Here is a 115,343-nt window from a genome sequence, read left to right on the forward strand (position 1 = left end):
GTGTTCGCGGCCAAGGTCGAGCGAGATGGCCTGCACGCCCTGGCGCGCGAACGCCGCGGACATGAGCAGAGAGAACGCGTGCGAGGTGTTCGGCACAAGGATGGTTTTGATGCGGCGATCGGCCTTCTCGTACTTGACGGGGTAGGGGTCGGGCAGCGGGCGGGGCTGCGGCGTGCGGCATTCGCCGTTGGCGCACCCGCGCGCGTTTTCGGCTGTTCCGCGCGCGCGGCGCTCGTCGATAGTTTCGATGAACGAGCGGACGCGAATGCGCAGCGGGCCGGCGACATCGGACTCGTCGAGCTTCAAGATGAGCGGGGATGCGCCCGAGCGCTCGCGCATGAGGCGGCAGATTTCGTCGGAGAGGTAGGCATCGTGGCCGCAGCCGAAGCTGACAAGCTGCACGTATTCAAGCGCCGGGTTGTCGGCAGCGATGACGGCGGAGCCGAGCATGCGCTGGTGGAAGTTGTTCACCACGTCGAGGCGGCTTTTCGACAGGTCGACGTCGCCGACGCCCGGCACAGCGTCGGGCGGCAGCACGGCGTGGCCGAGCTGCGCGAGCATTTTCGGCAGGTTGTGGTTGACAAGCGGGTCGTTGTGGTACGGGCGGCTGGCCAGCACGATGGCGTAGCTGCCTGCTGTGCGCGCGGACTCGATGGCACGGGCGCCGGCTTCGGTGAGCAGCGACTTGAACGCGTGTTGCGCCCTGTCGGCTTGCTCGATGGCCTTATGCGCTTGATATGCGGGAATGTCGAACGTGTTCGCCAGATACTCCGTGAGCTGGCGGTTGCGGTCCCGCGTTGCGAACCAGTGGAACAGCGGCGTGTCAAACGGGATGCCCCAACGCGCTTCGGGATCGTCCGAGCTTTTCACCACCATGGGGTAGCCTTTGACGACGGCGCACATGGAGATGGACGTGCTGGCCGCGTTTTCGCTGGGAACCGTGGTGATGATGGGCATGAAGATGCGATCGACGCCGGCGCGCGCAAGGTCGAGGATGTGCCCGTGGACAAGCTTCGCCGGAAAGCAGATGGTGTCGGACGTGACGTGCGGCAGGCCTTCTTCGAACATGGCGCGCGTGGAGGGGCGGCTGACATGGGCGGTGAAGCCGAGCGTGCGCAGCAGCGTGCTCCAAAACGGCATGGTGTCCCAAAACGCCAGCACGCGGGGGATGCCGATGGTGATGTGGCGGTCGGGCGCGACCTGCTCGATGGGCCAATCCTGGAACAGGAGCTTCTGGCGCGCCTCGAAGAGGTTCTCGCCTTCGCCGGTTTTGCTGCCTGTCTGCTTGAGCGCTGCGCGCACGTCGGGGCTGTTGGGCGCGCCGACGATTTCGCCGCGCGGGCAGCGGTTGTTCGTGACGAACGTGGAGCCGTCGGGGAACGTGATGATCGTGCGGTTGCAGTGGTTGGCGCAAAACGGGCACGTGACGTTTGCCTGCTGGCGGTACGTGAAGCCGTCGAGCGCGTCGAGTCCGATAAACGTGCTGGTGGCGGGCGTGTTTTCGGGTGCGCTGGCGTTTGCGGCGTTCGCGTTCGCCCCCGCCTTCGCCATGTGCTGCTGGGTGAGCAGCGCGACGCCGATGGCGCCCATGAGGCCGGGGTAGGGCGCGCGCGAGACGGGGCGGCCGAGGTGCTGGATGAGCGCGCACAGTACCGCGTCGTTGCGGAACGTGCCGCCTTGCACGACGATGCGGTTGCCGAGGCTTGCCAGATTGGGCACGCGCACGACCTTCGTGAACACGTTGGCGATGATCGAGCGGCACAGGCCGGCCATGATGTCGGCGGGCGTGCGGCCGTTTTTCTGCTCGCTGACGATGCTGGAGTTCATGAACACCGTGCAGCGGCTGCCGAGCACGGCGGGTTGGCGGCTTGAGAACGCCTCTTCGGCGATGCGTGATGTGGGGATGTCAAGCGCCCGTGCGAAGTTTTCCAGGAACGAACCGCAGCCGCTTGAGCACGCTTCGTTCACGACGATGTTGCTGATGACGCCGTTGTCAAGCCAGATGGCCTTCATGTCCTGGCCGCCGATGTCGAGGATGAACGTGGCATCGGGGATGAAGCGGGTTGCGGCGTGTGCGTGCGCGACCGTTTCGACGGTGTGGAAATCGGCGTGCAGGGCGCGCGCGAGCAGCAGCTCACCGTAACCGGTGGTGCCGACGCCGGCGATGTCGAACGTGATGCCGGCGGCGGCGTAGCTGTTTCGCAGGTCGACGAGCGCGCGGCGGGCCACTTCGAGCGGGTCGCCTTCGTTGTTGGCGTAGAAGTTGTCGATGAGCGTGCCGTCGTCGGCGACAAGCGCAAGCTTCGTGGTGGTGCTGCCCGAATCGATGCCGAGCCACGCGCGCAGCACGCCGTTGCGCGTGTGGGAGCGCGCGGCGGCGCTGTGCGGCCCGTGGGATTCGGCGGGAAGCTTATAGCGCTGCTCAAACTGCCGGCGCGCTTCTTCGCTTTCGAAAAACGGCTGGCCAGGGGCGTGGTCGGTGTCGGCGCTGGTGAAGTTCGCAAGGCGCTTTGCGGCGGCTAGCGGGTTGATGTCGGCGGACGTGTCGGTGAAGATGCCGGACAGCGCAAGCGCCGCGCCGCGCGCCACCATGGTTTCGGGGTGGTCGGGCACGATGGCCTGGTCGGCGGTAAGGCCGAGACGTTCGGTGAACACGTTGATGAGCGTAGGGTTGAACGTGAGCGGGCCGCCCTCGAAAATGACGGGCGCTTGAACGTCGATGCCTTGCGCAAGGCCGCCGAGCGTTTGCTTGGCGATGGCGTGGAATGCCGATAAGGCCAGGTCATCGCGGGAAGCGCCCTGGTTGAGCAGCGGCTGGATGTCCGTTTTCGCGTATACGCCGCAGCGCCCGGAGATGTCGTAGACGGTGCGCCCGCGCGCGGCGGCTTCGTTGAAACGCTCGATGGGCAGGTTGAGCACCGAGGCAATTTCGTCGATGAACGCGCCCGTGCCTCCGGCGCAGCTGCCGTTCATGCGCATGTCGGCGACGTCGAGCGCACCGGTGGCTTCGTTGACGCGGAAGAAGATCATCTTCGCGTCTTGACCGCCGAGCTCGATGGCGCAGCGGGTGCGCGGATAGAGCTCCTGGATGGCGCAGGCGTTTGCGACGACTTCCTGCAAAAACGGCACGTCAAGCGCGCGGGCCAGGGGCGCCGCGCCCGACCCGGTAAGCGCAAGGCGCACGCTGGCCTGCGGAAACGTGTTCGCGATAAGCGTAAGCGCGGCGCGAACGCTTTCGGCTTGGCGCGCGCCGTGACGTTGGTAGGACGTGTGCAAAAGCGCATGGGTGCGTGCGTCGAGCGCGCAGATTTTCGTGGTGGTCGAGCCGACGTCGATGCCGACGTTGATGGCCGAGACGCTGTTCATAGCTTCACCTCGGGTAGTGCTTGTGGGCCGCTTCTAGGCGGCATAGTTGTCCTTTCTAGTATATCCAACACAATGTTGGGATTAAATCGACAAGATAATGAATTATGTATGGTCGAAGGCTGTTTTTGCTTTTGCCGTTTGCAGACGCTATGAAGGGGGTGAGCAGGACGGTGAGGGCTGTTGACAAGGGTGCTAGAATAATCAGCTGGTATTTGCTGTAATTTGAAGGGACGTGTTATGTCAGGGCATTCTAAGTGGGCAACCACGAAACATCGCAAGGCTGCGCAGGACGCTAAGCGCTCCGCTTTGTTCTCCAAGCTGTCGCGCAACATCACCGTTGCGGCCAAGGAGGGTGGCGACCCGAACCCCGACAACAACGCGTCGCTGGCCGCCGCTATCGAAAAGGCCAAGGGCTACTCGCTGCCGAAGGACAAGATCAAGACCGCTATCGACAAGGCGTTCGGTTCCGGCAAGGATGCCGCGAACTACGAGACCGTCGTGTACGAAGGCTACGGCCCGTGCGGCGTTGCCATCTACTGCGAGGCGCTGACCGACAACCGTAACCGCACCGCTGCCGACGTGCGCGCGGCGTTCACTCATGCGGGTGGCAACCTGGGCACCTCCGGTTCCGTGTCCTACATGTTCGAGCGCAAGGGCCAGATCATGGTCCCGAAAGAGGTTGAGACGGGCGACAAGAAGCACCCCATGGGCCCGAACGGCGCCGCTGCGGATGAGGAAGAGTTCGAGATGGCCGTCATCGAGGCCGGTGGCGACGACTACGAGGACGCCGACGAGGAGTGGATCGTCTACACGCAGCCGTCCGACCTGATGGCCGTGAAGAAGGCCCTCGAGGAGCAGGGCGTGCAGGTCAAGGGCGCTGAGATGACCATGGAGGCCACCACGCCTGCTACGGTTACCGCCAACGACGCGAAGAAGGTCATGCGCCTGGTCGACCGTCTGGAGGAACTTGAGGACCTGCAGAACGTGTACCACACCATGGACATCACCGAGGAAATCGCCGCGGCTCTGGAAGAAGAGTAAGCAGCGCGAAAATTTTGCGGATCGAAAGCGCCCCTTCGCCAACCGGCGGAGGGGCGCTTTTTGTGCCTGGAGTGGTTTCGAGTCAATTCTCCGCTTTGCAGTAGACGTTCTGTCGCGCCTCTGACGGAATGGTTGCAGGGAGAGGCGCTCTCTTAATCAGCTCATAGTCTGATAAACGAGGGAACTCCCTGTTGAGTTTCGCTTTGTAGTACCATCTTAGGGCATTTTGCAGGTTTCCTCTCGTGTCGTGGCCTTTGAGAGTGCTAAGCGACTCGTGCATTCTGTCATTGGTCGATACTGCGTAATCCAGCGAATAGCCAAGGATCTTTTCGGCCGATCTAGCTCGAGATAATCTTGATCGTATCGCCTTGTCGGTGAGTGTTTTGTTCGAGTTGTAAAGCTTATTTAGCAGGATGGACTCAACCATGGTTGCATCCTTTCTAGGGTTTAGAGCGTCTTTGTTTATGCTGGGGCGTTTCAGGTTGCGTTGAAAGCTGGTTTTGCGAAATGGAACGAGTCTATTTATGCTGGCTGAGGTAGAGCAAGACGTGTTTGCCGAAATTGCCAAATTGCGATTTGCTCCAATAGGGAACAGAGCGTTCCAAAGACAGTAGGGCATTTTGATAGTCCGATGCATTGAACTCATTCTGAATTTTGCTCATGTAAGTTTCTAAATCCGCCATCTTCATGTTGCGGGTGTTAGGTTTGCCTTTGACAAGGTTGTCGAGGATGGTCAGGTAGATGAAGGCGCTTCCCGGATTCATTCCGGTTGAATTCGAAACTTCGGAAGCAAGCGAATTTGCGGAATAGCCGAATTGCCTCATTTTAAGGAATGCTTGCCAAACCGCTTCCACCATTTCTTCCGTGATTCGCTTGCCGGTTGGTTTGGATTCGAAGCGAGGATCTGATTCCGGAGTCGGAGCTGGTCGATCTGTTGAAGCGTGGTTTGCGGGTGGGGGGGTTACGGCGGATAGAGGAAGCTTACCGTCCATGACGGTTCTGCGGATGAATAGGGACAGGGCCATTTGCGTATTCATTCCGAGCGCGTTGTATATTTGTTCGGCTTCAGAAGCCAGTGTTTCATCGATTTCAAACGAGATGGTGATGCTCATAGGAAACCCCTTCCTAGTGATTACGTATCACTAATAGTAAAAGGAAGTTCACTATCGGTCAATAGAGAATAGTGAATATAGTGAATATGTTGTAAACATCACGACATCGTGATATCATTGCGATACAGGTAGACTTGGTAAAGAGACGTTGCATATGCCGGTAATTGCTCGATTTTATGGAATCGTTATCAGGATGTACTTCCTTCAATCCGAGCATAACCCTCCGCATATTCATGCGATATATGGAGACGACACTGCTGCTTTCGAGATCGATACAGGCGAGTTGCTTGACGGGCCGAAACGGGCAAAGACCATGGTCGAAGAATGGGTTGAACTAAACAAGGGCGAGTTGCTAACCATGTGGGAGACCCAGGTATTTAAGAAGCTTTCGCCGTTGGAGTAGGTGATTAGCATGTTCCATAAAGTGAAAGAAGTTTTTCCGCAAGCGGATTTGATGCTCAACGTCATGTTCGCGGATGGAACGACGAAAGAATACGATGTTGCTCCTTTGCTCGAGAGGTTCGAGGCGTTTGCGCCGCTGGCCGACGGGGGGTTGTTCAACGCAGTCAGCGTTGATCCTGGTGGGTACGGCGTATCTTGGAACGATGACATAGATTTGTCATGTGATGAACTTTGGGAGCATGGGTCGGTCGTAAAAACGCCTTTTGATGGGCTGATGGCTTTTTCGACTGCCGCCGATCTTTGGGGCTTGAACGACTCGACGTTGCGAAAAGCGCTGGTGTACGGAAAGATCCGCCCAGGAATAGATGCCCGAAAATACGGTAAACAGTGGATTGTGACGCGTTCGGCGATGATTCGGGAATATGGTGATCCGCAAGAAATAAAGCAGGTGCTGTAACGCAGGAAGCCTATTTGATAGGGTCCGGGTTAAGAAGGCCTTTGCGGCAGTAACGTTCGACCTGGGAATTTCGTGTGACTTGCAGGTGATTTTAGCGACTCTTAGGAAAGCGGCGAGTTTCCTTATGAAAGCGAACGTTTGTGTGGTAATATGTTGACGAACATACGTTTGTTTTTCGTGGAAAAGGTGTTATGGCTGCTAGAACCATATTGGGGATTGATCCTGGCTTGGCTAATACCGGTTGGGGTATTGTGCGCCAAAGCGGGTCGCGCTTGGAATGTGTGGCGTATGGGTGCGTGTCTACGCCTGCCGGGGTGGAGTTGTCGCGGCGATTGGCGAAGATTCACGAGCAGATCGATGCGGTGATCAGCCATTTCGGGCCAACGTGTTTGGGTATCGAAACCGTGTGGTTTGGTCAGAACATCACGGCGGCGTTCGCCACGGGGCAGGCCCGCGGGGCGGCCTTGGTGGCGTGCGCGCAGCACGGGCTTTCCGTTGGCGAGTTCACACCGCGGCAAATCAAGATGGCCGTGGTGGGAACGGGCACGGCGGACAAAGCGCAGGTGCAGTACATGGTGAAAAAGCTGTTGAGCTTGCAGGTTGAGCCGAAGCCCGATCACGCGTCTGACGCGCTGGCTGCGGCTATTTGCTACACCACGCACGAAGGTTTCGGCGGCGCGGGTGGGGCTGACGCGTTGGCGAAGCTGGAAGCGCGCGGCCGCGTGATGGCGGGCGCTGGAACGGGTGGCCCGGCAGGCGCGGCGGCTCGTAAGATTTTGGAAGAAGGTGCGCGATGATTGCGTTTTTGAAGGGCGTGCTAGCAGGGAAAACAGCGAACTGCGCGTTTATCGACGTGCAAGGTGTTGGCTATGCGGTGGGCATGTCGCAAGGCGCGCTTGCGAAGTTGCCTGCTGTGGGACAAGCGGTGCAGGTGCATACGTATTTGCAAGCATCGGACAACGGCATTGCGTTGTATGGGTTTTTAACGCTTGAGGAAAAGGCGCTGTTTGAGCGCTTGATTGGCGTCAGCGGTGTTGGCCCGAAGGTTGCGTTGGCGGCGCTTTCGTCGTTCACGCCCGAAGCGCTGGTGGCTGCGGTGCAAGCGCAGGATGTGGCGGCGGTGCAGAAGATTCCCGGCGTGGGAAAGAAAACGGCATCGCGCATTATCTTGGAGCTGAAGGGATCGTTCGACCAGGGACTTGCCAGCTTGTTCGATGCATCAAGCGCACCTGCTTCGGCGGTCGCAGCCGCGGCGGAGCGGTTGAAGGGTGCTCGCGAAGCGCTGCTGGCGCTCGGATTCGCTTCGGCGGAAGCAGATGTTGCGTTAAAGGGCGCTCCTGAGGATGCCGACGAAAACGCGCTGATAAAATACGCGTTGAAACGACTGGGCAACTAATGGAGCACGTATTGTGGCAGATGGAGTGAAAATAGAGGGCATGGTGTTCGAGGCAGGTGCGGGCGCGCCTGCGCCCGCAGACCCGATGCAGCGAGCAGTAACGCCTGATTTGACCGAGGATGACCTGGCGCTTGACCGCAGCTTGCGGCCGAAACGTCTGGGCGATTACCTTGGGCAGACGAAAATCAAGGAATCGCTGGCCATCCTCATTCAGGCGGCGCAAGAACGCGGCGACGTTGCCGACCACATCTTGTTTTCAGGTCCTCCGGGCTTGGGCAAGACAACGCTGGCAACGGTCGTGGCCAACGAGCTGGGCGCGAACATCAAGACAACCAGCGGGCCGGCCATCGAGCGTACGGGCGACCTTGCGGCCATCCTGACGAATCTCGAAGAAGGCGATGTGCTGTTCATCGACGAGATTCATCGGTTGAACCGCATGGTCGAAGAGGTGTTGTATCCGGCGCTTGAGGATTTCGCGCTTGATATCGTGGTGGGCAAAGGTCCCGCTGCGCGGTCTATTCGTTTGGATCTGCCGCGTTTCACGCTTATCGGCGCAACCACGCGCACGGGTTTGCTGACAGGGCCGCTGCGAGACCGCTTCGGCATTGCCTTCAGGCTGCAGTACTACACGCCGGAAGAGTTGGCGGCTATTGTCCAGCGCTCGGCTTCCATTTTAGACGTGCCCATCTCCTATGATGGTGCATTGGAGATTGCGCGCCGCAGCCGCGGCACACCGCGTTTGGCGAACCGCATGCTCAAGCGCGTGCGCGATTGGGCACAGGTTCGCGGCAACGGGGTAATCGATGAGGATGTTGCGGCTCAGGCGCTGAGTTTCTTCGAGGTTGACCCGCTTGGCTTGGACGCTGTGGACAACCGCATTCTTGAGCTGCTGTGCGTGCAGTTTGGCGGCAGGCCCGTGGGCTTGACTACGCTGGCATCGGCTTTGGCGGAAGATCCGGATACGCTTGAGGATGTGTACGAGCCGTATCTGATGCAGCAAGGGTTGTTGATCCGCACGCCGAAGGGGCGCCAGGCAACCGAGCGCGCGTATGAGCATCTGGGGATACTGCATGCGCCGAACGCGTAGGATTGCGTTTCGGCTGTAGCGCGAACCGGTAAGCGTTGGATGGTAGGTGGGCTTTGAGAATGTATGAAGCCGTCTGCTGCTCCTGCGCATCGGCATTGATGGCGTGGCCACATTGAGCGGGAAAGGGTAGGTTTTGTTCGAGCAAGATTATCTGATGAAGTTGCTGCTGGCGTTTTATCAGGCCATGTTTAAAAGCCTGCGCCGCGTGATGGATGAAGACGAGGATCCCAAAGAGGCGGCAGACACCCTTGACGAGGTAGTGGGCAACGCTATCGGCATGGACGGGAAAAGCCTGCTGTCGCTGGCGCCCGAGTCGATAACGGGCGTTTTGCAGATATCGGGGACCGACCCTCGCGTCACGGAGTTCGTGGCTCGCAGCTTGTTGCTGTCGTCTCAGTATTTGACGCAGGCTGGCCAAACGGCGCTTGCCTCGCTGCGCGCGGAGCAGGCTCGCGCGATTGCGCAGGCGTATGGGTTCGAATTGCCTGACGACCCCACCGATTTGTCTGACTTGAAGGAAATGGCCGAGCAGGCAAACGCGTAGCGGCAGACACACACGATAGGGGTTTCGCGATGGCGAAAATCGTTGCAGTTGATACGGACTTTGCGGACAATAACCTGGAAGCTGCCATGGCGCAAGAGGCCGGCGTCGACTTCGAAGCCACGCGCGGTCGCACGGTGGAGGCGGTAATCCGCAGCTTGCAGGAAACGGGGGCGCAAGGCGCAGTGACGTCGTACGCCTTATTCCCGCGAGAGGTGTTCGAAGCGTGTCCGAACCTGAAGGTGGTCAGTCGCACGGGCGTTGGCTACGACGAGATTGATGTAGAGGCGGCAACGGAGCATGGCGTTGCTGTGTGCAACGTGCCCGGATACGGAACGGAAGTGGTGTCCGACCATGCCATTACGCTTGTTTTATCGGTACTGCGTCGCATTAACGAACTTGATGCCGACATGCGCCGGGGAGTGTGGGATTACGCTCGCACGCGCCCGCTTGGCCAGTGCCGTGGCCGTACGTTCGGCGTCGTGGGCATGGGCGAGATTGGGCGCGCTACGGCTCGCAAAGCGGCCGGTTTGGGTTTTGACGTAGTGTGTTGGTCGCGAAGTCTAAAGCCGGGGCGTCGAACTCCCGAGGGTTACCCGGTGCTTCGGTTGGAAGAGCTGCTGCAACAGGCGGACGTGGTGAGCTTGCATACGGCGCTGACGCCCGAGACGCATCATCTTATCGATGCGCAGCGTCTTGCGCTTATGAAGGACAGTGCTGTGCTGGTGAACACGGCGCGCGGCGCCGTGGTGGACACCGTGGCACTTGCGCAGGCACTGTGCGAGGGCAAGCTGTGGGGCGCTGGCTTGGATGTATTCGAGGAAGAGCAGCCGTTCGACTTCAGCCACCCCATCATGAAGGCACCGCATGCGGTGCTGTCGGCCCATGCAGCATATTGGTCGGAAGAGTCGGGACGCGAGCTGCGCCAACGTGCCATGCAGGCAGCAATCGATGCGGTGCAAGGGCGCGTTCCGGTCGATTGCCTGAACCCTGGGGTGTTCTCGCGCTAGACCCATTTGCAAGGCGGGGGGCTGCTTGTGCGATGGCGGGACCGAGCATGCGGCAGCAGGAATGCGCGATAAGGCGATTACCGCATGAGCAAAGAGGGCGCCGTGCTTGCATATCGAAGTGTCGTGCGACAGTGGTATGCTGTCCGTAGCAAACGAGAGAGGGGGTTGCATGACATTCAGCGAACTGATTGCGGTGTACCTGTTTTTGGGTGGAGCGGCAGCGGGCGCGTATGTTGTGCAGGCCACCCTTGACATTTGCAACGGTGTTGCGCAACGTAAAGGACGAAGCGATTATCGTGCACCAGAGTTTCTGTGCGAATCAACATATCGGCGCGTAAGGCGAATCGTTTATGGTGCATCGCTGGCGATAATAGCTGCTGGCGTCGTATGTCTTATTGCGGATTTAGGCCGTCCTGAAGCGTTCTACTATCTGCTGATCTATCCGACGGGGAGCTTGGTCTCCATCGGCGCGCTTGCGTTGTCGTTGTTGTGTGCGAGCCTTGTTGCCTCGTTTTGCGACGCAACTTTTACCATGGGCCAGTGCGCTCGCAGAGCGTTGCGGGTGATAAAAGTGATGGGGATACCCGTTGCCGTGGTGGTGATGGCGTACACGGGCATGCTGTTGAAAAGCGTTGTGGCGGTTAAGCTTTGGCAGTCAATGTGGCTTCCGGCGCTATTTGTTGCATCTGCGCTGTCGTGCGGCTGCGCCATCGTGCTGTTGGGGATGTGCGCTTGTGAAGATCGTCGCGCCACTAGACGTTGGGAGGCCGGGTTGCTGCGGGCCGATATGGTGGTTATCGTGCTTGAAGTTGTGGCAGCGGTTTTCTTGCTAGGGGATATTGCGGGCGCGTCTGGCTTGTCTGCGGTGTGGAGTATTTTGGCGGGAGCTCAATCCCTACTCTTTTGGGTGGGGTTCGTGGGATGCGCGTTACTATTACCCTTGGCTGTTGAAGGCGCTGTAAACATCACAAGAAGTCGTACGACGGTAGCAGCAACGGCGTCGGTTTCGACGCTGGTGCTGGTTGGCGGTTTGTGCTTGCGGCTTGTCATGGTGGCGGCGGGCGTTCAGCCGGTGGTATGAAGTTGAGATACGAGAAAGATTGCGCGTGAAATTGAGCAAAGAGGCACCAGCATTTGAATTCGACGAGAGCAGCGACTTGCCGCTGTGGGTTCAGCTGCGCAACAGGATGGCGTATCTCATTAACTCGGGCTTCTATAAAGCGGGGGACAAATTGCCCACGGTAAGGAAGTACGCGGCGGATCTTCGCATTGCGTACAACACGGTGAGCAAAGCGTACATGGGACTTGAACGCGATGGGTTCGTAACCACGGTGCGTGGAAGCGGCGTATTCGTGAACGATCCGGAGAAGATACGAAAAGCAAGCGGGCAAGTGGATGCGCTTGTCGAGGACTTCATGAAAAGCTGCTTGAAAGAGGGGATGGCGTACGAGGACGTCCCGAAGTTGGTATCGGCGTGCGTGAGAAGGATGAAGAGGGAGCATGAGAAGCAAAAATAACAACGGCGGGCAGGCGCTCGGCCAAAAAGACACGTATCGTCGCTCCGAAATGGAATTCGGCGTAGCTGCCGAAGCGTATCGGTCCGACCCGACGAAAAAAGCAACACGCAACGGCGCGACATTGATAACCATCGTGCTTGCGATCGTAGCGTTTTGCCTGGTGCTAGGCGCGTCGGCTCTTATTGCGCATAAACTGACGCTTGTAGGCATTGTGCTTTCGGCGATTATCGGCTTGGCGGTACTGTCCTCGGTTCATGTGTGTATGGATTGGGAACGCGTTGTGGTCATGCGTCTTGGACGTTTCAATCGGTTGGCCGGGCCGGGCCTGTTCTTCACCGTTCCCCTGTTTGAATTTTGTACGTTGCGCGTGGACCAGCGCATGAACGCAACGCCGTTTGGTGCAGAAGAGGCGCTGACCAGTGATTTGGTGCCGCTTGATGTTGATGCGGTGCTGTTCTGGGTGGTGTGGGATCCCGAAAAGGCTTGCACCGAGGTTGAGGATTATCACTTTGCCGTGGCGCTGTCGGCTCAAACGGCATTGCGCGATGCGATTGGCCGTGCTTCGCTGTCCAACGTGGTGATGCGTCGCCATCAGCTTGATCAAGAGCTGCGCGAGGCGGTTGAGGAGAAGGTGTCGGACTGGGGCATCTCTATCGTGTCTGTTGAGGTGCGCGACTTGATTATCCCGAAAGAATTGCAAGGGGTTATGTCGCTTGAGGCGCAAGCTGAGTGTCGCAAGAGCGCTCGTATTACGTTGATGGAAGCCGAGAAAGACGTGTCGGCAATTCTTGACGAAGTGGCACAAACGTACAATCACGACGAGGTCGCGCTTGCGCTGCGCAAACTCCATCTGACGTATGAAGGTATGCAGGACAACGACAGTACGCTGGTGGTGCCGAGCGCGTACAGCGAGGGTTTTAACGTGAAGGGTGACGAAGTGTCCGCGAAGTAAGTGTCGCATGGGGAGTGTGCGGCACATAAGGCAGTGTGCGGCTAATCCTGAGGAAAGCAATAAGGTATGGTTCGAGGGTCGTTTGACTGAACTGCGCAGATGACCTGGTGTTTCGTTACGGCTCAGTCAACAAAAGCGCATACCTGCTATTCTCAAAATAAGATAATATATAGAAAAATTGTCGTGCGACACTATTGATTGTCGCACGACAATTTTGCTATAACAGCCCATGGAGGGTTTCAGCTGATTTCCTACAATCGTATAACGCCGATTCAAGAAAGACCGTTTTGCGTGCAAGGCGCAAACCAATGAACGGTTTCGAATCGGAGCGATGCGCGCGGGCGAGGCGCGTATCGAAGGCTGCGCCGATTTTCAGGCGCAAGGAAATAGAGGAGGGAAACATGGGACTTGAATCCCTGTTTGCATTCACGTTGCTGGGGGGCGTTGCTGCGGGCGCATATGTGTTCGAAGCCTGCTTTACCCGCAAGCGTTCCGGCGAGCGTCCGTGGCTGCTTCCGCTGGTGGTGGTTGCGCTGTTCGCCATTGGCATGATTGCCGCTTCCGCCCATGTGCAGAGCATTCCACGCGCTATGGGCTCCCTGACCAGCGGAACGGTGAACTTCGGTTCCGGCATGGTGCGCGAGGTTGCCGTGTCCGGCGTGTTCTTCGTGCTGGCGCTCATCGACATGATCGTCACGTTCGTGAAGAAGGACAGCCCGTTTGCGCTGCGCGTGGTCACCGCCGTGTTCGCGGTGCTGTGCATGATTTTGATGGCAACGGCCTACATCGACGTGTACGGCAACCCCGTGTGGACGGACGCTCCTGCCACCGTATTGAGCTTCTTGGCGGGCGACCTGGCCGCGGGCTTGGGCCTGTGCGTTGCGCTTGGTGCCGCTGACCTGGGTGAAAAGCCGGTTGCGAACACGATGATCGCAATGGACGTTGTCCTTGCCGTTGGCATGGCGCTTGAGATCGCCGCATTCAGCGCGGCCGGCGCAAGCCCGGTCATGCAGATTGTCGGCCTTGTGGTGGCCCCGGTTGCATCCGCGGTGTTGACGCTGTGCGCATCTAAGTTCGCAAACAAGCAGATGCTGGCCATCATCGTGTGCGCCGCTCTGATTATCGGCGTTGCCGTTGCCCGTTACGCGTTCTACGCGACGTGCGCGCTGTAGGGAATCGAAGGGGGATATTACTGTGAGCTCCAACAACATTTCCCGTCGCGGCTTTTTGGGCGCCTCCGCGGCCGTTATGGCCGGTGTGGCTGGTTTGACTGCAACCGGTTGCTCTGCGGAGTCGAGCCTTGAAGCTGTTGACAAGCATGAACTTCCCGTTGATCCGGCAAAGGACGGCGAATGGATTTCGGCGGCATGCTGGCACAACTGCGGCGGCCGTTGCATGAACAAGGTTATGGTCAAGGACGGCGCCGTGGTGCGTCAGAAGACCGACGACACGCACGAGGATTCGATCGAGAACCCGCAGCAGCGCGGTTGCGTGCGTGGCAAGGCTCAGCAGCAGCAATGCTTTGGCTCCGACCGCATCCTGCACCCGCTGAAGCGCAAGGGCTGGCAGCCCGGTGGCGGCGAGAAATCGAACGGCCAGATGCGCGGCAAAGACGAATGGGAAGTCATCAGCTGGGATGAGGCCATTAAACTTGCTTGCGAAGAGATCAAGCGCATCTCCGACGAGTATGGCCCGACCGGTTTCTATTGCAAGGCGAACAACACCACGCTCAACGTGCTGTCCGGCTATGTGCGCGGTTGGGACACCACGTCGCACGGTACGTACACGCTCGATGTGACGAAGATGGGCCTTCCGGTGACCGACTGCGGCACGGGTGAGGCCGACACGTCCAACGACCGTTTCGACCTTGAGAACGCCGACTACATCATCATGTGGTCTTCCAACCCTGCTTGGTCTGCGGCGGGCACGCCGATCAACTACTGGATCAACGCGCGCGACAAGGGCACGAAGTTCGTGTCGATCGACCCGCTGTACAACGCGTCGGCCCAGATGCTCGATGCCGAGTGGGTGCCCGTGCGCACGGGCACGGACATGGCACTCATGTTCGCTGTGGCCTATGAGATGATGCGTCTTGACGAGGAAAAGGGCGGCATTATCGATTGGGACTTCCTGCATAAGTACACGGTTGGTTTCGATGCGGAAAGCATGCCGGAAGACAAGACCATCGACGAGAACCTGAAGGACTACATTCTTGGCAAATACGATGGCGTGCCGAAGACGCCGGAGTGGGCTGAACCCATTTGCGGCGTGAAGCCCGAGCAGGTGACCGAGCTTGCCCAGATTCTGTCGAAGAACAACAAGGTCATGATTCTGCACAATTACGGCATGGCTCGCTGCAATGGTGCCGAAATGCTCCCGCAGCTGCTGATTGCGCTTGGCGCCATGGGCGGCCATATGGGCAAGTCCGGCCACGCCACGGCCAGCGCGTACCACGCGAACGCCGGCAATGGCGGCGCGCGCCTGGTTTCCGCCGGTTCCGCGAAGATGGTCAAGACGTCCGACCCGGTTACCACGGGCGTTCGCCAGCCGCAGATGTACGAAATCATCAAGAATGGCGGCGGTCATACGCAGGACGTTTCGAACGCCTACGGCTCGTTCCATGAGCCGAAGCCTACCGAACTTGGCCCCATCAAGTGCATCTATCATATGACCGACGCGGTGCTGCAGACGTCGCTGAACCAGAAAGAGGGCATCGAGGCTCACCGCGCTGTGGACTTCGTGCTGACGTTGGCCCAGTTCATGACCACGAATGCGCGCTACTCCGACATCATCCTTCCCGTGACGACCGAGTGGGAGCGCTGCGGCGGCTTCGGCGGCTACAATAACCGCGAGTACCTGCCGTTCTACACCCGCGTCACACAGCCGCTTGGCGAAGCGAAGACCGACCAGGAAATCGGCGAGCTGCTGATCGCTGGCGTTGGCAAGGACCCGAAGCTGGCGTACGACAAGACCGAGGACCAGCAACTGTACGAGCAGATTGCCGGCTGCAAGGTTATGGGCGATGACGGCAAGATGAAGACGCTGGTCACGCTGACTGCCGAAGACATCAAGGGTCTGAATGCGGAAGGCGAGTCGCAGGAGGGCATTATCACGCTCAAGGAGCTGAAAGAAAACGGCGGTTACCAGTTCCCGCGCAAGCGCGATGACAAGTATGGCCACATCGGCTTCAAGAAGTTCGTGGACGACCCCGAGGCGAACCCGCTGAAGAGCAAGTCTGGCAAGCTGGAGATCTACTGCCAGGCCCGCTATGACCTGATGGCCTCGTTTGGCTTCCCGGGCATCGAGCAGTACAAGCCGTACCCGACGTATGTCGTGCCGGTCACGGGCTATGAGTCCACGTTCAAGGACGGCAAGATTGGCGGCGAGAAGGGCGAGTACCCGTTCCTGATGTTCAACCCGCACTACCTGCGTCGTTCCCACACGGTGTTCGATAACTGCCCGTGGCTTCGCGAAGCTTGGGCGAACCCGGTGTTCCTGTCCCGCAGCGATGCTGAGAGCTTGGGCATTGAAGATGGCGACACGGTGCTTTTGACCTCGCCTTATGGCAAGGGCCTGCGCAACGCCGCCGTTATGGACGTGCTTATGCCTGGTATGGTTGGCGTGCCTCACGGCGCATGGGTTGATGTTGACGAAGAAACGGGCATCGATATGGCCGGTTCGGACAACTACCTGATCGGCAGCGAATATGCCGGCATGGGCGTTTCTGGTTACAACAACCAGATTTGCAACGTTGAGAAGTACACCGGCGCACCGCTGGGTCGCGACTGCGACAAGCCGGCGCGTTGGAGCGCGAACTAGAGCTGCGGATAAGGAGAGCGAATCATGAGCGTTGGATTCTATTTGGATCAAAGCCGCTGCACTGGTTGCCGCGCCTGCCAGGTGGTGTGCAAGGACAAGAATCGTCTTGAGGTGGGTACGCTGTACCGCGAGGCGCATTCTTACACCGTTGGGGAGTTCCCGAGCGTGAAGGGCTTTAGCTATTCGTTCGGCTGCAACCATTGCGATGATGCCATTTGCCTGAAGAACTGCCCGACCGGCGCTATTTACAAGGCTGCCGACGGCACGGTGATTCAGGACCAAAGCAAGTGCATTGGTTGCCGCATGTGCGTTATGAGCTGCCCGTATGGCCAGCCGAAGTATTTCCCTGAGAAGGGGGTGTCCGGCAAATGCGATGGCTGCTACGGTTTGCGTCAGGAAGGCGCGCAGCCCGCATGCGTAGCGGGTTGCCCGAACCGCGCCCTGGATTTCGGCGACGTGGACGAACTTCGTGCGAAGTACGGTAGCAACCTGGACAACGGCACCATCGTCGTGTTGCCTTCGCCCGAGGAAACGCATCCCAACATCTTGATCAAGACGAAGGAATGCGCCTTTAGCGAAGACGCGCGCGAACTTACCTGGTAAGAAGCATTTTCCGCCGCATGGTGCTCGGGCGTCATGCGGCGGTTTTTTCTTTCGGTGGGATTTTGCCGTATGCTGGGAGGTGTTTGAAGGAGTGCAGATGGGTAACAAGGAACAAGAAGCTTGCACGGCCATGAAGCTGGCGCAGCGCACGTACCTGTGCAGTCTGTTCCACGGGTTGTTCGGAGGGGCGGCTGACAAGAAAATGGCGGCGCTGCTGATTGCCGACGAGACAAAAGGCGCGCTTTCGTGGCTTGAGGAGTCGCTTGCGCATGACAAGGAAATTGCGGCAAAACGCATCGGGCTGTCGGAGCGCACGCTGGGCGAATGCGTCGATGAGGCGCTGGCCTGCGTTGACAAGCTAGCTAGCGATGGCGATGTTGAGGGTATCGCGACAGTTTTGCGGGAAGATTACCCGAAGCTATTCCAGGTGCCGGGCGATGCGTTTGTCAGGCCATGGGAGTCGCCGTACGTGAGCACCGATGGCATGCTGTTTCGCGAAAGCACGCTTGATGTTCGCTCGTTTTACCATGACGCGGGGTTTCACTTGAAGGCCGAGCAGCATTTTCCGGACGACCATATCGCCGCGATGATGGATTACCTGGCGAAAATGGGGCAACGCACTTACGAAGCGTATGCGGATGGCGACGACGCGGCAACGGCGGAATTGCTGCGCACGCAGGCTGATTTCGTGCGAAAACATGTGCTGACGTGGGTTGATGCTTTTGCAGATAAGGTTGTGCAAAACGACACGCGGGCGTATTACGCCGCGTTTGCCGGTGCCTTGGCGGCTTTTGCATGGACTGACGGTGCTTTTGCCGATGAGCTTGCCAGGGAGCTTGCCGCGGCGTAGCGCGTGCGGTTTTGAGGGGGATGTGTGGACATTCGCGAATATGCGCAGGCGTTTGACCAGGTTGAGCGCGATTACGAGGAAGCGGTTGCGGCGTTCGGCGTTCCGTTCGAGGCGGGCGAGTCGTGCCCACGCAGCGAGCGGGTGCGCGTGGCCGGCGCATGCGGGGCTTGCTGCGAGAACGGCGGCGGGTCGCTGCGGCGTGGGTGGATCTCGCCGGCGTGCATGGCGTGCCGCACGGGCGAGCGCACGGCTACGTTCTTCGTTGACTTGCGCTGCACGCGAAAGTGCTACTTTTGCTTCAATCCCAATCAGGACCATTACGAGTACTTTCTATCGCACAAGCGCGATATCGTTGCCGAGCTTGAGCAAGCGCATGCCGCCGGGGCGCGTTTTGATTGCCTGGCGGTGACGGGTGGCGAGCCGCTGCTGCACAAGGACGAGGTGGTTGCGTTCGTTGCGCGGGCGAAGGAGTTGTTCCCGGGCGTGCACGTGCGCTTGTATACGTGCGGCGACCTGCTTGACGACGAGTGTCTGGCCGCGTTGGCGCAGGCGGGGCTTGACGAGCTGCGCTTCAGCATCAAGCCCGATGACGTGGCACGCATCGATGCGCCGGTGTTCGAGCGCATGGCCGCTGCGGTTGCCGCTGTGCTGGACGTGATGGTGGAGATGCCCGTGATCCCGGGTACGTTGCCGGAGATGAAGGCCATGCTTTCGCGCATCGACGGCATTGGCGTTCGCGGCATCAACCTGCTGGAGTTCTGCTTCCCGCTGTGCAATGCCGACGAGTTTCGAAAACGCGGATTTGAGCTGCGAAAACACCCGTTCAACTACCTGTACGATTACTGGTATGGCGGTGGCGTTCCCGTTGCGGGCAGCGAGGCCGAGGCGCTGGCGCTGCTGGAGCACGTCGAGCGCGAGGGGCTGCGTCTGGGCGTGCACTATTGCAGCTCGGACAACAAGAACACGGGGCAGGTGTTCCAGCAGAACAAGGTGTTCACCTGCGATGATGTTGTTCGCGGGGCGTATCCGTGGCTGACGGCGGATGCGGGCGACCGGTTCTTGAAGTGCGCGAAGGCGTTCGGCGCCGATGCGGTGCGCGTGCGCGATTGGGCGCAGCGCGCTGGTGTGCCGTGCGATTTCGATGGCAAAGTGCCGATGGCGGCGATTCCCCTGGCGCAGGTGGACGCTGCTCGTTCGGCGTGCCCGAACGTGCGCTTTGCGGAAAGCGCAAGCTTGTTCGAGCAGCGCGAAGGTGCGCTGTACCTGCGAGAAGTTGGCGTGCGCGAACTTTGAGATGAAAGCGCCCGCTGCAATGTCGGAAGTGCATTGCAGCGGGCGCTTTGCGGTTTTGGGGCTACAGCTGTCGTTGCTGGTACAGGCCGTTGTCGGTGAAGCCGCGGGCGCGGTAGTAGCCGCGTGTGCCGACGGCGCTGATGACGTTGATGGCCGAATAGCCTTCGTTGCGGGCGATGTCGCAGGCGCGTTCGATGAGCTTGCTGCCCAGTCCGCGGTGCTGCGCGTTTTCGCCGCCTTGGTGCAGGCCGGCCACGCGGCCGTACACGTGCACTTCGCGAATCATGGCTTCGCCGGGGTGTATGGGCAGGTCGCAGGCGTGTTCGGCAACGTATTGCGCGCGGGGTAGCGACAGACGCAAAAAGCCGGCGATACGGTTGTCGTCGCGCACCCATTGCAGGAACACCTCGTGCGTGTTCGCCGTTTCGTAAGCAACCTCTGCAAGCGTTAGCTGGTCGCCCGCGGCCGCGCCGAACGCGATTTCGCGTGTGCGGATTTCCTGCACAGGCGCGCCGCGACGTGAAAGCTCCTGGTCAACAAGCTGTCGCAGGTTCACTTTCTTGTTGCCGGTCATGATGTCGTGCGCGGAAATGTCGCGGATCATGCGTGAGATGCGGGTGAACGGCGGCGTTGCCAACATGTCGTCGGCAAGCAGGTTCACCAGCTCGTTTTCGGTGTAGGGGCGCCAAGTGCCGCGGTGCCAGCGGTCCACTAGCCCCGTTCCGTCCACCAGCGCGCACGGGTACAGCTTGACCTCGTCGGGCTTGAACGCGGGGTCGTCCACCATGCGCAGATAGTCGGCGGCGTCGGATTCGGGCGTGGCGCCCAACAGGTTTGTCATGAAGTGCGCGTGCGTTTTGAAGCCGAAGATGCGCGCAAGCTCGAACGCTTCGCGCATGCGGTCGGTGCCGATGCCGCGGTGGTTTGCCGCAAGGATGCGCTCGTCCAGGCTTTGGATGCCCATTTGCAGCTTCGTGCAGCCGAGGCGGCGCAGCGTGGCCAAGCGCTGCGGCGTGACGGCGTCGGGACGTGTTTCCACCACCAGGCCCACGCAACGGTGCTCGGCGGTTTCGTTTGCGCGTTGTAAGGCTTCTAGCTGGGAAAACGTTGCGGTTTGCCATGTGGCAACGGCGGCCCAGCCAGTTCGGGGCGTTTGAGCGGTTGCGTGAGCATCGGGCGTGCTGCTGACAAGATGGGGGGAGCCGGGGCAGCCGGAGACTCCGGTTGCTTGCTTGGCGCCTGAGGTTTTGATTTGCGCAAAGATCGCGTTGTCGCGAGACGACTGCGCGTTCGCTGACGTCCCGCAGGCGTACAGTTCGCGCACCGTTTGGTTATAGGTTGCTTGTCCGGCGGTGACGCGCGCCTGCGCCTTGGCGGCCCAGGCGGCAAGGTCGTCGCGCTCGTTGGCAATGCCGGCGCTGCGGTAGCGTTCGCGACGCGCCTGCGCTTCGTGCTCGACGGCGGCTTCGCTGCTCATGTCGTTCAGCGCGCGGAACAGCTCGTGCATGTACCATATCTGGTACGCATCGGGGTAGTCGCTCCACGTGCCGCCAAGCACGATGAGCTCGACCTTGTCGGTGACGTGCCCCATTTGGTGCAGCGTGCGCAAACGTGCGGTGACCTGCAGATACGGATCGAACCAGTTGCGCTCGGCGCGCTGACAGGCCGGCTCGTCGTGCAGGTAGCTTTTCGGCATGCGCACGTCGTTGGGGCAGTACAGGCACGCGCTTGAGCACGGCCACGGCTTTGTGAGCACGGTAACGGTGGCCACGCCCGATGCGGTGCGGCGCGGCTTGACCTGCAGCGTGCGAACCAGGCGCGCCTCAAGTTCGGGCGAGATGTCCCAGCTGGCCCACGTTTGGGGCTGGTGCGCCTTGATGTCCTGGTAAAGCGGCAGCAGGTTTTTCTTCGCCACATGGCGAACGGGGCCTGCGACCTCGCGGTTTCGTGCGCGGATGATGCGGTCGAGCGCGTTGGGGTCAAGCGGGCCGCTGGTGCGGCGCAGCTTGGAGATGATGTTCAGCAGCGTTTTTTCCATAGGCGGTATTTTACGGCATGTGCGCCCTTGCGAAACGTGTTCGCAGCGTGTAATATGCGACGTACGGTGCCCCGGCATACCGGGCGGCATTGTACGTTAGATTACCCGGCTAGTTTTCGAAGGGCAAGCCGGGTTCTCTTTTTGTACGCATGCAGTTCACTAATTCCGGTTGGCTAAGCCAACAATTCCGATAACAACCGTGAAAATCGCGCAGAGCGCAATGACCGTTTGAGTATCCATCGGCGGCACCTCCTTGTCGCAAAAGAAGGCCGCCCGGCAAGCGAAGCACCGTTTGGCCAGTATGCGGCAAATAATTCTTGAGATAAAGGCTTGTAATTCGAAGGACGTGACCCCGGGGTGGACGAAAAATCCCGAGAGCGCCCGAAATTGTTATGCAAACGTAGTGCAATCCCACGAAAACGCCATGATTGAACTGCGGTTTTGCCGATTATCGATGTTTCTGCGCTGAACTGCGACCGGTTTACCCACATTATGAAGCGCGGGTTAGAATGATGGGCGCTATCAAAGATGCGGCAGCGCCGGCAAGCGCGGCCGCGTGTGGGTTGAGTACGTGAAGGCAAACGCATGGAAGACACGCTGACATATTTAGACAACGCGGCCACAACGCAGCCGCTGCCGGAAGTTGTTGCGCGCATGAACGAGGTGCTGGCGGAAAGTTGGGGCAATCCCTCTTCGCCGCACGCCGTGGGACGCAAGGCGAAGGCGGTGCTTGAGGAAAGCCGCGCTGTCATTGCCGATGCGTTGGGCGTGGATGCTGACGAAGTGTACTTCACGTCGGGCTCAACCGAGTCGAACAACCTGGCTATCCGCGGCGCGTGCTTGGCGCATCGCGAGCATCCGGGGCAGATTATCACGTCGTCGCTTGAGCATTCGTCGGTGACGCGCACCGTGCGTGGCATGCGCCGCGACAGCAAGTGGCCGTGCGCGTATGTTGAGGCGCCAGATGGCATGCTTGACCTGGGGCAACTGCGCGAGCTGCTGCAGGCGGGGCCCACGACGCTTATCACCATGATGCGCGTGCAGAACGAGGTCGGCTGGATTTTCCCCATTCCGGAAGTTGCGGCGCTGCGCGACGAGCTGGCGCCCGAAGCGCTTTTGCACTGCGACGCCACGCAGTCGTTCGGCAAGCTGCCTACGTGCCCGCGCGAGTGGGGCGTGCAGCTGCTGACGGCCGGTGCGCACAAGATCGGCGGTCCGCGCGGCATCGGCATTCTGTACGTGCAGCGCGGCGTGAAGATGTTCACCACGGCGTTCGGCGGCAACCAGGAGCGCGGGCTGCGTTCGGGCACCGAACCGGTGTTTTTGGCGGCGGGCATGGCCGAGGCCGTGCGTCTTGCCGTGCGCGACGGGGAAGCGAATGCGAAGCACGCTGCCGACCTGCGCGAACGGGCGATTGCGGGGCTGTGTCACGAAATCGGCGACGTGGTGATCCACGCGCCTGCAGGCGGCAGCCCCTACATTTTGAGCTTCAGCATCCCCGGCGTGCCGAACACGCAGTCGGTGCGCTACCTGTCCGATCGCAGCGTGTTCGTGTCGCGCGCATCGGCGTGCGAGGAAAACCACACGACGGTGGCGCCGGGCACGTGGCGCGGGAAGCATCCGCTGTCGCTGCAGGCGGCGGGCATCTCGCTTCGCGAGGGCAGGGAAACGCTGCGCGTGAGCTTCTTCCATCAGAACACGTCGGAAGACGTCGACCGCTTTGTTACCGTGCTGGCGCAATGCGCCCGAGAGATGCGCGAGTCGTAAGAACATGGAACCGCGTGGGGATGCCAACTGCGAGCAAGTGTGTGCAGTCGCAGGCGGCGGCGCAGCTTGCGCGGCCGATGCAGCTGAAGACCTTGCGTCGGGCGGTGGTGCGGCAAAGGACGCCGAAGAGGTGCTGGCGCTGCGCTTGTGCGCGTTGACCGGGGAGTTTTATCGCGCGAACGCCGAATCGTTCTCGCAGACGCGACAGTCGCCGTGGCAGGGTTGGGTGCGGTTGCTCGAGGATATGGATGCGGCTGGCTGGCGAATAGGTTGCGAACCTGGGGCTTTGCACGTCGCGGATGGGGCGTTTGAAGGATCGGTTCGCCGAGACGCGCACGCTGCCGACGGCGAGAGTCGCGAGAGGGCATGTGTTGTTGCCGATGCTGGCGCAAGCGGGCGAGAGCCGCTGCGTGTGCTTGACTTGGCTTGCGGCAATTTGCGTTTCGAGCGGTATTTGGCGGACGCCTTGCCTGGCAGGATGTTGTCGGGTTATGCGGTGGACAATTGCGATCCGCTGGTGGAAGCCGGGGAGCGAAACGAATCCGACGCGTTGTCCCGAATAGCCTTCCAGAATCTTGATGCGATTGAGCGGCTTTCCGCCGGTTGCCTTCGGAAGGCGCTTGAGGTGCCGGATGCGTCGTGCGATTTGGCGGTGTCGTTCGGGTTCATGCATCATGTGCCGCTGGAGCGTTGGCGGGCGGGGCTTTTGCGCGCGCTTGTCGCGAAGGTGCGCCCGGGCGGGTTCGTGGCCGTGAGCTTCTGGCGATTCCTGAACAGTGCGAAGCTGGCGCGCAAAGCGCAGGAAACCACGAGCCGTGCGCGTGCTGAGCTGGGAATTCCCGAGTTGCCTGGCAACGATTATCTTTTGGGTTGGCAGGATACGCAGGGGCTGTACCGCTATTGCCATCATTTCGACGAGCCGGAAATCGAGCGGCTGTTGGCGATGGTGGCGGATTCTGCGGACCTTGTAAGCCGATTCGAGGCAGATGGCAAGACGGGCAACTTGAACGAATACGTGGTTTTGCGCGTGAAGTAAGGGGCGGCCGCCGTGCGAATCGTTCGCAGGCAACCGCCCCTTCTCATTTTGGTATTCAGCTTACGCAAGCAGCTTCTTGCCTGCGCCGGAAACGACTGCCGAACGCGCGACCAGATACGTTGAGGCTAGGTAGATCGCATACACCGCAACTACCAGCGAGATACCGACGGCAAGCGTGCCGGCAACCGCCGAAGAGCCCCAAAGCGATAGCAGGTTCTTGTACAGAACGCTGATCGTGCATGCGGCGTGGCAACCCGCAACTAGAAGCGGAGCCACGAAGTAGATGCCGATCTGCGTGCGCAGGCTTCGCAGCACCATGGCCCTGTCGCATCCCAGCTGGGCCAGCAGGCGGTAGCGAGGGATGCTGTCTGCCACCTCGGATAGCTGCTGGACGGAAAGAACCGCTGCTGTAGTCATGAGGAAGACGAAGCCGATGTAAAGAGCCAGGTAGACCAAGAGCAGCTTAATCCCCATGCTGTCGGCGATAATGCTTTCACTCGTGTCGTAATAGGACACCGGCCATGCGCTGGAATCGTATGTCCAGCCTATTTCGGCAAGGTATTCGCTTGGCGGTGCCGCCTTCCCGTATTCGGCCATCAAATCTTTCATGGCCTGCTCTTGCGAATCGCTTGCCAGGTTGACGTTCAGCTCGCTTAAATACGGCAGATCGCCCGCGGCAAACCTATCGGCCGCTAATTCATCGGGGACCACCAAAACGGCGATCAGGCAACTCATACTGCTTACCTGGAGAGATTGGGAAACAACCTGCCCGGAAGCGGTCAGGGCGTGACCATCGACGGTGATCGTGCGTCCCTTTTTGCCAAGAACCTTCGCATAGTCGGCCGATTTATCGACCGTATTGTCGACTAGGTACTCGTTTGCGGCAAGCTCGATCGGCTTTTCTCCCGCAAGCTGGCGCGCGGCGTTGAACTGCGACAACGATACATACTGCACGCCCTCGTCGGCCATGCTGGAGTCCTCGCTGGAACCGATCTGGTCAAGCGTGAAGCCACAGTTTTCAACGAGCTGCTTGTTCGTCAGATCGTTCGCGAGCCAGGTGTCCACCTGAGCCGAGCCGGTCACGCGTTCTTCCCAATCGGGGATGAGCGACTTGAAGTACGCAGCGGTGGAGCCGTCGTTCTCTTGCCATAGCCTGTGAATCTCGTTGCGCTGGGCTTCGGCTTCCTCGATCGCGGCTGCCTTCTCCTCTTCCCCACCGTACTGCTCGGCTGGTACCGCTTCCATATCGGAGGTGTCGAGCGACATCAAGCTTGCGCGGATGGATGCGTCGAACTGGGTGTTCTCCTCTAGCTGATCGGCGAAGACCGTCGCCAGGCTGAAGCCCGTTGAGAACACGACGATGCTGAAGAACAGAAGGATGCTGACCGTCCATAACGACACGAACGCGGTGTTCACCTTCGCAGCGATTTGACGCATGGTGAACATGGCCAGCCTCTTGAAGTACACGCCGCGCAGGCGTTGGATCAGCAGGATGAAGAAGCCGGATGCCGACCAGAACAGACCCAACGTGCCGACGAGCATCAGCGCGGTTGCGGTGCGGAAGTGCTCGCCGAAGTAAACGAGACCGTCGAGGTTGAGCTCGGAGTACGCCTTCGCCAGAATCAGGCACGACAGCACGAACACGATGAGGCAGACAATGGGGTTGCGCACGGGCATGCGCTCGTTGCGGGAGTTGGCTGAAAGCAGCGTGGAAAGCTTGCAGCGCGAAATCTGCACGGCGTTGAACAAGGCGACTATGACGAAGATGAGCGCGAAGCAGCCCAAGGTCAGCTGCGCGGAACGGGCGCTGAACAGCAGATGATAGTCGCTGATGGCCACGCCGATGAGGCCTGCCGTGGCGAAGGCGATCGCCTGGGAAATCAAGAAGCCCAGCCCAAGACCCACCAGCAGCGCGATCACGCCGACGGTCAGCGTTTCCATCAACACCACCGAGGAAACCTGACGCGGGCTCATGCCTAGCAGCAGATACGTGCCGAATTCCTTCTTGCGCGCCCGGACCACGAATCGGTTGGCGTACAGGACCAAAAAGCCCAAAACCACGGCGACGACGACGCTGAAATAGGTCATGATCTGCGCGAGGATGTCGAAAATGCTCGCGCCGGATGCCAGGAACACATTTGCGGCGCCTTCCTGCGCCTCGAAGAGCACGCGCGAGTCCTCGATGGCGTTGAAGGCGTAGAACACCGCCACACCCAAAGTAAGCGTGACGAAATACACGGCGTAATCGCGCATGCTGCGGCGCACGTTGCGCAAGGCAAGTTTCATCAACATGATGGCCACCGCCTAGTTGCGCGGATCGGCGGTGTGCGAGGGCGCGAAGCCCACAGCGGGGGAGTCGCCCTGCTTGCCGGAAAGGAATGCCTGGACTTCAAGGATGCGCCGGTAGAAATCGGTTCGGGCATCATCGCCGCGGCGCAGCTCGTTGAACAGCTTGCCGTCCTTGATGAACAGGATGCGGTCGGCATATGATGCCGCAACCGCGTCGTGCGTGACCATCATGATGGTGGCGTGCAGCTTTGCGTTCAGCACCTCGAGCGTTTCAAGGAGGACGGCGGCGTTGCGCGAATCGAGCGCGCCGGTGGGCTCGTCGGCAAGGACCAGCTTCGGGTCGGCGACGATGGCGCGCGCCGCGGCAACGCGTTGGCGCTGGCCGCCTGACATCTGGCGTGGGTATTTCCGTAGGACGTCCGTCACGCCGAGCATGTTCGCGGTGCTATCGACCTTCGTGCGGACGGCGTCGGCCTTCTCGCCCTTGATGGTAAGGGCCAGGGCGATGTTCTCGAAGCCGGTTAGCGTGTCCAGCAGGTTCGCGTCCTGGAAGATGAAGCCCAGGTCATCGCGGCGGAACTTCGACAGCTGGCGGCTGCGCAGCTGCGTGATGTCAAGCCCGTTCAGGATAATGTTGCCGCTGGTCACGGTGTCGATGGTGGAAATGCAGTTCAAAAGCGTGCTCTTGCCCGAGCCCGACGGGCCCATCACGCCGACGAACTCGCCTTGCGCAATATCGAACGACACGTCGTCGAGCGCGCGCGTGACGGCTTCGCGCGAGCCGTAGACCTTCCGAACGTCGCGCACGGAGAGCAGGACGTTGCGGTCGTCGGGCGCGCCTGCGTTCGAGATACCCGCCGGAGGGGTTGCGGTAACCATGGTCATGGGGATTCCTTTCTTTTCGATTCGGTATACCCCCATGATGCGGCGCTCGCGAAAACGGAGCCATCGAAGGGCCTTACCGCAAACTTACGATTCTGTAAGGTTAGCCGCCGTCGGCGCCTGTGGGCTGCGAAGCCGGCGGGAAGCGCGGGGACGCCATGGCCTGCGCTTCCCGGGCGCCTTGCGTCACGCTGAGGGCGTCCGGGTTCGCCATGGCCCGCACCGAGCGGCTGCTAAACCCCAGCCAAATCCATGCGCGTGCGGTCGAGGGGGAAGGTCAGCGCGACGGTGGTGCCCGTTCCCTCTTCCGAGGAAATGCGCAGGCCAAGGCCCATCCTCTCGCAGGCCACGGCGGCTAGGTGCAGCCCCATGCCCGTTGCCTTGTGATGCGTGCGGCCCTGGCTTCCTGTGAAGCCTCGGTCGAACACGCGCGGCACATCGGCGGCGGGGATGCCGTCGCCGTCGTCGCAAATCGCTAGCTCGACGCAGCCGTCTTTCGTGCCCGCGTTCCTCACCGTGCCCTCGAAGCGGATGGTCTTCGCGCCGTACTTCGCCGAGTTCTCCAGGACCTGGCCGATGATGAAGTCGGTCCATTTCGCGTCGGAGAGCACTTCGAGCGCCTCGTCGATGACGAACTCGAGCGAGACCCCTGCGCCGATGAGCGTGCGGGACCGTTGTCGGCACGCTTTGCGCGCGAGGGCTGCAAGGTTGATCTCCTCGATGGAGAAGTCCTCGCTTAAGGTTGCCGAGCGTGCGTAGTAAAGCGCCTGCTCAACGCGTGATTCGATGCGATCAAGGTCGCCGCGGACCTTGCCGATCTCGGGCCCGTGAAGGCTTGCCAACGCTAGCTGCGCCGACGCGATGGGCGTTTTGGTTTCGTGAACCCACAGCTCGATGTAGTCGCGGTACTCCTTCATGTCGCGCGATCGTGCGGCCAGCTCGTCGGAGGCGGCTTTGCCCTGCACGGCGAGCGCGCGGTAGGCGATGGAGCCTTCCAGGGTGCGCGGCTCGTCCAGGATCGACGAGAGGTAGCGCGCGTTTTCGGGCGAGTCGCAGAACAGGTCAAGCTGCTGGTAGAATTCGCGATCGCGCAAAAACCCCGCGGAAAGCGCAACGCAGGCGAACAGGGCTTCGCAGAGGGAAACGAGCGCGATCGCCGAAGCGTTCGAGGCGGTGACGGCCATGATACCAGCAACGATGGCTATCAGGGCGACCGCTCCGAGCGCGAACCCGGCGTGCGAGCGGAGGTATGCGCCGAAGGAATATGCGCGCTCCGGGCGGTCGACCTGGCCGTCGGCGGCGGGCGGCGCGGGTGCGGGAGAAGCAGGCGCGGGACCGTGCGGCGAGTCGGCTGGCGAGCCGGGCGCGGCTTCCGGCGAGCTCGGCTCCGGGCAGGCGAGTGAGTTGGGCGCTTGCGTGGCCGCGCCGTTTCCTCGAATCGATGTGTTCATCGGACCACGTAGCCCAGGCCGCGGCGGGTGGTGATGAAATCCTCGGGCACGCCAGCGGATTGCAAGCTGCGGCGCAGGCGGTTCACGTTCACCGTGAGCGTGTTGTCGTCGACGAACGCATCGGTTTGCCACAGCTCGTCCATCAGCTCGCTGCGCGAGATGATGGAGCCTGCGTTCTCCATGAGGATGCGCAAGATCAGCAGCTCGTTGCGCGACAGCTCCACGCTTTCGCCGCGATACGAGACCTCGGCCCGCACGGGGTCGAGCGAGACGCCGTCGTGCTCAAGCAGCCCGCGCGCCGGGTCGGCAGATCCGCTGCGCGTAAGCGCGCGGTCGATGCGGGCGAGCAGCGCGGCGGGGCGATAGGGCTTGACCACGTAGTCGTCCGCGCCGACGTTCATGCTCATGACCTCGTCGAACTCGCTATCGGAGGAGGTCAGGACGATGATGGGGACGTTGCTTTCCTGGCGGATGGAGCGGCAAACCTCGTGGCCGTACGCGCCGGGGAGCGAAAGATCGAGCAGGATGCAATCAGGGCATGCGGCCAAAGCCTCGGCCGCGGCGTTCGCGAACGAGCCGCAGCAAAGGCATTCGTGCCCCTTTAGTTTGAGCATGCGCACAAGATTTTCCCGCAAGGAGGCATCGTCCTCGACAATGAACAACCGCGCCATTAGTCCCCTTCCATATCGAGCGGATGAGCAGATAATAGCGCAACGCCGCGGGTTGCCGGCGCTTCGCCATAACCCTGACGCTTTGGGGACGTAGCGTTATCTGTCAGCGACGCGATTACCCTATCGAGTGCCGTTTCCCCGTTCGCTTGCGGCATTGGCAGCAACGTGGCAGAGAATCGCCTGCGCGCGCTACAGGAGCCGGTACGTGCGGCCTTCGTAGTCGAGACGCCTTCCCTGCGCAGCTTCGACAGCTCGTTCGACAGCGCACTGCGGTCGACGCTGAGGTAGCTTGCCAGCTTGGTTTGGCTGTAGGGGATGGCGAAGGCGCGGGTGCCGGCCTTTTTCTGCTGTTGCGAGAGGAAGGCGAGGATCTTGCCCCGTATGGTTTTGGGGGTCATGGCGATGGCGCGGCGGTTCATGTCAAGGTTGCTTAGCGCCAAGGCGCGCATGAGGTTCGAGGAGATGTGCGCGTGGCAGCCGCACTGCTTGGGGCAAGGGTGGATGATCCGTTCTGCTTTGAGCAGCATCACCTCGCAGGTCGAATCGGCCAGCACGTCGATGTCAAGGGGTTCCATGCTGCAGGCGTATCCGTGGGCGAAAAGCGATCCGGGCTCTAGCATATCCAGGATCGTCGTCTCGCCCCAGGCGTCCGAGACCTCGATCCGCACGCGCCCGGACAGGACGACGCCGAGGTATTCGGTGGGCTGGCCGGCGCGCATGATCCGCTCCTCCCGGCTGAAAGCCTTTCTTGTCGCCCCAAGGCAAAGCAGCATCAGGTTCGCTTCGGCCTGGGTTATGCCGGCGAAAAGCATTGAAGAAGATGTGGGGATATCAAACATTGGCTTCACCTGTAGGTTCTACAACAGAAATGTATGAGACACCACAGTATAGTGCAGTCACATCGAAAAGGCACCCTATGATCGAGGAGCGCGAAATGACTGACGGGAACATGTTCTGCTTCCAATGCGAGCAGACGGCGGGATGCACCGCCTGCACCGGAGCCGCCGGCGTATGCGGCAAGACCGCCGATGTGGCTCGATTGCAAGACGAGCTGACCGGGGCATTGGTCGCCCTGGCCCGATCGGAGAACGGCGGAAAGGGGGATTCCGAGTCCGACGGGCTTATGCTGGAGGGTATGTTCGCCTGCGTGAGCAACGTCAGCTTCGACCCCGAGGCCATCGCCGCCCTTGAGCGCCGCGTTCGCGCTAAGGCTGTCGCCCTGGGCGAATTCGACCTGTACGACATGGGCTTGCTGTGGGGCGCGCAGGAGGATATCCGCAGCCTGAAGAGCTTGCTGCTCTTCGGCATGCGCGGCGTGGCGGCGTATGCCTATCATGCGCAGATGCTGGGGAAGTCGGACCCTGCTGTGACGGCGTTCCTGTATGAGGGCATGCGGGCTGTCGGCTCCGACCTGGGCATGGACGAGCTGCTGCCTTTGGTTCTCAAATGCGGCGAGGTCAACTTGGCCGCCATGGCCGCTTTGGAGGACGCGAACATCTCCGCCTACGGCAAACCCGAGCCGGCGACGGTTGAGCTCAAGGTCGAGGCGGGCCCATTCATCGTGGTCACCGGCCATGACCTGCACGACCTCAAGCAGCTTTTGGAGCAGACCGAAGGCCGCGGCGTGAACGTGTACACCCACGGCGAGATGCTGCCTGCAAACGCCTATCCCGCGCTGCGCAAGTATCCGCACCTGAAAGGCAACTACGGCACCGCATGGCACAACCAGCGCAAGGAGTTCAAGGACCTTCCCGCGCCGATCTTGTGGACTACCAATTGCTTGTTGAAGCCGGACGAGTCGTATGCCGACCGCGTGTTCACCACCGGCCCCGTGAGCTTCCCGGGCGCGCATGTCGTCGAGGCGGGCGAAGACGGCGCCAAGGACTTCTCGGCGCTTATCGATAAGGCGCTGGAGCTGGGCGGCTGGGCCGCTGATCGAGCCTTTGCCGGCATCAACGGCGGCACCAGCGTCACCACCGGATTCGGCTACGACACCGTGATGAGCGTCGCCTCCGCCGTCATCGATGCGGTCAAGTCCGGCGACATCAAGCGTTTCATCCTGCTTGCGGGCTGCGACGGCATGCGTAAGGAGCGCAGCTACTACACCGACTTCGCCAAGCTCGCCCCCTCCGACTCCGTCATCTTGACCCTTGCCTGCGGCAAGTATCGCTTCAACGATCTGGACCTGGGCAGCATCGCCGGCATTCCGCGCCTGCTGGACGTCGGCCAGTGCAACGACGCCTACGGCGCGATCAAGATCGCGCTCGCGCTTGCGGATGCCTTCGGCTGCGGCGTGAACGACCTGCCGCTTTCCATGGTGCTCTCGTGGTACGAGCAGAAGGCGGTGTGCATCCTGCTCACGCTGCTGCACCTGGGCATCAAGGGCATCTACTTGGGCCCCACGCTTCCGGCGTTCGTGAGCCCCGGCGTGCTGCAGGTGCTGGTGGACAACTACGGCATTCGCCCCATATCCACTCCCGAGGCCGACCTTGCCCAGATCATGGGCTAGCCGATCGACCATTCCCCTTAGGCGGGATTCGTCCGTTGGCGGGGCCGCAACCTGCGTTGCGGCCCCTTCCTTTCAGAGGGATCGCCCGCGTTTCTTTCCGTGTCGGTCGGTATTGCTGTCGCGGTTGCGCTTGCCTTGAAAGGAGAGCCTTCGTTATTCGCCTGGTCGCGTGAGGCGAGAATCGGCCTCCATCTCCTCATCTGCCGTCTAAGCATGCTGCCTTCTTGCCGTTTCCTCGTTCGCTCGCGGCATTGGCCGGAACGTGGTCGGGCGCATCGGCGAGTTAGCCTATGGTTATGCGCATAAGAGGCTTGCGAAAGCAACGACGGCGTGAAAGGGATTCTCATGGGAATGAATATCGTATGTCTGGACCTGGAAGGCGTGCTGGCACCGGAGATCTGGGTCGCGTTCGGACAGATAGCGCTACGTCCCCAAAGTGGCCAAAAGTGGCCAAAGTGTTTTTCGAGGGCCGTCGCTTGGAGCGTTCGTCGTTTTCGGCTTGCGCTTCGGCGGCGGCCTTTTTGCTTTGCGGTATGTGTTTGTTGGGAGGGCTAACAGGACGGAAACCTGAACCTTCGCCTTATGCCATAGGATACTGCGCAAGTATCAAATCACAAATTTCTCGGCTTGGCTTTCCCATGTTGCCCGGTCAACGATGCGGCGTTAGCCTTTTAACCAATCGAGTACCGATTTGATTTCTATCCCGCTTTCGGTGGTTCCTAGCCTCCAGCGGTCGGCGACAAGCAGCACTTTGGGGAATGCGTCTGATATGGCCTCTAGGGGAGCGATTTCGCGTTGATAGGTTCCCTCGTCTAAGACGGACTGGGAAACCTGTAAATATACCTTTTGATCATTTCGCGAGGCGACAAAATCGACTTCTTTACCAGGCATGCAGCCGACATGAACCTGCCAACCTCTGCGTACGAGCTCGTTGAAGACGACCGCTTCAAGTTGGAAGCCGACGTCGCGCGTTTTGTTGAACCCGATAGATAGATTCCTAAGCCCGTTGTCGACGGCGTAAAACTTGCGCTTCGGGCGCAGTACCGATTTGCCTGCGATTCCGACCTGCTCGCATTCCTCCAAAATCTTTGCGGTTTTAAGCGCGGCCAAGTAGTTGTCGATTGTCTCCTGCGAAGCGCGCCGGCCCGAAGAGGTTAGCGCATCGACGACGCGTTTGGTCGAAAAGAGGTTACCCGAGGTTGAGAACACGTAGCGAATGAGCTTGGACAGCAGGTCCACGTCCTGCACCCCTTCGCGCGCCACGATGTCCTTCAGGATGATCGAATCGAAGATTGCAGAAAGCGCTTTCTGGATAGAGTCGCGATCGTCGAAAGGGCGCTCGAACAGGGCCGGCATGCCGCCGTAGGTCAAGTATCGCTGAAAAATCTCGTCTTCGCTGGTCACGGGCCAGCGATGCGCTTGGGCGAATGCTGAGTACTCCGAATAGCTGAGCGGGAAGACGGGGATTTCGACATAGCGTCCCGAAAGCAAGGTGGCTAGCTCGCCAGACAAAACTTTGGCGTTCGAGCCCGTGATGAACACCTGCGTATCGGGGCGGGTGTTGACGCGGCGCACCACGTTTTCCCAGTGTTCGACCTCTTGAACCTCGTCAAGAAGTACGTATGCAGTTTGCGAAGCGTCGGCGCTGGCCAAGCTGGCGGTCAGCGTTTCGTACAGCCAGGCTTCGTCGGGGTTGAGGGGAACATCGTAGCTATCGAGCTTCAGGTGAACGATGTTGCCGGCCTTGACCCCCTTGCGCTCAAGGCGCTTGGACAGCAGCTCAAGCAGCGACGATTTGCCGCACCTTCGAACCCCAACGAGCACCTTGATTTCCGGTGTGCCGAGAAGGGAATCGATAGTGGAGTCGTAAAACGGCCTTGGAACGAGAGAAGATGACATCCGCGGGCCCCCTTCAAAACTTTCGATGAATCGAATATAAGGGCATTATAGCCGCAAAACTTTCGATGAATCGAAAGAAACAGAGTTAGAAAGCCAAAATGTTCGATTCATCGAAAGAAATTTGGCCAATGTCGCAAGTTCCCTCGAAAAATGTGGGAGTCTCACGCATAGTTCCCAGGAAAAATGTGGGAGTGAGTGGGCTGGGTACGCCAATCTAGCCTTTGTGACAACGCCGTAAGGCCGAATGTTTTGCGGGCGAGTGGTGTCGAGGGGCCTTGTGCACGGAATTTTGCCGTGCCGCGGAGCCGCGGCTTGTTTATTGCTGACGCGGAAGCGGAGCGCAGAACCAGACAACCCGGCCGATCGACTCGATTGATTCGTGGGCGGCAACGCGTTCGAATTCTGCGGGCTCAAAGCTTGGGCTGAACGATTCCGGTACAAGCGTCACCGTTGTGAGAGTGACGCGAACTCGCTTGATGGTGGCGTCGCTGCCGTTAACGCGAAGCGCGTAGAGCTGTCCGTCGATCAGCTCCTGCTGGGATGGGTCGATAAGCGCGAAGCTTCCGTTGGGAATGACCCGGTTCATGGATTCGCCGCTAATGCGCAGGTAGAAGGCGTGCGGATAGCGGGCCAGCAAGCTTGCGGGGATCTCGACGTACTCGGTTACCGGGAGCATTTCGATAGGGGACCCGCCCGCGATACTGCCGAAAAGCGGGGCGCAGGGAACGCGCCTGGGCGCCGGGCGCCCTAACGTCTTGGCGAACCCGGTTTCCACGCCGTAGATGTCTTCAAGCGAATATTGCGGGAAGCGTTCAAGGAGCTGTTCGATATTCGACCTGCGGGGATCTTGCCCGTTTTCCCAGGCAGAAATGGTGGTTTGGCTTGTGCCGATAGCTTCGGCGAACTGCTCTTGCGACAGCCCGAGGTCGGTTCGAATAGCGCTGATGTTCGCGGCAATGGGTCCGTTGTTTTGTCGAGGTTTCCTATTCATAAACAGCATGCTATCAAACCGCTTTCGCTAGCAATTTGACAGGCCGGTAATACCCGTTAAACTTTGTAAAGCTACTAATAGAAAGGACGCGAATGAAAAGCTGGCTTGAACAAGCACGAGAAGAATCGGGCTTGACGGTCAGCCAATGCGCGGTCGCTATTCGCCAGCCGGTTGAGGTTTACATGCAGATTGAAAAGCGCCCGGGAACGATTAGCCTCAACGAGTTGAGGGCGTTGTGCCGTCTCTTCTCCTCGCCTGCTCAGCAGCATGTTCGATATGCGGTTATAGATGCAATAATGTAATGTATTCTGACGAATAGGCTATTACTCTTACCCGGGTCTTTTTTGATTGTGCCACTAAGTTTTACATTTCCGTTCTGGTCGCTACTCCAAAATAATTTGGTTATCTATCGTAAAAAAGGTGTCTATTCCACTGTTCTCTACCTGTATAAATTGATAAGATAATAAGAAGAACAGGTAATCGAAAATAAAGCAAGCGAATGTGGGAGTCTTTGAAATGGCTTGAATGGGCGGTGCTAGATGCTTCGTGTGAGGGTTGATGGCGGTTGGCTAGATTCTCTATTCCGCTCGGTTGCAAAGGTTGCTGGAGTTTTCTGTTCGGCGTGGCGTTCGCTTCTCTCTGCGAATTGCAAGGGGAGGAGATTCGTCGGGAACTAACAGTTTGCGTTGTTACAGCTATAGTGTTAGGAGGATGTCATGGCCTTTTCCCTGTTCAGGAAAAAAGAAAAGCCACAAAAAACAAACCAAGAGCTCAGGTCTGAATTGAACGAATTGCTTGCGCAGCAAAGATGGCAAGAGGCGGAATCCATAGCGGACGATCTTGTATCTCGAGGAGATTACGGGTGCTGGTACTTCAAAGCGCAAGCACATTCCCAAATCAATGCAAAAGAGGCTGTCCCGATGATGGAGAAGGCCATTGAGCATCTTGATTCGTCGAGGAACGACTTCTATCTCATGCACTCTCTGTATAAAAGAGCGCTTGCTGGCATGTGCTGTGAGGCTGGTTACTATGACCGATCAATTCATCTTTTCGATGCTTTCTTGCGCCCCGATTCTTCTGCGCTGTTTCTTTCTTTCGCGGATTTAGACGATTACGATTTCTTTCTCTATGTACTTGCGGTGCGAAATAGAATTGCTGAGCTACGCGAGGATGGTAGAAAGGATGAGGCTGAAAGCTTGAAGCAAACTGTGTTTGGCAATTGGAACAAATATTTGGACAACGATGAAATCAAAAGAGGGGTCTATGACGAGCATGTGAATAAACTTGTTCGCGAAATACTTGACGATGTTCCACCGGAAGAAAGCAATTATTGCTAGTGCCAACGGCGCCATGAAGGCAAATTTGGGCATCGTTTTGCCAGGGCTAGTATGAAACTGAATTACTGAGCGTTGTTAACGACTGAGCGGCAAATGCGGCAGAAGCAAAAAAGAATAATACTTACATTTTAGGAAGAAGGGAGACACGAGATGGTTGAGTGTCCATTTTGTAAAGACGACAGTCGATATGCGACGGATAAGTTTAAGCCTAAATGCAGTATTACGGGAAGGCTTGTGAACGAGAGTACCTTTCGCTATTGCTGCAGTAGCTACAGAGGTCACAAGGAATGCTCTGCTTATAAGAGCAAATACAAATAGTGCTAGCTGAGTGAACAAGGGGTGATGCGAACATTGGCTTGCATCACCCCTTGTTATTTACCCGCAATTGTCACTCATTCGCTACCGTTTCCCGGTCGCTGGTGGCCTTGGCCGATGTGCGGGGCGCGCTGCGGTTGCGCGGCCGTATGCTTGTGCGCATGAGAGATTCGCGAAAGCGTATGGTTGCGTGAAAGGATGCGCGGTATGGGAATGAACGTTGTGTGCCTGGACCTGGAAGGTGTGCTAGCGCCCGAGATTTGGGTTGCGTTTGCGGAAGCGGCCGGCGTGCCCGATTTGATGCGCACCACGCGCGACGAGCCTGATTACGACAAGCTTATGCAGTTCCGCCTTGACGTGCTGCGTCGCAACGGCCTGGGCCTGCCGCAGATCCAGGAAGTTATTGCCGGTATCGACCCGGTGCCCGGCGCGAAGGAGTTCCTGGACGATCTGCGCGCCACCACGCAGGTGATCATCATCAGCGACACGTTCGAGCAGTTCGCCCAGCCCATCATGGAGAAGCTCGGCTGGCCCACCATCTTCTGCAACACGTTGGAAGTTGCCGACGACGGCACCATCACCGGCTATAAGATGCGTTGCGACCAGACGAAGCTGACCACGGTGCGCGCGCTGCATTCGTGCGGGTTCGACACCATCGCTTCGGGCGATAGCTACAACGACTTAGGGATGATCAAGGCGTCGAAGGCGGGCTTCTTGTTCCGCAGCACCACGGCCATCAAGATCGAGCATCCGGAAATTCCGGCGTACGAAACGTTTGAGGACCTGTCGTGCGCCATCAAAGCGGCGCTGTAGCGGGTTGTGCCGCGCTGCGTTGCCGGAAGGCGGCGTGCGACGGGTGCGCGCCCAGGCGGCGGGCCTGTTTGACGAGACGGGCTTGCGGCTGCCGGGCGGGCGGATGCCGTGGCTGCGGCGCTGGCCTGCGAAGGTTGCAAGCTGGCTTGGTTGATGCAGTTTGCGAAGGCCGACTCCGACGACCGGCTTCGCGAGCTTGCACGCGGTCGCCCGCTTTCCGCGTGAAGCCCTTGTGGTTTGTGCGGGCGGTTAACAAAGCTGAAACGCAGAACGGCAAGCGGTGCAATAAGCTACTGCACAGGTATCAAAAACTCCACGATGAACAGGCGAGGCGGCGTTCGCGCTGCCTCGCTTAAGCACTACGGCCTGCGTGAGCAGGCGAAACGGGGGGAAACTATGACGAGATTGTCCATTGCGCCCGCCTCGGCGGACGATGCCCGCATCGGCGGGTTCCTGGACCGGCAGAAACGCCGCGTCGACGCCATGCCGCCGGGCATGTGCCCGCTGGCGCAGCAGCTGACGCTGCTGGAAGAGGGCGCGCTGCAAACGTGCGGCAAGTGCGTGCCGTGCCGCGACGGCCTGCCGCAGCTGGCCGCCATGCTGCGCCATCTGGTGGATTGCCAGGCCGACGCCGCCGAGGTCGAGCGCATGCGCTCGCTGGCCGAGATGGTGCGCGATACGTCCGACTGCGCCATCGGCTACGAGGCTGCCGGCGCGCTGCTGGAAGGTCTTGACACCTTCGCCGCCGAAGTGGAAAGCCATGTCAGCAAGCATGCGTGCCAGCGCAGCGTGGGCCAGTCGGTGCCGTGCGAGACGTTCTGCCCGGCGCACGTGAACGTGCCCGCGTATATCGCGCTGGTGGCGGCGGGCGACAACGCCGGCGCCGTGCAGATGATTCGCAAGGACAACCCGTTCCCCACCGCATGCGGCCTGGTGTGCGAGCACCCCTGCGAGAAGCGCTGCCGTCGCACGCTTATCGATGCGCCGCTGAACATCCGCGGCATCAAGGAGTACGCGTGCGAACATGCGCGCGCCGACCAGGTGCCCGTGCCTGAGCGCCAGCCCTCCACCGGCCGCCGCGTGGCGGTTGTGGGCGGCGGCCCCTCCGGCATGACCTGCGCATACTTCGCCGCGCTCATGGGTCACGATGTCGACGTGTTCGAAAGCCGCAAGCAGCTTGGCGGCATGATGCGCTACGGCATCCCGGCGTACCGCTTTCCGCGCGAGCGCCTAGACGAGGACATCCGCGGCATCTTGGCCGTGGGCGGCATCACCGTGCATACCGAAAGCCCCGTTGACGCCGCGCGCATGGCGCAGCTGTCCGCGGAATACGATGCCGTGTACGTGGCCATCGGCGCGCAGACGGGCAAGGGCCTGCGCATCGACGGCACGGATGCCGAAGGCGTGTTTTCCGCTGTTGACCTGCTGGGACGCATCGGCGACGGTGACTACCCCGATTTCACGGGCAAGAAGGTGGCCGTCATCGGCGGCGGCAACGTGGCCATGGACTGCTGCCGCACGGCCGTGCGCGCCGGCGCCGAAGAGGTGTCGGTGGTGTACCGTCGCCGCATCGCGGACATGACGGCGCTGCCGGCCGAAATCGAGTCGGCCATCGCTGAGGGCGTGGAGATGATCACGCTGCAGGCGCCGGCTGCTATCGAGACCGACGAACAGGGCCGCTGCACCGCGCTGCTGACGAATCCGCAGATGATCGGCCCCGTGAAGCGCGGCCGTCCCGCGCCCATCGCGGCCGACAAGCCGCAGATGCGCATTTCGGCCGACATCGTGCTGATTGCCGTGGGCCAGAACATCGTGTCCGCGCCGTTCGAGGAGTTCGGCATGGCTGCCGAATGGGGCGAGTTCAAGGCTGACGCGCAGCTGCATGCGCAGATGGACGCCGACAAGCTGGCCGAACGCGGCGCCGACGTCGCCACCGGGGCCAACGTGTTCGTGGGCGGCGACTGCCAGACGGGCCCGGCCACGGTCATCAAGGCCATTGCGGCCGGCAAGGTTGCCGCACGCAACATCGACGACATGCTCGGGTTCAACCACACGCTCGACTGCGGCGTTTCCGCGCCCGCTCCCGCGCCGAACGACCGCGCGGCATACGGTCGCGTCGAGGTGCTCGAGCGCCCGGCGCGCGAGCGCAAGCACGATTTCGAAGGCGTTGAAGTGCCCATGAGCACGGAAGAGGCCATGCAGGAGTGCGGGCGCTGCCTGCGCTGCGACCATTTCGGTGCCGGTGCCTGCGAAGGGGGGCGCATTCAGTATGCTTAACATCACCATTGATGGTCGTTCGCTTGAGGCGCGCGAAGGCCAGACCATCCTGGAAGTTGCTCGTGAGGCCGGCATCCATATCCCCACGTTGTGCTATTTGGCGGAGCGCAGCGCCATCGGCAGCTGCCGTGTGTGCGTGGTTGACGTGGAGGGCCAGGCGGCCCCCATGCCCGCGTGCACCACGCCCGTTGTGGACGGCATGCAGGTGCAAACGGACAGCGAGCGCGTGCAGAAGCATCGCCGCATGGCTGTTGACCTGCTGCTTTCCAACCACGGGCTCGACTCCACCAACTTCTGCTTTAGCTGCGGGAAAAACGGCGCGTGCGAGCTGCAGGCCGTGGCGCGCGAGGTGGGCGTGACGGAGACCACGTTCCCCGTCGAGCAGCGTCGCAAGCCGGTGCTGGACTCCAACCCGTTCTTGCGCTTCGACCCCAACCTGTGCATCGCGTGCCAGCGCTGCGTGGGCGCGTGCAACAACGCGGCGGGCAACCACGTGCTGCAAACGGCCAAGCGCGGCGTGCGCACCACCATCCGCGCGCCGTTCGGCCCGAGCTGGGATCGCACCATCTGCGAAAGCTGCGGCAACTGCGCCCAGGCGTGCCCGACGGGCGCCCTGGTGGAGAAGCGCCGCGCGGGCTATCGCGAGTGGGAAGTGGAGAAGGTGCTGACCACGTGTCCGCACTGCGCCACCGGCTGCCAGTATTACCTGGTGGTGAAGGACGGCAAGATCGTGGACACCGAGGCTGCCGACGGTCCGTCGAACCACGGCCTGCTGTGCGTGAAGGGTCGCAGCGGCAGCTTCGACTTCGTGCATTCCCCCGAGCGCCTGACGCACCCGCTCGTGCGCAACTCGGAAACGGGCGAGCTTGAGCAGGCCACGTGGGACGAGGCGCTTGACCTGGTGGCAAGCCGCATGGGCGCGCTGCGCGACCAGTTCGGCGGCCAGGCGCTTGCGGCGTTCGCGTGCGCGCGTTCGGCCAACGAGGACATCTACATGCTGCAGAAGATGGCCCGTACCGCCTTCAAGACGAACAACGTGGACAACTGCGCGCGCGTGTGCCACGGCCCGTCGGTTGCCGGCTTGGCGCAGACGCTCGGTTCTGGCGCCATGACGAACCCCATCACCGACATCGCGGAAAACGCCGAGGTCATCATGCTGGTGGGTAGCAACCCCGAAGAGGCGCACCCTGTCATCGGCATGCAGTTGCGCAAGGCCGTCGAGCGCGGCACGAAGCTCATCGTGGTGGACCCGCGCGACATTGGTCTGGCGCGCAAGGCCGACATCCACCTGAAGCTGAACCCCGGCACGAACGTGGCATTCGCCAACGGCATGGCCCGCGAGCTCATTCACGCCGGCCTGATCGACCAGGCGTTCATCGACGAGCGCTCCGAGGGTTTCGCCGATTTCGCGGCCATGGTGGAGAAATACACGCCTGAGTTCGTGGCCGAAACCTGCGGCATCGACGCGCGCGACCTGGTGGCCGCCGCGCACACGTATGGGCAGGCCGGGGCTGCGGCCATCGTGTACTGCCTGGGCGTCACCGAGCACACGGGCGGCACCGAGGGCGTCATGTCGCTGTCGAACCTGGCCATGATCACCGGCAACTTCGGCAAGCCCGGCTGCGGCGTCAACCCGCTGCGCGGTCAGAACAACGTGCAGGGCGCGTGCGACATGGGTGCGACCCCCGGCGATTTCCCCGGCTACCAGAAGCAGGCGAACCCCGAGGTCGTGGCGCGATTCGAGCAGCATTGGGGCGTGGAGATCCCGAAGTGGAAGGGCACGTACGCCACGGATTGCTTCCCGAAGATGATTTCGGGCGACATCAAGGGGCTGTTCATCTTCGGCGAGGACCCGGTGCGCACCGATCCGGATACGGCGCACGTCATCCGCGCGCTGAAGTCGCTGGACTTCCTGGTGGTGGACGACCTGTTCCTCACGGAAACGGCGAAGTACGCCGACGTGGTGCTGCCCGGCCGCAGCTACGCGGAGAAGGAAGGCACGTTCTCGAACACCGAGCGCCGCGTGCAGCGCATCCGCGCTGCGGTGACCATCCCCGGCGAGACGCGCTTGGACACCGACATCTTCATCGACCTGATGAACCGCATGGGGTATGCGCAGCCGCAGCTGACCAGCGCCCAGATCATGGACGAGATTGCCGAGCTGACGCCGAGCTTCCACGGCATCTCGCACGAGCGTTTGGACTCGGCCGAGGTTGCGGGCGCGGGCCTGCAGTGGCCGTGCAAGGGGCCGGACCATCCCGGCACGCCCATCATGCACGTGGGCCAGTTCACCCGCGGCAAGGGCGCGTTCTCGCTGGCCGAGTACATCCCGGCTGCCGAGCTGCCCGATGCGGACTACCCGCTGATGCTGACGACGGGCCGCGTGCTGGCGCAGTACAACGCGTGCGCCATGACGGACAAGACGCCGGGCCTCAACGAGATTTCCGGCAGCTCGTTCATCGAGATGAACTGCGAAGATGCCGCCGCGCTGGGTGTGGCCGACGGCGACCGCGTGCGCGTGAGCAGCCGCCGCGGCTCCATCGAGTCGACGGCGCACGTGTCGGGCAAGACGAACCCCGGCCAGACGTGGATGCCGTTCCATTTCCAGGACGGCAACGCCAACTGGCTGACGAACGCTGCGCTCGACCGCATCTGCTCGACGCCGGAGTACAAAGTGTGCGCCGTGCGCGTGGAGAAGGCGTAAGCGCGAGGGCGTTGCAGGTAGGCGCGAGCTGACAAGTCGAGGGCCGCATCGGGAGTTCCCGATGCGGCCCTTTTTGCGCGCCGGTTGTCGCTAACGTGTTCGAGTCGGGGAAGACCTCGCAGGTCAACTTCGTAGCGTCGAGCGCAAGCTCGTCACTTATTGGAAAGCGCGAAGCACGCCAGATTGTAATCGCCGCTGTGCGGCGGGAGAAATGGACACGCATCTTTGGACGCTGCTGCAAGAAGCTAGCTTTCGCTTCGTGCTATTCCTCGATTTGTGCGGTTTCTAGCCTTTTCTATCTTTCGATTTATGCAGAATTTGGCCATTGTTATTTCCCGATTTTTGCAATAATAGGGCTATCCTATTTCCTGATTTGTGCGGTTGAGGAGACGAATGCTGCAGCGTAAGGTAACAAAAAGGCTGGTCAAATGGAAAAATGAATCCAGCAAGGCACTGTTGGTGACCGGTGCTCGACAAATTGGGAAAAGCTATGCCATTCGCGAATTCGGGAAATCGAGCTATTCCTGCTATTTCGAGGTGAACTTGCTGCTTGATAAGGCGGCGAAAAGCGCGCTTGCCAGCGCCGAAAGCGCCGTGGACTTCATTAACCGCATTGCGCTGCTGTCGGATGTGCCCTTGGTGGAAGGCGACACGCTCGTTTTCGTCGATGAGATTCAGGAGCATCCGGACATCGTCGCGCTTATGAAGGCGCTTGTCGAGGACGGTCGTTATTCGTTCGTGTTCTCCGGCTCCATGCTGGGCACTGAGTTTAAGGGCATCTCTTCGTTTCCCGTGGGATACGTCGAGCAGATTGTCATGCGGCCGATGGACTTCGAGGAGTTCTGCTGGGCCGTGGGCGTCGAGCAGCGGTTTCTCGACCAGATTCGCGAATGCTTGCGCGAGCGGTGCGCTGTCGACGGGTACCTGCACGACATCATGATGCGCAACTATCGGGCGTACATGGTTGCCGGCGGCATGCCCGAGGTGGTACAGCGGTATGTGGACACGGGCTACTCGCTGGCTGAAACGCGGACGTTGCAGGCATCGTTGGTGCAGCAATACGCGCAGGACATCGGCAAGTATGCGGGCACTCGTGCGTTCGAGGTTCGCGCTATCTTCGACCAGATTCCCTTGCAACTTGAGGGCGACCTGCATCGATTCAAGCTGGCGTCGCTGAAGAAGGCGGCGCGCATGGAGTCGTTCCATCACGATTTTTTGTGGCTGGTAAATGCGGGCGTGGGGCTGCAGGTGCTGCAGACTACCGAGGCGCGCTGCCCGCTGAAACGAATGGAGCAGGCTTCGCGGTTCAAGCTGTATGAGTCGGACACGGGCATGCTGGTGTCGCGGTATCCTCTAGCTACGGCGCGGTCGATTTACCTGGACATGAAGGATCCGAATCTGGGCGGCGTGTACGAAAACGTGGTGGCGCAGGAGCTTGCCGCGCAGGGCGTTGACCTGTGGTATTACCAGTCGGGAACGGCAGGTGAAGTGGACTTTCTTATGGAGGGTAAAAGCGGCAACGTCATTCCGATTGAGGTGAAGTCGGGCAAGAAAGTGCGGGCGCATGCGGCGCTTGACCACCTGATGGGCATTCGCGATTACAAGCTGAAGGAAGCGTTCGTGCTGTCGCGCAACAACCTGTCGCAAGAGGGCGCTATCACGTATGCGCCGCTGTACATGACGTTTTGCCTGAGCGAGCTAAAGGAGCAGGACGCAGGCGACTTCACGTTCGCCCCCGCCCTGCCGTAAGTGGGGGTTGACGTGCAGTTCGTGACGGGGATGGTGGCACTGGTGGCGCGGCGTTGGCTGTGCAAAAGTCGCTCATGTATGTGATTTGCTGGCTTAGGCTGTGGTAGCACCTGAGGTCGAAAGCTTCTGACCAGGCAAAACGTAACCGGAATTGATGTGTCTAGTGTGCTTGTTGCGGTTAAATCACATACATGAGCGATTTTTTTGCGTAAAGGCTTGCCGGGTTGTCGGCGTGTATCCCTAGTTTTCCCTGCTTTTCCAGAAGGTGACGGCTATTTGGGTGCGGTTTTTGAGGGACATTTTCGACAGGATGTTGCTGATGTTGTTGCGGACGGTGCCTTCGCTGAGGTAGGCCTCGGCGGCTATCTCGCGGTTGTCCAGGCCTTCGGCCACTAGGCGGGCAACTTCCCATTCGCGTTCGGTAAGGCAAGCGAAGGCGGCGGGCCGTGGCGGGGTGGCGAGGACTTGGTCGGCGGCGTCGGCGAAGAGGCCTGCTGCGTCAGCGCGCGAGCTTGCGGCGCCGCTGGCGCTTGGGGTGGCTATGCGGCTGTTGCCGGGGCTAGTTGCGATAATGCCGGCGTTTAGGTTTGCGATGCGGTGTTTGCTGGGGCTTGCCGCGCTGGCGTCGTTTGGCGCGTGGCTGCCATCCTGCCCCGCGAAGCATTCGGCGTTCGGCGCGCGTCTGCCGTTCGGACTTGCGAGGCGTTCGACGTTTGAGCGTGCCGCGCGGCCAGCTGATTCGCTTTCGAGCTCTTCGAGCGCTTCGGTAAGGTTGCGGTTTTTGCTGCGCAGGGTGATGGCCTGCGATTTTAACGCGTCGCGCGTGCGGTAAGCGACGCGCTGCCGTGCTTCGGCGCTGCTGGTGCGGGCAGAAAGCGCCGCGGCCGCCGCGGTTATGCAGGCCAGCATGATGGTGGCAACGGGCGGAAGCGCTTGGCGAGCAACGCAGGCCGTAAGGGCGGCCAAAGCAAGAAGGCCCGCGGCGCGCGAGGCATCGGGTCGGAATACGCAGCGCATGAAATCGTAAGCCGCAAGGGGAATGAAGGCGGCGGCCTGGCCGCACGCCAGCGCGGCCAGGCAATACGCGCTGGGCGCAAGGACGTTGAAGGACGGGCGGGCCAGCTCGAACACGGCGCTGCACCCGAGCGCGGCCAGCATGCTGAGGGCAAGCGCCAGGGTTTGCGCGCCCGCCGCGGCGGGGTTTTGCGCCGCTTCGCTTTCGGCAAGCGCGCAGCCGCAAACGGCTAGGCAGCATGCTGCAACGATGGCTTTGTCCAGAAATCTATCCATGCCGGCCATACTAGCAGACGCGGTTGCCGTTGTTGGCGGGCGCAAAGGCGCCTGGGCAGATGTGGCGCGCAATTCAGGCTGATCACCAGGCATTTCGCAGATTCGTGACAAAAGTCACTAGTTTGTTAACGGCGAATACTGCATGATGGCGTCATGTGAAAACGTTCTGTTGGACCTGCATCGGCACCATGCGCTGGAATGGGACAAAGGGACTGTCCCTTTGTCCCATTTCTTGTCAGGTTCCTCGGAGAAAGGTGACCGAAATGGAAACGGCGAACGTGTCGCGGCCGGTGGTGTCGGTGGTGGATTTGGTGAAGCGCTATGGCGATGTGCTGGCGCTGGACCACTTCAACTTGAGCATCGACAAAGGCGAGATATTCGGGCTTCTGGGACCGAACGGCTGCGGTAAAACCACGGCCATGAACTGCATGCTGCAGCTGCTCACCTACGACAAGGGTGACATCCGCCTGTTTGGCGAACCTATGTTGCCGACGCGTTACGACCTGAAGCGCCGCATCGGCGTGGTGCCGCAGCAGGTGGCAGTTTTCGACGAGCTGACCGTGGCTGAAAACGTCGACTGCTTCTGCGCGCTGTACGTTCCCGACAAAAAGCGCCGTCGCGCGCTGGTGGACGAGGCCATCGAGTTCGTGGGCCTGGAAGATTACCGCCGCATGCGTCCGGGCAAGCTGTCGGGCGGCTTGCTGCGCAGGCTGAACATCGCGTGCGGCATCGCGCACAAGCCCGAGCTCATCTTCTTCGACGAACCCACCGTGGCCGTGGACCCGCAAAGCCGCAACTCCATCCTGGACGGTATCGTGCGGCTGCGCGACGAGGGCGCCACCGTGGTCTACACCAGCCATTACATGGAGGAAGTCGAGCAAATCTGCACGCGCATCATGATCATGGACGGCGGGCGCATTCTGGCGCAGGGCACCAACGACGAGCTGAAGCGCGGCATTGCCGTGGGCGAGAAGATTGTGGTGGAGCTGCCCGGCGCACCGGATGCACGCGGCCAGGCGGCTGCCAGCGCGGTTCGCGCGCTGCCACACGTCATCGGCTGCGAATTCGCGAATGGCCAGCTCAGCGCCACATGCGAGGCCAGCGAGCGGAACCTGCTGGACGTGCTGGGCGCACTGAAGGCCGCGCGCGTGGCCGTGGGCCGCGTCTACTCCGAGCCGCCCACGCTTAACGACGTGTTCCTGGAAATCACCGGCCGCGAGCTGCGCGACTAAGGGGGCGTCATGAAAGCGCTGTTCTTCCATACCGTTCGCATGCTGGTGCGTCAACGCGACGTGCTGGTGTGGGTTATCGCGTTTCCGCTGGTGCTGGCGACACTGTTCCACGTGATGTTCGCGAACTTCGACGAATACTACCGTGCCGATTCCGTAAGCTGCGCGGTGGTGGCCGACGAGAACTATCACGCCACGCGCGCCACGTTCTTCCGCGAGATGCTGGCGCAGGTGTCGGCCGAAGGCGACGACCAACTGCTGGACGTGCGTGAGGTGGCGAATGCCGATGCGGCCCGCGACCTGGTGCTTTCCGGCGATGCGGCCGCGGCGATTACGGTGGACGGTGAAGGGCTGCCGTCCATGAACGTCTCGCCGCTTGCCTCCGACACGCTTGACCAGAGTATCGTGCGCGCGGTGCTCGACTGCTATCGGCAGCTGTATGCGGAAATGAAGCAGGTGTTCCTGGCACAGGCGGGTGCGGCCGACCTGCAGGCCCCGCCGACCGATGCGCAGCTGGAGGCGTTTGCGCAAACGCCCGGCGCTGACCAGGCGGTTCAGGCATTCATGGCCGACGCGGTGGGCACGCAGCAGGTCGACGTGCTGCGCGTGGCGTCAAGCGGCACCGTGCGCTACTACTATGCGCTCATGGGCTTCGCGGCGCTCATGTCCGTCACGGTGGCCATCCACTCGGTCTCGGCGGTGCGCGCGAACACGTCGGCAGTGGGCGCGCGCCGGCAGGTGTCGGGGACTTCCGTCACGCGCCAGCTGGCCGTTTCCATGGCTGCCAGCTTCGCGGTGGTGTTCGCATGCCTGCTTTTGGCTTTCGCATACATGCGGCTGGTGCTGGGCGTGGAATTCGGCGGTCGCGACGGGCTGGCGGTGGTGGCCATCGCGGCTTGCGCGCTTATGTCGGTGGGCTTCGGCGCGGTGCTTGGCGCGCTGCCGGGCATGCCCGTTGCGGGCAAGGTGGGCCTGGCTACGGGCATCACCTGCCTGTGCGCCCTGTTCGCGGGCCTGTACGGTGAGCCGGCCATGCAGTTGGCGGACCAGATTTCGCAAACCGCGCCGTGGGCGGCGCTGATCAACCCGGCGGCGCAGGCGGCCAACGCGTTCTACGACCTGACGTACTACGACTCGCTCGCGCCGTTCTTCAGTACGGTGGGCGTGCTGGTTGCCATGGCTGCCGTGTTCTTCGTGGCGGCGGCGCTGCTGATGAGGGGGCACAACTATGAACGTCTTTAAGCTTGCGTTGAAAGTGGCCGCGCGCCATTGGAATTACTTGCTCATATATATGGTTGCGCTGGGGGCCATGTCGCTTTTGGGCTCGGGCGCCATCGAGGTTGCGCCGCAAGGCGAGTTCAAGGCCGACTCCCCGAAGGTGGCGGTGATCGACCGCGACGGGACCGATGTGTCGGCGGCGCTTGCCGCGTTCGCCTTGAAGGATGCCGAAGAGGTGCACGTGGACGATAGCACGTTCGGGCTGCAGGACGCGTCGGCGAAAGACCTGGCCAGCTACGTGTTGATTATCCCCGAGGGGTTTCAGGCCGACTTGCTTGCCGCCGCGCGCACGGGCGGGGACGCTCCCGAACTGCAAACGGTGATCAGCTACCAGGGCGCTCGCGGGTCGCTGGTCGACCAGCGCGTGAGGGGGTTCGCGCAGTCGCTGTACGGCTTCGCGGCAAGCGATGCGACGGCGTTGGCGGCCGACGTTGCGCGCAACGCGGATAAGGCGTGCGCGAACGAGACGCCGGTGGGATTTCTTGCGGTGGATTCGCAGGGCCTTTCGGCGAAGTACGTGAACTACGCGGCGTTTTCGGCATATGCGCTGTTCGCGGCATCGTCGATCTTCATTGCCGTGGGGCTGTCGTCGCTGCGGCGCGGCGCGTTGCGGCGACGCTTGGTGCTGGGCCCCGTGCCAAGCGGGCGCTACGGCTTGCAGGTGGGGTTGGCGTGCGCGCTGTTCTCGGTGGCCATCTGGGCCGTAATCGCTGCGGCAGGGCTGGTGGTGTTCAACCCGCTTGGGCAGGGCGCGCCGCTTGCCGCCGTGTGTGTGGTGCTTGCCGCGCAGCTGGGGTTTGCCCTGGTGGGAGGCGCAGCGGGCTTCCTTATATGGCAGCTTGGCGCCAGCGACACCATGGCCAACGGCGCGGGCAATATCTTCGGCCTGGTGTGCAGCTTCTTCAGCGGCGCCTGGATTCCGCTTTCGGTGATGGGCGAAAGCACGCGTCTGGCCGCGGCGTTCACCCCGTTTTACTGGGCCACCGATGCCATGACGCAAGTGTCGGAAGCCGCCGATATCACGGCGAGCTTGGCGCTGCAAGCGTTCGGCGAAGTGGGCGTGACGTTCGCATGGGCCGCCGTCATAGCGCTCGTGGCCGTAGCCCTCGGCCGCGCACGCCTGCGCGAGAGCGGCGCGTAGGTGCACTTTGCCGGGTGGCAGGCGCGCTGGATGGATGCAAGCTCGCGAACCGCGAAAAAGAAATGCTCGTCTATTTTACGTTTGCAAGAGTATCGAGCAATGCACTTTCGCCGACGGCGAAAGTGCGCAAACCTCAATATTGACGAATAGAACAGCGTGGTATTATCAGCATGAAATAATTAGGCGGCTATTTGAGGGGTGAGCCATGCCTTCCTACAAGAACGATTCCGTTCACGGTTCTGGGTATTTGGACCCTGCTTCGAAAGACTTGCTGGATGTCCATATGTCCATGAGGGAAGAACCCGATTTGGGAGCAGACCCGATTCGTGTTGTTATCGCAGATCAGGACCATATCTTCATTGAGGGCGTAGCGTCCCTCCTGAAGGAATGGGAGGAATTCGAGCTTGTGGGCAAGGCGTTCTCCCTCGAGGAGGCCTACGAGCTGTGCTCGCGCGAAAAGCCCGCTTTCATCATGATGGGGGTCACATTCAGAGGGGAAAGCTGCGCCCCGACGGTGAAAAGGCTCTGCGACGCCGACTCGCAGCTGCGCGTCATGGTCGTCGCATCGATGGGGGAGAGCGGCTTCGTGCTCGATGCGCTGCGGGCGGGCGCGCGCGGCTTCGGCTTCCGCGACGAGATGAGCGCCGACAGGCTCCGTTCGCTTTTATGGGCGCAGGCGTGCGGCGACATAGCGTTCTCCGGCTCGCTTGGAACCGTCCTTCAGGGCGCGCTGCTCAACGGCAGGCCTACCGATGCCTCCGATTCCGTCGAGTCCTCGTACTTCGACTCCCTCGACGACCGCGAGACGAAGGTCCTCGCCCTTCTCGAGGAGGGGCTTTCCAACGAAGAGATCAGCCAGCGCCTGTTCCTGAGCGTGTCCACGGTGAAGAAGGCCATCAACGGCATCATCCAGAAGCTGCATGTGAGCAATCGGGTGCAAGCCGCCGTCGTTTCCGCGCGCTACAATCGCGGGTAACTCTCGGCAGCGCATCACCTCGGCATATCCATTACCACCGCCGCGCCGCGGAGCGCGCAAAAAAGGGGCCCTCGGGCCCCTTTTTTGCGCTTCGGCAAGGGAACCGCCCTCAATGAGCCAGAGGGATGCCGTCAAGGGGTCTTTCGGCTCGCTTTGCGGCGCCGATAGGCTCGGCTTTTGCATTCTTCCGACACTCGGACGATACCCACGATACCCGCTCTTCCTTCCACAATGAAACCACAGGCGCAGACCGCAAAACAAGATACGGATGTGCAGGAGCTTTCTAGAAGGAGACAGAAATGATCAAGGCGCAACTGAATCGCATCGCACTTCGTGCCGCCGACGCGGACAAGGCCGTTGAAGACCTCGGCAAGCTGCTTGGCGTTACGTTCTACGGACCCTATGACGATGAGCATATGGGCCTGCGCGTCGCGCTCCCGAAATCCGGCGGCATCGAAGTGATGGCCCCCATGCATGACCACGACGCCATCGGCGCGTATCAGAAGCTGCAGGAAGTCGGCGAGGGTGTCAGCGGAATCGCCGTGCGCGTAGAGAACTTCGACGAGGCCAAGGAGCACTTCGCCTCCATGGGCCTGAAGCCCGCCGTCGAGTTCAACCACGGCAAGTTCCGCGAGATGATCTTCCCGCCGCAGCCCGCTACCCACGGCCTTGAAATCGCCGTCAACGAGTTCCCGGACGCAAACGGCGGCGCCATCCAGGTTGCTTTGGACATGGGCGCCGACTGGACCGACGTGTGCGACTGGAGCAAATAGCAAGCGAAAGTAGGACGAACATGACATGTGTTGCAGTTTTTAAGTGGGCCATGAACCCCAAGGACGAGCGCCTTGGGGTCGACGGCTCCATCAAGTGGGCGGCCAACCGTCCCGAAGTGGGCGACGATGACCACGCGGCCATCCAGGTCGCCCAGGACGCGAACCCCGGCGAGCCCGCCGTCGGCGTCACGATGGCAAGCGGCGAGATGGCGTTCGGCGCCGCTCGCGGCATCGAGAACACCATCGCCATCGAGGGGCTCGACGCCCTCGCCCAGCCGACCGAGATCGCGGCGGCGCTGGCCTCCGCGATCAAGGGCATCGAGGGCGTGACGGCCGTCGCCATCGGCGACTGCGCGTGGCAGCCCATGGTCCCGAGCCTTCTGGCAGCGAACCTTGGCTGGCCGTGCATCCTTGCCGTCGACGCGGTGAGGCCCGAAGGCGACGGGCTGGTCGTGACGCGCCGCTTCGGCTCGGGCACCCAGGACATCGCCGTGTCCGGCCCCGTGGTCATGGCGGTGGCGGCACGCCGCGAGGAGGAGAACAAGCCCGGCATGCGCGCGATTCTCACGGCCCGCAAGAAGCCCGTTGAAAAAGTGAATGCCCAGGCTGACAACGCCTCCGTGTTCGAGGTCTCCGGCGTGCACGAGCCTGAAGCGCGCGCTTCGAAGATCTTCGACGGGTCAGATCCAGAGGCGGCGGTCGCCCAGTTGGTTTCCGCGCTTCAGTCCGAGGGGGTGCTGTAGATGAGCAAGGTTTGGATTCTCGTAGCCGACGACATGAGCGCGGCAAGCGTTGCGGGCATTGCGGAGAAGTCCGGCTGTTCCGTGGACGCGCTGGTTTTCGGAGATGCGAGCCGCGCAGAGGCGGTGGCCGGGCTCGGCGTCGGGTCCGTCTCCCTGTATGAGACCGAAGAGACCCTGGCCGAGTCGATGGCCTCGGCTATCGCGCAGCGCGCCGTCAAGGAGCTTCCCGCCGCGGTCGTCCTCTCCGACAACGCGACGGCTCGAGCCATCGCGGGCGCTGTGGCCGTGGAGCTCAACGCTGCCGTTGCCACCAACGTGACCTCCGTGAAGGTGGAGGCCGGCAAGACCGTCGTCGAGCAGCTGGCCGCGGAAGGCGAGGCTGTGCGCGTGCTCGAGGTGACCGGATCGGTCGTCTGCGTGATCGCCGACGGCGGGGAAGAGGCCGAGCAGAGCGCTCCCGTCGCCGTGGAAACCGTCTCCGCAGAGCAGGCGCACGATATGAAGGTCGTCGCGACCAATGTGGACGCAGGCGGTTCGAACGGCCTGGCGACGGCCGAGAAGGTCGTCGGCGTTGGCCTGGGCATCGGCGAGAAGGAGAACCTCTCCCTGGTCGACGACCTCGCAGACGCCCTTGGTGCCGAGGTGGCCTGCACCCTTCCGCTTTGCGACAACTATCACTGGTTCGAGCACAACCGCGTCGTCGGCACGTCCACCCAGAAGATATCCCCCCGCTTGTACATGTGCTTCGGTTCCTCGGGCGCTCCTCAGCATATGACGGGCGTGCGCAGCTCGAAGGTGATCGTCGCGGTGAACAACGACCCCGAGGCCCCCGTGTTCCGCGAGTGCGCTTACGGCATCGTGGGCGATGCGAAGAAGATCCTTCCCGTGCTGACCGAGGCTGTCCGAAAGGCCTAGCAGACGCGTGCCCCGCGGGCGTCTGCCCGCGGGGCGATATTCGGCGAAAACCGCCGCTTCGTCGGTTCGGGGCGGCGGAGGCAGTCACTTTCAAAGGAGGAAAGATATGGCTGAGTTCGATGTTGAGTACGACCTGGTCGTCGTCGGCGGCGGCGCATCCGGCAAGTCCGCGGCCTTGATCGCGGCTCGCGCCGGCAAGAGCGTCGTCGTTCTCGAGAAGATGCCCGAGACGGGCGGCCTGTCCATGTACGCCGAGGGGACCGCGGCGTTCGAGTCTTCCATTCAGAAGGAACTCGGTACCCCCCGTCTGAGCAAGTACCATTTCCCCACGAAGCAAGAGGGCGTGGAGAAGTTCATGGGATACAGCCACCAGCGCGCGAGCTACGACGTGGTGCGCGCCTTCGTGGAGAATTCCGCTGAGACCATCGACATCTACCGCGAGCTGGGCGTCGTCTACAAGACCTGCGACATCGCCGCAGAGGACGATCCCAGCGAGGTCTGGACCTTCCACCTGCCCGAGGGCCTCGGCGCCCACTGCCAGGAGGTTCTGCTCGACGCCATCCAGAAGCTCGACGTGGACATCTTCACCTCCACGCCCGCCAAGGAGCTGATCATCGAGGACGGCAAGGTCGTCGGCGTCGTGGCCGAGTCCGACGGAGAGCCGCTGCGCGTCGGCGGCAAGGCCGTCATCCTCGCGACCGGCGGCATGGGCTCGAACCCCGACCGCATCTTCAAGTACAGCTGGTTCGCCCCCGCTGCCTACAACATGAACGTTCTGACCCCGCTGCAGAATATGGGCGACGGCCTTGATCTGGCCCTGTCCGCAGGCGCAGATGACACGACCATCACCACCTGCCCGATTTTGGCGGCTGGCGGCCGTGACATGACCATGGATTCCCAGGTCGGCGGCGCAGGCGTCAACCCCGGCGTGTGGATCAACAAGTCCGGCAAGCGCTTCTGCGCCGAATCCGTCGCCGAGAACATCGGCGACATCGGCACCTACTACGGCAAGCAGCCCGGCGGCATCGTGTGGTCCATCCTCTCCCAGGCCGACATCGACCGCCTGGTCAACGAGGGCTCCGAAATCGCCATCGGCGAGTTCGTCGTGTACCACAAGCCCATGGAGCGCCTACCCATCGAGCTCAATGCGCACCTGGAGTCCGGCCTGGTCAAGAAGGCCGACTGCTTCGAAGAGCTGGCTGAGATGATGGACGTTCCTGCTGGCGCCTTCGTAGACACCATGAACGCCTACAACGAGGCGTGCGAGAAGGGCTACGACGATGCCTTCATGAAGAAGCCCGAGTACCTGCGTGCCGAGACTCAGGCCCCCTTCTACGCCATCCCCTTGGCAACGGGCACCATGGGCTCTGCCGGTGGCATCAGGATCAACGGCAACATGCAGGTCATCGATTCCGACGCGAACCCCATCCCCGGCCTGTACGCTGTGGGCCTGGATGCCACCGGCCTGTACGGCGACTCCTACAACATGGAGGTTCCCGGCGCCGCTAACGGCTTCGCCCACACCTCCGGCCGCATTGCGGCACGCCACGCCCTCTCCACGATGGAGTAACACTCTCCATCTTCCTCTTCGGCGCCGGGGCCTCTCCCTTTCCAATCCTCATGGCCCCGACGCCCTTTCCCCAGTGATACAGCCGCTTATTGCTTGCGGCTCAAACAGCGATAGAGAAAGGAATCTACCATGGCACAGGAAGTCAAATGCCCCAAGATGCCCGGAGCGCCCGTCTTCGGCAAGTGGATCAGCCCCGAGGAGTCGATCGGCCAGCGCCTCAAGGGCAAGAAGATCATTCTCACCGGCACCACTAAGGGCGTCGGCAAGGTCACCCAAGAGCTGCTGTGCGCCCACGGCGCCTTCGTCTGCGGCTCCGGCCGTACCCCCGGCGTGGCCGCTTCCGTGGCCGACGAGCTGAAGGCCAAGGGCTACCAGGCCGCCGGCATGGACGTCGACCTGTCCGACTACGAGGCCGTGAAGAAGTGGGTGCAGGAGTGCGCCGAGCTCATGGGCGGTATCGACGTCGTCATCAACAACGCCTCCCACCCGGGCATGGCCCCCTTCGAGGAGATGACCCCCGAGATCTGGAACTACGGCATCAAGAACGAGCTCGACCTGGTCTACAACGTGTGCAACTGCGCTTGGCCGTACCTGAAGGAAGCCGAGGGCGGCGCTTCCATCATCATCACCTCCTCCACCGTCGGCCTCCAGGGCACCAACTCCCCGCAGGCCTGCCACGCCGCCGCCAAGGGCGCATGCCTGTCCCTGGCCCGCCAGCTGGCAGCTGAAGGCGGCCCCTTCGGCATCCGCTGCAACTCCGTCACCCCCGGCCTGGTGTGGACCGAGGCCATGGCCAACATCCCGAAGGAAATGGCATCCGGCCTGGTCGGTGCGCAGACCACCCAGCAGGCTATCGACCCCATGGACATCGCCTACGCTTACCTCTTCCTGGCCTCCGATGAGGCTCGCCAGATCACCGCAGCGAACCTTCCCGTCGACGGCGGCTGCGCCGGCGCTGTGACCGGCGGCATGCAGGGCGAGATCGAAGGCTAATCGGTCCCTGACCGCACGACTGAGGCTAACAAGGCAGGGGCGCAATTCCATGGAAGGGTGCCCCTTGGCCTCGGTTTTGCTTGGAGAAAACGCGATTTACAGAAGAGATTAGGGGGAGGAAATGAGCAAGTTCAAAGGTCCCCAGGGCTTTGGTGAGTGGATGAACATCTGGATGAACATCGCTATGGGCATCATCATCACTCTCGCTATCAACATCGCCGTCTGCATGCAGGTGGGCATGAACGTCATCACGCCGGAGGCCGTTATCGCAAGCTGGGTTTCAAGCTTCGTCATCGGCTACACGGTGGGCAGCATCGGCGACCCGATGGGCTGGGCCCTCAAGATCGCAGGGGCTATCAAGGCGAACGGCTTCGTCACTTGGATTATCCAGGCTATTGTCCTGGGCACATACTTCGGCATGTTCATCCTCTGTGGGAACATGCTCATCAACAACCTGTCCGACGGTATCGGTGCGTTCCTCGGCGGCTTCGCAACCTGGGCTGGCTTTGTTGAGATTGCGGCAATCATCGCCGTATTCGTGATCGTCAAGCCCTTCATGGCGCTTTCGGCTGTGCTTTCCGGCTTCAATCCCGCAAAGGCCGAAAAGGCACAGCAGCACTAACAACCTATCAGCTCGCTTCAATACCCCTGCTTGCTTCAGGGGAAGGCAAACTCATCTTGAATTGGAGCAATCATGAAAAATAAGTTCTATCCGAAGACCTTCGAGCGCGGCTACATCGGCAACCTAGAGGTCGAGAACCGAGCGATCCGCATGCCGATGGGCACCGAGCTGGGCAACCCGGACGGCTCTCCCAGCTGGGCCTCCCTCAAGGCGTACGCTGAGGCTGCCGACGGCGGTACCGGCATCGTGTTCATGGACAACGCCGGCGTGACCCAGTTCCACCATGTCGGACTTTCCCTGGCCAGCGACAACTACATCGGCCCCATGTCCGTCCTCGCTAAGACCATCAAGCAGCACGGGGCCATCCCCGGCCTGCAGATCGTCCATCCGGGCCGCGACGCGGCGTTCGTGCGCGGTGACGACCTGATCTCCTCCTCCCGCATCCAGTGGGAGCCCTGGTACGAGAACGGCGGCGCTGTTCCCCGCGAGCTCACCATCGAGGAGATCCACGACTTCGTCGGTTACTTCGGCGACTGCGCACTCCGCGCGCAGACTGCGGGCTTCGAAATCATCGACGTCCACGCGGCATGCGGCGTCCTGCTGAGCAACTTCCTCTCGCCGCGCAACAACACCCGCAACGACATGTACGGCGGAAGCCTGCACAACCGCGCTCGCTTCCTGCTCGAGGTCATCCGCGACATCAAGAAGAAGTGCCCCAACCTCCCGCTGGCTATCCGACTCTCCGGCATCGATTTCGAGCCGGGCGGCATCACCGTCGAGGAGACCTGCGAGGTCGCCAAGATGTGCGAGGCAGCCGGTGCGGACGCCATCAACATCACCTGGGGTTCCCATGCAGAGGTCATCAACGCGGCCGGCCTGCTCTCCAAGCACGGCGCCAACCACGTCGAGGCAGCGAAGATGATCAAGGACGCTGTTAGCATCCCCACCATGCTGTGCGGCGGCATCTACTCCCCCGAGATCGGCGAGAAGCTGCTCGAGGACGGCGTCTGCGACTTCATCGGCATCGGCAAGCCAGCGCTCGCCGACCCCATGTGGGCCAAGAAGGCGGCTGAGGGGCGTCCTGAGGACATCAGGCCCTGCATCGGTTGCGGCGTCGGCTGCCATGACCGCGGCATGCTCTCCGGCGGCGTCGTCCAGTGCGCTGTCAACGCGGCCCTGTACAAGTTCGACGAGCCCGTCTACCCGCAGGCTGAGGTCCCCAAGAAGGTTATCATCATCGGCGCAGGTCCCGCTGGCTGCGAGGCTGCCATCACCGCGAAGAAGTGCGGCCATGACGTCACCATATACGAGAAGCGCAAGATCGGCGGCGTTCTGAAGGAGGCTACCGTCTCCGACAGCAAGGAGGACCTCGGCCACCTCATCACCTACTACGAGACCCAGCTCAAGAAGGAGGGCATCGAGGTCATCTACGAGGAGGCCACTGCGGGCACCGTTGCAGCCGGCGGCTTCGACGTCGCCATCGTCGCCTGCGGCGCCACCGTGCGCAACCTCAACATCGACGGCCAGGACGACCCCTCCGTCGTGTACGCGATGGACTTCCTGGACAACGACTGTAAGAGCGACGCCGACAGGGTCGTCGTTGTCGGCGGCGGCATCGTGGGTGCCGAGACCGCGCTGATCCTCGCGGAGGAGCAGGGCAAGGACGTCACCATCACTACCCGCTCCCCGGAGTTCTTCGTCCCCGGCGTCATGGGTATCGCCTACATGGTTCGCCTTGGTATGGCGGGCGTCACGATCAAGCCCTCTACCCAGCTCGTCGCCGTCAAGGACGGCAAGCCCATGTTCGCCGGTCCCCGCGGCCTGGAGACCCTGGACGTCGACCAGACCATCATCTCCTCTGGCTTCGTCCCGGCCTTCAACCAGTTCCGCGCCCAGATCGAGGAGAAGTGCGAGGACGTCAGGGTCATCGGCATTGGCGACTGCAAGGCCTCCCGCATGGTCATGGACGCTGTCCACGAGGGCTACATCGCTGGCTGCAACCTGTAGCCAACACGGCGCTGAAGCCAAGGGCCCACACCCTTGATTTGAGGCGCTTCTGACCAAACGGGCCGGAGGAGCTGGCAAGCAGCTGCGCTGCCTCCGGCCCGTCGACTGAGGGCAGCATGCCAAGCCGGTACGCATGCAGGATACGGACCTCACGGATTGTTGTTCCGGCAAAGCGCGTGTCTTACTGATTGGAGGAACGATGGAGGAACGCGACTTCGACATCATTGTCGTTGGGTCCGGGTGCGCGGGCGCGGTTGCCGCGTACGTGGCCGCTTCTGCGGGCAAGAGCGTGCTCGTGGTCGAGCGCGGGAACAGTGCCGGAACCAAGAACATGACGGGCGGGCGCATCTACGCCCATGCCCTGAAGGAGGTCTTCCCGAACTTTGAGGATGAGGCCCCGATCGAGCGCAAGATCACGCATGAGCGCATAGCCATGATGGACCCCTCGCGCAACATGTCCATCGACTTCACCAGCCCGGAGCTCGCCGTGGAGGGGGCGGACTCCTACAGCGTCCTGCGAGGCCCCTTCGACCAGTGGCTCGCCAGCAAGGCCGAAGAGGCGGGCGCGGAGTACATCTGCGGCATCGCCGTCGAAGAGCTGCTGAAGGACGGCTCCGGCTGCGTGACGGGCATCAGGGCCGGCGAGGATGAGATCACCAGCCAGGTCGTCATCCTGTGCGAGGGGTGCAACACGATCCTCTCCGAGCGCTGCCTAGGCAATCCGCGCCCGAAGCCCTCTCAGATGGCCGTCGGCATCAAGGAGGTCTTCGAGCTTCCCGCTAACGTCATCGAGGATAGGTTCCTCGTTCCCGAGGGGGAGGGCGCCTCGATGCTCTTCGTGGGCGATTGCACCCACGGCAACGTCGGCGGCGGCTTCCTCTACACCAACAAGACCTCGATCTCCCTGGGCCTTGTGGCCACGATCTCGAAGGCGGAAAGCGTCGATAACCAGGTTCCCGTCTACCAGATGCTCGAGGACTTCAAGAACCACCCCGCCGTCGCCCCCATCATCCGCGGCGCCAAGGTGGTCGAGCACTCCGGCCACATGGTGCCCGAGGGCGGCTACGACATGATCCCGCAGTACATCTTCGACGGCTGCCTGCTTGCGGGCGAGACCGCGGGGCTGTGCATGAACATGGGCTACCAGGTGCGCGGCATGGACTTCGCCGTGGCGTCGGGCCGCATGGCCGCCGAGGCGGCAGTGGCCGCCATTGACGCGGGCGACGTGTCCGAGGCTGGACTTGCCTCCTACAAGTCGAAGATGGAAGGCTCCTTCGTCATCAAAGACCTGGAGACCTTTCGCCGCTGGCCCCACACCATGGAGAACTGGGACAGCATGTTCAAGGACTACCCCACGATGGTCTCCGAGATCTTGAATTCCATGTTCTGCGTCGACGGCAAGCCCCAGGAGCATCTCGTCAAGCGCATCATGCCCATCGTCAAGAAGCGCGGGCTGTTCAAGCTTGCCCGCGAGGTGAAAGGAGCTCTGAAGTCGCTGTGAGCAAGATCGCCGAGATCACGGTCAAGGTTGACGGCTTCCTTGCCGCCAACAAGTACGAAGTCGACGAGGGTAATCCCCACATCGAGCTCGTCGACGACCCCGATACCGAGGAATTCCTCAAGCTCGTTCGCGTGTGCCCGGCCGCCCTTTACAAGATCGACGCCGACGGCAACAAGTCTTTCGACTATGCTGGGTGTCTCGAATGCGGCACGTGTCGTGTAGCATGCGAAGGAACAATCGTCAAGAAGTGGGACAACCCCCAGCCCATGATGGGCGTGGAATATCGCTTCGGATAGAAAGCGGGGAGCTGAGATGACGAAGCTATCGATTCGCCCCTCGTCGAGGTACGACGCCGCCATAGGCGAGTTCGTCAAGAGGACGAAACGCAGGGTGGAGACCACCCCTCCTGGCACGTGCCCCGTCGCGGCGGTTCTCGCAGACGTCGAGGCCAGCGCGGCTCAGACGTGCGGCAAGTGCGTGCCCTGCCGCTACGGCCTGTCTGAGATCGCCGGGATGTTGCGGTCCATCCAAGATGGGTCCGCCTTCCCGAGCATCATCGACGCGCTGCGCACCACCGCTGAAATCGTGCGTGACGGCGCCGATTGCGCCATAGGCTACCAGGCGGCCGAGGATGTTCTGTCCGCTATGGATATGTTCACCGATGAATTCCAGGCTCACCTGGAGACGGGAACATGCTCCCAGGAAATCGGCCAGAAGGTCCCCTGCGAGGCCATGTGCCCCGCGCATGTGGACATTCCGGGCTATATCGCCCTGGTCGAAGAAGGGCGTTGCGATGAGGCCATCCGCCTCATCCGCAAGGACAATCCGTTCCCGACTATGTGCGCCATGGTGTGCGAGCGTCCCTGTGAGACGCGTTGCCGTCGCATGCTGCTCGACGCGCCCGTCAACATCCGCGGCATCAAGAAGTTCGCCGTGGACAGCGTGGCCGCCGACACGGTGGCCGTGCCGAGGCGCCATCCCGACACCGGGCGCCGCGTTGCGGTCATAGGCGGCGGTCCCTCCGGTATGACGTGCGCGTACTTTCTGGCCCTCATGGGGCATGGCGTCACGGTCTTCGAAGCCCGCAAGGAGCTTGGCGGCATGACCCGATACGGCATCCCTGCGTACCGCTTCCCCCGAGAGCGTCTTGACGAGGACGTGCGAGCCGTGCTGTCCGTGGGCAATATCGACGTTAAGCTCGAGGCGAAGGTCGATGCCGAGAAGATGAAGGGCATCTCCGAGGAGTTCGACGCCGTGTACGTCGCCATCGGTGCCCAAGTGGGCAAGAAGCTCGCCCTCGAAGGCGTCGATTCCGAAGGGGTCATGTCGGCCGTCGATATGCTCGGCAAGATCGGCGATGGCGAATATCCCGACTTCACGGGGAAGAAAGTCGCCGTTATCGGAGGCGGCAACGTGGCCATGGACTGCTGCCGCACTGCCGTGCGCGCCGGGGCCGCGGAGGTTTCCTGCGTCTATCGTCGCCGCCTGGCGGACATGACCGCGCTTCCCGAAGAGGTGGAAAGCGCCATCGCCGAGGGCGTCGAGATGCTCACCCTTGAAGCCCCGGTATCCATCGAGGCCGACGATGCCGGCAGGACCTGCGCCGTTATCACCCAGCCGCAGATGATCTCCACCGTCAAGCGCGGGCGACCCGCCCCCGTCGACGCGGACAAGCCCCGCAGGCGCATCGAGGCCGACGTCGTGCTGCTGGCCGTCGGCCAGGACGTCGTGACGGCGCCCTTCGAGGAGTTCGGCATGGCCGCCGAGTGGGGCCGCTTCGTGGCCGACGAGAGCTTGCGAGCCGAAGGACTCGACGGCGTGTTCGTCGGAGGCGACTGCCAAACCGGCCCCGCCACCGTCATCCGCGCCATCGCCGCCGGCAAGGTGGCTGCTCGGAACATCGACGATTACCTCGGTTTCGACCACGCCCTCGATTGCGGCGTAAGTGCCCCGGCCCCTCATGCCAACCGCCGCGAAGCGTGCGGCCGCGTGGAGATCGCTGAGCGCCCGGCGCGCGAGCGCAAGAGCGACTTCGAGTGCGTGGAAAACCCCATGAGCCGCCAAGAGGCCGTCCAGGAATGCGGACGCTGCCTGCGCTGCGACCACTACGGCTGCGGCGTTCTCGAAGGAGGTAGAGCCCAGTATGCTTAACGTGACCATCGACGGCGTGCGCGTCGAAGCGCACGAGGGGGAGACCATCCTCTCCGCCGCCCGCAGGGCGGGCGCCGACATCCCGACGTTGTGCTGGATGAAGGACATCAACGAGATCGGCTCGTGCCGCGTGTGCGTGGTCGAAGTCGAGGGGCAGGACGGCCTCGCCGCGGCCTGCAACGCCCCCGTCTTCGACGGCATGTCGGTCAGGACCAAGAGCCCGAGGATCGTCGAAGCCCGCCGATTCAGCGTGAAGACCATCCTCTCGAAGCACCGCGGCGAATGCACGACGTGCAAGCGCTCCGGCACCTGCGCGCTGCAGTCCCTGGCCTCCAGCCTGAACGTCGGCGAGCTCGAGCGTGAGCCCGACTACCGCCGCGAGGCGTGGGACGGAAGTTTCCCCCTGCAGCGCGACGCGAGCAAGTGCATCAGCTGCCTGCGCTGCGTGGCCGAGTGCTCCAAGGTCCAGCACTGCTCGGTGTGGGACTTCTCCGGCTCCGCGGGCCAGCGCTCCGTGGGCGTGAAGGAGAGCCTGTCCATCGATGTCGCGAAGTGCGCCCTGTGCGGCCAGTGCATCACCCACTGCCCGACCGGGGCCCTCACCGAGCGCGATGACATCGACAAGGTCCTGGCCGCCCTGGCCGACCCGGACGTCCTGACCGTCGTGCAGGTCGCGCCAGCCATTCGCACCGCATGGGGCGAAGGAGTCGGCGTGCCGCGCGACGAGGCCACGCCCGGCCGCCTGGCCGCAGCTCTGCGCGCCGTGGGCTTCGACCGCGTCTTCGACACCGACTTCGCCGCCGACCTGACCATCATGGAGGAGGGCAGCGAGTTCATCGAATGGATCAAGGAGGGCAAGCCGCGCCCGATGTTCACCAGCTGCTGCCCGGGCTGGGTCCGCTTCGCCAAGCTGCACTACCCCGAGTTCGCCGGCCAGCTCTCCTCGAGCAAGTCTCCCCACCAGATGATGGGCGCCGTGGTGAAGAACACCGTCGGCAAGCAGGCGGCCGAGCAGGGCAAGCGCGTCTTCTGCCTGTCCATCATGCCCTGCCTGGCGAAGAAGTACGAGTGCGACGTGCCGCAGCTGGCGACCGAAGGCGGCCGCGACGTCGACGCGGTGCTCACCACCCGCGAGTTCGACCGCCTGCTGAACATGCTCTCCATCGATTGCGCAGCCCTTCCCGAAGAGCCCTTCGACGACCCTCTGGGCACTTCGACCGGAGCCGCGACCCTGTTCGGGCGCACGGGCGGCGTCATGGAGGCCGCGCTGCGCACGGCGGCGTACCTGCTCACGGGGGAGAACCCGCCCTTCGAGGCGTGCGATACCTCCGATGCGACGCCTGAGCGTCCCTGGACCGATAAGGAGCTCGATGTGGCGGGTATGCGCCTGCGCATCGCAGTGGCCAGCGGCCTGGAGAACACCTCGAAGCTCCTTGAGGCCCTGAAGGCCGGCGAGGCCGAGTACGACTTCGTCGAGGTCATGGCCTGCCCGGGCGGCTGCGTTGCCGGCGGCGGGCAGCCCATCGCCTTCAACCGGGAGCTCGGCTGCGAGCGCGCCGAGGTGCTCAACCGCCTCGACGGCGCCGACGAGCTGCGCTTCTCCCACGAGAACCCGGACATCCAGGCGCTTTACGCCGAGACGCTCGGAAAGCCGCTGTCCGAGCGTGCGGAGGCATGGCTTCACACCGACCAGCGGGAATGGGACATCTAGGTGCTCTCCCTGGTTGATAAACTGTGCGAAAGGCGCTCGCTCTCGGTTGACGAGTACGAGCGCCTTATCGCAGGCCGCACCCCCGAGCTGGCCGAAGAGCTGGCTCGCAGGGCGGTGGCCGAGCGGAAGCGCGTTTGGGGAACGAAGGTGTTCACCCGCGGGCTCATCGAGGTGTCGAGCCACTGCGTGAACGACTGCTACTACTGCGGCATCCGCAGGTCGAACAAGCAGGCCGCGCGTTACCGGCTATCCCCGGAGCGCATCCTCGCATGCGCGGAGGAGGGCTACGGGCTCGGCTTTCGCACCTTCGTCCTGCAGGGCGGCGAGGACCCCTGGTTTTCCGACGAGCGCCTCTGCGATATCGTCGCGAGCATCCGCTCCGCCCACCCCGACTGCGCCGTGACGCTGTCGATGGGGGAGCGCAGCCGCGCGAGCTACCAGGCCCTGCATGACGCGGGCGCCGAGCGATACCTGCTGCGCCACGAGACCTCAAACCCGCTGCACTACCGGCGTCTGCATCCCCCCGAGATGTCCTTCGAGCGCCGCATGCGCTGCCTTGGGGACCTCAGGGACATCGGCTACGCCGTCGGTATCGGCTTCATGGTGGGATCCCCCTACCAGACCCCGCACGACCTTGCGATGGACCTGAAGCTCGTCGAGGAGTTCGGCCCGCAGATGTGCGGGATAGGGCCCTTCGTCGCGCACCACGCCACGCCCTTCGCATCGCAAGAGAGCGGCAGCCTGGAGCTGACGTGCTACCTGCTCTCCATCATCAGGCTGATCAGCCCCGGCATCCTTCTGCCCGCGACCACCGCCTTGGGAAGCATCCACCCCCAGGGCCGCGAGAAGGGGATCATGTCCGGGGCCAACGTGGTCATGCCGAACCTTTCGCCGGTGGACGTTCGCAAGGATTACGAGCTTTACGACGGGAAGATCTGCACCGGCGAAGAGGCGGCGGAATGCCGTTGTTGCCTGGCCGCGCGGATGTGGTCCATCGGCTACGAGATCGTTGTCGACAGGGGAGATCCGGTCGACGATAGGAGGATACAATGAGCTTTGCATACGACCCGAAATCGTCGTGCGCCGACGAGTTCATAAACCACCAGGAGATTCTCGACACGCTTGAGTACGCGCAGGCGCACAAGGACGACGTCGAGCTGTGCCGGGAGATCCTGAAGAAGTGCGGCCCGCACCTGAGCCCGGCCTCCGAGCACGGTGCGATGATCACCCATCGCGAGGCGAGCGTGCTTCTGGCCTGCGACGACCCGTGGGTCAACTCCGAGATACGCCGTCTGGCCAGGGAGGTCAAGCTGGCCTACTACGGCAACCGCATCGTGCTGTTCGCCCCGCTCTACCTTTCCAACTACTGCGTCAACGGGTGCCTGTACTGCCCCTACCACGCCAAGAACCGCACCATCCCGCGCCGCAAGCTCACGCAGGACGAGATTCGCGCGGAGGTCATCGCGTTGCAGGACATGGGTCACAAGCGCCTGGCCATCGAGGCGGGCGAAGACCCCAAGCACAACCCCATCGACTACATCCTGGAGAGCATCGAGACCATCTACTCGGTCAAGCACGAGAACGGCTCCATCCGCCGCGTGAACGTGAACATCGCCGCCACCACGGTGGACGAGTACCGCATGCTCAAGGACGCGGGCATCGGCACGTATATCCTGTTCCAGGAGACCTATAACAAGGAGAACTACCTCGAGCTGCACCCCACAGGCCCCAAGCACGACTACAACTGGCACACCGAGGCCATGGACCGCGCCATGGAGGCCGGCATCGACGACGTGGGGCTCGGCGTGCTGTTCGGTCTGGACGGCTATGCCTATGAATTCGCCGGGCTCATCATGCACGCCGAGCACCTCGAGGCCGCCTTCGGGGTGGGGCCGCACACCATCAGCGTCCCCCGCGTGAAGCCCGCCGACGACATCGACCCGGACGATTTCGACAACTCGCTATCCGACGAGACGTTCGAGAAGATCATCGCGCTCATTCGCATCACCGTGCCCTACACGGGCATGATCATCTCCACGCGCGAGAGCAAGGAGGTGCGTGAGGCGGCCCTGCGCTACGGCATCAGCCAGATATCCGGGGGCAGCCGCACGAGCGTCGGCGGCTATGCGGAGGCGGAGCGTCCGCACGACACCGAGCAGTTTGACGTCTCCGACCAGCGCACCCTCGAGGAGGTTGTGGGCTGGCTCATGGACAATGGGCATATCCCCAGCTTCTGCACCGCCTGCTACCGCGCGGGCCGCACCGGCGACAGGTTCATGGAGTTCTGCAAGAGCGGTCAGATTTCGAACTACTGCCATCCGAACGCCCTGATGACGCTGGCGGAGTACCTGGCCGACTACGCCTCGGGCCCCACCAAGGAGAAGGGCCTGCGCCTCATCGAGCGCGAACTGGGCAACATTTCCAGCGATGCCATCAGGACCGCATGCAAGGAAAACGTCGGGCAGATCCTGAGCGGCACCGGGCGCGATTTCAGATTCTAAGGAGCGGGCGCATGAGCCTCAACGACACCCCCGGCGCCGAGCGCTTGAGGATAGGCTTCTTCGGCGTGCGCAACGCCGGCAAATCGAACCTGGTCAATGCCTTCACGGGCCAGAGCCTCTCGGTGACGAGCCCCGTCGCGGGCACGACCACCGACGCGGTGGTCAAGGGCATGGAGCTCCTTCCCGTCGGCCCGGTCACGGTCGTGGACACCCCCGGCATCGACGACGAGGGCGACCTCGGGTGCAAGCGAGCGGGCAGGGCCCGCGACGAGCTGCGCCGCTGCGACGTGGCCGTGCTGGTGGTAGACGCCACCCGGGGCGTGTCCGACCAGGACCGCGAGCTGCTGTCGGCGTTCGCCGAGAAGGCCATTCCCTGCGTGGTCGCCTTCAACAAGGTCGACCTCCTTGCGGCAGGGCGGGACGCGTGCGGGGAAGGGGGCGCGGCCTTCGAAGAGGCGGCGCTTAAGCTTCCCGAGGGGGCTATCGTGCGAAAGATCGCCGTGAGCGCCGCGACGGGCATGAACGTCCGAGAGCTCAGGGAGTCGGTCGCCGCCGCGGCCGGCCATGCGAAGCCCGCAAGGCGGGTCGTCGCCGACTTGGTGAACCCCGGGGACGTCGTGGTGCTCGTGATCCCCATCGACTCGTCGGCGCCGAAGGGGCGCATCATCCTTCCCCAGCAGATGGTCCTGCGCGACCTCCTTGATGCGCACGCGGCGGCGCTGGCTTGCCAGCCCGATGAGCTCGCTGGGCTTCTCGGATCGCTTGCGAGGCCGCCGAAGCTTGTCGTGACGGACTCCCAGGCCTTCTCCCAGGTTGCGGCCATCGTGCCCCCGGAGGTGCCGCTGACGTCCTTCTCCATCCTGATGGCGCGCCGCAAAGGACAGCTCTCGCTGCTGATCGAGGGGGCGAATGCCCTTGGAGGCCTTACCGGGGAAAGCCGCGTGCTCGTATGCGAGGGGTGCACCCACCACCGTCAATGCGAGGATATCGGAACGGTCAAGATGCCCGCCTGGATAAAAGCATTCTGCGGGGCGGAGCCGCGGTTCGAATTCGTCTCCGGCAAGGAGTTCCCCGATTCGCTCGAAGGATACGACCTGGTCGTCCACTGCGGGGGGTGCATGCTCAACGGCAGGGAGATGGGATACCGCCTGGACAAGGCGCGGGCGTGCGGCGTGCCCATCGTGAACTACGGGATCGCCATAGCGCACATGAACGGCATCCTCGAGCGCAGCCTCGATTCGCTGCGCGGCAAGTACTCCTAGGGGTGTGGACTTCCAAGCCGATTTCGCCTTCCAAGCAGATTCAGCCCGAAGAGAGACCGAGGTTCACGCATGCACCATCTCAACAGTCGCCGCAGCGGATCGAACGTGCGCTGCGCTTCTTCCAGCGCCCCTCGAGGCCGATTTCAGGCGCTCAGAGAGAAGCCCGGAGGAAGCACGGGGGCGAGACCATGAATCTGAGCTCGAAAAGCCGCCGCCCTGGTCGGCTGCAGGTTCGGCGGTTGCGGGTGCGAAGGCCCGCGCTTGGGCGGCTTGCGCTTGCGGATGGCGCGCCTGGACGGTTGCGGCTACGGGTTCGGCGGTTGCGGGTTTGGTTTTGGCGTGGGCGTCCTTGCCAGCCATTTCGGGGATTCGCGGGTTCGAGGGCCTGGTTGCGCATATCTCGGGGTACAGTAGCGGAATCGGTATTTGTTTGGCAGAGCTGCGGATCATTTGGGGGAAGGGGTGCAGATGAAGAAGATTTTGGTTATCGCGACGGGCGGGACCATCGCGTCGGCTGAAGAGGGCAGCGGGCTTGCGCCGGCGTTGACGGGCGAGCAGTTGGTGGCGTTTGTTCCCGAGGTCGCGCAGGTGTGCCATGTCGAGGTGTCGCAGGTCATGAACGTGGACAGCACGAACATGCGCCCGGAGGGATGGCTGGCCATCGCGGACGAGGTGCGTCGGCGCTATGACGATTGCGACGGGTTCGTCGTCCTTCACGGCACCGATACGCTGGCGTACACGGCGGCGGGGTTGTCGTATTTGGTGCAGGCAAGTCCGAAGCCTGTGGTGCTGACCGGCTCGCAGCTGCCCATGGGCGATCCCGGCACCGACGGCAAGCGCAACCTGTTTGATGCCGTGCGCGTGGCCTGCGACGATGCCGCCGCGGGCGTTATGGTGGTGTTCGGCGGAAAGGCGATCTCGGGCACGGCGGCGCGCAAGGTGCGCACGCGTGATTTCGAGGCGTTCGACAGTTTGAACGTACCCGATTTGGGTGCGGCTGGCGAAAACGGCGTGCAGTGGGCGGCGGCCGCGCGCGAGCTGATGGCGCCGGGCGCGGCGGATGGTTGTGCGACGGCGGGCGAAGCGAGGGCCGGCAGAGAGGGCTTTTCGGCTGACGGCTGCTCCGCGTGCGAAGAGCACGGAGGCGTTTCTGTGCCTTCGGGTGCTGCCGAACGTGGTTTTGCGGTGGCGGGGCCTTTCGCTCCGCGGTTTTTCGACACGCTGAACCCGCGCGTGATGGTGCTCAAGGTGACGCCGGGCATGGACGGGCGCGTGGTCGACGCGCTGCGCCCGTTGTGCGACGCGCTGGTGGTGGAGGCGTTCGGGCTGGGCGGCATCCCGGAGTACGCGGGCGTGACGGACGCGCTGCTGAACTGGGCGGATGCCGGCAAAACGCTGGTGATGACCACGCAGTGCCCCTTCGAGGGCGCCGACTTGAGCGTGTACGAGGTAGGTCGCGCGTTCTGCAACCGTCCCGGCGTGCTCATGGGCGGCGCGGCAACCACCGAAGCGCTGCTGGCGAAAACCATGTGGGCCCTCGCGCAAGCCGAACGCCCCGACGGCACCATCGATCGCGAAAAACTCACGGCCCTGTTCGCCAGCTGCTAGGGGATGGGACACGGTAGATTGCGGATTATTTTGTTGGCGAGGTATGCAGGCACCATGCGCGCCCTTTTTGCTTTGGAAGATGGTCGGTAACGGAAGGAAATCGCGATATCCTTCCATAAGGAGCGGCATAACGGAAGGATATTGCGATTTCCTTCCGTTAGCATTGCCTGACAAGGTGGTCGAGCCTTGCGCTCTGGGCAAGCGAGTTGTGGTTGAAGGCGGTAGTACTCGGCGTGTGATGGTTTTTCTGACGATTGCGAGGCATGTTTGCTTGGCGACGCCGATGGCGATATGGGCGGTGCGATCTGCTCGCCTTATTCGATTGCGGCACGCTATTTGCTTGGCGCCTATTGTCCGAAGCGCTGCTTGTAGTTTTCGCCCCAGGCCCACATGGAGTTGAGGATGGGTTTGAGGCTTTCACCCAGGTCGGTGAGGGAATATTCCACGCGCGGCGGCACTTCGGCGAATACTTCGCGATGCACGAGGCCGTCGGCTTCCATGGAACGCAGCTGCGCGGTCAAAACCTTTTGCGACACGTTGCCGATGGACTTTTGCAGCTGCCCAAAACGCTTTTTACCCGGCGCAAGATCGCGTAGGATGAGCACTTTCCATTTGTTCCCGATTAGTGACAGCGTGGTTTCTACAGGGCAGGCCGGCAGTGCGACTTTCGTTGTTTGCTGAGCCATAGTGGACCTTTCTTCACATTTTGAACTTTCTGTATCCGCAGGTAAATCACAACAGTTACTAACAGGTACCTACAGAACAAAAAGGTGCTTACTTTCAAATCAAGCGCTACGGTGATTATATATCCACAGCGAAAGGAATGTGAAGCCTTTCCGAGCGAAAAGCGTACAGGAGGTATTCATCATGGAAAAAGTCGTCGAGTTTTTGCAGGCCAATCCCGTGCAGTATCTGGCCACCGTCGGTCGTGACGGCAAGGCGAAGTGCCGCCCGTTCATGTTCTCGGGTGAGAAGGACGGCAAGCTGTGGTTCTGCACGAACAACACGAAGGACGTGTACAAGGACATGGAGGAAAACCCCGAGGTCGAGATTTCGGTGTCCAGCCCCGAGTATGCGTGGATTCGCTTGCACGGCACGGCCGTGTTCGTGAACGATATGTCCGTGAAGGAGATGTGCCTGGAAAACCCCATCGTGAAGGGCCAGTACGAAACCGCCGACAACCCCATTTTCGAGGTGTTCTACCTGAAGGACGCGCATGGCGCCATCGCCGACTTCTCCGGCAATCCGCCTTACGAGTTCCAAATAGCGCATGATATAAGGCGGGTTTGCCGCCGCTTGCGAGTTGCGTCTCGACGTCGAACGTTGCGCTCGAAGCCCCGTTTCCGAATCTGATCTTCCTGCGGGTGGCGCGCGGTGGGCAGCAGCCCGAGCCGCCGGCGCTTGGCGCCATGGCGTGGCTGCGGCGCAACGCGCAGGCATGGAAGGCGTTTCTGCTGGTCGGAGGCGTGCTGCTGGTGGTTGCGGCCATTGCCGCGGGCGCGGCGCTTGCCCTTGGCGTGCTCGAACCGTCGCTGTTCCCCGCGCTGCCCGATGCCCAAACGCCCTTCGGGATCCTGCACTTCACCACCGGCGGCATCACGCTGGGCTAGCAAGTTGGTTGCGGCTGCGCGGACGTTGGCCACGTAACGTTGCGTGCTGATGCGCATTGGCATTGCTGCTGAGTCAAAGCCGTAAGCGGCAATTTGCCACGACTACGGGCGGGCGAAACGTACTGCTGTGAAGGTCGCTTGATGCTTGCCGAAGCGCGGATGAAAAGCTTGCTGACGCGGCCGACGTTGCAAATCGCAGCGTCGGCCATGTTTTGCAACGGGGCTCCAAATAAAAATCGCTCATGTATGTGATTTAATCGCCCTGCACGGTGAAGCCCGAAAATCGACCCGGCTGTGAACTGGGAAAACGTAAACTTGTTGGCCTCGCTATCAAAAACATCCAAGTTAAATCACATACATGAGCGATTTTTGCCAACAGGCCCTCACGCACTATTGGCCTTTGCGCTAAGCCCTTGCTACAATGGCGCCGTTTGTGTTGAAGGCGGCGCTGTTTTGCGGCGTGCTATCTGGGAAGAAGGGGGGTTGAGGGTGAAGAAGTTTCTCGCCGAGTTCAAGGAGTTTATCAATCGCGGCAACGTTGTGGACCTGGCCGTTGGCGTTATCATCGGCGGCGCGTTCACGTCTATCGTGACGGCGCTGACCACGAACATCATCAACCCGCTGATTTCCGTCATCGCAGGCGGCGCCGATACCATTTCCGGTTTGGTGGTGCCCGGCACCGACATCGACTTCGGCGCGTTCATCAGCGCGTGCATTAACTTCCTCATTGTGGCATTCGTGGTGTTTGTGCTGGTGAAGGCCGTGAACAAGGCGCAGAACATCGGCGAGAAGCTGACGGGCAAGGAAGAAGAGGCGCCCGCGGCTGTGCCCACGTGCCCGTTCTGCTTGGAAGAGGTTAAGGAAGGCGCCACGCGCTGCCCGCACTGCGCCGGCCAGTTCGATGCGCCCGCGAAGGCGGAGTAGCTTTTGAGGCTTGGCGCCGTTGCGTTTGGCAGCAGATTGAGCCTTGCGGCCCCAAGTAGCAAAGCCGTTCGCGAAATTGCGGGCGGCTTTGCTGTTGTTTGGGACTAGGGGTGGCTGGCGGTAAAAATAGGGAAAACTCTAACGGAATAAACTTGTTGCTCGGCGCCGCAGTTTGTGGCGCCGAGCTGCCAATATGCTTTTGTGAGCAGGGCTGGATGGCGCGCAAATTCATTCAGCCAGCTCGTGCTTTTCCCGATGTGCGAAGCGCGGTGTGCAAGTCGAACGCTCGGGCGTGCGACAACTCCGAGCTTTTCGCAAGAACCCAACGAGCTCGTCGGCATAGTTCGTGCAAGGTTTCGCAGCGCTCTGCGCAAGCTTTGGGTAAAAGCCCTGCAAGGTCGGTTTGATAGGCTACATCCACTGTGATGTGGCGAGTTGAATGGGCAATTGCGAGGGCGTATTATGCAAGACATAAGTAGGGTCCGATGAATGACGTGTTCGTGCACGAGCATGCGCTGGTGCATGGTTTGACGGAGCAGCAGGTTCTTCACGCGTGGCGCAATGCCGTTGCTGTGGCGCGGCGTGCTTGTTCGAATGGAGAAGTCGATTTTGTTGCCATCGGATTCGATCAGCATGGGCGGTCGATTGAGGTTGTGGGCCGCAAAAAGCCGTTCGGAGTGCTCATTTTTCACGCGAATACGCCGCCGACGGCTCGTGCTTATAAAGAGCTCGGTTTGACGGGAGGCGCGCATGGCCACGATCGGAGACAATGAGTTGAAGAACAGGTTTTCTCTGTGCGACGAGGAAATCAAACAGCTGCATATCGATTCGCAGGCATACGAATCTGGCGAATGGCCGGAAGGGGAGACCGTTGTGGTCGGCCGCCCAAGTTTGTTCGGCAGTCGCATGAAATCCATTACGTATCGCGATACCGAAGATGAGGTTCGACGAATGGATGGGCGTGCTGAAAGCCTGTCGATGAGCAGGTCAGACTATCTTCGCTATCTTGTTCGCAAGGACCTGGAAGGGTAGGGGTTGCCATGAGGTTGCTGCATGTGTCCGACTTGCATATTGGCAAGCGGTTGAATGGCGTTTCGCTGCTGGATGATCAGCGGCATATTTTGCGGCAAATTCTGCGAATTGCAGAAGAGCGCCAGGTTAAAGCCTTGCTTATTGCTGGTGATATTTACGACAAGGCGTCGCCAAGTGCGGAAGCCGTCACGGTATTCGATGCGTTTTTGACCGATGCGGTGGCGGCGGGCCTTCGTGTGCTTGCTATTCCCGGCAACCATGATTCGGCGGAGCGCATCGCGTATGCGCAGGGTTTGCTGGAAAGCCAGGGCGTGTGTTTCCCACCGGTGTATGCGGGTGAGGTCGAGCGCGTTGTTCTGGAAGACGAATGGGGCGATGTGGCGTTTTGGCTGCTGCCGTTTTTGAAGCCGGGCGATGTGCGCCGGTATTTTCCCGATGTGGAAATAGGGGATGATTACTCGGCTGCGCTGCGTGCGGTGTTGGGCGCGTGCGAGGTTGACGCGAATGCACGCAATGTCGCGCTGTCGCATCAGCTGGTAACGGCATACGGCGTTTCGCCTGATCGCGCGGATGACGAAATCAAGCTTGGCGGTATCGATAATGTGGATGCGTCGGTGTACGACGCGTTTGATTACGTGGCGCTGGGGCATGTGCATCGCCCGCAGCGCGTGGGCCGTGACACGGTGCGCTATTCGGGCTCGCCGCTGAAGTATTCGTTTAGCGAAGCGCGCTACAACAAAAGTGTTGTGCTTGTTGACCTGGGAGAAAAGGCGCCCGGTGATGCAGTTGGCGCATGTGTTTCCACAGAGCTTATCCCGCTTGAGCCGTTGCATGATGTTCGCGAAGTGCGCGGTGCGTTGGGAACGCTGCTGGCCGTGTCGGCCGATACGGGTTGCGAAGGCGCCGATGATACCGATGGGCGATTGGAGCAGGGGCAGACCGGCCACGTCGGTGCTGATGGGCTGGCGGCTTGTGGTGCGGATGACGTTTGTGAGGCAAGTGCGACAGATTCCGATAGTGCGGCAGTTGCGCCGGACGGTGAAGCGGTCGAGTTGCGCAATCCGCTGCAGGACTACGTGCATATCACGTTAACCGACGAGCATCCGCAGCTTGATGCGCTCGCGAAGCTTCGCGAGGTGTACCCCAACGTGATGTCGCTTGATTACGACAACCTCAACGTGCTGGTGAATCGCACGCAGACTGCTTCGACATCGGACCCGGATAAGCTGGACATGCTGGAGCTGTTCTCGATGTTCTACGAGGTCCAGGTTGGCAATGAGCTTGACGAGGTTCAGAAAACGTTCGCGCGCAAGGTTATTGCTGGCGTTGAGCACGACGTGGCAAAAGGGCCTGATGGGCAGGAAGGGGGCGCGAAATGAGGCCGCTGAAGCTGACGATGTCCGCGTTTGGTCCGTACGCAGATGAAACGGTCATCGATTTCCGCACGCTTGGCACGTCGGGCGTGTACTTGGTGTGCGGCGACACGGGTGCGGGCAAAACCATGATTTTCGATGCCATTTGCTTCGCGTTGTTCGGCGAAGCGAGCGGCGATAGCAAAAACGGGGCGCGCAGCGCGTCGAGCTTGCGTAGCGATTATGCTGACCCAGCAATCAAAACGTTCGTTGAGCTGGAGTTTTTGTATCGCGGGCAAACGTATCGCGTGAAGCGCAATCCCGATTATGAGCGCGCAAAGCTGCGCGGAGAAGGCACCACGAAGGAAACGGCGAATGCCGAGATAGAATTTCCCGGCAGACGCTGCATCAGCGGTGTTCGCAAGGTAACAACCGAAGTCGAAGAGTTGCTTGGCATTGATGCAAGCCAGTTTAAGCAGATTGTTATGCTGGCGCAGGGGGAGTTCCGCAAACTGCTTACCGCCGACACGGCTACGCGCGAGGGCATCTTCCGCAAGCTGTTCGCTACGCAAAAGCATGAGCGGTTGCAGGAACGGTTGGGCGAGGAGAGTCGCAAACTCGAGCGCGAAAACGAGTCGTTGAAGCGCGAGGTTGTTGCGAATGCCCGAGCGGTTGCGTTCCCGCCCGAAGACCCGCGCGAGCAAGAACTGGCGGAACGTGTCCGCGGAGCTGCGTCACTGGGCGATTGGCTTGCCGAGCTGCTTGAGAGCTTGCTGGGCGTTGACCGTCCGGAGTTGCAGCGCTTGCACGGGGAAACCGAGGCGTTGCGCAACAAGTGGCGAGAAGCTAATGGTTTGACGATGCGCGCTCAAACGCGTGAGCAAACGTTGCTGGACCAAAAGAGGTTGCAAAGCGTTCTTGCGGAACATGAGGCAAAGTCGGCACAGCTTCAGGCTGATTTCGAGGCTGCGAAAGCTACCGATAACCAGCGGGCACAGGCTGTTGAGCAGGCGGCGGTGATCGAGGGTACGCTGGGTAAATACGAAGCGCTTTGGGAGGCCGAGCGGAAGCTGCGGGAAGAAGCTGCGGCAGCGGAATCGGCGCAAAAGGCCAGCGCGAGCGCGAAAGAGGCGGCGGAAGCTGCGGAGCGTCAGCGGGCTGATGCCGCATTAGCGGTGGAAAAGCTGTCTGATGCGGAAGTGCGCAAGGCTGAAGCGCAGGGGTGCTTCGACGCCGCGCAGGCGAAGGTGGACGAGGCGGCGCGCGTGTTGGCGGATGCTCGTGAGTATGCGGGCAAGGTCGCCGCGGCGCAGGCTGCTGCGCTGCGCGCGCAAAAACTTGACGAGGATTTGAAGACATGCGTTGTGCAGGAGTCTGCTGCGGAGGATTTGGCCAAGCAGGCGCAAGCCGCGTTCGACTCGTTTGCCGGCGCCGATGCGGCTTGCAGCGAGGCGCATGCGGCAGTCGAGCGCGCCCAAACGGCGCAGCGCGATGCGCAGCAGGTGGTCGACCGTCGCGCTGAGCTGGCGCGTGCGGCGGCGCTTGCGGAAGGGCCTCACCAGCAGGCGTTGTGCAGCCTGAAAGAGGCGGAAGCGCACCACGATGCCGACGCATCGGCGTTGCAGCGGCTGCAAAAGCTGCAGCGTGCAGGGCGCGCAGGCATGCTGGCGGCCGATTTGCAAGAAGGCGAGCCCTGCCCTGTGTGCGGATCTGTGCACCATCCGGCTCCGGCTGTTGCAACGGAATCGATTCCAAGCGACGACGAAGTTGATGCTGCGGCGGAGCAGGAAGCTGCATCCCGGGGCGTTGCGGAACAGGCGTCCCGCGAGGCGGAGCGTTGTCGGACCGTGCTCGAGTCGGCGCAGAGCGCATTACGCTCGTTTGACGCCGAGTGTGGCGGCGAAGCGGCGGCATCTGAAGCACTTAGCCAGGCCGCAAACAAGCTCGAGCGCGCACGGCAGGCTTTTGCGGAGGCTCAGCAGCGCCAGGAAAAGGCGACGTCTGCGCACGTCATTGTGCAGCGTGCGCACGATGCGATGGACAAGGCGCGCAACGACGTTGCAAAGGCGAAAGATGCTCAACATGAAGCGCAGCGAGAGGCGGATGCGCAGATGGCTGCGGCGGACGCGTTGCGTCAGCGTTTGACGGTTGCCGATGCCAACGAGGCGTTGCGCGTGCACAAAGCGGCCCAAGATGATGCGGCGGTAGCTCGCACGCATCTGAATAACGCGAAACAGGCGGTTGAGCAGCTGGCGGCGGCGAAGCGGCGTTGCGGCAAAGCGGAAGCGGCGGCTCAGCAGGCGCTTGCCCAATCACAGCAAGCGGAGGAATCATGGCGGCAGCTTTCCCAGAATTGTGAACTTGTCCGGCAGCGTGTTGAACATTTAAAGGTTGACCTGGAGTTTCCGTCGCTTGATGCTGCTCGTGGTAAGGCGAACGCGCTTCGAGCGCAAGCTGAAGAACTTAAGGCGCGTCGCGATGCGGCGGAGCGGGCGCTTACGGTCAATAAGCAGCACATCGAGACGAATCGCAAGCTGCTGGAAGATAAGGCCAAGCAGCTTGCGGAGCTGCCGCAAATCGATGTTGAAAAAGCGCAGGCGCAGCAAGATGAGCTTCTCAAGCAGGGGCAGGAGTCATCGGCGCGTGAAAGCGCGGTGAGCGCGCGCATCCAAGCGAACGAACGGGTGTTGCGCCAGCTGAGGGATGTGCTGCAGCGTACGGGCGATATCGAGCAGCGCTACGGCCGTATCAAGCTGATGGCCGATGCGGCGAACGGCAACCTGACCGGTCAGGCGAAGATTCGTTTCGAGGCGTACGTGCAGGGCATGTACTTCGATCGCGTCATCGCGGCGGCGAACGAGCGCTTGCGCGTGTTGACGGCCGGGCAGTTCGAGCTGGTGCGCTGGGCCGAATCGTCGGGAAATTCGAAGGCCGGCTTGGGGCTTTACGTTATCGACAGCTTTACTGGCAGGGCGCGCGACGCGTCTTCCCTTTCTGGCGGCGAGTCGTTCCAGGCATCGCTGTGCTTGGCGCTGGGGCTGTCCGACATCGTACAGGCGCACGCTGGCGGCGTGGAATTCGACACCATGTTCGTGGACGAAGGCTTCGGGTCGCTTGACCAAGGAGCGCTTGGCAACGCCATCAGCTTGCTGTCGGATTTGTCGGGTGGCAACAAGCTTGTGGGCATCATCAGTCACGTTGAGGACCTGAAAGCCAACATCCCCAAACGCATCACCGTCACAAAATCGCGCACCGGCTCGAAAGCGGTCGTGGAAGGATAAGCCAGTTTGGGCGGGTCTCAAACCGTCCGACGACCCCTCCTTGCTTGCTTCGCGTACCGACGTGCTTCTGATATATCGTTGCCTGCCGCCTCTTGGCGTCGCCTGCTGCGGCGGGAGCTTTGAAGTTGGTCTTGCGTTCGGGAGTAAGCGAACAATTTGGGAAAGTTGCGATTCAGGACAATTTCGATTTGGGAATCTATTGAAGGGTTTATCCCTATCGCGGGGATGATGGGAGCTTTGTTATTATGAGCGAGTGGATTATTAAACCTAGTAGGTAGGAATTGGTTTGAGCGCTCTTAAGAAATGCTTGTTTGTTATCCTTGGCTCGTTGTGCACGGCGCTGGGCATTGCTGGTGTGTTCTTGCCCGTTCTGCCCACTACGCCATTGTTGCTTGCGGCGGCGTTTTTCTTCTCGCGCAGTTCGGAGCGCTTGAATGCTTGGCTTGTTGAGACGAAGGCTTATAAAGCTTACGTTGAACCCTTCAAGAGCGGCCGAGGCGTTACGGTGAAGAAGAAGCTGACCATACTGGGCATCTCGTACTCGATTATGGCGGTGAGCGCTGTCTTGGTTGCCAAACCCATCGTGTGGGGCATTCTTGGATGCGTCGCGGTATTCCTCCTGTGGCTCGTGGCGTTTTATCTACCGACCGAGCGCAGCGTGTTCGACGAGGAATAATGTTTCGGCAAATGCCGGTGATTGCCTGCGCGGCTGCTACCCGTGGCGGTATTTCGCTAGGGCTTCCTTAAGAATGTCGAGCTGAATGGGCTTGGAAACGTGGTCGTTCATGCCGGCTTCTTTGGCGGTTTGCACGTCCTCGGCGAACGCGTTGGCCGTCATGGCCACGATGGGCACGGTGGCGGCGTCGGGGCGGTCGCTCAAGCGGATGGCGCGCGTGGCCTCGTAGCCGTTCATCTTCGGCATCATCACGTCCATGAGGATGACGTCGAACGTGCCCGGCGCCTTGCTGCAGAACAGGTCAACGGCTTCCTGACCATCGGCGGCGCACGTAACCTGCGCGCCTTCGTTCTCCAGCAGCGTGCGGGCAATCTCGGTGTTCAGCTCGTTGTCTTCAACCAGCATGACGCTCATGCCGGTAAGGGAGATGTCGCTGGCGTTTTCGTCGTCGCTTTGATGCGTCTGCGGGTTGCGGTCGATGGTGAACGGCAGCATCACTGTGAACGTGCTGCCTTCGCCCAGCGTGCTGGTTGCCGTGATGACGCCGCCCATCTCCTCGACAAGCGCCTTTACGATGGGCATGCCCATGCCGGTGCCCTGGTAGTTGCTGCGCGCGTCGTCGTTGGCCTGCGTGAACGGCTCGAAGATGCGCTCGAGGAATTCCGGCGTCATGCCGATGCCCGTGTCGGCGATGGTAAAGCGGTACGTCACCACGTCGCCCTCTACGCCCAGGTTCACGGTTGTGCAGGTGACGCTGCCGCCGGGTTTGTTGTACTTGATGCAGTTGTCGACAAGGTTCAGCAGCACGCGTCGCACGTGCACGGGGCTGCCGTACACGTTGGGGAAGTCGAGGGTGCGTGCGCCTTTAATGGCGAGGTCGACGCCGCGCTCGTTGGCGCGCAGCTGCCCCAGCATGTAGATGTCGCGGATGAGGTCCTCAAGATCGAACGGCTCATTCTCCAGCTCAACGGCGCGGTCTTCGATTTTGCTCATCTCAAGGATGTCGTTGATGAGCGTGAGCAGATGGTCGGCCGCCACTTTCGCCTTCTTGCGGTTTTGCGTGGCAAGCTTCGCGTCGTCGGGATGCAGGTCGCCGATTTCCAGCAGGCCGATGATGCCGTTTAAGGGCGTGCGGATGTCGTGGCTCATGCGCGACAAGAACGCCGTTTTCGCGGCGTTGGCGGCTTGCGCTTCCTGTTGCGCGAGGCGTGCGCGCCGCAGCAGCCACACGAGGACAAGGATAAACACTATCAGCACCATAAGCACGCTGACGACGATGATAATTCGATGCTTGCTGACGAATTCCGCGAAAGCGGATTCGTCTTCGGTGCGGGTATCTTGCGAGTACGTTGCCGCCGTGAGGGCGTCTTTCGAGTTGATGACGCCTTTGCTCACGATGCTGAGCAGGGTGTAATCGCCCTTGCGCATCCAGCAGGTCAGCTCGGCGCCTTCGGCAAGTTCCGTTGTTTTCAGGTCGCTCATATCGACCTTTTCGCGAAGGGGATTCAATGCGGGAACTGACACAATCGTGCAGCCAGCGCGCCCGGTCTTCACGGCTTCGATGCACCCGACTGCATCAGCGTATTCGGTGATGTTTGCCTGGGGGTAGCGCGTGTCCAGCACGGCTTTGTTCACCAGTTGCGCAGGCGCCTGGGCGATGGAACCCAATGCGGCGTCAAGGTCGTTGCTGCTGTACAGGGCAACAAGTGCCGTGCTGGCAAACGATGCCGATTGGATGCATCCGGCCTGCTCGGCAATCCAGTAGTCCTTGTAAACGGGCGCAATAACGTCAACGGCGCCATTTGCAAGCGCGTCTTGCAGCTCCGCGTTCGACTGGAAAGCCGTTGCTTCTATTTTTACCCCAAACTGGTTTTCCAGCGTGTTGATCAGCTCGGTCAGCGCGCCTGCAAGCTCGCTGCCTCTTTCGGTGCTGTAGGGCAGCACGTTGTCAAGATAGCCGAACTTGATGGTGTTGCCGCGCGCGGCAAGCCACGAGCGCTCGGTGTTCGTGAGCGCCGACGTGCCGGCGTTGCCTACGGAGTAGCGGGTTTTCACCTCATCGTTGTAGCGCGGGTTCGCCGCGCTGATGGACGTCATGGCGGCGTTGATCTGGCTCATAAGGTCGGGGCGAGATTTAGGCGTGACCAGGAAGTAGTTGCTTTCGCCAACGCTGAACACGGGCTGCGCATCCTCGGACGACATCGTGTCGTTCATGATGATGGCGTCCACTTCGTCGTTCGAAAGGGCGTCGAACAGCTCGTTGCCGGTGCTGTAGAACTTATAGTTGCAGGTCACGCCTTCGTCGGAGAGCCATTGCATGCCCGCTTCGGTTTGCATGACGCCGCTGTTGCAGCCGATGGTCATGCCATTGAGCGCCGCAGGGTCGCCTTGCGTGAGCGCATCGTTGCTGGGCTTGGCGTAGATGTAGTAGTGTTCGGTGCCTTGCGCGTTCGTGGAATACAGCAGCTTTTCGGCGCGCTCGGGCGTGTAGGAGATGTTGGGCATAAGGTCGATTTCGCCGGCCTCAAGCTTGTCCATAAGCTCGGTGAACGTGCCGGGAACGTATTCGTAATTCCACGCGGGCGCGTAGTACGAAAGCGTTTGCAGGTATTCGTAACCCCAGCCCGATTGGTATTCGCCGGGCATGCCGCTTTGAAAGTCCTGGTTGTTCAGCAGCCAGCCGACGCGCACGGTTTGCGCGCCGTTGGTTTCGCCGTCGGACGTGGCGGTATTTTGGTCGCCGGCGTTCGAGGCGTTGCTTTCCGTGGAAGCGGCTTCGCTGTTGTGGAGCGATTCGCCGACGGGGGTGGAGGCTTCGCTGGGGGCGGCGAATCGCTCGCTTGCGTCCATGTCTGCGGCCTGCGCCGCGCCGGGGGCGGCGGGAACGCATGCGAACGCCAGCAGCGCGCACAAAAGCAGCGCGACTGCGCGGTTTGCGGCCGATGTCAGGTTGCACGAAGCTGGCAAAAGCGCTCTTTCTCCTCGGGGTTTAATCTCGCACGATTCTAACAAACAGCTACGAGCGAACTCCAGCATTGTCCGCCGGCGAACACGGAACGTTCAAGGGGGCGCTTTCATCCCCACAGCTTCTCGCTGAACATGGCATAGAGCGGCACGTTCGCCATCCAGTCTTGTTGTTGGTAGCCGGAAAGGGAAAACCGCAGCGCTTGAACATCGGGATAGCGTTCTTTGAAAGCGCGTAAACTCTTTGCTCGAAGGTTCTCTTCGGCCTTTACTTCGATGGCGTAAGTTTTCCCGGCCTTTTGTGCAAGAAAGTCAATTTCTCCGCGGGAATTGTCGGCGGACCAGTAAAACGGTTCAAGTCCGCAGCTTGCGACAAGCTGCTGGCAGACGTACTGCTCGGTCAGCGCGCCTTTGAATTCCGTGAATGCCGCGTTGCCTTCTGCGATAGCTTGCTGGTTGAGCCCCGAAAGTGCCCCAAGCAAGCCTATATCCAGGCAGAATAGTTTGAATGCGTTGTCGCTTGCATACGAGGAAAGGGGGACGCCTGGTTTCGAGACTCGGTCGACCCTTGTTGCGAGCCCAGCCTGGACAAGCCAGGTTATCGCCGAGCGGTAATCGCGCGCTCTGGCGCCATCGTGGATTTGGCCGAACACGAACTTTTTGTTCTCGCGCGACAGATGAGCAGGTAGTGAATCCCAGACTGCAAGGACGTGCTCGGTTTCGCGTGCGCTTAGGTGCTTTGACGCATCGAGTCGATACGAGCGAAGGATTTCCTCCTGCACGTTACGCGCGCTTTCGAGAGCGCCGTCGTCGATGAACGCCGCAACGGCTTCCGGCATGCCTCCAGCGAAATAATATTGTTTGAGCAGCTCGGTAAGCTTCGGTCCAAATGCGTTGATGCTTGTCGGGTCGCCTTCGTCAACGAGCTCGCGCAGCATGGTGTTTCCCGTTGCGTCGAGAAACTCACGGAAGTCGAGCGGGTGCAAATCAAGCATATTAACTTTGCCGACGGGAAACCCCGTGCCTTCGTGAACGGTAGGGCCGAGCAGCGATCCGGCGGCGGCAATGTGGATGTTGGGCGCTTGTTCCTGGAAGTATTTAAGCGAGGTTAGCGCGCGCGGGCACTCTTGAATCTCGTCGAGGATAAGCAGCGTGGAGCCTTCGACGATTTTCTCCCCCGTGGCCGCTTGCAGGTTGGTGAGGATTCGCCGCATATCGAAGTCGGCGGCAAAAGACGCGGCAAGTGCTACTGATCCATCAAAGTTGGCGTAGGCGACGTTGTCGTAGCGCGTTGTGCCGAATTCTTTGAGTAGCCATGTTTTGCCGACCTGGCGGGCTCCGTTGAGGATAAGGGGCTTGCGGCGCTTGGAGTTCTTCCATGCATCGAGCGCTGTCATGAGGTGTCTCTTCATGATGCGGCCTTTCGATAGTATTGGAATTACGTCCTGATTTTAACCAAAAATGGCGAAAACAAGGACGTAAAATCGCCAAAAATGGCGAAAATCAGGACGTAACTGGAAATCTGGCAAGGGGCTTGCCCCTGCCGGATGGCTGACTCCGCTTGTTAGCCCTTTTCTTCTTGGATGAGGTCGATCATTTCTTGGGCGGAGTGGACGCCGAGTTTTTGGTAGATGTGTTGGCGATGCGTGCTGACGGTGCTCTTCGACAGGCACAGCTCCTCCTGCACGTAGGGCAGGTTGCGGCCTTTCGCGAACATGATCATGACCTCGCCTTCGCGCTCGGTCAGGCCGTAGCGCTCGATGACGGCGCGGCAGCGGTCTTGGAAGCGCTGCTTGCGGTCGGTGGGCATGATGCTTAACGCCAGCGCCAGCGAGCGCTCGGTGAACACGAAGTTGTTCACCAGCACGATGAGCAGCACGCACGTGGCTGCTGCGGTGAACGCTCCCTGCGCGTCAAGCCCCACGCCGTACCACAGCCAGCGTCCTACCAGCATGCCCACAAGCGGGCCGGCGGCCCAGACCGCGCGGATGATGCCGAACGCGAACAGGCACGACGTTTGGTAGCGGCGGCACAGGCCGGCAATCAAAATCCACATGCCCATGCCCAGGCACTGAAACGCCGCAACGTCGATGGATAGCGGCACGAACGCGGGCACTTCGGGAAACAGCATCGGCACGGGCAAAAGCAGCGCGCCTATCAGCAGAAACGTGGTGATTAGACGATAGACCACCTCGGGGCCTTTGATGCCGCGCGACGTGATAAGCACCAGCGCCACGCTGATGGAGCCTACGGCCGTCAACGTGGTGACGGCGCCCTGCGCCACGGCGTAGGGCGTGACGGCGCCCGCGGCGAAGTGCCCCATCTGCACGTACAGCGTGCGCGACAGCTCGTAGGATGCGCCGGCCACCAGCATGGTCAGGCCGAACGCCAAGATAAGGCTGTGCAGTTGGCGCTTGTCGGCGTCGTCGGGGTCGGCCTGCGCCGGCAGCGAGTTCGCCTGCCGCTTGTCCATCTTCAGGTCGGACACGCCGTAGAACAGAAACACGGCGGCAACGGGCCCCATGCTGGCGCACATGAGCGTGGCTTCAAGCTGCCCGAAGAACAGAAACGCGAAGAACAGCACGCTGGAAAGCAGGTAGCCGATGGCGATGGCGGCGGCGGACTGCCTAATGGAAAGCATACCGATGACGGCGCCGAAATTCATCAGAAACAAGCCCGAGAACACGCCCGTTGCCAGGCCGAAGCCCACGGCGAACGCCGTGCCGGCAGCTCCGGGCGCGCCGGCGCCCAGGATAAGCAGCGTGCCTATGGCCATGCCTGCGGGGAAAACCCAGCGCGCGAGCACCGAACCCAACACGCGGTCGAAGCTTTTGTGGAACAGGCCGCACGCCGCCAGCGTGGCCGTGGTGGCAACGATGGACAGCAGGTATGCTTGATCGAGGATGGCCTCACGATTGTCGAACCCGGCGTACAGGTTCATGCTCTGAAACGCCATGAGCGGCCACGCCAGCACACACCCCAACGCAATGCCGATGCCCCAAATGGCCGGCGTCAGCAGCTGCGCCGTAGCGCGCTGCGTTTTGGTTTCCCTTTCCCCCAAAAGTGCTCCCCTCGGCAACTCATATCGATTTGCTTTCATTATAGGTATGCTTCACCCGCTGAGAATGCCCCGATTTTCGCGAATTCGCAAAACCCCAGTTCAGCGCATGTCATGTCTTTCGCACGATATGGTGAAATCGGCTCTCGTACCCGATTCGCGCCCCTCATCTCGCCCGGTATCGTCGGTTTCGTTGAAAAGACGAGAGAAGGAGGAGATGCATGGGCAAGCTTACGATGACGCGTCGCGCGTTCACGAAGTTGGCCGCCGCCACCGCGGCCGCCACTGCCGTTGTTGCGCCCGCGGGCGCCGCGCTGGCCGAGTCGAGCACTGTCACTGCAAGCAAGGCGGGCGACACCAAGCGCGTTCGTTCCTGCTGCCGCGGCTGCGGCAAGATGGAATGCGGCGTGTGGGTTATCGTCGAGAACGGTCGCGCCATCCGCACCGAGGGCGATGAAAGCGCCTTCCAGTCGATGGGCAACCACTGTGGCAAGGGCCAGGCGTCGCTGCAGGCGGCGTATCACCCGGACCGCCTGTACCACCCGATGAAGCGCACGAACGCGCGCGGCGAGGACGATCCCGGTTGGCAGCGCATCACGTGGGACGAGGCCATGAGCACCATCGCCGAGAAGCTGCAGGAGACCATGGACCGCTACGGCGGCGAGGCCATCTTCGGCATGTCCGGCACGTCGCGCATTTGGGGCATGTTCGCGTACGGCGCGCTTGGCCAGCTGGTCGGCAGCCCGAACATGTGCATCCCGTGGCAGGTGTGCAAGGGACCGCGCTTCTTCGCCACCGCCATGAACTCCATGATGCAGGCTTCCTGGATGGAGACCGTCGGCCGCCCGAAGGTGTACACGTCGTGGGGCACCGGCCCGGAGCTGTCGAACTACGACGACTCGTGCCGTACCATTGTGGACGTTGCCGAGAAGGCCGACACGCACATCGTGGTTGACCCCCGCATGACGAACCTGGGCAAGGAAGCCGACATCTGGCTGAACCTGCGCCCCGGCACCGACGGCGCCATGGCCATGGGCTGGTTGAACATCCTCATCAACAACGAGCTGTACGACGACCTGTTCGCCAAGAAGTGGACGAACGGCCCGTTCCTCGTGTGCAACGACATCGAGGCCACCGGCTACGAGACCTACCGCTTCACCAGCGGCAAGTTCCAGATGAAGACGCGCCTGCTGAAGGAAAGCGACCTGAAGGAAGACGGCGACCCGCACAAGTTCATGGTGTGGGACAACCTGAACAACCGCATGACGTACTTCGATGCAGGCACGGGCCTGTGGGAAGGCGAAACGTGGAGCAAGCCCACGGCCGGCCACGAAGGCATGCAGGAGCACCTGGTGCCCGGCGTGTCGCAAGGCTGGGTGCCCGACCCCACGCCGTTCGATCCTGAAATCGACCCCGCGCTGTACGGTGAGTTCGAAGTGGAACTCAAAGACGGCAAGAAGTCGAAGGTCACGCCCGTGTGGCAGCTGTTCACCGACCGCGTTTCCGAGTACACGCCCGAGAAGGTTTCCGAGATCACCGGCGTGCCGGCCGAGACCATCAAGACGGCGTGCCTGACGCATGCCAGGCGCATCGACCCCACCACCGGTTACGGCAACGGCGGCATCCAGTATCAGCTGGCCATCGAGCACAGCTGCAACGCCATCGCCATGGTGCGCGCTATGGACACCTACATCGGCCTGTCGGGCAACTGGGACGTTCCCGCAGGTCACCGCGGCGGCACGCAGGGCGACTTCGTGTTCAAGGCGGGTCTTGGCGCCGTGGCCCCCGGCATCCCGAACATCTCGGCCGAGGAGTTCAACAAGACGCTGGGCATCGAGGACTACCCGCTGCTTGGCTGGTGGCAGGGCTGGGCGGACGACGCCAGCGTGTGGAAGGCCATCGAGACGGGCGATCCGTACCCGGTCAAGGCCGGTTGGTGCTCCACGGGCGACTTCATGTGCATGTCGAACAGCCTGCAGAAGTGGCGCGCGTTCCCGAACCTGGACTTCTTCGTGTGCGAGGATCTGTGGAAGACGCCGACCGCTGGCATGGCCGACATCCTGCTGCCCGCGCAGCACTGGCTTGAGACCGACTGCCCCCGCATGTCGCAGGGTCCCTCGGGTGGCCAGGGCGCAACCGTGCGCGCCATCGAGCCGCCGGCGGACACGAAGCACGACATCGAGATTGCCACGATGATCTACCAATATATGGGCAAGCAGTGGGGCCCCGACGACAACAAGTGGCCCGACCGCATCGAGAACCTTGACATCATGCTGAACACCGGCCGTGCGGGCGCGCCCACCACGTGGGAAGAGTACCGTGACGACTTCGAGCAGAACGGCTGGAAGGACTGCAAGGTTGTTGCGCCCGACACGTGGGGCACGTACCGCCGCTACGAGACGGGCATGATGCCGCTGAAGGCCTACGGCGACAAGAACGCGCTCGAGGAATTCGCCAAGCCCGGCTTCGGCACCCCGACGCGCAAGATGGAGATTTGGTCCACGCTCATCGAGACGTTCATGCCCGAGGACGAGGAAGACTTCCTGCCCACGTACAAGGAGCCGCCGCTGAGCCCGATCGCCGACCCGGAGATGAACGAGAAGTACCCGTTCACCGCCACGTCTGGCCGCCGCATCCCCGTGTACTTCCACAGCGAGCACCGTCAGCTGCCGTGGTGCCGCGAGATGTGGCCGGCGCCGCGCATCGAGATCAACCCGCAGGATGCCGCGCGACTGGGCATCGAGCAGGGCGACTGGGTATGGATCGAGAACGACAACGGCAAGATCCGCCAGGTGGCCGACCTGTACCACGGCGTCGCGCCCGGCGTGGTGAACTTGGAGCACCAGTGGTGGTTCCCCGAGCTTGACCAGGCCGACAAGGGCTACGACCTGTGCGGCTGCAACTGCCTGGTCACCACGGGCAAGGGGTATCAGGACCGCATTTCCGGCACCAGCTACCTGCGCGCCTACCCGGTGAACATCTACAAGGCCACGCCTGAGAATTCCCCGTTCGGCAACCCCGTGCCGTGCGACCACAAGGGCAACGAGATCATTCACGACGCATCCGACCCGCGTCTGAAGGAATGGCTGCCGAACTACGACATCCGCAACGAAGCGTAAAGGGAGGTGCGGAACATGACTCATTATGCGATTGCGACGGATCTGAACCGTTGCGTGGGCTGCCTGGCGTGCAGCGTCGCTTGCAAGGCCATGAACAATGTGCCGGTGGGCGATTATTGGAACAAGACGTTGCGCATCGGCCCGAACCCGAAGAAGGACGGCTGCGGCACGTGGCCGGACATTGAGATGTACTTCATGACCGTGCAGTGCCAGCATTGCAAGGACCCGGAGTGCGTGAAGGTGTGCCCGACCGAGGCGTCGCACATTGCGGCCGACGGCACGGTGCAGATCGACAAGTCGAAGTGCATCGGCTGCCAGTTCTGCGCCATGAGCTGCCCGTATGGTGTGCGTTACCTGAACACCGAGGAGCGCGTGGTAGAGAAGTGCACGCTGTGCGAGCAGAAGATCGCCCAGGGCGAGCTGCCGGCGTGCGTCGCCCAGTGCGGCGGTCGTGCGCGCTTCTTCGGCGACCTTGACAAGGGCATCGATAGCTTCGAGGCGCCGTGGGTGGTTGACGTCACCAAGGGCGACCCGAGCTACGACAAGACGCTGCACAACCGCATCACGCTGAAGGACTGCGTGCCGGCGTACAAGGAATCCGACGTGCATCACCTGCCTGACGTGGGCAATCATCCGTCGTTCGTGTACATCCTGCGCAACCGCGATTGGCAAGGGGAGGAGTAAATCATGGAACTGCAATGGCCTTTGATTCTGTTTACCACCCTTACCGCCTGGGCGTGCGGCGTGTTCGGCGTGCAGGGCGTGCTGGCGCTGAAGGGCGCTGGCAAGAAGTCGCAGCAGCTGCTGGCCGTGGTGTCGTGCGTGCTGCTTGCGGTTGGCGGCATCTGCGTGTTCTTCCACCTGCAGCACTGGGAGCGCATCTTCAACGGCTTCGGCCACATCACGTCCGGCATCACGCAGGAATTGATCGCGATCGTGGTGTTCGTGGTTGCCGCGGTGGCTTACTTCGTGATGGCGCGCAAGAGCGCCGACGGCGGCACGCTGCCGAAGTGGATGGCCGTGCTGGCGATCGCGATCTCGGTCGTGCTGGCCGCCGTGTGCGCGCACAGCTACATGATGCCGGCGCGCCCGGCGTGGAACTCCGTGCTGGAGGTGCTGTCCATCGTGGGCGCGGCCTGCCTGCTCGGCCCCGCGACGGTGGCCGTGGTGCTGGCCGCCAAGGGCGAGGACACGCAAGCGCTGGGTATGCCCGCAATCGTCGGTTCCGTCATCGGCGCCGTGTGCACGGCAGCCTACGCCGCCTACGTCCAGATGAGCGCGGGCTCGTTCACCGAGGTGGGCTACTACTTCGACCCCACGCACCCGACCAAGGCCATGGTGGACGCCGGCGCCGCCATCGGCGACCAGGCGCTGCTCCTGTGGCTCGGCGCGGTCGTGGTCGGCGCCATCGTGCCCCTGGCCTGCTGCCTGCTCGCCAGGAAGAAGGGCGACGCGGCAAGCTGGAGGCTCTTCGGCGCGGTTGCCGTGGTCGCCGCCCTGGCCGGCGCCATCTGCCTGCGCGTAGCTTTCTACGGCGCGGGCCTGAGCGTCTTCATGTTCTACTAGGGCGTCGCCGAAGTGGGACGAAGGGACAGTCCCTTCGTCCCACTCGCGGACGGCCCTCCCGGCCGTGCAAGATTTCGAACTTTCCGGGTCTTCGCGCTCTTTCGGGCCGGGTTTGGTGCAGGAAATCGAACTTTCCGTCGCTGCCCGACGGCGTCTTCGGGCTCTGGAGCCCGCTCGGTGCAGGAAATCGGACTTTCCGAGCCTCAAGGCCCGTCGCGAGGCTCGGAAAGTTCAAAAACCTGCACCTTTTCCCGGGCCGGGCGTCGCGAAGCACGGAAAGTTCGGTTTCTCGCCGCCCCGAACCGCCCGCGCTCCCCGGAAGATGGTGACGCGCCCTCCGGGCGCTGCCAAATCGGGGCGGAGCTCTCGCTCCGCCCTACGAAAAACGGTTACGTTGTCGGCCGGCCCCATCCCAACGGCCCGCCGGCCCTTTGAAAACCGACTCCCTTCCTCAAGCGGCCCCTTCCGCTTGGAGGCTTCCTTTCCCCTTACCCCTTGCAAACAGGAAAGCCCCCAAGCGGAAGGGGCCGTTTTGCGTCTTGGGGTCGAGTGCTCGCTGAGAAGTTGGCCGCTTATTGCGTGCGCTTTGCGGCTTTTCGTTCGTCGAGCATTTTGCGCACGTCGTTCACCGACTCGAACAGCGGTTGGAGCCGTTGCTCGTTTTCGGGGCGATACACCAGGTAGCTGGTCAGCTCGCTCAGCTCGCCGACAAGCGGCACGCCCGCGCGGCATCCCGTTTCCAGCAGCAGGCCGACCTGTTTCTCCGTCCTTTTCCACAGCAGCACGTCGCCGCGCAGGGGCGTGCCGAAGAACTCAACGTTGTTGCAGGCGGAAACCTGCCGGGTTTTCGGCTTGAAACCGTGCGCGCTGCAGGCGGCGCTGATCTGGTTCCACGACGTCTCCGTCACGTCGCTGGTGAACTTCAGCAGCGTCTGGTCGCGCAGGTCTTCCCAGGTGATCTCGCTGGCGGTGGCAAGCGGGTGGTTCAGCCCCACGATCGCGATGAGCGGCGCGGCAGTGAACGGCCGGCAGCGCAGTCCGCGCTCTTGCATGTCGGTGGGGCTGACGTACTCGATAAGCACGTCGCACGCGCCGGATTCCACCAGCTCGATAGGGTCGCCGACGCTTCGGTTGAACACCACCGTTGCGCGGCGCGTTTCGCGGGCGATCATGGCCGTCATGGACATGAGGGCCGACACGTCGGAGTCGTCCATGCAGCCGATCACGTTGATGGGTCGCATGCTTTTGATCAGGTTGATCGAGCGCTTCGTACGGTCGTAGGCCTCAACCATAGCGCTGGCGTTCTCGAACAGAATGCGCCCCGCCTCTGTGAGTTGCAGCCCTTTTCGGTCGCGGTCAAGCAGGTCGATTCCGAATTCCTTCTCAAGTGAAAGCACGTGTTTGCTGAGCGCCGGCTGCGTGATGTTCAGATTGCCGGCCGCTTCCGTGAAATTCAGGCACCGCGCAAGTTCGATGAACTCGCGTCCGTATTCGATGTTCATAGCTGTTCCCCTCGCTGTTGCTCGGCGCACCTGCGCCGACTCCCCGCATGCAGCATGCCCTCAGTATAGTACGTACGCGCGCCCGCAGGCGCCATTTCGCCATCCGGCGGCGCGTTCGTTCCGTTATAGGTGCGCATGGTTCGGGCATAGGCATATTCCCCAACGGAATGCCGGCAGCCAAAGCGGAATGGCGCGGCGGCCGCTCATCCTCATTCGTTATTTCCCTATCTTCGTGGCGCTTCCCATACTGAAGGGGAGGGTTGCCGACTCGTCTCGGCGCAGCGCGAAAGCGCAAGCTCGTGGGGACGGGCGGTGAAAAGACGAGAAAAGGAGGAGGTATGGGATCGCTTAGCATGTCGCGCCGCAGCTTTGTGAAGCTGTCGGCCGTCACCAGCGCCGCTGTGGGGATTGCCGGATCCGCGCCAGCTTTGGCCGCGGCGGACACGATGCCCAACGCAACGGAGAAGTCGAGCGAGGTCAAGCGCATCCGCACCGGCTGCCGCGGCTGCGGCAAGATGGAGTGCGGCGTCATCGCCGTGGTGCAGGACGGCAAGGTCATCCGCATGGAGGGCGACCCGACGGCGTTCCAGTCCATGGGCAACTGCTGCACGAAAAGCCAGGCAGCCATTCAGGCGGCGTATCATCCCGATCGCCTGCACTACCCGCTGAAGCGCACGAACGACAAGGAATCCGACGACCCGGGTTGGGTGCGCATCAGCTGGGACGAGGCCATGAAGACCATCGTCAGCAAGTTCGACGAGCTGCAGGCGAAGTACGGCGGCGAAAGCCTGTTCGGCATGTGCGGCACGTCGCGCGTGTGGTGCATGTTCGGCGCCTCGAACGGCATGTACCTGTGGGATTCGCCCAACATCGTGCAGGCGTGGCAGATTTGCAAGGGCCCGCGCCATTTCGGAACGCTTATGTGCTCGAGCTTCGCCGACAGCTGGATGGAAACCGTGGCGCACCCCGACGTGTACGTGGCGTGGGGCGGCGCGTCGGAGATGTCGAACTACGACGACAGCTGCCGCACCACCGTCGACGTGGCCACGCGCTCGAACACGCACATCTGCGTTGACCCGCGCGAGACGAACATGGGTAAAGAGGCCGACTATCAGCTGCACCTGCGCCCCGGCACCGATGGCGCCATGGCGCTGGCCTGGACAAACGTCGTGATCGAAAACGAGCTGTACGACGATTTGTTCACGAAGAAGTGGACGAACGCGCCGTTTTTGGTGTGCGAGGACATGGAGCCGACCGGCTGGACGGAAAACGCGCCCATCATGATGACCCCGTTCGAGCTGAAAACGCGCCTGCTCAAGGAAAGCGACCTGGTAGAAGGCGGCAGCCCGAAGCGCTTCATGGTGTGGGACAACATCGGCAACAAGCTGACGTATTTCGACGCGGAAACCGGCTTTTGGGAAGGCGAGGACTGGAAGCGCCCCACGGCGGGCAAGGAGGCGCAGCAGGAGAACTTGGCGCCTGGCTTGCATCAAGGCTTCGTCATCGATCCGACGCCGTTCGATCCCGAAATCGACCCGGCGCTGTTCGGCGAATTCGACGTGGAGCTCAAAGACGGCACGAAGCACAAGGTGCACCCGGTGTTCCAGCTGTACGCCGAGCGCTGCGCCGAGTACACGCCCGAGGTGGTGGAAGGCATCACCGGCGTGCCGGCGAAGGACATTCGCGAGGCCGCGCTGAAGTACGCCACGCGCGTGCATCCCGAGAAGGGCTACGGCAACGGCGGCATCCAGTACATGCTGGCCACCGAGCACGCGAACACGGCCATCCAGAACGTGCGCGCGCTTGATTACCTGACGGCCATGACGGGCAACTACGACACGCCCGCCGGCCAGCGCGCGTCCACGCGTGCGCCCATCGAGGGCGGCCAGATGGGTTTCGCGAACAATGGATCAGGCATGCCTATGCTCTCACCTGGGCAAATGGACAAGTTGCTTGGCAGCCAGGATATTCCGCTTTTGCAGTGGTGGGGCATGTGGGCCGACGCCACCGCAACCTGGAACGCGGTGCTGACCGGCGATCCGTACCCGGTGGTGGGCGCGTTCAACTCGTCAGGCAACTTCATGAACCAGTGCAACACCACCATGGTGTGGGAGGCGCTGAAGAAGCTGGACTTCTACGTGGAGTGCAACCTGTGGCATACGCCCGGCGGGGGCACGTGCGACATCGTGCTGCCGGCCGCGCACTTCCTGGAGCTGTCCAGCCCGCGCTCGTCGCAGGGCGCATCGGGCGCGATGGGCGCCACGGTGAAGTGCATCGACCCGCCCGGCGAGGCGAAGTTCGACGGCGAGATCATCCGCATGCTGTACGAATACAAGGGCATGCCGTACAACGTCATCCCGGGCTTTCCCGAGTATCCCAGCGTCGAGCAGATGCTTGACATGGCGGTTGCCGGGTTCGAGCCGAAGGGCTGGAAGGTGTTCGAGCAGCGCTTCCAGGAGTACGGCTGGTGGGATTGCAAGGAAACCGAGCCGGAACTGTGGGGCACGTACCGTCGCTACGAGACGGGCGCGAACCGCGGGCGCAACGCGGGCGGTTTCGTGGGGTCGGAAGGCGATCACCTGCCCGGCTTCTACACGCCCACGAAGAAGATCGAGATCTGGTCCACCGTCATGGAGTCGTACCATCCCGACGGCCAGTGGAACCTGCCGACGTACCGCGAGCCACCGCACAGCCCGGTGAGCGATCCGGAGATGTACAAGGAGTATCCGCTGATCATCACCACCGGCCGCCGCATCCCGGTGTACTTCCACAGCGAGCACCGTCAGCTGCCGTGGTGCCGCGAGCAGTGGCCCGTGCCGCGCGTGGAGATCAACCCCGACGATGCGCGCGAATACGGCATTGAGCAGGGCGATTGGGTGTGGATCGAAACGCCGTACGGCAAGATTCGCGAGGTGGCCGACCTGTATTACGGCGTGCGGAAGGGCACGATCAACTGCGAGCATCAGTGGTGGTACCCCGAGTTCAAACAGTCGGGTTCCGGCCACGAGCTGAGTGCGGTGAACCACCTAATCGACCCCTGGGCGCGCGACCCGCATTGCGGCGCGTCGAACCTGCGCGCGTATCTGGGCAAGATCTACAAGGCAACGCCCGAGAACTCGCCGTTCGGCAATCCGTGCCCGTGCGACCACAACGGTGTCGAGATCATCCATTCACCGGATGACCCGCGCTTGAAGGAATGGCTGCCGACTTATGAGGGGAGGGAGTAGTCATGGCGAACTATGCGATTGTGACCGATTTGAACCGCTGCGTCGGCTGCCTGGCGTGCGCCGTCGCGTGCAAGGCCGTGAACAACGTGCCCATCGGCAACTACTGGAACAAGGTGCTGCGCATCGGGCCGAACGCGCCGATTCAGGGGTCGCAGGAGGCCGAGCGCGATCCGTACCTGTACTTCCTGACGGTGCAGTGCCAGCATTGCGAAAAGCCCGCGTGCGTTGAGGTGTGCCCCACCGAGGCCAGCCACGTGCTGCCCGACGGCACCGTACAGATCGACAAGTCGAAGTGCATCGGCTGCCAGTTCTGCGCGATGGCCTGCCCGTATAACGTCCGCTATCTGAACGAGGACGAGCGCGTGGTGGAGAAGTGCACGCTGTGCGAGCAGAAGGTGGCGCAGGGCGAGCTGCCGCAGTGCGTCAGCCAGTGCGGCGGCATGGCGCGCTTCTTCGGCGACCTCGATAAGGGGATCGAGAGCTTCGAGGGCGCTGAGCTGGGGACGGAGCGCATCGTGCTCGGTGATTTCTGCGAGCCGTTTAAGGATTCGGACGTGCACGCGTTGCCCGACGTGGGAAACAAACCGTCGTTCCGCTACATCCTGCGCAACCACGAGTGGAAGGGCGGTGAGCAGTAATGGGCCGAGTTGTTTTGTTGAGTTGTGCCGCGGGCTGCGGTGTTTCGGCGGGCTGCCGGCGCGCCCGCCCCGGCGCGGGGCTTGGCGGCGCGGCTGCGTTCGGGAAGGAAGGTGAGTAGCATGGAGCTGCAATGGCCTTTGATTCTGTTCACCACGCTGACGGCGTGGGCCTGCGGCATGTTCGGCTGCCAGGGCGTGCTGGCGCTGAAGGGCGCCGGGAAGAAGTCGCAGCAGCTGCTGGCCGTGGTGTCGTGCGTGCTGCTTGCGGTTGGCGGCATCTGCGTGTTCTTCCACCTGCAGCATTGGGAGCGCATCTTCAACGGCTTCGGCCACATCACGTCCGGCATCACGCAGGAGCTCATCGCGATCGTGGTGTTCGTGATCGTTGCCGTGGCGTACTTCGCGGCGGCCTGCAAGTCCGAGGACGGCGGCACGCTGCCGAAGTGGATGGCTTGGCTGGCGATCGCGATCTCGGTCGTGCTGGCCGCGGTGTGCGCGCACAGCTACATGATGCCGGCACGCCCGGCGTGGAACTCCGTGCTCGAGGTGCTGTCCATCGTGGGTGCCGCCTGCCTGCTCGGCCCCGCGACGGTGGCCGTGGTGCTGGCCGCCAAGGGCGAGGGCACGAGCGAGCTGGGCATGCCCGCGATCGTCGGCTCCATCATCGGCGCCGTGTGCACGGCAGCCTACGCCGCCTACGTCCAGATGGCCGGCGGCTCGTTCACCGAGGTCGGCTACTACTTCGACCCCACGCACCCGACCAAGGCCATGGTCGACGCCGGCGCCGCCATCGGCGACCAGGCCGTCCTGCTCTGGCTCGGCGCGGTCGTGGTCGGCGCCATCGTGCCCCTGGCCTGCTGCCTGCTCGCCAAGAAGAAGGGCGACGCGGCCAGCTGGAAGCTCTTCGGCGCGGTTGCCGTGGTCGCCGCCCTGGCCGGCGCCGTCTGCCTCCGAGTGGCCTTCTACGGCGCGGGCCTGTCCGTGTTCATGTTCTACTAGGCGGCTGTCTTGGGCCCGGGATGCCCCCCTTGGGGCGCCCCGGGCCCGGTGGCGGGCCGTCGACAACCGAATATCCTGAGCGGCCCCTTCCGCTTGGAGGCTTCCCTCCCCCCAAACCCCTTGCAAACGGGAAAGCCCCCAAGCGAAAGGGGCCGCTTCGCGCCCTGCGATGCGCAGCAGGCCTTCGGCCTGGGCGAACGCTGGCAAGCTCGCTGAACGCATCGAACAGTCCACTGGACTGTTCGACAAGCAAACGGGAAAGCCTCTGAGCGGAAGGGTCGTCTCGTGTCTTGGAGCCGAACTCGTTCGCCGCGTGATGCGTATCGTGCTTGCCGGGCTCTGCACTTTCGGTGCTCGTTCGACCTGGCCGCTGGATTCAGGAAGTCGGGAAAGTGGCCACTGTTGGACGGTTTTTCGAGTTCCTGAATGCTTTGCGGGAGCGCGACTTGTTGATTGCGGGTTTCCGCTTGAAGCGCAAGCTTGTGACCTGGCGTTTTCCTCGTCCAGCACTCCTTTGCCGCCTACTGATGGCGCGCCGGCCCCGCGCTCGGTTCAGGTTCGGCGAACAATGTCCCCGAATCGTTCAGCTTCTCGGAAAAGTGACCAACAGTGGACGTTTTCCCGAGAAGCTGAACGGGGCTTCACGTTTCGCTGCTGCGAATCTTGGTCGAGTTCGCGCTTTGCGGCGTGCAGTCCGAGCTGGCCGCACGCTCGCGGCTTGCGCGCAAAAACTGAGTTCGCGTTCTGCGGTGCGCGGTTTGGGCTAGTCGCATGCCGCGTGCTTGTCCTTTCCGTTGGGTTTTGGCTGGTGGGGCGCCGTTCGTTTACAATGGGCGCCGAAGTGTGGCTTATCGTGCGCGGGGCCCAACGGGCGCGCCCTGCGCTTTCAACCGAAAGAAGAGGCTTATGAGCGAAAGGAACATGCGCGCCGAGCTGGGGCGCTGGATCGCCAACGTCAACGACGCGGAGCTGTCCGCCGAGCTGGCCGACATGCAGGCCAAGGCCGATGCAGGCATCGAAGAGCCCATGGTGGACGCGTTTTTTCCAGGACCTGTCGTTTGGCACGGCGGGCTTGCGCGGCATCATCGGCGCCGGCACGAACCGCATGAACGTCTACACCGTCGGCCGCGCCACGCAGGGTTTCGCCGACTACTTGAACGCGAACTTCGAGAATCCGTCGGTGGCCATCGCTCGCGACAGCCGCAACAAGGGCGAGCTGTTCGTGCGCACCACGGCCGCCATCTTGGCCGCCAACGGCGTGACCGCGTACGTGTATCCGCGCATCTCGCCGGTGCCCACGCTGTCGTGGGCCGTGCGTGACCTGGGATGTTCCGGCGGCATCTGCATGACGGCCAGCCACAACCCCGCGCCGTACAACGGCTACAAGGCCTACGGCCCCGACGGCTGCCAAATCACCAGCGAGGCGGCGGCGGCCATTTCCTCGGCCATCGAGCGCACGGACGCGTTTTCCGGCGTGAAGTCCATGGACTTCGACGAAGCCGTGGCCGCCGGCAAGATCCGCTGGATCGACGACGCCGTGCTTGAGCGCTACTACGAAGCCGTGCTGGCGCAGTCGGTGAACAACCTGACGCCCGAGCAGATCGCCTCCGCGCCGCTGAAGCTGGTGTACACGCCGCTGAACGGCACGGGCCTAGTGCCGGTGACCACGGTGCTGGCGCGCGCGGGCGTGTCCGACGTCACCGTGGTGCCCGAGCAGGAGCAGCCCGACGGCAACTTCCCCACGTGCCCGTACCCGAACCCGGAAATTCGCGAGGCCATGCAGAAGGGCATCGACCTGTGCGAACAGGTGCACCCCGACCTGCTGCTGGCAACCGACCCCGACGCCGACCGCGTGGGCGTGGCCTGCAAGGACGGGGACGACTACACGCTTCTGACCGGCAACGAGATGGGCGTGCTGCTGCTGGACTACATCTGCCGCATGCGCGCCGAGCGCGGCGAGAACCTGGCCGACAAGGTGGCCGTGACTACCATCGTGTCGTCGGCCATGGTGGACGCGCTGGCTGCGGAATACGGCTTTGAGCTGCGCCGATGCCTGACAGGCTTCAAGTACATCGGCGACATCATCACCGAGCTTGCCGACGCGGGCGCTGCCGACCGCTTCATGTTCGGCTTCGAGGAAAGCTACGGCTACCTGTCGGGCGACCACGTGCGCGACAAGGACGCCGTGAACGCCAGCCTGCTGATCTGCCAGATGGCGCAGGCCTACAAGCTTGAGGGTAAGAACCTGGCGCAGGCCATGCGCGACATGTACGCCAAGCACGGCTGGTGGCTCAACCGCACCGTGTCGCTGGCTTACCCGGGCGCTGACGGCGCGGCGAAGATGGCGTCGCTTATGGCGGGCCTGCGCGAAAACGCCCCCGCCAAGCTGGCTGGACGCAAGGTCGAGGCCGTGGTGGACTACCAGCAGGGCGTGAACGGCCTGCCCGCGGCCAACGTGGTGGAGTTCGACGTCGAAGGCGGCAACAAGGTGATTGTGCGCCCCAGTGGCACCGAGCCGAAGATCAAGCTGTACGTGTTCGCGAAGGACGCCAGCCGCGAAGCTGCCGACGCGTTGCTTGACCAGCTGGAAGCCGCCGGTCGTGAACTGCTGGCATAACGCGCCCCGCAAGCGAAAACCCTCCCACAACAAAGGCGGCGACACCAACCCCTGGTGCCGTCGCCTTTTTCGTTGTTAGCTTGGTGTCGCAGTTTTGTGATGTTGACTTGCGATTAACTAAATGTCCCACTTATCGAAAGCAATCTGTAGCCGCTGGTTAAGTTGCTGTGGGGTAATGCAGTCTTTGCGACGATTCGCCTCTACTTCAGCTTCGCGAAGCTTTTTCGCGTAACGGTCATGTTCTTGCCGAGCGCGATGTGTATTGTCGTCGCTTGCTAGAGGCATCTCTTTTCTGCTTGGTGTTTCGAGGATAGGCATGGTAGCTCCTTGATCAAACGAGTAACCGCATGAATATGAAATAGATTTTGGCAAAGAAAAGCTGATTGAAGAAGACTTGCGTTTTGTGAAAGGTGAAATGCGGATGAATCGTTGAGGTTTGCGCTGAGCGGCGGGGCGTTCGTGTCGGTGTAGGGACGTTTCGTGGCGAATGGGGAAGGCCGCGGCGCTTGTTGCCGATGCGTCTGCTGCGCCCGCGCGAGCTGCCGATATAATTGCAAGGGTTACACGGTTGCAAGGCCGCGCGGCCTTGTTCGCCAACATAGCTTGAAGACACGTAATCGTCGCAGAAGCGCGTTGCGCTGGCTCCAAGAGAATGAATACGCATGCGAGTGCGCCTGCTGAAGGCGCAATGTTTTTGTGTGCTCGTTTACCTGCGGAAACGCGGGTCGGTGGGTGCGCGAAAGCATTGCGGCTGCAGCAGGCGCACGATTGAGCCGGCGAAGGCCAGCGTGGCGAAGCCATGCCCTTTTGCGGCTCCAGCTTCCTTGCATGCACATTCTCTTGGGGCCGCCGCGCGCTGGAAAGTGCAGCATGACCAGCATCAACGATAAATGGTACGTCGGCCAGGTGCTTGCGGGCAAAGAAGCGTCCACGCTTTCGCAATGCCGCAAGCTTATCGACCCGTCCATCTTGCACGAGTCGTTCGTGCCCGAATTCGAAACCATGTGGAAAAGCAGCGCCGGCTGGCGTCCCGAGCGCCGGCTGCTGTTCCCGGGCTACTTGTTCTTCGTGACCGACAACATCGAGGCGCTGGCCGTCGGGCTGGCGAACGTGCCGAACCGCGTGCGCATCTTAGGCGACGAGGAGAACTCGTTCATGGCGCTTTCCGATGCCGAGCGCGACTGGTTCCTGGCGTTCATCGACCAGGACCGCGTGGTGCGCATGAGCGAAGGCATCATCGAAAACGACCAGGTCAGAATCACGAAAGGTCCGCTGATGGGCAAGGAAGCGCGCATTCGGAAAGTCGACCGCCACAAGCGCTGCGCATTCGTGGAAGTGGACATGTTCGGCCGCAAAACCACCGCCCGCGTCGGCCTGGAGATCGTACGCAAGATGTAGCGCCAGCGTGCGCCATTGAACTCCAAAGCGTTGCAGAACGCCCGCAGGTTATTCGCCTGCGGGCGTTCTGCTTTCGGGGGGCGGGGCGGCGCCCCAATTCCTGAAAATATGTGAGCCTTTGTTTACAAATTTCGCGACTGTGCGATAATCAGTTAGTAAGAGTAAACATTTGGTAGCATTTGTTACCGAAGCAGGAGGCAGGCGCGCGCATGGGAATCAGGTTGGAAGACATTCGTCCGCTTAAAGCGTCGCCGGTGTTTCGCGGCATTTCCCAAAAGGACCGTTTCGAACTGCTGAAAGAAATAGACGCCCGCATCGTGGAGCTTGGCGAAGGCCAGCTGCTGCGTCGCGCGGGCGACAAGCTGGACTTCTACCCGGTGGTCATCGAGGGTAGCGTGCTTGCTACCATGCCGCAAGGCGGGCAGGACCGCCCGGTGGCGCAGTTCGGCCCGGGTGAGTCGTTCGCCGAAGCGGTGCCGGCCACGCTGAAGCACACGCCCGTGAACATCTGCGCGCAAGAACCCACGCGCATCCTGTGCATTCCCGCCAAGCAGCTGGAGACGTGCACGAACCCGCATGCGTTTTTGGTGCGCGAGAACCTGTCGGCGGAGATGTCGAAGAAGATCGGCGTGCTGACGAAAACGCTGTCGGTGGTGGGCGAGCCGCGCCTGTCCGATCGCATCCTGGCGTACCTGCGCACGCTTCCCGTCGACGCCGACGGCCGTGTTGAAATCCCCGTGAACCGTCAAGAATGGGCATCCTACCTGCGCGTTGCCGACAAGTCGCTCATCCGCGAGCTGCGCGCCATGCAAAACGACGGCCTGCTAGAAGTAGACGGCCGCCACGTCCGCGTGCTGTAAGCGGCGGGGCTCGGGCTCTCGTTTCTTTAGCTATGGCTGCTTTCCGTATCGGGGCGCGGAAAGCCATGACTCGATTGCGCTCGGTCGATCTTCGGTGCATTCGGCATAGGCAACCCCTCATGATAATAATTGAGCCCCGGCGACTTGTATCAGCGGTCGTACCGGGGCTAACTGCCGTGCATTGTACCATATTTTGATTTGTGGAGGTCTCTGCACGGCATTTAGACGGTGAACGTTTCTTGCAACATGTATTCTATCAAACAAACGTTCGATACACAAGAACAAATGTTTGATATTTAGTTCGAATCATGTCATGAAAAATCTGATTAACCGGGTACAATAATCGACCGAGAATAATCAAAGCCCTTTTGCCGAAACCGTCCGCCGTCCTCCCCCCGGTCGGCTTGATGGCCGTCAGCCCGTGAGGGCTGGAAGGTCGGGGCGGAGGTGAGGAATGGGCAGATCGGCTCGTTTCGGGCGATCGCCCCAAACGCTATTGACTTAATGGGCGGGATGCCGCAAAATGAGCAAAGCGATTAGGTTCCAGATACTCGCGAGGACTGGAATCGGAGGGAGGACCTTCGGGCCCTCCCTTTCATTTTTCTAGGAGGGCCCCCTTGGCCAAGGATTTCCTCACATACGACCAGCAGGTCGACAAGCTCGTCAACGAAAAGGGGCTCGCTGTGCCCGACCGCGGCTATGCGATAGAGACGCTGAAGCGCACGAGCTACTTCGCCCTCGTGAACGGCTATAAGCAGCCCCTCAGGGATCCGATGACCCGCAGGTACAAGCCCGGCACCGAGTTCTCCGACATCGTCGCCCTGTTCGAATTCGACGCCCGCCTCCGTGGGCTGTTCATGGAGGCCATCGTCCGGGTCGAGCGCAAGCTGCGCAGCTCAATCTCGTACGCGTTCTGCTCGAGGGAGGGCAGCGCGCAGGAGCGCTACCTCGACCCGGCCAGCTACAGCGACGCGCGGAAGCACCGCGGCGGCGTGGCGCGCCTCGTGAAGATCATGGAGGGAATCGCCGTGCGAAACGACGAGTATCCCTATATAGTCCACCAGCGAAGCAAATACGGCAACGTCCCGCTCTGGGCCGTCGTGAACGCCATGACGTTCGGCCAGACGTCGAGGATGTACGCCTACCTCAGGCATCCCATGCGGGCGGACGTGGCCAAGCAGTACGAGCACGTCAACGAGAGGGAGCTCGGCCAGCACTTGAAGGTGCTGGTGCTCTACCGAAACTGCTGCGCGCACGGCGAGAGACTCTTCTCGCACAAAGTCTACTCCGACGTCCCCGACACGCCCCTCCATGCCAAGCTGGGCATTCCCAAGAACGGCGAGCAGTACGCGATGGGCAAGCGCGACCTGTTCGGCGCGGTCATCAGCCTGCGTTACCTGCTGCCCCCGGACCAATTCCTGCCCTTCAGGCGCCAGCTCGCGCGGATCGTCGACGGGTTCGCGCGCGATTGCGCGGCGATCGAGGCCGACGAGCTCCTGGACCTCATGGGTTTCCCGAAGAATTGGGCCGACCTGACGCGCTACGGGCTCTGATCGTCGCGAATCGGCCTGTTGCGGGTGCTGCCTTGCATCGATTTGCACAGTGGTAATGACTATATTGGCCGTGGTCGACCGATATCAACGCAGGAAGTAGACGAGAAAAGAAGACGATAGCGCAGGTAAAAGAGCAGCCGGGCGGGCACCTGGCTGCTAAATAACTGGACAAGCATCACCCGCAATGCGTTCTGGCTAGGATGCCCTTCCGGCGGGCGCTGCCGTCGAGCAGGTTCTAGCAATTCGCAGCTTGACTCGGCAATAGTTGTAAGGGGACTAGCACAGCTAGGCAATAAAGGCAGGACAAATTTAGGCCCGGTGACTTGAATCAGCGGTCATCCCGGGCCCATCAAAAGTAACTGTACCTGCTTTTCTTAGATTAAGCAATTGGGCTGATTGCACTCACCAAGTCAGCGCTCGTAGGGGGATCACGTAGATCCCGTCTTCCGCTTTGCGGGCGTATTCGCCGTTTCCCGTGATCACGGCCATGAACTCAGGCTCCCGCGTCTGCGCCCGCGCGTTCGAGCACAGCTTGGCGCGCAGGCGCGACAGGCTTTCTGCGCCCTTGGCCGCCTTGTCCTCGCTGACCTTGAACTCGAACGCCGCCCAGCTGCACGATGGCGTTTTGCCCCTTGACCTGGGGAAAGTGACATTTGTTACCTTTGGGCAAGATTTTGGCGAAAAAGGAACCGTTTTCGAACTTTTTTCTTGTGTTTTTGGTAACCCTCGGCATACAATAAGCCCTGTCGAATCAGTTATCCGTGTGTGACATGCCTGATGAAACACCCTGTTAACCAGGGAAAACGGCATCGTCTCGCGGGGTATTCCCATTCTTGCAACGTAATCAACCTGCATGCAACGCGAACGCGCGTCTGATTTGGCGTACCTAGATTCCACTTGGTCGAGCGCTTGCGCTCGCCGCGGGATGCTCCGGGACCGAGGATGCGGCATCGGTCCCGAAGTTGCGTTTCCAATATAAACGAGCCGCAAAGAGAGGGTGATTCGCAATGAACACCGAAATGATCTACACGCGTCGAGGTTTCGTCAAGCTGGCCGCCGGTGCGGTGGCTGCAGCAGCGCTGGTCGCCACGGGCGCCAGCACGCTAGACATCGACAAGGCGTTTGCAGCTTCGCAGAATGCCGATGGTTCTTATACTGTTACTGCTAATCTCTACGTGAAGCACGAGGACCACCAAGCACCGCTCGTGTCCGGCAATGCTTATCTCACGAACCCGAACAATCCTCTGAAACTCGGTGGATTCCCGACCAGCCCTATGAGCGACAACGCTACGCTGAAAGTCCTCGACGATGGGAAATATCAGGTCACCATTCCCGTTCGTAACGAGTGCTTCTCTCTTATCGAGTTCAGCGGAGGGGATGGCGTGACTGTAGCGGATTATGAAACGACATATTGTTCCTACCCCAACGAGAATCGCATTAGCTCGCTGACTCTCGTGATCAGTGAGAGAAAGGCCGAGTATAAGTTCACGGCGGTCAAGGAATATGCAGCTCATCCGCTGAAGAAAGGCTACCACGAATGGCCGATTTACATGACCGTTGAGTTCCCGGACGCACAGTAATCACGCTGCTGATTAGCAGCTGCTCTCGTTGATTTGAGGGGGGCGGCGTGATCTGCCGCCCCCCTCGTTTCGCGCATGAAAGGAGGGAATGCTTTATGCCGTGTATTCCATCGCATGTCGGTTTGATTGGGAAAGCTTGGAAAACGCTGCTTGCTTTTGTACTCGTTGTTTCATTGATCCCATCGTCGGCACTCGCGAATAGCGAGTTAGCTAATGTGGGGGATGCTGCAACCGCCGCGCCGCAGGTCCAGGCCCGCTCCTACACCTGGTACGGCGCCGACGCCGCGACCACCGTCGAGATGGGCCGGGTGACCGTCGAGGGCGCCGACCTGTCGGCGCTTCCCGACCCCGACTCCACCGGAGCCTGCGCCGAGGCCACCAGGCTGGAGGCCGGCGACCCGGCCTACGACAAGGTCGCGGCCGCCGTGGCCAAGAGGTGGTCGGGCGACCCGGCGCTGCTCCGGGTCTACTCGTTCAGGGTGCTCGACGGCTCCGGCTCGGAGGTCGCCGTCCCCGAGGGCGCGGAGGTGACCTTCGAGTACACCGAGATGCTCAACGGCGGCGTCGCCCCCAGGGCGTTCTCGCTGGCCGACGACGGGACGCTCCGCGAGCTCGAGACCACGCAGGGCGCCAACTACGTCGAGGGCATGATGTTCGACGTGGCCGCCCACGGCGCCGACCCGGCGTGCGTGGCGTTCGTCGACACCACCGGCCTGGAGGAGAGGCCCTCCGCGCCGCAGGTCCAGGCCCGCTCCTACACCTGGTACGGCGCCGACGCCGCGACCACCGTCGAGATGGGCCGGGTGACCGTCGAGGGCGCCGACCTGTCGGCGCTTCCCGACCCCGACTCCACCGGAGCCTGCGCCGAGGCCACCAGGCTGGAGGCCGGCGACCCGGCCTACGACAAGGTCGCGGCCGCCGTGGCCAAGAGGTGGTCGGGCGACCCGGCGCTGCTCCGGGTCTACTCGTTCAGGGTGCTCGACGGCTCCGGCTCGGAGGTCGCCGTCCCCGAGGGCGCGGAGGTGACCTTCGAGTACACCGAGATGCTCAACGGCGGCGTCGCCCCCAGGGCGTTCTCGCTGGCCGACGACGGGACGCTCCGCGAGCTCGAGACCACGCAGGGCGCCAACTACGTCGAGGGCATGATGTTCGACGTGGCCGCCCACGGCGCCGACCCGGCGTGCGTGGCGTTCGTCGACACCACCGGCCTGGAGGAGAGGCCCTCCGCGCCGCAGGTCCAGGCCCGCTCCTACACCTGGTACGGCGCCGACGCCGCGACCACCGTCGAGATGGGCCGGGTGACCGTCGAGGGCGCCGACCTGTCGGCGCTTCCCGACCCCGACTCCACCGGAGCCTGCGCCGAGGCCACCAGGCTGGAGGCCGGCGACCCGGCCTACGACAAGGTCGCGGCCGCCGTGGCCAAGAGGTGGTCGGGCGACCCGGCGCTGCTCCGGGTCTACTCGTTCAGGGTGCTCGACGGCTCCGGCTCGGAGGTCGCCGTCCCCGAGGGCGCGGAGGTGACCTTCGAGTACACCGAGATGCTCAACGGCGGCGTCGCCCCCAGGGCGTTCTCGCTGGCCGACGACGGGACGCTCCGCGAGCTCGAGACCACGCAGGGCGCCAACTACGTCGAGGGCATGATGTTCGACGTGGCCGCCCACGGCGCCGACCCGGCGTGCGTGGCGTTCGTCGACACCACCGGCCTGGAGGAGAAGAAGCAGCTGGAAGCTGGCGTGTACACGGTAGATGCCAATCTGTACGTGCCGGGATATCAAGCGCCAATCGGCAGCAATGCCTATATGACCACCAACGACTTTCCGCCTGTCAACAAGGGCAGGCAGAACGGTGAACTGTCAGTTGGCGAGAATGGCGAGTTGACTGTAACGGTGTATCCCGTGCATGAGATTTTCACGCTACAGGACATCCACGATGGCGACGATGCGCACATCGAATCAATTGAGCGCGGCGGTTTTGCGAGTAGCTATGGTTCTCATCCTGATCGCATTACGAAGCTTGTTGTCAAACTCGATAACGATAATGGAACGTATAAGTTCAAGGATTGCGTTCAGTATCCGACTATCCTTGAAGAGGATAAGAATTGGGATATCTTCCTGTCGGTTGATTTCGACTCTGCGGTGAAAGGTGGCTACGACCCTTCAAAGGGCGAAAGCGTGACGAAGACGTTCGAAGACGAGTCGACGGGCGTCAACGTGACGGTGTCCACAACTGAAAAGAAACTTTCCGATCAGTTTGGGAAGGTGTCCCTCGTTGCGAGCGAGCAGAAGGACGGCAACTCTTACGATGAAGCCGTTGAACTGCTGAAATCGCGCTATGTACAGACCCCACCGCTAACTTTGTTCGATATGGCGTTGATCGACCAAGATGGCAATGCGGTCGACTTGAGCGGAAACACGAAGGTAACGGTGTCGTTGCCAAACCCGTTCGCCGACGTTGAATCGAAGAACGTCGTCGTATGGGGCGTCCAGGACGGCGAGCTGTCCTCGCAGAATATTGTTTCGCAGAACGGGCGATTGGTCTTCTCTGATGGTCTGGGATTGAGCTCTTCGTATGCTGTCGTCGACACAACGGCGGTTCAGTCGATTAGCATTGGCAAGATTAGCGACTCGACGGGGTCGACCGATGTTACAGGAACGCTGAGCGTTGTGAACAGCGGGGTTGGCGACGCGGAGTTTACCATGTCCGACCTAGTCACCTACTCGTTTGGGCAGCAGGTTTTGCCCAAGGGCACGGCTTTCACGATGTCCATGATGTACGACAACTACGCAGTTGCCGTTGACGCCCCCGCGAAGGTGACGGAACTGAAGAAGAAATACGTTTCCGAGGGAATGGATGAGGCCTCTGCCCAGGCGAGGGCCGAGGAGGAGATCCATGCGCAATATCGCCACACGCCTGGGTATTGGTACAACCCCGGTGAAGCCTCTATGTCGCTTTCGCTTCCTGCGGCTGATGGCTCGCAGGCGATTCTCGTTCGCGACAATGGGGTGTCTGTCACTGCTGAGATATTGGACTCCGCTTATGAAAACGGACGCCTGAAGGTCGATTTGATCGGCGATTATCCGCGAAATTACGGGCGAGATCTTCTTCGTGATATGGACAACGCATACCGAAATGGTCTCGACTCCGCAACGGAGGACGCCCCCATCGCGTATATTCTCATCATGAGCAATGATGGAAAAATTGCCGGGCAACCCTATCTTTCCACTGATTGGGGTGAATACGAGACCGCTCATCTTACTTACAACGGAGAAGAGCAGCTCGGTGTGAGGCTTGGCGCTCACAACAAAGTCGTTAGTGGGTCACCGAGTGCGGTTGATGCGGGTGAATACAAAGTTGCTATTGCGCCGGAAAACGGTTACACGTGGTTTGATGGAACGAATGAGCCGATTGAGTTCACCTACGATATCGAGCGGGCTCCGATAACCTTCAGGCTTTCGCTTATGGGTGGAAACGGTAGCTCTATCATGGGTGTTCCCTACGATTTCGATGCGGCTTCGCTTTCCTATGCTTTAAAAGCGTTCACCTCCGATGGCGAAGAGGTGACGGATTACTCTGGCAATTGGCCCGTCGTTACCGAGTCGTCGAAAATAAAAGAGGCAATTCCCGGTACCGATTATCGGATTTATGCCGACTACTCAAACGTTTCTTCCGAATCCGGTAACTATAAGGTTTCGGAAGCGGGCAGCTCATCGTGGCGGATTGGGACTGTTCGTGTTGGCATTTCTCCTGATGATGAACCAAATTACGATTCGCTTCAATTCACCTACGATGGGAAGGGGCATGCCCCGCAGCTTTCTTCGAACGGCAAGTATTCCTTCCAGACGTATAACGTAAAGCAACAAAAGGACGTTGGTGAGTACGAATTCGTTGTTGGGTTCAACGGCGTGTGGTCTGATGGCAGCACACAGGCAAAGCATGTTTCGTGGTCGGTGTCTCCGGCGACTTTAACGGCGGTTTACGAGGGCGATGTCGTCAAGGAGTCTGCGTCCGAGGCGAAGGGCGCTGTTTCGGTAGTCGGCTTCGTCAACGGGGAGAGTGCTGAGCAAATCGAAGGATACCAAGCTCCCTCGGTGAAGATCCCCGAGAATCTGGCCCCTGGGAAAGAGTACGAGCTGACGCCTGAAGGCGGTTATGCTGGCAAGAATTATGTCTTCGAGTATGTTGCCGGAAAACTTGTGGTAGATGCTTCGTTTGCGCCGGCCGCCGTCTACACCCTGACCGCGAACCTGAGCATGCCGGGGGAGTACAACCCGGTGCTTTCGGGCGTGGACGTGTACGTGAACAACCCGAACAACCCGTTCGCCGACAAGGCCGGCCACAAGCCGGTGCTTGACGGCGCGTCGGGCGAGGGCGTGGTCGCCGAGGCGCCCACGAAGCCGCTTGACGGCAACGCCAAGGTGACGGTTGCGGCGGACGGCAGCAAGACGCTGGTGCTCGACCTTCCCAACCCGGTGTTCACGCTGCAGGAGCTTGGCACGTGCGCCGACCTGCCCGAAGGGTCGGTCAGCGTGGAGACCAAGCAGCCTGCGGACAAGTCGGTGTGGGATTACGGCAAGTACGACACGCGCATCTGCCGCGTGAGCGTGAAGCTGCCCGCCGACGCCAAGGGCACGGTGACTTACACCTTCACCGGATCAAAGCTGTACGCGGTGCCGCTCAACGCCGACATCCAGCCCGAGGCCGGCAAGCCGGCGTTGAAGCTGGTGGTCGACCTTGATTCCGCTAAGGAAAGCGGGTCGGCCGCGGTCGATCGCTCCGCGCTTAAGGCGGGCATCGCTTCGGCCAAGGATGCCTTGGCTGGCGCGGTGGTTTCCGCCGACGGCTCCGACGTGTCCATCGAGGGCACGTGGGTTTCCCAGGAGGCCGCCGACGCTTTCCGCAGAGCTATCGACGCGGCACGCTCGATGGATGCGGAGAAGCTGGTTTCCCAGCAGATGATCGACGACGCGCTGGCGGCGCTGAACGAGGCTTCCGCTGCGTTCGCCAAGCAGGCGAAACCCGGTCTGAAGGACGAGCGCGTGAAGGTCGAGAAGCCTGCTGCGGCGTCCGGCCTTGTCTACAACGGCCTTGCCCAGACGGGAGTGCAGGCTTCCGAGGGCTTCGTCCTTTCCGGCGCCGAGGGCAAAGACGCCGGCGACTACGTGGCCACGGCCACGTTGAAGGACGGGTTCACGTGGGTCGACGGCACCGTCGACCCGGTCGAGGTGATGTGGTCCATCGCGAAGGCCAAGCTGGTGGCAACGTACGCCGGCGAGACCGTTTCGCCCGGCGCCAAGCCTGGCCTGGGCGTTGAGGTCACGGGCTTCGTGGGCGGCGAGACGGCGCTTTCCGCAGCCGGTTACCAGGCGCCTTCCGTGAGCGCGCCGGCCTCGCTTGAGGCGGGCAAGTCCTACGAGCTGGTGCCTTCGGGCGGTGCGGCCGCCAACTACGAGTTCATGTACGTGGGCGGCACGCTGAAGGTGGAGAGGGCCTCTTCGGGCACGCTGAAGGCGGGCACGTACGCCATTACCGCGAACCTGAGCATGCCGGGGGAGTACAACCCGGTCATCCCCGGGGCCACGGTGTACGTGAACAACCCGAACAACCCGTTCGCCGACAAGGCCGGCCACGAACCGGTGCTTGACGGGAACAACCCCGTGGGCGTCGTGTCCACCACGCCCACCACGCCGCTTACCAAGAACGCGACGCTGGTGGTGGCTGCCGACGGCACGAAGACGCTGGAGCTTGACGTGCTGAACCCCGTGTTCACCACGCAGGAGCTGGGCACGTGCGCCGAGCTTGCCGGCGTGCAGGTGACGCGCAAGGCCCCGGCCGACGCGAGCATTTGGAGCTATGGCAAGTACGACACGCGCATCAGCCACGTTTCGGTGAAGCTGACCGACGACATGGTCACGGGCGCGAAGTCGTACTACTTCAGCGGGTCGAAGCTGTATGCGGTGCCGCTGGACATGGACATCGCGCCTTCGGGCAGCGTCGCCTTGGAGCTGTCGGTCAACTACAGCAGCTTGCCTGCTTCGGCGTTGCCCGACGGCGTCGATCCGGTGCCCGATCCCGATCCCGAGCCGACGCCGGACCCGACGCCGACGCCTGATCCGACCCCGACCCCGACGCCTGCGCCTTCGCCGGCTCAGCCGGGCGGGTCGACCGAGGTGGGCACCACCACCGACGGGCATTTCGCCGCGGGTGTGTACACGGTTTCGGCCAACCTGTGGTTCGACAAGGCCACCACGGGCCTGCCGCTGAACCCGCACCTGACCAACGGCGGCTTCCCGCCTTCGACGCCGGTGAGCAACAACGCCACCATGACGGTGGACGCGTCGGGCCATGCTTGGGTGAGCGCCCCGGTGGTCATCCAGGACAAGGTCATGACCATCAACAACGTGTGGGGTTCGGGCGTGAGCTTCGACGGCTCCACGGTGACCATCGACCTGGGCACGCCGTCGGCGTCGCGCACCTCGTTTGCCGGCACGTGCACCTCTTCGGTGACCATCGGCTGGCTGGCGCGCACCATCGCCGCGGGCATCTTCAACGGCGTGTGGGACCACACCTGGACCACGAACTGGGAGGTCGACCTGGGCTCGACGCTGCCGGCCTCCGGCGGCGGGCAGCTGCCCGCCGAGGCGCAGGCCATTCTGGACGGCGCCAACGGCGTGGCTGCTTCTGGCGACGCTGCGGCTGCTGCGTTGGCGGCGGCTGAGGACGGTTCGGCGAAGGCCGACGGTGCCGCGGCTGGCAAGACGGCCGACGGCAAGGCGGCGGGCAGCGCCAAGGGCGGCGTTGCCGGCGCGATCGAGGACGTGGCCGAAGCGGCGGCGTCCAACCCCGCGGTGGCCGTGGCGATCGGCTGCGTGGTTGCGGCGGTGGTTGCCGCCGCTGCGGCGGGCGGTGTGTACGCCTACCGCCGCAAGAGGCGCCCCGCCGCCGGCGAGGCCGGTGATGCCGCGAAGTAGCATGCGCTAGCAAGCGCGGTGGCGCTGCTGCGAACGAAGGGCCCGCGACGTGATGAACGCCGCGGGCCCTTTTGCGTGTTGGGCGCGGTTCTGCCGCGTTAGCGTTCGCAGAAAGCCTTCAGGACCTCGATGCGCGGCGTCATGTCTTCTACAAGATCGTCGGCGATATACGGGGTTGATGCGAGAACGGTTCCCGAATGCCCGTTGCCTGCCGCGCCAATGGACTTCGCGAGGTTTTCGGTAATCGGCCAGGCCAGGGTTTGCAGCGCCGCTTTCGTTATTCCAAGGTCGCTTGCAAGCAGGTTGAACGTCGATGGTTCGACCTCGTCGATTTCCCGTTCCCCTCCAATGACCATTGCCAAAGTGCGGCTGAATCGTGGGAAAACGGTTGTACAGACGAAGTCGTAGGCGGGCGCAAGTTTGATGCGGTAGGCTCCGTGCGCGGCATCTTGGATCAGCACGGAGTAGTTTTTCAGGTGGGCATCGCAGTCGCCGATTGCGTAGGCGAAGCACAGCATCCGCGCAAACGCGGCGACGTCGCGTGCGGGCTGGACGCTGCAACGTTTCAGGAATCGTGCGATGGCCGGGATGGTTCCTCTTTCAACTTCCGCATACTTCGAGGCGGGGGTCATGCCGAGCGCCTGGGCAAGATCTTCCTGATGAAGACGAGCTACGGAAAGCTGGCCGTTTACATCGAGGCTTGCCTTGCGGTCGAAGCGCTCGACGGCAAGGGTGGGTAGCGGGAAGTCCATAAGCTCGACGTGGGGCGTTTCTATCCCGCATGCGGTTGCGGCTTTCATGCAAAGATATTCATTTTCGGGGATGTCGCGCATGCGGCTGGTCTTGAGGATATGGGTGGTCGCAGCTATGCCGCTTGGTTCTAGCCAGCCGCTGTCGTTGGCGTGTCCGGGCAGATGCGCAAGGCCCGTTTTGCCTTGCGTTCCGGCAAGCGACAGGCGCAGCGCCGCGTTATTTTCCGCAAGGTTCGCCGAATCCGATAGAAGGTTTCGCATGTCGCTAAACGTCAAAGGGAGGTATTCGCCGCGGGAAACGGTCGGCGGTTGCCGGCTGACAAGAATGTCGCCGATGCAGTCCTTCCCGCAGGCTTCAAGCAGTGATAAGTAGTCGTCTTCCCTGACCCCAAGCGCCCCGGCAAGCTGAGCGCGGGCCGGGCCTTCCGCCAAAAGGCCTTCGAAGTAGGGGCGCGCTGCGTATTCGGGGAAAGGCTGGCTTCGCAGCGGCAGCGAGGCCGACAGGGGAACGGGGTTTGGCGAGGAAAGGTAGGTCTCGCTGTAGGCGAACGCGCCGTTGTCGAGCGAGAGCGTGCCGATTTCTTGCGGGGATGCAAGCTCGACTCGCGAGATGTGCAGCTGCGTCATTACCCCCTCCTTTCGGCGAATAGGTCGATGCCGAGCATGGTGAGCACGTTGAGCGTTTTGCCGAGTTCGGCCGTTTGCTTGCCGTTTTCAAGGTTGCTCAGGAACGTGAGGCCGACGCCGCAAAGGCCGGCAAGCTCGGTTTGCGTGAAGCCCTGGCGTTTGCGCTCGGCGCGGATAAGGCTTCCGATGTCCGCGGAGGTTGCGATCTGTTGCATGACGAGTCCTTCGATTTATGCGAACGCGAAAATTCGTATGTGCGGTAGAGTAGTTTACGCGAACGCATAAATCAAGGGACGATGCGGTGCGATTTATGCGTTCGCGTAAACTAGCGAAGTCAAGACTAGAACAAATTGTTGTATCAAGGAATGGATGTGGTTTCAAGCGGAATTTCGTTACGAAAAACGTTACAAGATAGGGTCTAAACATTGAGAAAAACGTTACAGATATAGGGGTAAATCATTCGAAAAACGTTACAAGCCGCTATCCCGGGGTTTTAGGGTGGGCGGATTGAATCCGTTTACCGTGCCTTTCGTGTATGGATGGCATAGCTGAGATCGTGCTAATCGTGTATAAAACCGTTGTTTCAGACCGTGCCTTTCGTGTATGGCCCAGGTCAGAGGCGCGTGCGTTTGGTGTACTTGCTGTAGCGTTGGAGGCAGCATCGAGTTCGCCGCGTGAATGGGGCAAAGGGGCTGGTCCTCTGTCCCATTTTGCGTTCGTGATTTCCCATGTGAAACTTTTCTTGTGAAGTTGCTTGTCGGTAACATAAGTCACTGACAAATTCGCCATGTTTAACTAGACTAGTTAGCCGTGTATAAAAGCGGCTTTGACGGGGCGTTTTGTTGAGGCGTGGCTCTGCTTGCGCGGTTGTATTGCGTTCGCGCTGCGGTGCCTTCGCGTTTCCCCGTGAAGCCTTTCCCCTCGAAAGGCGGGTTGGATATGGCGTATCCGAACATGTCGCGCCGCGGTTTCGCGGCGCTTGCGGGTGTGGCGGCGCTTTCGGCGCTGGGGCTTTCCGGTTGCTCGGCGGGCGAGGGCGCGCAGGGCTCGGCGGCGGGCAGCGGCGCGGGTGCGGGCGCTGCCGGCGACGGCACCACGTTCTCCACGCGCGTCGAGTCGCGCGATCTTATGGGCAGCCCCGATGCGTGCGACGTGCGCGTGGGGCTGATCATGGGGCCGCCGTCTATGGGGCTGTCGCAGTTTATTGTGGCTGCTCAGGCGGGCAAAACGTTCAACAACTTCACGTTCGAGCCCAACGGCGTGGACTACGTGGGCCTCTCGGCGCTGTTCAACAAGGGCGACTACGACATCTGCACGCTGCCCAGCAACATCGGCCCCATCCTGTACAACAACGCCGAGCTGAAGAACCGCTACGAGGTCATCAGCGTGAACAACCTGGGCGTGCTGTATGTCATGACCAACGACGAATCGGTGGCAACGCTCGACGACCTGCGAGGGCGCACCGTCTACAGCTACGGCGAGGGCGGTACGCCGGAGTACACCATCGAGGCGCTGCTGGCGAAAAACGGGCTGGACGGCACGTTCAACCTAGAGTTCAAGTCCAGCCCGCTCGAGGTGCTCAACATGATGCAGCAGCAGGACGGGTGCGTGGCCATTCTTCCGCAGCCGTTCGTTTCCCTGGCGAAAATCCTGGTCAACCCGCTGTACATCCCCATCGACCTGACGGTGGAGTGGGACCGCGCGTTCGCCGACACGGGCAGCCAGGCCGTCACCACCACTACCATCGTCAACCGCCAGTTTTTGGAGGAGCACGAGCAGGCCGTGGTGGAGTATCTGAACATGGCCGGCCAGTCGGTGAGCTGGACGCTTGCGAACATGGGCGACGCCGCCGCGCTTCAGGAGGAGTTGGGCACGTTCCTCAACAATTCCGTGGCGCTTGACGCCATGCCCTACATCTCCATGGTGAACCTGACGGGCGAGCAGATGCGCACGGCGCTGTCGGGCTTTCTGCACGAGCTGTACCTGGCAAACCCCGACTCCATCGGCGGCAAGATGCCCGGCGAGGACTTCTACTACCTGCCGCCGGAAGGCCAGCTTGACGAGCGCTTCCTGCAAGCGGGCCTTGAGCAGGCAACGCAGCACGAAAGCAGCGCCGGCACCGGCAACAATGGCGTAACCGCTTCGGCGGCAGATGCGCAGGCGGCCATCGAAGCCTTCGGCGGCACGGCCTCGGGTAAGTAGCGCCGCCATGTTCGAGAAGGTGAAATCCCTGGTGGGGCGCGGGGGCGGCGTGCCCCGCGGCGCGGTAGGCGACGACGAGCCGCGCATGCAGTTCGCCGCTATCGCCGCGAAGGTGGGCATGCCCGAGGAGAAGGTGGCCATGATGGCGCAGATGGTGCGCCAAAACGGCATGGCCGACTCGCAGATGGGCTTCATGATGCAGACGGCCTGTGCCAAAGGTGTCGATCGCGAGGAAATCATGGGCATGCTCACCAGCCTGGGCGTGCAGAAATCCCAGGTGGTGCGCGTGATGCAGGCGCAAGGGCTTATGGATGCCGAAGAGGCAACCCGCATCCTGGATGCCGAGCGCGCCGCCGCCGAGCGCCGTGCGGCCACCAGGGCGGGCGACGCGCGCAAGCGGTTCGCCCGCAAGGCGGCCATCATCGCGTTTTGGCTGGTGGTGTGGGAGCTACTCGACCGCGTGGTCGACAACCGCCTTGTGCTTGCCGGTCCCATCCGCACGCTGCAGGCGCTGGCCGACCAGGTGGTCATGCCGAACTTCTGGATGATCGTCGGTGCCAGCTTCGGGCGCATCGCGCTGGGGTTTCTGTTGTCGTTCGTCGTCGGGTTCCTGCTGGCGCTGGTGGCGTGCCGCGTGAGGCTGTTCCGCGACTTCATCGATCCCATCATCAGCCTGCTGCGCACCATCCCCGTGGCGTCGTTCATCATCTTGCTGCTCATTTGGGTGGGCAACCAGGCGCTTACGGTTTTCCTGGCGTTCTTCATCGTGCTGCCGCTCATCTACACGAACATGGTCACCGGGTTCGAAAGCGTGGACAAGCAGATGCTCGAGATGGCGCGCGTGTACGGGCTGTCGCGGTGGCGCACGTTTTTGTACGTGTACCGTCCGGCGTTCATGCCGTTTCTGCTGTCCAGCACGAAGATTTCGCTGGGCATGACATGGAAAAGCGGCATCATGGCCGAGGTTTTGGCCACGCCGAAGCCGTCCATCGGCAAGGAGATGGCCACGGCACGCACGTTTCTGGACACGCCCGACCTGTTGGCGTGGACCGTGGTGGTGATGGTGGCATCGGTGCTGTTCGAGAAGGCGTTCATGGCGCTGCTGAAGCGTGCGAACCGTCCGCTTGGCGGGCTAATCGGGAAGCGAGGCGAGTAGCGTGGGGCTATTTAGGACGTTCGCGGACGTGGAGTTCGATGGGGTTTGCAAGGCGTACGGGGCCAACGAGGTGCTGCGGCGCGCGACGTTCACGCTGCCGGGCGGCGGCGTGCGCTGCCTCATGGCGCCGTCGGGCAGTGGCAAGACGACGTTGTTCCGGGTGCTGCTGGGCCTTGAACGCGCCGATGCGGGGCAGATTCGCGGCGTTTCCCCAGGTCGCATTAGCATGATGTTCCAGGAAGACCGCCTGTGCGAAACGTTGACGCCCGTGGAGAACGTGGCGCTGGTGCTGCCGCCGAGCGCGCGTCGCGCTGACGTGCGCGACCTGTTGGCCGAGATTCTGCCGCCCGATTGCCTGAACCAGCCGGCCATGGAGCTGTCCGGTGGCATGCGGCGGCGCGTGTCGCTTGCGCGGGCCGTGGCGTTTCCCAGCGACCTGGTGGTGCTTGACGAGCCGTTCACCGGCCTTGACCAGGCCACGAAGGAGAAGGTCATCGCGTTCACGCTGCGCCACCGCGCAGGACGCACGCTGCTGGTGGCCACGCATGGCGAAGACGACGCGCGCCTGCTGGGCGCCGAACGCATCAACCTGGTGGACGTGCAAGACGGCGGTGTGGGGACGGCGTGAGCGAGCGCGGCGCCAACGGTTGCGCGCGGGACCATCGGGCGGACCTGGATTGCGCCGGCGCTCTGCGAGGTGGCGATGCGCGCTTTGGGAGCGCGGGAAGTTCGCGGCGTGCGTTCGATAGCTGTTGACCAGGCGTTTTGAGGCAATCGATTCCGAAAGGACAAGGATATGGATACAACGAAAACCATGCGCCAACTGTGCGCTGACGAGCCGAAGCTTGAGGTGTTTTTGCAGTCGAAAGGCTTCCCGTTCTCGCTGGACAACCCCATCGTCGACCTGGTGACGTTCGAGGACGTCTGCCAAGTGCGCAGCCTCGATCGCGACGAGTTCCTCGCCGAATTCGAAGCGTTCAAGGCCAAAGGATAGCGGATTTGCGGGCGGTCGGATTGCGGTTGAAGCAAAGTGATGTGAAGGAGCAGCGCGTGTATTACGTGGGAATCGATATCGGGGCGTCGTCGGTGAAGGTTGCGGCGGTCGACGCGGCGGGCGCGGTGGTGCGCGTGCTGCGCCGCGCGCACCAGGGTTCGCCGCTGCCGTGCTTGCGGGCGCTGCTTGATGAGCTGGCGAATGGGGAAAACGAACCCGGCGCGCGCGTTGCGCCGGAGGCGG

General features: G+C 61.8%; 87 protein-coding genes and 1 pseudogene (2 of these 88 cut by a window edge). 69 read left to right on the top strand and 19 right to left on the bottom strand.

Annotated features, from left to right (window positions below):
- Positions 1–3,366, bottom strand: partial view of an acyl-CoA dehydratase activase gene (locus tag ET524_RS10050; RefSeq protein ID WP_129425499.1) — the 5' portion only. It extends 1,173 nt beyond the left edge of the window; 3,366 of the gene's 4,539 nt are visible here — the first part of the coding sequence; its start codon is at positions 3,364–3,366; its stop codon lies beyond the left edge, outside the window.
- A gap of 237 nt (positions 3,367–3,603) precedes the next feature.
- Here ET524_RS10050 and ET524_RS10055 point away from each other — a divergent pair, with 237 nt between their 5' ends.
- Complete coding sequence (locus ET524_RS10055) at positions 3,604–4,407, top strand: YebC/PmpR family DNA-binding transcriptional regulator (protein ID WP_129425502.1); 804 nt, start codon at positions 3,604–3,606, stop codon at positions 4,405–4,407.
- 518 nt (positions 4,408–4,925) lie between these two features.
- Here the strand turns inward: ET524_RS10055 and ET524_RS10060 are convergent.
- On the bottom strand, positions 4,926–5,519 hold the full coding sequence (locus ET524_RS10060; RefSeq protein WP_129425504.1) for a hypothetical protein: 594 nt from the start codon (positions 5,517–5,519) through the stop codon (positions 4,926–4,928).
- 154 nt (positions 5,520–5,673) lie between these two features.
- Between ET524_RS10060 and ET524_RS10065 the strand changes: the two genes are divergently transcribed.
- The 15 genes from ET524_RS10065 to ET524_RS10135 all read left to right on the top strand — a co-directional run bounded on the left by ET524_RS10065 (position 5,674) and on the right by ET524_RS10135 (position 19,446).
- Positions 5,674–5,922 carry a DUF4160 domain-containing protein gene (locus tag ET524_RS10065; RefSeq protein ID WP_129425506.1) on the top strand — a complete coding sequence of 83 codons (249 nt, stop codon included), beginning with the start codon at positions 5,674–5,676 and terminating at the stop codon, positions 5,920–5,922.
- Positions 5,923–5,931: 9 nt separating this feature from the next.
- The gene (locus ET524_RS10070; RefSeq protein WP_129425508.1) at positions 5,932–6,378 is read left to right on the top strand and encodes a DUF2442 domain-containing protein; all 447 of its coding nucleotides are present in this window, start codon (positions 5,932–5,934) and stop codon (positions 6,376–6,378) included.
- Between the two features lie 191 nt (positions 6,379–6,569).
- A complete protein-coding gene (ruvC, locus tag ET524_RS10075) occupies positions 6,570–7,175 on the top strand; it encodes a crossover junction endodeoxyribonuclease RuvC (RefSeq protein ID WP_129425510.1) in 606 nt (201 codons plus the stop codon).
- Positions 7,172–7,774 carry a Holliday junction branch migration protein RuvA gene (ruvA, locus tag ET524_RS10080; RefSeq protein ID WP_129425512.1) on the top strand — a complete coding sequence of 201 codons (603 nt, stop codon included), beginning with the start codon at positions 7,172–7,174 and terminating at the stop codon, positions 7,772–7,774. The genes ruvC and ruvA overlap by 4 nt, the downstream gene beginning before the upstream one ends.
- Positions 7,775–7,814: 40 nt before the next feature.
- Positions 7,815–8,861: a Holliday junction branch migration DNA helicase RuvB gene (ruvB, locus tag ET524_RS10085; protein ID WP_129426220.1), complete on the top strand. Its 1,047-nt coding sequence runs from the start codon at positions 7,815–7,817 to the stop codon at positions 8,859–8,861.
- A 133-nt stretch (positions 8,862–8,994) separates the two neighbouring features.
- Entirely contained in the window at positions 8,995–9,405 is a 411-nt protein-coding gene (locus ET524_RS10090; protein ID WP_129425514.1) for a hypothetical protein, read from the top strand.
- 29 nt (positions 9,406–9,434) lie between these two features.
- Positions 9,435–10,412: a C-terminal binding protein gene (locus tag ET524_RS10095; protein WP_129425516.1), complete on the top strand. Its 978-nt coding sequence runs from the start codon at positions 9,435–9,437 to the stop codon at positions 10,410–10,412.
- A 169-nt stretch (positions 10,413–10,581) separates the two neighbouring features.
- A complete protein-coding gene (nrfD, locus tag ET524_RS10100; protein ID WP_161566694.1) occupies positions 10,582–11,493 on the top strand; it encodes an NrfD/PsrC family molybdoenzyme membrane anchor subunit in 912 nt (303 codons plus the stop codon).
- Positions 11,494–11,518: 25 nt separating this feature from the next.
- Positions 11,519–11,929 carry a GntR family transcriptional regulator gene (locus ET524_RS10105; protein ID WP_129425520.1) on the top strand — a complete coding sequence of 137 codons (411 nt, stop codon included), beginning with the start codon at positions 11,519–11,521 and terminating at the stop codon, positions 11,927–11,929.
- Complete coding sequence (locus ET524_RS10110) at positions 11,913–12,881, top strand: slipin family protein (protein WP_129425522.1); 969 nt, start codon at positions 11,913–11,915, stop codon at positions 12,879–12,881. Before ET524_RS10105 ends, ET524_RS10110 begins: the two co-directional genes overlap by 17 nt.
- Positions 12,882–13,282: 401 nt before the next feature.
- Positions 13,283–14,053 carry a DmsC/YnfH family molybdoenzyme membrane anchor subunit gene (locus tag ET524_RS10115; protein ID WP_129425524.1) on the top strand — a complete coding sequence of 257 codons (771 nt, stop codon included), beginning with the start codon at positions 13,283–13,285 and terminating at the stop codon, positions 14,051–14,053.
- Positions 14,054–14,075: 22 nt separating this feature from the next.
- Positions 14,076–16,700 (top strand): molybdopterin-dependent oxidoreductase, encoded by a 2,625-nt coding sequence (locus ET524_RS10120; protein ID WP_201738780.1) that lies wholly within the window; start codon positions 14,076–14,078, stop codon positions 16,698–16,700.
- A 24-nt stretch (positions 16,701–16,724) separates the two neighbouring features.
- Positions 16,725–17,303: a 4Fe-4S dicluster domain-containing protein gene (locus ET524_RS10125; protein ID WP_129425526.1), complete on the top strand. Its 579-nt coding sequence runs from the start codon at positions 16,725–16,727 to the stop codon at positions 17,301–17,303.
- 97 nt (positions 17,304–17,400) lie between these two features.
- Complete coding sequence (locus tag ET524_RS10130; protein WP_129425528.1) at positions 17,401–18,153, top strand: TorD/DmsD family molecular chaperone; 753 nt, start codon at positions 17,401–17,403, stop codon at positions 18,151–18,153.
- 24 nt (positions 18,154–18,177) lie between these two features.
- Positions 18,178–19,446 carry a radical SAM protein gene (locus ET524_RS10135; RefSeq protein ID WP_129425530.1) on the top strand — a complete coding sequence of 423 codons (1,269 nt, stop codon included), beginning with the start codon at positions 18,178–18,180 and terminating at the stop codon, positions 19,444–19,446.
- Between the two features lie 61 nt (positions 19,447–19,507).
- On the opposite strand, the gene ET524_RS10140 is transcribed toward ET524_RS10135, so the two are convergent.
- The gene (locus tag ET524_RS10140) at positions 19,508–21,484 is read right to left on the bottom strand and encodes an elongator complex protein 3 (RefSeq protein ID WP_129425532.1); all 1,977 of its coding nucleotides are present in this window, start codon (positions 21,482–21,484) and stop codon (positions 19,508–19,510) included.
- Between the two features lie 585 nt (positions 21,485–22,069).
- Between ET524_RS10140 and ET524_RS10145 the strand changes: the two genes are divergently transcribed.
- A complete protein-coding gene (locus tag ET524_RS10145) occupies positions 22,070–23,251 on the top strand; it encodes a cysteine desulfurase family protein (protein WP_129425534.1) in 1,182 nt (393 codons plus the stop codon).
- A gap of 4 nt (positions 23,252–23,255) precedes the next feature.
- Entirely contained in the window at positions 23,256–24,287 is a 1,032-nt protein-coding gene (locus tag ET524_RS10150) for a class I SAM-dependent methyltransferase (protein ID WP_129425536.1), read from the top strand.
- Between the two features lie 60 nt (positions 24,288–24,347).
- Here ET524_RS10150 and ET524_RS10155 read toward each other — a convergent pair whose 3' ends face one another.
- The 5 genes from ET524_RS10155 to ET524_RS10175 form a co-directional block, all read right to left on the bottom strand.
- Entirely contained in the window at positions 24,348–26,579 is a 2,232-nt protein-coding gene (locus ET524_RS10155) for an FtsX-like permease family protein (RefSeq protein ID WP_129425538.1), read from the bottom strand.
- A gap of 12 nt (positions 26,580–26,591) precedes the next feature.
- Positions 26,592–27,461 (bottom strand): ABC transporter ATP-binding protein, encoded by an 870-nt coding sequence (locus ET524_RS10160; protein WP_129425540.1) that lies wholly within the window; start codon positions 27,459–27,461, stop codon positions 26,592–26,594.
- 230 nt (positions 27,462–27,691) lie between these two features.
- A complete protein-coding gene (locus tag ET524_RS10165; RefSeq protein WP_129425542.1) occupies positions 27,692–28,909 on the bottom strand; it encodes a sensor histidine kinase in 1,218 nt (405 codons plus the stop codon).
- A complete protein-coding gene (locus ET524_RS10170; protein WP_129425544.1) occupies positions 28,906–29,580 on the bottom strand; it encodes a response regulator transcription factor in 675 nt (224 codons plus the stop codon). The genes ET524_RS10165 and ET524_RS10170 overlap by 4 nt, the downstream gene beginning before the upstream one ends.
- On the bottom strand, positions 29,580–30,419 hold the full coding sequence (locus ET524_RS10175) for a Crp/Fnr family transcriptional regulator (protein ID WP_129425546.1): 840 nt from the start codon (positions 30,417–30,419) through the stop codon (positions 29,580–29,582). The genes ET524_RS10170 and ET524_RS10175 overlap by 1 nt, the downstream gene beginning before the upstream one ends.
- 95 nt (positions 30,420–30,514) lie before the next feature.
- Here ET524_RS10175 and hcp point away from each other — a divergent pair, with 95 nt between their 5' ends.
- Positions 30,515–32,089, top strand: coding sequence for a hydroxylamine reductase (gene hcp / locus ET524_RS10180; protein ID WP_201738781.1), 1,575 nt, complete (start codon positions 30,515–30,517; stop codon positions 32,087–32,089).
- 663 nt (positions 32,090–32,752) lie between these two features.
- On the opposite strand, the gene ET524_RS10190 is transcribed toward hcp, so the two are convergent.
- Both ET524_RS10190 and ET524_RS10195 read right to left on the bottom strand, forming a co-directional pair.
- Positions 32,753–33,988 carry an ATP-binding protein gene (locus tag ET524_RS10190; RefSeq protein ID WP_129425548.1) on the bottom strand — a complete coding sequence of 412 codons (1,236 nt, stop codon included), beginning with the start codon at positions 33,986–33,988 and terminating at the stop codon, positions 32,753–32,755.
- A 316-nt stretch (positions 33,989–34,304) separates the two neighbouring features.
- Entirely contained in the window at positions 34,305–34,979 is a 675-nt protein-coding gene (locus ET524_RS10195; protein WP_161566695.1) for a LexA family protein, read from the bottom strand.
- Positions 34,980–35,071: 92 nt separating this feature from the next.
- On the opposite strand from ET524_RS10195, the gene ET524_RS10200 reads away from it, so the two are divergent.
- The 6 genes from ET524_RS10200 (at position 35,072) to ET524_RS10225 (ending at position 44,174) form a co-directional block, all read left to right on the top strand.
- Positions 35,072–35,281: a hypothetical protein gene (locus ET524_RS10200; protein ID WP_129425552.1), complete on the top strand. Its 210-nt coding sequence runs from the start codon at positions 35,072–35,074 to the stop codon at positions 35,279–35,281.
- Between the two features lie 414 nt (positions 35,282–35,695).
- A complete protein-coding gene (locus ET524_RS10205) occupies positions 35,696–36,316 on the top strand; it encodes a hypothetical protein (protein ID WP_129425554.1) in 621 nt (206 codons plus the stop codon).
- Between the two features lie 522 nt (positions 36,317–36,838).
- Entirely contained in the window at positions 36,839–37,444 is a 606-nt protein-coding gene (gene thrH / locus ET524_RS10210) for a bifunctional phosphoserine phosphatase/homoserine phosphotransferase ThrH (RefSeq protein ID WP_201738782.1), read from the top strand.
- 396 nt (positions 37,445–37,840) lie between these two features.
- A complete protein-coding gene (locus tag ET524_RS10215; RefSeq protein WP_129425556.1) occupies positions 37,841–39,721 on the top strand; it encodes an NAD(P)-binding protein in 1,881 nt (626 codons plus the stop codon).
- Positions 39,714–42,425, top strand: coding sequence for a formate dehydrogenase subunit alpha (fdhF, locus tag ET524_RS10220; protein ID WP_129425558.1), 2,712 nt, complete (start codon positions 39,714–39,716; stop codon positions 42,423–42,425). Before ET524_RS10215 ends, fdhF begins: the two co-directional genes overlap by 8 nt.
- A gap of 393 nt (positions 42,426–42,818) precedes the next feature.
- A complete protein-coding gene (locus ET524_RS10225; protein ID WP_129425560.1) occupies positions 42,819–44,174 on the top strand; it encodes an ATP-binding protein in 1,356 nt (451 codons plus the stop codon).
- Positions 44,175–44,414: 240 nt separating this feature from the next.
- Here ET524_RS10225 and ET524_RS12005 read toward each other — a convergent pair whose 3' ends face one another.
- The gene (locus ET524_RS12005) at positions 44,415–45,464 is read right to left on the bottom strand and encodes a helix-turn-helix transcriptional regulator (RefSeq protein WP_236648306.1); all 1,050 of its coding nucleotides are present in this window, start codon (positions 45,462–45,464) and stop codon (positions 44,415–44,417) included.
- Between the two features lie 263 nt (positions 45,465–45,727).
- Between ET524_RS12005 and ET524_RS10235 the strand changes: the two genes are divergently transcribed.
- The 19 genes from ET524_RS10235 (at position 45,728) to ET524_RS10325 (ending at position 68,445) form a co-directional block, all read left to right on the top strand.
- Positions 45,728–46,696 (top strand): ABC transporter ATP-binding protein, encoded by a 969-nt coding sequence (locus ET524_RS10235; RefSeq protein ID WP_129425562.1) that lies wholly within the window; start codon positions 45,728–45,730, stop codon positions 46,694–46,696.
- 9 nt (positions 46,697–46,705) lie between these two features.
- Complete coding sequence (locus tag ET524_RS10240; protein WP_129425564.1) at positions 46,706–47,935, top strand: ABC transporter permease; 1,230 nt, start codon at positions 46,706–46,708, stop codon at positions 47,933–47,935.
- Entirely contained in the window at positions 47,922–49,112 is a 1,191-nt protein-coding gene (locus ET524_RS10245; RefSeq protein WP_129425566.1) for an ABC transporter permease, read from the top strand. The genes ET524_RS10240 and ET524_RS10245 overlap by 14 nt, the downstream gene beginning before the upstream one ends.
- Positions 49,113–49,317: 205 nt before the next feature.
- Entirely contained in the window at positions 49,318–50,088 is a 771-nt protein-coding gene (locus ET524_RS10250; protein WP_129425568.1) for a LuxR C-terminal-related transcriptional regulator, read from the top strand.
- 302 nt (positions 50,089–50,390) lie between these two features.
- Complete coding sequence (gene ddrc, locus ET524_RS10255) at positions 50,391–50,861, top strand: dihydrodaizein racemase (ifcA) (protein ID WP_201738867.1); 471 nt, start codon at positions 50,391–50,393, stop codon at positions 50,859–50,861.
- A 20-nt stretch (positions 50,862–50,881) separates the two neighbouring features.
- Positions 50,882–51,604: an electron transfer flavoprotein subunit beta/FixA family protein gene (locus ET524_RS10260; protein WP_129425572.1), complete on the top strand. Its 723-nt coding sequence runs from the start codon at positions 50,882–50,884 to the stop codon at positions 51,602–51,604.
- On the top strand, positions 51,605–52,519 hold the full coding sequence (locus ET524_RS10265; RefSeq protein ID WP_129425574.1) for an electron transfer flavoprotein subunit alpha/FixB family protein: 915 nt from the start codon (positions 51,605–51,607) through the stop codon (positions 52,517–52,519).
- A 106-nt stretch (positions 52,520–52,625) separates the two neighbouring features.
- Complete coding sequence (tdr, locus tag ET524_RS10270) at positions 52,626–54,089, top strand: tetrahydrodaidzein reductase (protein ID WP_129425576.1); 1,464 nt, start codon at positions 52,626–52,628, stop codon at positions 54,087–54,089.
- 129 nt (positions 54,090–54,218) lie between these two features.
- Positions 54,219–55,082 carry a dihydrodaidzein reductase gene (gene ddr / locus ET524_RS10275; protein ID WP_129425578.1) on the top strand — a complete coding sequence of 288 codons (864 nt, stop codon included), beginning with the start codon at positions 54,219–54,221 and terminating at the stop codon, positions 55,080–55,082.
- Positions 55,083–55,203: 121 nt separating this feature from the next.
- Positions 55,204–55,704, top strand: coding sequence for a hypothetical protein (locus ET524_RS10280; RefSeq protein WP_129425580.1), 501 nt, complete (start codon positions 55,204–55,206; stop codon positions 55,702–55,704).
- A gap of 72 nt (positions 55,705–55,776) precedes the next feature.
- Entirely contained in the window at positions 55,777–57,711 is a 1,935-nt protein-coding gene (gene dznr, locus ET524_RS10285) for an NADP(H)-dependent daidzein reductase (protein ID WP_129425582.1), read from the top strand.
- A 199-nt stretch (positions 57,712–57,910) separates the two neighbouring features.
- Positions 57,911–59,212, top strand: a complete 1,302-nt coding sequence (locus ET524_RS10290; protein WP_129425584.1) for an FAD-dependent oxidoreductase — start codon at positions 57,911–57,913, stop codon at positions 59,210–59,212.
- Positions 59,209–59,508 carry a ferredoxin family protein gene (locus ET524_RS10295; RefSeq protein ID WP_129425586.1) on the top strand — a complete coding sequence of 100 codons (300 nt, stop codon included), beginning with the start codon at positions 59,209–59,211 and terminating at the stop codon, positions 59,506–59,508. The genes ET524_RS10290 and ET524_RS10295 overlap by 4 nt, the downstream gene beginning before the upstream one ends.
- Before the next feature lie 16 nt (positions 59,509–59,524).
- The gene (locus tag ET524_RS10300; RefSeq protein WP_129425588.1) at positions 59,525–61,363 is read left to right on the top strand and encodes an NAD(P)-binding protein; all 1,839 of its coding nucleotides are present in this window, start codon (positions 59,525–59,527) and stop codon (positions 61,361–61,363) included.
- Complete coding sequence (locus ET524_RS10305) at positions 61,356–63,074, top strand: [FeFe] hydrogenase, group A (protein ID WP_129425590.1); 1,719 nt, start codon at positions 61,356–61,358, stop codon at positions 63,072–63,074. The genes ET524_RS10300 and ET524_RS10305 overlap by 8 nt, the downstream gene beginning before the upstream one ends.
- On the top strand, positions 63,075–64,127 hold the full coding sequence (hydE, locus tag ET524_RS10310) for a [FeFe] hydrogenase H-cluster radical SAM maturase HydE (RefSeq protein ID WP_129425592.1): 1,053 nt from the start codon (positions 63,075–63,077) through the stop codon (positions 64,125–64,127).
- Positions 64,124–65,575: a [FeFe] hydrogenase H-cluster radical SAM maturase HydG gene (gene hydG / locus ET524_RS10315; protein WP_129425594.1), complete on the top strand. Its 1,452-nt coding sequence runs from the start codon at positions 64,124–64,126 to the stop codon at positions 65,573–65,575. Before hydE ends, hydG begins: the two co-directional genes overlap by 4 nt.
- Before the next feature lie 11 nt (positions 65,576–65,586).
- Positions 65,587–66,837, top strand: a complete 1,251-nt coding sequence (gene hydF, locus ET524_RS10320; RefSeq protein WP_129425596.1) for a [FeFe] hydrogenase H-cluster maturation GTPase HydF — start codon at positions 65,587–65,589, stop codon at positions 66,835–66,837.
- Between the two features lie 468 nt (positions 66,838–67,305).
- Entirely contained in the window at positions 67,306–68,445 is a 1,140-nt protein-coding gene (locus ET524_RS10325; RefSeq protein WP_129425598.1) for an asparaginase, read from the top strand.
- Between the two features lie 347 nt (positions 68,446–68,792).
- Here the strand turns inward: ET524_RS10325 and ET524_RS10330 are convergent, their stop codons facing one another.
- Complete coding sequence (locus ET524_RS10330) at positions 68,793–69,131, bottom strand: winged helix-turn-helix transcriptional regulator (protein WP_129425600.1); 339 nt, start codon at positions 69,129–69,131, stop codon at positions 68,793–68,795.
- 181 nt (positions 69,132–69,312) lie between these two features.
- On the opposite strand from ET524_RS10330, the gene ET524_RS10335 reads away from it, so the two are divergent.
- The 8 genes from ET524_RS10335 to ET524_RS10370 all read left to right on the top strand — a co-directional run bounded on the left by ET524_RS10335 (position 69,313) and on the right by ET524_RS10370 (position 77,320).
- Positions 69,313–69,798 (top strand): pyridoxamine 5'-phosphate oxidase family protein, encoded by a 486-nt coding sequence (locus tag ET524_RS10335; protein WP_129425602.1) that lies wholly within the window; start codon positions 69,313–69,315, stop codon positions 69,796–69,798.
- An 11-nt stretch (positions 69,799–69,809) separates the two neighbouring features.
- Positions 69,810–70,055 carry a hypothetical protein gene (locus tag ET524_RS10340; protein WP_129425604.1) on the top strand — a complete coding sequence of 82 codons (246 nt, stop codon included), beginning with the start codon at positions 69,810–69,812 and terminating at the stop codon, positions 70,053–70,055.
- Between the two features lie 489 nt (positions 70,056–70,544).
- Complete coding sequence (gene mscL / locus ET524_RS10345) at positions 70,545–70,979, top strand: large conductance mechanosensitive channel protein MscL (RefSeq protein ID WP_129425606.1); 435 nt, start codon at positions 70,545–70,547, stop codon at positions 70,977–70,979.
- Positions 70,980–71,464: 485 nt separating this feature from the next.
- Complete coding sequence (locus ET524_RS10350; RefSeq protein ID WP_129425608.1) at positions 71,465–71,752, top strand: hypothetical protein; 288 nt, start codon at positions 71,465–71,467, stop codon at positions 71,750–71,752.
- Complete coding sequence (locus ET524_RS10355) at positions 71,730–72,011, top strand: hypothetical protein (protein ID WP_129425610.1); 282 nt, start codon at positions 71,730–71,732, stop codon at positions 72,009–72,011. The genes ET524_RS10350 and ET524_RS10355 overlap by 23 nt, the downstream gene beginning before the upstream one ends.
- An 8-nt stretch (positions 72,012–72,019) precedes the next feature.
- The gene (locus ET524_RS10360; protein ID WP_129425612.1) at positions 72,020–73,390 is read left to right on the top strand and encodes an exonuclease SbcCD subunit D; all 1,371 of its coding nucleotides are present in this window, start codon (positions 72,020–72,022) and stop codon (positions 73,388–73,390) included.
- Entirely contained in the window at positions 73,387–76,644 is a 3,258-nt protein-coding gene (locus tag ET524_RS10365) for an AAA family ATPase (RefSeq protein WP_129425614.1), read from the top strand. The genes ET524_RS10360 and ET524_RS10365 overlap by 4 nt, the downstream gene beginning before the upstream one ends.
- A gap of 286 nt (positions 76,645–76,930) precedes the next feature.
- A complete protein-coding gene (locus ET524_RS10370; RefSeq protein ID WP_129425616.1) occupies positions 76,931–77,320 on the top strand; it encodes a YbaN family protein in 390 nt (129 codons plus the stop codon).
- A 36-nt stretch (positions 77,321–77,356) separates the two neighbouring features.
- Here the strand turns inward: ET524_RS10370 and ET524_RS10375 are convergent, their stop codons facing one another.
- From ET524_RS10375 to ET524_RS10385, 3 genes are all read right to left on the bottom strand, one after another.
- Positions 77,357–80,287 carry an ATP-binding protein gene (locus ET524_RS10375; protein ID WP_161566697.1) on the bottom strand — a complete coding sequence of 977 codons (2,931 nt, stop codon included), beginning with the start codon at positions 80,285–80,287 and terminating at the stop codon, positions 77,357–77,359.
- Positions 80,288–80,394: 107 nt separating this feature from the next.
- A complete protein-coding gene (locus tag ET524_RS10380; protein ID WP_236648308.1) occupies positions 80,395–81,681 on the bottom strand; it encodes an ATP-binding protein in 1,287 nt (428 codons plus the stop codon).
- Between the two features lie 167 nt (positions 81,682–81,848).
- On the bottom strand, positions 81,849–83,345 hold the full coding sequence (locus ET524_RS10385) for a helix-turn-helix transcriptional regulator (protein ID WP_161566698.1): 1,497 nt from the start codon (positions 83,343–83,345) through the stop codon (positions 81,849–81,851).
- A 218-nt stretch (positions 83,346–83,563) separates the two neighbouring features.
- On the opposite strand from ET524_RS10385, the gene ET524_RS10390 reads away from it, so the two are divergent.
- Genes ET524_RS10390 through ET524_RS10400 form a run of 3 tightly spaced genes read left to right on the top strand, consistent with a single transcriptional unit; the run spans position 83,564 to position 88,027 of the window.
- Positions 83,564–86,461 (top strand): molybdopterin-containing oxidoreductase family protein, encoded by a 2,898-nt coding sequence (locus ET524_RS10390; protein WP_129425624.1) that lies wholly within the window; start codon positions 83,564–83,566, stop codon positions 86,459–86,461.
- A 15-nt stretch (positions 86,462–86,476) separates the two neighbouring features.
- Positions 86,477–87,145: a 4Fe-4S dicluster domain-containing protein gene (locus ET524_RS10395; RefSeq protein ID WP_129425626.1), complete on the top strand. Its 669-nt coding sequence runs from the start codon at positions 86,477–86,479 to the stop codon at positions 87,143–87,145.
- Positions 87,146–87,148: 3 nt separating this feature from the next.
- On the top strand, positions 87,149–88,027 hold the full coding sequence (locus ET524_RS10400; protein ID WP_129425628.1) for a dimethyl sulfoxide reductase anchor subunit family protein: 879 nt from the start codon (positions 87,149–87,151) through the stop codon (positions 88,025–88,027).
- A 572-nt stretch (positions 88,028–88,599) separates the two neighbouring features.
- Here the strand turns inward: ET524_RS10400 and ET524_RS10405 are convergent.
- Positions 88,600–89,529, bottom strand: coding sequence for a LysR family transcriptional regulator (locus tag ET524_RS10405; RefSeq protein ID WP_129425630.1), 930 nt, complete (start codon positions 89,527–89,529; stop codon positions 88,600–88,602).
- 338 nt (positions 89,530–89,867) lie between these two features.
- Here ET524_RS10405 and ET524_RS10410 point away from each other — a divergent pair, with 338 nt between their 5' ends.
- From ET524_RS10410 to ET524_RS10425, 4 genes and pseudogenes are all read left to right on the top strand, one after another.
- Positions 89,868–92,756: a molybdopterin-containing oxidoreductase family protein gene (locus tag ET524_RS10410; protein ID WP_129425632.1), complete on the top strand. Its 2,889-nt coding sequence runs from the start codon at positions 89,868–89,870 to the stop codon at positions 92,754–92,756.
- A gap of 2 nt (positions 92,757–92,758) precedes the next feature.
- Positions 92,759–93,394: a 4Fe-4S dicluster domain-containing protein gene (locus tag ET524_RS10415; protein ID WP_129425634.1), complete on the top strand. Its 636-nt coding sequence runs from the start codon at positions 92,759–92,761 to the stop codon at positions 93,392–93,394.
- 120 nt (positions 93,395–93,514) lie between these two features.
- Positions 93,515–94,393 carry a dimethyl sulfoxide reductase anchor subunit family protein gene (locus ET524_RS10420; RefSeq protein ID WP_129425636.1) on the top strand — a complete coding sequence of 293 codons (879 nt, stop codon included), beginning with the start codon at positions 93,515–93,517 and terminating at the stop codon, positions 94,391–94,393.
- A 921-nt stretch (positions 94,394–95,314) separates the two neighbouring features.
- Positions 95,315–97,010 (top strand): annotated as a pseudogene (locus ET524_RS10425) (phospho-sugar mutase).
- A gap of 117 nt (positions 97,011–97,127) precedes the next feature.
- Here the strand turns inward: ET524_RS10425 and ET524_RS10430 are convergent.
- Positions 97,128–97,328: a hypothetical protein gene (locus ET524_RS10430; protein ID WP_129425638.1), complete on the bottom strand. Its 201-nt coding sequence runs from the start codon at positions 97,326–97,328 to the stop codon at positions 97,128–97,130.
- A gap of 552 nt (positions 97,329–97,880) precedes the next feature.
- Here ET524_RS10430 and loaP point away from each other — a divergent pair.
- From loaP to ET524_RS10455, 5 genes are all read left to right on the top strand, one after another.
- Positions 97,881–98,408, top strand: coding sequence for an antiterminator LoaP (gene loaP / locus ET524_RS10435; protein WP_129425640.1), 528 nt, complete (start codon positions 97,881–97,883; stop codon positions 98,406–98,408).
- 209 nt (positions 98,409–98,617) lie between these two features.
- Positions 98,618–99,268: a Crp/Fnr family transcriptional regulator gene (locus ET524_RS10440; protein WP_129425642.1), complete on the top strand. Its 651-nt coding sequence runs from the start codon at positions 98,618–98,620 to the stop codon at positions 99,266–99,268.
- Between the two features lie 617 nt (positions 99,269–99,885).
- The gene (locus tag ET524_RS10445) at positions 99,886–100,821 is read left to right on the top strand and encodes an Abi family protein (RefSeq protein ID WP_129425644.1); all 936 of its coding nucleotides are present in this window, start codon (positions 99,886–99,888) and stop codon (positions 100,819–100,821) included.
- Between the two features lie 1,007 nt (positions 100,822–101,828).
- Positions 101,829–102,401, top strand: a complete 573-nt coding sequence (locus ET524_RS10450; protein ID WP_129425646.1) for a hypothetical protein — start codon at positions 101,829–101,831, stop codon at positions 102,399–102,401.
- A 215-nt stretch (positions 102,402–102,616) separates the two neighbouring features.
- Positions 102,617–109,369, top strand: coding sequence for an MBG domain-containing protein (locus ET524_RS10455; protein ID WP_129425648.1), 6,753 nt, complete (start codon positions 102,617–102,619; stop codon positions 109,367–109,369).
- Between the two features lie 98 nt (positions 109,370–109,467).
- On the opposite strand, the gene ET524_RS10460 is transcribed toward ET524_RS10455, so the two are convergent.
- Complete coding sequence (locus ET524_RS10460) at positions 109,468–110,748, bottom strand: HipA domain-containing protein (RefSeq protein WP_129425650.1); 1,281 nt, start codon at positions 110,746–110,748, stop codon at positions 109,468–109,470.
- Positions 110,748–110,963 (bottom strand): type II toxin-antitoxin system Y4mF family antitoxin, encoded by a 216-nt coding sequence (locus tag ET524_RS10465; RefSeq protein ID WP_129425652.1) that lies wholly within the window; start codon positions 110,961–110,963, stop codon positions 110,748–110,750. Before ET524_RS10465 ends, ET524_RS10460 begins: the two co-directional genes overlap by 1 nt.
- Positions 110,964–111,687: 724 nt before the next feature.
- Between ET524_RS10465 and ET524_RS10470 the strand changes: the two genes are divergently transcribed.
- The 5 genes from ET524_RS10470 to ET524_RS10490 form a co-directional block, all read left to right on the top strand.
- Entirely contained in the window at positions 111,688–112,950 is a 1,263-nt protein-coding gene (locus ET524_RS10470; RefSeq protein WP_201738783.1) for a substrate-binding domain-containing protein, read from the top strand.
- A gap of 7 nt (positions 112,951–112,957) precedes the next feature.
- Complete coding sequence (locus ET524_RS10475) at positions 112,958–114,106, top strand: ABC transporter permease (protein ID WP_129425654.1); 1,149 nt, start codon at positions 112,958–112,960, stop codon at positions 114,104–114,106.
- 1 nt (position 114,107) lies between these two features.
- Positions 114,108–114,734 (top strand): ATP-binding cassette domain-containing protein, encoded by a 627-nt coding sequence (locus ET524_RS10480; RefSeq protein ID WP_201738784.1) that lies wholly within the window; start codon positions 114,108–114,110, stop codon positions 114,732–114,734.
- A gap of 168 nt (positions 114,735–114,902) precedes the next feature.
- Positions 114,903–115,100, top strand: coding sequence for a nitrate ABC transporter ATPase (locus ET524_RS10485; RefSeq protein ID WP_129425656.1), 198 nt, complete (start codon positions 114,903–114,905; stop codon positions 115,098–115,100).
- A gap of 56 nt (positions 115,101–115,156) precedes the next feature.
- Positions 115,157–115,343, top strand: the 5' end (the start) of a protein-coding gene (locus ET524_RS10490; protein ID WP_129425658.1) for an acyl-CoA dehydratase activase. The gene runs 4,625 nt beyond the window's last position; 187 of the gene's 4,812 nt are visible here — the first part of the coding sequence; it begins with the start codon at positions 115,157–115,159; its stop codon lies off the right edge, out of view.

Source organism: Senegalimassilia faecalis (assembly GCF_004135645.1).
Classification (GTDB): Bacteria; Actinomycetota; Coriobacteriia; order Coriobacteriales; family Eggerthellaceae; genus Senegalimassilia; species Senegalimassilia faecalis.

Bases quoted from the DNA above. Each gene is read 5' to 3' on its own strand.
- ET524_RS10060 (WP_129425504.1), bottom strand. From the start codon at position 5,519: ATGAGCATCACCATCTCGTTTGAAATCGATGAAACACTGGCTTCTGAA.
- hydF (WP_129425596.1), top strand. From the start codon at position 65,587: ATGAGCCTCAACGACACCCCCGGCGCCGAGCGCTTGAGGATAGGCTTC.
- dznr (WP_129425582.1), top strand. From the start codon at position 55,777: ATGAAAAATAAGTTCTATCCGAAGACCTTCGAGCGCGGCTACATCGGC.
- ET524_RS10365 (WP_129425614.1), top strand. From the start codon at position 73,387: ATGAGGCCGCTGAAGCTGACGATGTCCGCGTTTGGTCCGTACGCAGAT.
- ET524_RS10360 (WP_129425612.1), top strand. From the start codon at position 72,020: ATGAGGTTGCTGCATGTGTCCGACTTGCATATTGGCAAGCGGTTGAAT.
- ET524_RS10475 (WP_129425654.1), top strand. From the start codon at position 112,958: ATGTTCGAGAAGGTGAAATCCCTGGTGGGGCGCGGGGGCGGCGTGCCC.
- ET524_RS10165 (WP_129425542.1), bottom strand. From the start codon at position 28,909: ATGAACACATCGATTCGAGGAAACGGCGCGGCCACGCAAGCGCCCAAC.
- ruvC (WP_129425510.1), top strand. From the start codon at position 6,570: ATGGCTGCTAGAACCATATTGGGGATTGATCCTGGCTTGGCTAATACC.
- ET524_RS12005 (WP_236648306.1), bottom strand. From the start codon at position 45,464: ATGGATAGATTTCTGGACAAAGCCATCGTTGCAGCATGCTGCCTAGCC.
- ET524_RS10410 (WP_129425632.1), top strand. From the start codon at position 89,868: ATGGGATCGCTTAGCATGTCGCGCCGCAGCTTTGTGAAGCTGTCGGCC.
- loaP (WP_129425640.1), top strand. From the start codon at position 97,881: ATGACCAGCATCAACGATAAATGGTACGTCGGCCAGGTGCTTGCGGGC.
- ET524_RS10420 (WP_129425636.1), top strand. From the start codon at position 93,515: ATGGAGCTGCAATGGCCTTTGATTCTGTTCACCACGCTGACGGCGTGG.
- hydG (WP_129425594.1), top strand. From the start codon at position 64,124: ATGAGCTTTGCATACGACCCGAAATCGTCGTGCGCCGACGAGTTCATA.
- ET524_RS10245 (WP_129425566.1), top strand. From the start codon at position 47,922: ATGAACGTCTTTAAGCTTGCGTTGAAAGTGGCCGCGCGCCATTGGAAT.
- ET524_RS10260 (WP_129425572.1), top strand. From the start codon at position 50,882: ATGACATGTGTTGCAGTTTTTAAGTGGGCCATGAACCCCAAGGACGAG.
- ET524_RS10325 (WP_129425598.1), top strand. From the start codon at position 67,306: ATGAAGAAGATTTTGGTTATCGCGACGGGCGGGACCATCGCGTCGGCT.
- ET524_RS10200 (WP_129425552.1), top strand. From the start codon at position 35,072: ATGAAAAGCTGGCTTGAACAAGCACGAGAAGAATCGGGCTTGACGGTC.
- ET524_RS10160 (WP_129425540.1), bottom strand. From the start codon at position 27,461: ATGACCATGGTTACCGCAACCCCTCCGGCGGGTATCTCGAACGCAGGC.
- ET524_RS10335 (WP_129425602.1), top strand. From the start codon at position 69,313: ATGGAAAAAGTCGTCGAGTTTTTGCAGGCCAATCCCGTGCAGTATCTG.
- ET524_RS10355 (WP_129425610.1), top strand. From the start codon at position 71,730: ATGGCCACGATCGGAGACAATGAGTTGAAGAACAGGTTTTCTCTGTGC.
- ET524_RS10145 (WP_129425534.1), top strand. From the start codon at position 22,070: ATGGAAGACACGCTGACATATTTAGACAACGCGGCCACAACGCAGCCG.
- ET524_RS10440 (WP_129425642.1), top strand. From the start codon at position 98,618: ATGGGAATCAGGTTGGAAGACATTCGTCCGCTTAAAGCGTCGCCGGTG.
- ET524_RS10290 (WP_129425584.1), top strand. From the start codon at position 57,911: ATGGAGGAACGCGACTTCGACATCATTGTCGTTGGGTCCGGGTGCGCG.
- ET524_RS10110 (WP_129425522.1), top strand. From the start codon at position 11,913: ATGAGAAGCAAAAATAACAACGGCGGGCAGGCGCTCGGCCAAAAAGAC.
- ET524_RS10405 (WP_129425630.1), bottom strand. From the start codon at position 89,529: ATGAACATCGAATACGGACGCGAGTTCATCGAACTTGCGCGGTGCCTG.
- ET524_RS10395 (WP_129425626.1), top strand. From the start codon at position 86,477: ATGACTCATTATGCGATTGCGACGGATCTGAACCGTTGCGTGGGCTGC.
- ET524_RS10350 (WP_129425608.1), top strand. From the start codon at position 71,465: ATGAATGACGTGTTCGTGCACGAGCATGCGCTGGTGCATGGTTTGACG.
- ET524_RS10400 (WP_129425628.1), top strand. From the start codon at position 87,149: ATGGAACTGCAATGGCCTTTGATTCTGTTTACCACCCTTACCGCCTGG.
- ET524_RS10065 (WP_129425506.1), top strand. From the start codon at position 5,674: ATGCCGGTAATTGCTCGATTTTATGGAATCGTTATCAGGATGTACTTC.
- ET524_RS10190 (WP_129425548.1), bottom strand. From the start codon at position 33,988: ATGTCATCTTCTCTCGTTCCAAGGCCGTTTTACGACTCCACTATCGAT.
- ET524_RS10130 (WP_129425528.1), top strand. From the start codon at position 17,401: ATGGGTAACAAGGAACAAGAAGCTTGCACGGCCATGAAGCTGGCGCAG.
- ET524_RS10195 (WP_161566695.1), bottom strand. From the start codon at position 34,979: ATGAATAGGAAACCTCGACAAAACAACGGACCCATTGCCGCGAACATC.
- ET524_RS10150 (WP_129425536.1), top strand. From the start codon at position 23,256: ATGGAACCGCGTGGGGATGCCAACTGCGAGCAAGTGTGTGCAGTCGCA.
- ET524_RS10095 (WP_129425516.1), top strand. From the start codon at position 9,435: ATGGCGAAAATCGTTGCAGTTGATACGGACTTTGCGGACAATAACCTG.
- ET524_RS10415 (WP_129425634.1), top strand. From the start codon at position 92,759: ATGGCGAACTATGCGATTGTGACCGATTTGAACCGCTGCGTCGGCTGC.
- hcp (WP_201738781.1), top strand. From the start codon at position 30,515: ATGACTGACGGGAACATGTTCTGCTTCCAATGCGAGCAGACGGCGGGA.
- ET524_RS10450 (WP_129425646.1), top strand. From the start codon at position 101,829: ATGAACACCGAAATGATCTACACGCGTCGAGGTTTCGTCAAGCTGGCC.
- ET524_RS10390 (WP_129425624.1), top strand. From the start codon at position 83,564: ATGGGCAAGCTTACGATGACGCGTCGCGCGTTCACGAAGTTGGCCGCC.
- ET524_RS10305 (WP_129425590.1), top strand. From the start codon at position 61,356: ATGCTTAACGTGACCATCGACGGCGTGCGCGTCGAAGCGCACGAGGGG.
- ET524_RS10280 (WP_129425580.1), top strand. From the start codon at position 55,204: ATGAGCAAGTTCAAAGGTCCCCAGGGCTTTGGTGAGTGGATGAACATC.
- ET524_RS10240 (WP_129425564.1), top strand. From the start codon at position 46,706: ATGAAAGCGCTGTTCTTCCATACCGTTCGCATGCTGGTGCGTCAACGC.
- ET524_RS10175 (WP_129425546.1), bottom strand. From the start codon at position 30,419: ATGTTTGATATCCCCACATCTTCTTCAATGCTTTTCGCCGGCATAACC.
- ET524_RS10330 (WP_129425600.1), bottom strand. From the start codon at position 69,131: ATGGCTCAGCAAACAACGAAAGTCGCACTGCCGGCCTGCCCTGTAGAA.
- ET524_RS10485 (WP_129425656.1), top strand. From the start codon at position 114,903: ATGGATACAACGAAAACCATGCGCCAACTGTGCGCTGACGAGCCGAAG.
- ET524_RS10170 (WP_129425544.1), bottom strand. From the start codon at position 29,580: ATGGCGCGGTTGTTCATTGTCGAGGACGATGCCTCCTTGCGGGAAAAT.
- ET524_RS10215 (WP_129425556.1), top strand. From the start codon at position 37,841: ATGACGAGATTGTCCATTGCGCCCGCCTCGGCGGACGATGCCCGCATC.
- ET524_RS10205 (WP_129425554.1), top strand. From the start codon at position 35,696: ATGGCCTTTTCCCTGTTCAGGAAAAAAGAAAAGCCACAAAAAACAAAC.
- ET524_RS10125 (WP_129425526.1), top strand. From the start codon at position 16,725: ATGAGCGTTGGATTCTATTTGGATCAAAGCCGCTGCACTGGTTGCCGC.
- ET524_RS10155 (WP_129425538.1), bottom strand. From the start codon at position 26,579: ATGTTGATGAAACTTGCCTTGCGCAACGTGCGCCGCAGCATGCGCGAT.
- ruvB (WP_129426220.1), top strand. From the start codon at position 7,815: ATGGTGTTCGAGGCAGGTGCGGGCGCGCCTGCGCCCGCAGACCCGATG.
- ET524_RS10265 (WP_129425574.1), top strand. From the start codon at position 51,605: ATGAGCAAGGTTTGGATTCTCGTAGCCGACGACATGAGCGCGGCAAGC.
- ddr (WP_129425578.1), top strand. From the start codon at position 54,219: ATGGCACAGGAAGTCAAATGCCCCAAGATGCCCGGAGCGCCCGTCTTC.
- ET524_RS10460 (WP_129425650.1), bottom strand. From the start codon at position 110,748: ATGACGCAGCTGCACATCTCGCGAGTCGAGCTTGCATCCCCGCAAGAA.
- ET524_RS10430 (WP_129425638.1), bottom strand. From the start codon at position 97,328: ATGCCTATCCTCGAAACACCAAGCAGAAAAGAGATGCCTCTAGCAAGC.
- fdhF (WP_129425558.1), top strand. From the start codon at position 39,714: ATGCTTAACATCACCATTGATGGTCGTTCGCTTGAGGCGCGCGAAGGC.
- nrfD (WP_161566694.1), top strand. From the start codon at position 10,582: ATGACATTCAGCGAACTGATTGCGGTGTACCTGTTTTTGGGTGGAGCG.
- ET524_RS10380 (WP_236648308.1), bottom strand. From the start codon at position 81,681: ATGACAGCGCTCGATGCATGGAAGAACTCCAAGCGCCGCAAGCCCCTT.
- ET524_RS10465 (WP_129425652.1), bottom strand. From the start codon at position 110,963: ATGCAACAGATCGCAACCTCCGCGGACATCGGAAGCCTTATCCGCGCC.
- ET524_RS10225 (WP_129425560.1), top strand. From the start codon at position 42,819: ATGCTGCAGCGTAAGGTAACAAAAAGGCTGGTCAAATGGAAAAATGAA.
- tdr (WP_129425576.1), top strand. From the start codon at position 52,626: ATGGCTGAGTTCGATGTTGAGTACGACCTGGTCGTCGTCGGCGGCGGC.
- ET524_RS10070 (WP_129425508.1), top strand. From the start codon at position 5,932: ATGTTCCATAAAGTGAAAGAAGTTTTTCCGCAAGCGGATTTGATGCTC.
- ET524_RS10470 (WP_201738783.1), top strand. From the start codon at position 111,688: ATGGCGTATCCGAACATGTCGCGCCGCGGTTTCGCGGCGCTTGCGGGT.
- thrH (WP_201738782.1), top strand. From the start codon at position 36,839: ATGGGAATGAACGTTGTGTGCCTGGACCTGGAAGGTGTGCTAGCGCCC.
- ET524_RS10055 (WP_129425502.1), top strand. From the start codon at position 3,604: ATGTCAGGGCATTCTAAGTGGGCAACCACGAAACATCGCAAGGCTGCG.
- ET524_RS10235 (WP_129425562.1), top strand. From the start codon at position 45,728: ATGGAAACGGCGAACGTGTCGCGGCCGGTGGTGTCGGTGGTGGATTTG.
- ET524_RS10115 (WP_129425524.1), top strand. From the start codon at position 13,283: ATGGGACTTGAATCCCTGTTTGCATTCACGTTGCTGGGGGGCGTTGCT.
- ruvA (WP_129425512.1), top strand. From the start codon at position 7,172: ATGATTGCGTTTTTGAAGGGCGTGCTAGCAGGGAAAACAGCGAACTGC.
- ET524_RS10250 (WP_129425568.1), top strand. From the start codon at position 49,318: ATGCCTTCCTACAAGAACGATTCCGTTCACGGTTCTGGGTATTTGGAC.
- ET524_RS10300 (WP_129425588.1), top strand. From the start codon at position 59,525: ATGACGAAGCTATCGATTCGCCCCTCGTCGAGGTACGACGCCGCCATA.
- ET524_RS10140 (WP_129425532.1), bottom strand. From the start codon at position 21,484: ATGGAAAAAACGCTGCTGAACATCATCTCCAAGCTGCGCCGCACCAGC.